Genomic DNA, 115343 nt, shown 5'->3' on the forward strand with positions numbered 1-115343 from the left:
TGGCTGGCGGGGTCGGCATCGGCATGTACATCCTGTGGCGCGGGGCCCAATTCGAGGACTTGCAACGGCTGGCCAGTTACAAACCCGCCCAGTTCACGCGGGTCTACGCGCGCAACGGCGACCTGATCGACATCATTTCTTCCGAAAAGCGTATCATGCTGGAATACAAGGATATTCCCAAGAATTTCGTGCACGCGTTGGTGGCTGTCGAGGACGAGTACTTTTTCGACCACATCGGGGTTTCGCCGCTGGGCATCATCGCCGCGGTCAAGGATTACGCCATGACCGGCAGGCTGCGCGGGGCGTCCACACTCACCCAGCAGCTCGTCAAGAACATCACCAACGACCGACGCTTCTCCAGCGCCCGCAAGTTGAAGGAGCAGTTGCTGGCCGTGCAGCTCGAGATCCGGTTCACCAAGGAAGAGGTGTTGGCGATGTACGCCAACGAGGTCCCGCTGGGCAACAATCAGTTCGGGATCGAAGCCGCCGCGCGCTATTACTTCGGCAAATCGGTCGGGGCCCTCAGTCTGGTGGAGTGCGCCACGCTGGCCGGGCTTCCCCAGGCGCCATCCAAATTCAACCCCTACAAGAATCCCGACCTGTGTCGCCGGCGCCGCAACATCGTGCTGTACCGGATGCGCGAGGAAGGGTACATCACCCCGCGCGAATACGAGGTCGCCAAGAAACAGCCGATCGTGCTGGTCGACCGCAAGCGGGCTGCGCCCAAGCCGGTGGCCGGTTACTTCGTGGACAAGGTGCGCAAGTACCTGTTCGAAAAGTACGGCGAGGAAACGGTGCGTACCTCGCGGTGGGACGTGCACACCACGCTGGACATGAAGTACCAGGTGATCGCCGAGGAAGCGGTTCGCGAGGGTCTCAAGGAAGTGGACAAGGCCATGGGTTATCGGCCCTACGATTGTCCCTCGGTCTTCAAGGGTGAGGACGGCCAGGATCCGGGCGTCCTGACCTCGTACTTCGATCCTTCCTGGCACCAACCGATTCAGGAGGGGATCACCCTGCGTGGCGTGGTGACGCAGGTCGCCGAATCCCATATTTCCGTGCGGGTGGACGACCAGATCTACCAGGTGACCATGGACCGTTTCAAATGGGCCAGACCCAAGGAAGGCAAGCTGGACAAGCTGTTCAAGGTGGGCGATGTGCCCTTGTTCAAGGTGGTGACGGTGGAGGTGGCCGTGCCTGTCGCGGCAGAGAAACCCGAGCCGGCGGAGCCCTCCGAGATCGAGGCCGAACTGGCCGCGGAAGAACCGCCCGAACCCGAGAAACGGATCGAATTTCAACTGGCCCTGGATCAGGAGCCGGACATCGAGGCGGCATTCATGGCCGTCGATCCCCACAGCGGCGATCTGTTGGCCCAGGTGGGGGGCTACGACTACACCCGCAGTAAATTCAACCGCGCCGAGCAGGCCAAGCGCCAAGTGGGTTCGGCCTTCAAGCCGATCGTGTTCGGGGCCGCACTGGAGAAGGGTTTCACCCTGGCCGATCTGCTGTTCGACGAGCCCACCCAGTTCATCGATCCCTCGCGGTTCTACCTGGACGAGAACGGCGAGCTCCAGATCTACGGTTCGGCCGCGCTCAAGCGCAAGATCAAGCTGGGCCTGGTGGCCCCGCCCAAGCCCTACCAGCCCCACAACTACTACAACCGCTACAAGGGTCGCGTGACCCTGCGCAACGCCCTGGCCCAGTCGCTCAACATCGTCAGCGTCAAGTTGCTCAATTCCGCCGGATACGACCAGGTGCTCGAGTACTCGCACCGGCTCAAGGTGGACGAGGGCAACGATCTGCAACCGTTTCCCAGTTTGGCGTTGGGTGCGATGGAAATGACGCTCGCCGACATGGTGCACAGCTACGGCACCTTCGCGATCAACGGCGTGCGCAACGAGCCGCGCTTCATCTCGCTGATCATGGACGCCAAGGGGCGCATGATCGAGGAGAACCCGATTCGCGGCCATCAGGTCATTTCACCGCAGAACGCCTACATGGTGACGAGCGCGATGCGTTCGGTCATCACGGACGAGAAGGGCACGGCCCGGCGTGCGGCTCGCCTGGGCATGGACCTGGCCGGGAAGACCGGCACGACCGACGACTACACCGACGCCTGGTTCATCGGTTATTCGCCCGAGATCGTGGGCGGCGCCTGGGTCGGCCGAGACCTGAAAGAGACCATCGGCCGCAACCGCACGGGTGGCAACACGGCCCTGCCGATCTGGCTGCGGTTTTTCGGCGAGATCAAGTCCGAGTTGCGCGAGCGGGCGGTCTTCCCCATTCCCGAGGGCCTGGTGATGGTGCCGGTGGACAAGTTCACCGGAAAGAAGATCACGCCGGATTGCGACTGCAACCAGGACGACATGATCGCCGAGGTCTTCCAGCGCGGGACGGAGCCGACCGAGGTCTGCAACCAGGCCGAGAAGGAGTTGCAGGATCTGCCGTGGTACCTGCAGAAACGGGTCTACGATTTCGATCCCCAGGCGGGCTACATCAAGCCGGAGCGGGTGATGATCGACTACGCGTCGCAGAAGCGCGCCCTGCGTTTCATGGAATCGGTGAAGACGCCCAAGAGCGCCAATTTCTGAGCGCGCGACCCTGGGTGGGGTACACCGGGGGTCATGACCTACAGGTTACAGCGAATGCGTGACTTGGGCCGCATCACGCCCGGCGTGAAGCCGTGGCATTTCTTGAACGTTCGCGTCAGGTGCGACTGGTCGTAGAAACCGCAATCGGTGGCCACCTGGGCGATGTCTTTGCCCTCGCGCAACATGGCCAGGGCCTTGTTCAGACGTACCTGGATCTGGTACTGGTGGGGCGGCAGGCCGTAGGCCTGGCGAAACGATCCGATCAGGTAGCGCGGGTTCAGCCCCACTTTGCCCGCCAGTTCGTCCACGGAAAATTCGCCGTCCCAGTGGGCCATGATGTAGTCACGCACGATTTTCAATTTGACTTCGCGGCGGTTGTACGAGGATTCGTTGGAAATCGAGGCGGCCTGCCCCCACACCGTCAGGAAATCCCGGTAGGCCGATTCCTTTTCGGCCACGGTGACCGGATACAACAACACTTCGAACAGTCGCATGAACGCCGGCATCAAGCGCTTTTCGCGGAACACCGTCTGATTGCCCAGGTGAAGTGTGCCCTTGACCCCGATCTGCGCTTCCACCACGGACGGATCGAAATACAACATCGCGTATTCCCACGTCTCCTGGTCCTGGGGGTGGCCGCTATGGACCTGGCCGGGTCGCAAAAAGATGAAATCACCGCACGAGGCGATGTGCTTGGCGCCTCGTGAAAAAACCAGACCATGACCCGAACCCGTGAGGCCAAATCCGTAGGTATCGTGGAAATGTTTGGGGAAAATGTGGGACACCAGACGCGACCGGCGCGCTTCCAACCCCTCCAAATCCTCGTCCTTCCAAATGTGATTGTACTCGAGAGCACCCATCACATCCTCCTGTAGCATGGTATCACGGTCCGAACCCGCCTGTTAAAACCAAGATTCGTAGCGGCGGAACCACAAGGTCACCACCAACACGCTGCCGTTCCCCAACACGCCATTGACGACCGGGAAGGCGAACTCCGCGAGTCCCGAAACCTCGTCGAAGGCGATGGCCAAGATGTTGAACCCGTAGGTCACCACCGCCAGCATCCACACGGTCGGCGATTCGTACGCCTCGTCGCGGACCAGGGCCCGCAGGGTTGGGATGAAGGACAGGATGAAACACACCTGCAGCAACAGGTTGGCGATCAGCCCGTTGCCGGTCACCTGCCAAAAGCCGAGCACGCCGAGCGCCAGCACGAAAACGACCGCATCGAAGCGGCACAGCGACACGTAGGTGCCGCGCCGGAAAATGTAGATGTAGAGCAACGTCAACATCACGGCGCTGACCACGGTCATGGAACCCTTGAACGGATCGTTGCCCACCAGCGGCATGTAGGTCGCGAAATTCAGCCAGCCGATCAGCAGCCAAAGTGTCCAGGTGAACAGATTTGGCTTGGACATCCCCCGCGCCACCTGGCGGAAGTACAGGCAGTAGATGAACACGCCCATACCCAGGGAAAGGCTGCCGAACAGCTCAGACATCGGTCAACTCCCGCGGACGGCGCGCGGTCAGGCGATCCCATCGATCGATGCCCACGCTCAGGGCCGCGGATTTGCGCGCCAACAGCGCCATGGTGTCGAAGACGGGAACGCGTGGGTAGTCCTTGGCTTTGACGAGCATTTCCAGCTCGGTACAACCGAGCACGATGCTTTCCGCACCGCGCGAGACCAGGCGGTCCATGATCGTCAGCAGGATCGCTTTCGATTCGGGCAGGATCACCCCGCGACAAAGCTCTTCGAACAGGATGCGGTGGATTTCCACCTGTTCTTCGTGTTGGGGCAGCAATACGTCCAGGTCGTAGTACCGGCGAAAGCGGTCCTGATACTCCTGATCGCGCATCAGGTTCAGGGTTCCCATCAAGGCGATGCGCCGCGCGCCGGCGGCCGCCACGGCCTCGCCGGTGGGATCGGCGATGTGCAGCAACGGGATCGACACGGCGGCTTCGAGTTGGGGCGCCACCTTGTGCATGGTGTTGCAGACGATGACCAGGAAATCGGCACCGGCCGCTTCGAGACGGCGTCCTTTGTCGACGACGTAGTGGGCGGCCTCTTCCCAGCGCTCGGCATGTACGAAGGTTTCGATGTTGTAGAAGTCCACACTGTACATCAGGGTTTCGCAGAGGTGGGTGCCGCCGGCGAGCCGGCGGGCCTCGTCGTAGAGATCTCTCAGGAAGGTGAGCGTCGATTCGCCGCTCATGCCGCCCAAAATGCCGACGATGCGCCGACCCTCCATGAAGCGCGAGGAAAACGGTTCCATTGAACCCCCTTTCGAAGTGACATCCGCAAAATGTCCAAGTCCTTGCATTGAATTCTGTAGCCCGTGACGCGATCGGTATTGGACAAAAGTCAGGCTTTATCTTTTTTTGTGGATGAGAAGCAGTCTTGGCAACGATCGTGGATCGCGCGGTACTTCGCGCTGGTGTTGCGGCCGAACATCGCTGCGGACGGGGATTCCACCTCGGGCGGATGTTGGTGGGAACGTGCCACGACATTGACATCGCATCAGGATGGGGACCTGCCCCGGGTCGCGCTGCAGGTGCGACCGGACGTCGCTGGGGGCGGGGAATCCCCTCATGGGTGGATGTTGGTGGGAACGTGCCGCGACATTGACGTCCCATCAGGATGGGGACCTGCCCCGGGTCGCGCTGTAGGTGCGACCGGACGTCGGTTTGGACCATTATTTATTTAGAACGCGGGCCAGAGGCCCGCCACCAGCGGGCACCCCGGAGGGGTGATACAGTACAGCGAAGGCGGTCCGGCGTTCCGGTTAAGGAGCCGAAAGGCGACGCAACCCTGGTTGTTCGGGGTGCCCGCATCCAGCCCCAACGGGGCGGCTCCGCGTGGGGCTTCCGGATGTGACGTGAACTCCCCACGAAGGACCAACCGGAGGTGGCGTGAACTCCGCTAGGGGCTTCGTAGTCCCGCCCCTTCAGGGCTGGGTTTCGGGAACTCCAGGGAACCAGGGTTGCGTCGGCGCTGCCTCCTTAACCCTTCGCTGAAATGTATGACCCTTTCAGGGTCCCTGCTGGTGGCGGGCCAGAGGCCCGCGTTCTAAATAAATGGTGATCCAAACATGGGGTTGGCCATCCCTGCAGGATTGGCCGCGAACGGTGCACGTCCAAGCACCCGGTTGCTGCGCCCGCGGCCATCCCTCCGGGATTGGCCACGAACGAAGAGCATCCAAGCATTCGGTAACCCCGAAACACGATCATCCCATCATCCGCGTTCCTGCGATCGGTACCCCACCGAGCATCGCAATGACCCGAATGGAGATCATCCGATCCGGTTGGCCATCCTCTCAGGTTGGGCCGCACACAATGAACGACCGGACTGGCTTACCACATCGACCGATCGATTCGCGAGGCAAGCCTTCGCGAATGCTCAGTCCACCAGGTCCTTGTTGTTGGGGTTGGGGAGGGCGCTGCGGTCCAACTTGCCCGTCGGCGTGCGCGGCAATGCGCTCAACCGCACGAACCAATGGGGAATCATGAACTCCGGCAGCCGCGCTTCCAGCCAGCCGCGCCAGGACCGCACCGACTCCGGCGTGCGCCGCGGAGAAACGACGTAGGCCGCCAGACGGGTGCCCTCGGGCGCCTTGACCGCCATCACCGCGCAGGCCGCGATCTCGGGATGCTCGCCCAGCACCGCCTCCACCTCGTCGACCTCCACCCGGTACCCCTTGATGTTGACCTGGCTGTCGATGCGCCCCAGGTAACGCAACCGTCCCCGGGCGTCGAAGCGGGCCAGATCCCCGGTGCGGTAGATGCGTCCGCCCGGCAGGCGTGTGAACGGATCGGGCAGGAATTGCGCGGCCGTGAGGCGCGGCCGACCCCAGTAACCGCGGGCCAGGATCTCGCCGCCCAGGTAGAGCTCGCCTGGGACGCCGATCGGGGCCAACTGCAGGTGCTCGTCGAGCACGTAGGCGCGCGCGTCCACGATCGGCGTGCCGATCGGCGGCAGCACCGGCCAGATGTTGGGACTGCCCTTGAGCGACAGCTCGCAGGCCACGTGGGTTTCGGTGGGACCGTACTGGTTGATCAGGCGTGCGGCCGGATGGCGCTCGAAGAACCGCACCAACGCGGGCGTGATGTGGAGCGCCTCGCCCGCGACGACGACCTCGCGCAGGTCGGCGATCGGCGGGTCGGTCAGCCGGAAGGACTCGGCCAGGTTCTGGAGGGTCGTGAACGGCACGAACAGGCGTTCGATCTGCTCCGAGCGCAGGTACTCCAACAACAGCCGGGGCTCGTTGCGGGTCTCCTCGTCGATCATGATCAGGGTCCCGGAAGCGCCCCAGGTACTGAAAATCTCCTGGAACGAGACGTCGAAGGAAAGCGACGCGAATTGCAGGGTCCGTGGCGCCGACAGCGAATGGGCGATCTGGTGTCGGATCAGGTTGGTCAGGGCGGCGTGCGGCATGGTGACGCCCTTGGGCGTGCCGGTCGAACCCGAAGTGAACATGATGTAGGCGGCGTCGCCGGCGAAGATGGAGACCTCGGGAGGCAGCGGTTCGCCTTCGCGGGCCAGCTCGTGGGCGGGATCGAGGGTCAGGGTGATGGTGTCGCTGGCGCGCAGGCGGGCGTTGGTGGAAATGTCGGTGAGGATGACCGCCGGACGGGTCATGGCCAACATGGCCAGCAGGCGTTTGCGGGGCCAGGTGGGATCGAGCGGCACGTAGGGCGCGCCGGCCTTGAGCACCGCAAGCACGGCCACCACTTGAAAGGGACCGCGGGTCAGGCACAGGGCCACCGGGCGCTGGCGGTTGGCGTTGAAGTCCAACAGGCGATGGGCCAAGGCGTTGGACAACTCCTGGAGCCGCGCGTAGTTCAACACGGTCTTGCCCTCGCGCACCGCCGCGACGTGGGGGCGTTCGGCCGCGGTGCGGGCCACCATGTCGGTGACGCGGGTGCCGGCGGCTTCCGGCGTCGCCAGCCACTCCGGCAGGGGGGAGGGCACGGCCTGCCAACCGTGCAGCAACAGGCGCATTTCGGGCAAGCCCAGCATCGGCAAGCGCGAGATCGGCATGCGCGGATCGTCCAGCGCCGCTTCCAACAGGAGGGTGAACCGTTCCGCGAATCGCGCGGCACTCACGGCCTCGAACAGGTCGCGGCTGTATTCGAACACGCAGGAGTAGTGGCCGTTTTCATCGCTGACCCAGAGCGCCAGGTCCAGCGAGGTGGAAATCGTCTTCAGGCTTTCGCGGATGAACGTGAGCCCGGAGACCTTCGGCAGGGGCTGCGGCGCCTCGAAGCCGAAAAAGACCTGGTACAGTGGTGCCGCGCTCTCGGTGGTGGACCCGTCGTGCAGGCTGTCGCGAATCTGGGCGAAGGGCACGCGGGCGTGCATCGCACAAATCGTCACCAGATCGCGAACCCGAGAGACGATTTGGGCGAAACAGGGGTCGCCGCGCAGGTCCAGCGGCAGCGGGAGGCGGTTGCAGAACGGCCCGATAAGGCCTTCGGCCTGGTGTTGCATGTGGCCGGTTTCGATGCCGATCACCATGCGCGGCTCGGCGCCGTGGCGCAGCAGCAGGATACTGAAGGCGGTCAGGCAGATGTGGAACGGGGTCGTGCCGCAGGTATCGGCGAGCGCGCGCAACCCGGCGCGCAGTTCCGGTGTCAGCCGGAACCGGTGGCGGCCCGCCTGGCGCGTCGGTTCCGCGCTGCGGGGCCGGTCCGTCGGTAACTTGATCACCGGTGGGAAGCCGTCCAACTGGTGCCGCCAGAAATCCAGGGCTTCGCGCAACTCGGCCGAGCGCTCCCAACCGCGCTGCCAGAAGGCATAGGTCGCGAATTGGATGGGGGGCGGCTGTGGGGGAGGGACGCTGTCTTTCTTGCCGGCGTGAAAATGGTTGTACCAGGTGAGCACCTCGTTCAGCAGGAGGTGCATCGAGGGCGGGTCGCAGGCGATGCGATGGGCCGCCAGAGCGAAAAACCACTCGCGATCGCCCATGCGCATCAGCAGGGCCCGCAACGGAATGTCGTAGCCGGGATCGTAGGCCGTGCGGAACCAGGACCGGAACTCGTCGCGCGATTCGCGGTTGCGCAGACTCGCCGGGCTGTGGCGGATATCGACCAGGTGGAAGGGGGGCGCGCAGTCGGTGCGGATCTCGGTTCGGGTGCGGCCGCGCGTGACCATGGGGTAGCGGGTACGCAGGATTTCGTGGTGCTGCAACACCGAATTCAGGGCCTGACGCAGGTGCTGGGGGTTGATGTCGCCGCGAACGCGGAACATACACGGAATGAACGGCTCCGAGCGGTTGGGTTGCTGCTTGGCGATCGTCAGGAATTCGCGTTGTTGGCGGGTCAACGGGGGCAATTCGCCGTGGGGCGAATCGGGAATGGCCGGCAACGGCGTTTTGGAAAGGTAGGGATAGCCGGCGACGATCTGACCCAGACGCGACAGGCTCGGCCGAGCCTGTTCGATGGACGAGTCAAGCGTCTCATCCAAGCCGCCTTGCGGATCGTCGACCTCCAATCGACCGTTCCGCAGGGTGAGCGTGATGCCGCGCTGCGCACATTGTTCCAGCAGCGCGTGCAGCTCACTCATAGTTCCCCCTCTTCAAAGTAGTCGTCTCGAGAATGCGGTAGCGGGACTGCCGGTTCGGCCTCCTCTTCCATATGACAGACGGATTCGTCCCGCTCGATGCGAAGTCGCACCGCGATACCGGCAATGGTCAATTGGTCGAAGAAAGCCGCTTGCGGAAGATTAACACCGAGTTGGTCGCGAATCTCAGCCAAAATTTGCAATGCGAGTAGAGAATTTCCGCCCAGCTCGAAGAGATGGTCCTCGACACCGACCTCCGCGAGGCCGAGCGCGGCACGCCAAATCTCCGCCAGCGCGGCTTCCAGCTCGTCCCTCGGAGCGACGAACGGTGTTTCGATGCGCGGTCGGGGGTGCCCGTGCGAACCGTTGCGAACCGGCTCCTCGCCGGGCGATTCTTCGGGCGACCGTTCCGGCGACGGCAGGTCGGACGGGTCCGATGGAGCTTGTCCCTGTCGTATCTCCACGGAAGATGACCCGGTGTCCCACTGCACGTCGAAGGGCCGGAATTTGGAGGGATGGGTCACCACCAGGAGCCGCGCCATGCCGGTGGACAGCGCGCGCGCCACCACTTCGGGCCCTTCTGCCGGCTCGATGCCGTAGGGCGAGGGTCGCGAACCGGTCATGTGTTGGAGCGGCGAGCGCGTCGCCATGCCGATCGACAGCCACATGTCCCAGCCGATGCTGAGCACCTGGGTACCGCGGGCGCTGGCCGCCTCGGCGAAGGCGTCCTGAAAGGCGTTGGCCGCCAGGTAATCGGCCTGACCGAAGGTGCCGGTCGCCGAAATCAGCGATCCGCAGAGCAGCAGAAAGTCCAGCTCCGGGCCGGCGAACAGCTCGTGCACCAACCGCGTGCCTTCCACCTTGGGCGCGAAGACCGACTGCCACGCATCTGGTTCCATGCGCGCCAACAGGCCGTTGCCCGGCACGCCCGCGGCGTGGACGATGCCGTGAACCGCACCGAAGCGGGCCAGGAGTCGGTCGCGCAAGCGGGTGACCTCGCCGCGATCGGCGATATCGAGGGTTTCGATCAGAAGCTCGATCTCGAGGTCGCGCAGGTGCTCCAGCAGTGCGCGACGTTCGGCCGCTTCCCGAGCGACGGCCTCGCCGGGAATCGTCACGGGGACCTGGGTTCCGGTCGTGGTGTCGCCGCTGCGCGAGCAGAGGACCAGCACGCCGGCGCCGCATTCGGCGAGATGGGTGGCCAGGGTCAAACCCATGCCGCCCGTGCCGCCCGTGATCAGGTAGACGCCGCCCCGGCGAATTCGCGCCCGATGCGCGGGATCCGGCTTCGTGGGCAAGGGTTCGAAGGACTCCTGCCAGACGTGGGCTCCGCGCAGGGCCAGCACCGCAGGCGAGGGAAGAGACGTTGAATTCGGCTCGATCCATTCGCGAACCAACAGGTCCACACTTTTCTCGTGAGGCGTGCCCATGCCGATGTCGATCAAGGCGCAACCCAATTGGGGAAACTCGTTGGCGAGGGCGGCGAGCGGACCACGCAACAGCGATTTCTCGGGAACGGGGGGCGCGCCGAACGGATCTGCGAGACTGTCGGCACCCGCCAGAAGCCGGTACTCGCGATCGCCGCGTTCTTTGGCGTACCAGCGAGCCAGAGCGGCCAGGGCACCGAAACAGACGGCCTCCCATTCCTGCGGGGACGAGGAGGCATCCATCTGCATCGGCCAGAGGTAGAAACAACCGCGAGGCAAGCTACCCAGTTCGCGGGACAGCGCCTCGAAATCCTCGAACGACGCCGGATTCACCTGGTACCGATCTCCACCCAGACGACGGAAACGGTCGCCGCGCTGGACACGGACGGTGCGCGTTCCGGCGCCTTCCAGACGCGCGCAAAGGGCTTCGATCAATCCACCTTCGTCGCCGAACACCAGGGCGTCGCCGTGATCCGGTGTCGGCCTTGGTGCCTCGACGGTTCGAGCGACGGCCAGGCGCCGCCAGGAAGGTGCGTGGAACCAGTCGGTTATGGGGAGTCGCCGCGAATGGGAGGCGGACTTCGCCAGGTTGGTGCCGGCCGGGTCGGGTGAACGATCGACCGGAGCCCGAACCGCAGGGACTTGGCGCCTTGGGGATTCGCGCACGGGTTCGATCCAGTGGGAGGCGCGGTCGAACGGGTAGGTCGGCAGTTCCAGTTTTCGGTATTCGGATCCGAACCAGGCCGGCCAATCCCAGCGGGCGCCGGCTTCCCACAACCGCGCGGCGATGGGCGCCGGATCTGTCGCCGCGCCGTCGCGATCCATCACCTGGCGCGTGCGCGAGACGGCGTCTTGCCCGATGTTGGCCGCGACCAGACCCGAGAGCGTTCGCCTCGGACCCAGCTCCAACCACACCGCCTGCTGCGCCCCGGGAACCGATGCCAGCCCGTCGGCCATCAGGACCGGACCGCGCAGTTGGCGGGCCCAATAATCGGGGTCGACGGCCTGCTCCGGCGTGATCGGCATCCCCGTGACACAGGAGAGGAAGGGCATGGCCGGTTCGCGTCGCGTGACCGCGGCGATCGCGCGCGCCAGCGGTTCCATGGCGCCGGCCATGGACGCGGAATGGAACGCGTGATGGCTTTGAACGATTCGGACCTTCTCGCCCGCTTCGCGCCACTCGTCCTGAAGGTGTGCGATCGATGCGGATGGGCCGCTGACCACGGTTTGATCCGGTCCGTTCTCGGCGGCGATCGCGACGTCTCCCGTCGAACAATGGGTTCGCAACAGCGCACGGGTCGCCGCGGCACCGCGTCCGATGGCCAGCATGGCCCCCGCCGGGGCATCGCCCATGAGGCGCCCACGCAGCGCGACCAGGCGAAGCGCATCCTCCAAAGCGAAGACCTCGGCGAAGGTGGCCGCCACCCACTCGCCCAAGCTGTGGCCGACCGCGAAGTCGACGCGAAGGCCGCGTTGTCGCCATGCGCGTGCGAGGGCGATCTCGAAGGAGAACAGAATCGGTTGACCCACACGCGTCTGGGCCAGGCGCTCGTCCCAAAGGTGGGCGGTCTCGGGGTCGTTGGGATCGGCGTACAGGGGATCGCGCAGGTCGAACCCGAGCGCCGCGTGCAGGATGTCCGCGCAGTGATCGATGGTTTCATCGAAGACGGGATCCCCCCGGAACGGAAGTCCCATGCCCGGAAATTGGGTGCCCTGGCCTGGGAATAGCGCCACGACCGGTGTTTGGGCCGGGCTGCGCGGGGGTGGGTTCTCGGCCGCACGACCCAGGCGTTCGCGGGCCTCTTCCCCGTCGGCGGCATGCACGGCGAGTCGATGGGGGAAGGGTTTGCGGCCCGCGGCGAGCGTCCACGCCACATCGCCCAGTCGCCCTTCCGGCACCTCGTGCAAATGATCCAGGAGCCGTTGCGCGGCGATCTTCAGGTCGCCTTCGCTCTTGGCGGACACCACCAGCGGGTGGCGCACCCGTTCCGAACGTCGCTGTCCCGTCGGGTGACGATCTCCAGGCGGCGATTCGAGGATCACGTGGGCATTGGTGCCGCCGATGCCGAACGAACTCACCGCGGCGCGCCGAGCCGACGCGGACCAGTCACGCAGTCGATCGGCAACCCGGAAGGGTCCCGAATCGAAGTCGATGTGCGGATTGGGGGTTTGGAAATGCAGGCTGGGCGGCACGGCGCCGTGTTTGACGGCCAGCGCCGCCTTGATCAGGCCGACCACGCCCGCGGCCGTATCCAAGTGGCCGATGTTGGTTTTGACCGAACCCAGGGCGCAGAAGCCGCGCTTGTCGGTGAACTTGCGCCAGGCCCGGGTGAGGGCCTGAACCTCGATGGGATCGCCCAGCGGCGTGCCGGTACCGTGCGCTTCCACGTAGCCGATGCTTTCCGGCGAGATGCCGCCCGACCGCAACGCCTGTTCGATCACCTCGCTCTGGCCGTCGACGCTGGGCGCCGTGAAGCCCACCTTGTGGGCGCCGTCGTTGTTGGTGGCCGAGGATTTGACGATCGCGTGGATCGGGTCGCCGTCGCGCAGGGCGTCGTCGAGTTTTTTCAGCACGACGAAGGCCGCACCGTCGCCCGGAATCGTGCCGCGGGCTTCCGCGTCGAAGGCTCGGCACTTGCCGTCCGGCGAGAGAATCATGCCTTCCTGGTACAGGTAGCCGCGTGCGGGCGGCATGTGAAGCGTGGCGCCGCCGGCCAGGGCCAGGTCGCAATCGCCACGCAACAGGGCTTCGCGTGCCAGATGGACGGCGACCAGCGACGTGGAGCAGGCCGTCTGCACGGTCAGCGAAGTCCCCTTGAGATTGAGTTTGTAGGCGATCCGGGTGGCGGCGAAATCCTTTTCCACGGCCAACGACATCTGGTAATCGCCCATGGTGCGCCAGGCCTCGCGGTTGTTCAGCAGGTGGCGGGTCAGGTAATCCGGCCAGCCGGTGCCCGCAAAGACGCCGACGTCACCCTGACCCGTGCCTGCCGGGTACCCGGCCCGCTCCAGGGCCTCCCAGGCCAATTCCAGCAGCAGCCGTTGTTGCGGGTCGGTGACCCTGGCTTCCATCGGCGACATACCGAAAAGATCGGCGTCGAAGCGGTCGATGTGCGGTAGGTCGGCTACGCGGGCCACGTGATCGGGATCCTCGCGCAGCTCGGGATCGAGGGCCTCTCGTTCCTGGGGCGTCAGATCGCGGATGCTGCACAGGCCCCGTTTCAGGTTGTCCCAAAATGCCTCCGGTGAATCGGCGCCCGGGACCCGCAGGGCCATGCCGATCAGGGCGACGTCGTCGCTGCGCGTCTCGCGTGAGGCCGTTTCGCGTACCCGATGCGTCTCTTCGGGTACCGTCGCAATGGATGTAGGCCACTGGGATTGCAGCAGGTTCGCCTGTCCAACGGGCGTGGGATGGCGGAACAGTTCGATCAGGTCGAGTTCGATTCCGTGACGTTCGGCGATCAAATCGCGCAACCGCAACAGAAGCAGCGAATGACCGCCCAGATCGAAAAAGTTGGCCTGGGGGTCCGGCTCGCGCTCCAGCAATTCGCCCCAGAGGGCCAGGATCGCGTCCAGCGGCTGGACCCTGGGCTGTCGGGGTATCGGGGATGGTTGCGGATCGCGAGGTACGTCGTTGGCCGCCGGCCGATCGAGCCGGGCAAGCAGGGCCGCACGATCGGTTTTACCGGAGTGAAGCAGCGGAAAGGCATCGATCACGTGGAGGTGTTGCGGGACCATGAAGTGAGGCAACCGCTGGGTCGTGAAATCGCGCAGCGCCTGCTCCCTGGGAGCGGGACCGCCGTAGCTCGGATCCAGCGTGACGAAGGCATGTAGCGATTCCGGGTTGTCCTGGGCGCGGTGGACCAGGGCCAGGGCGTCGTTGATCGCGGGATGGCGGCGCAGGACCGCCGCGATCTCGTGAAGCTCGATGCGGAACCCGCGCAATTTCACCTGGTGATCCAAGCGGGCGATGAAGATCAGGTGCCCCTCGTCGGACCAGACTACTTTGTCGCCGGTTCGGTACAGGCGGGAGCCCGGCTTCGAGGCATGGGGATCGGGGATGAATTTCTCGGCCGTGAGGCCCGGGCGACCGAGGTAGCCTCGTCCCACGCCCGCACCACCGATGAAGAGCTCACCGGGTTGGCCGGGCGGTACGAGTTGAAGTTCCGAATCCAGCACCCGGACCAGGACACCCGAGACCGGCCTGCCGATCGGCGGTATCCGGGCCAAATCCCGTTCGCGAAGCACGTGGAGGGTGGCGTCCACGGTCGTTTCCGTCGGTCCGTAGAGGTTGATGACGGGGCAGGTGCGCATCCATCTCGCCACGACCTGTGGCGTGCTGGCCTCCCCGCCCGAACCGATCAGGCGTAGGTCGGGCAGGTTGTCCTCGGGGGTGGCGGCCCAGATCGAATTCGGGGCGATGGCGAACGTGATGCGGCCGCGTCTCAGGGATTCGGCCAGCGGTGGTCCTGGCAAGCGCTCGTCGTGGCTTGTGTGGCACAGTGCGGCGCCACTGCAGAACGCGAACACCATGTCGAAGATCGAGGCGTCGAAACTGAAGGAGCTGAGGTGCAGGACGCGGTCTTCGGCCGTGATCTCCAGGTCTTCGATCACCGTGCGGGGGACGCGCGCCAGGCCGCCGTAGGTCAGCATGGTCCCTTTCGGCCGACCGGTGGAACCGGACGTGTAGATGATGTAGGCCAGATGGTCCGGATCCAGCGGCGAGGTGCTCAACTCGACCTGGGTGCCGGGCTCCGGCGGTCGACCGGGATCGAGGCGCGGGACCTCGACGTCCACCGGGAGTTGCAAGCCGGCGCGCGCGATGATCACCTTGGGGACGACCTCGGAAATCATGAACTGCAGGCGTTCCGGGGGGAACTCCGGATCCAGGGGAAGGTAGATGCCGCCGGCGCGCCAAATGCCCAGGACCGACGCATAGGCCGCCGCCTCGTGTTCGGCGAAAACCGCCACCGGGATTTCGGGACCCACGCCGTGGGCGCGCAGGTCGCGGGCGATGGCCGCCGACCAGGCCTCCAACTGACCGTAGGTCATATCGCGATCCTCGGGGTGGCGGCCGACGTTCACCAGCGCCGGTCGATCGGGTTGGGCGCGTGCGATGTCCACGAACGTCTGGTGGATCAGGCTGGGAGCGCCGGGGCCGGAGGTCTTGCCCTCGGGCCAGCGATGCAGCAACTTCGTGCGTTCTTCGGGGGTGGTGAGATCCACGCGGCGCACCGGTGCCTCGGGCTCGCCGGTCAGGCGTTCCAAAAGCAGCGTGAACTGCCGGGCCATGGCGGCGATGCAGGCTTCGCCGAACGACGCCGACCGGTAATCGAGCACCAGGCGGCGGGTGCCGTCGCGAAGGTGAACCAGAAGGAAGGTGAGGTCGAACTTGGCACGGTTCAGTTGGGTTTCCCGCAACGCGACGTCGAGATGATCGAGGCGGGGTGGCTGAAGTTCTTCCTGATAGGCGAAGACCACGTTGAAGAAAGGATTGCCGTTGGGGTCGCCGCCGAGTCCCAATTTCTCGATCAACAGGTCGAAGGGGTAGTCTTGGTGGGCGAAGGCGTCCAGGCAGGTATCGCGAACCGTCGAGAACCAGGTGTCCAGGTCTTCGGTCGCGCCCACGCGCATGCGCAGGGCGAGGGTGTTGCTGAAGAACCCGATCAGGTTTTCGGTGCCCTCGTACTGCCGGTTGGCGATTTGGGTGCCGATGCAGAAATCGTAACGATCGGTGAGGCGACTCAGCAGTACCGCCGTCGCGGCCAGATAGGCCATGAACGGGGTCAGGTGCCGCTCGCGGCTTTTTCGCTCCCAAGCTTCGGCCAATTGGGGTGGGATATCGAGGGTGTATTCGGAACCCTGGTCTTCGCCGGTGGCGGTAGGGTCGGTGGCGGTAGGGCCGCTCCCGGTTTGCCATGGTTCGATCGCGAAATGCAGCAGATCCGGTGGTGCTGCCAGGGTTCGCCGCCAAAAGGCCAATTGCCCGTCGAACCGGCCCGATTCGATCCACGTCCGTTGGCGTGCGGCGAAGTGCCGGTATTGAAGTGGAAGCGCGGGAAGTTGCGCCGTTCGGCCCGCAACCGCGGCATTGTAGGCCGTTTCCAGGTCCGCGAAGAGAATCGGGATCGACCAGCCGTCACCGGCGATGTGATGCAGCACGATGGACAGGTGGTAGCGCCTGGGGCAGGATTCGATCAACAGGGCGCGCATCGTCGGGTCGGCCCCGAGATCGATGGGCTGCGACAGTTCGCCCTGAATCAGGCGCTCCGCTTCCCTTTCCGCCCCTTCCGGATCGAGATGGGTTAGATCGATCACCTTCGGCGCCAAAGTTGTGGCGGATTGCACGGATTGAATGGGTTCACCGTTGCGCGAGCGGTAGGTGGTGCGCAGGATCTCGTGACGTTCGACCACCGCCGAAAGCGCCGCCCACAGGGCCGATGCGTCGAGGTCGCCCGTGAGTCGCATACTGCCGGCCAGGTAGTAGAGTGGACCCTGCCCGCGCAATTGTTCGAGGAACCAGAGGCGCCGTTGGGGGTAGGACAGCGGTGCCGCTTGGGGCGAGACCTCGCCGATCGCGCTCTCGCAGGCGCCCTCGTGGCTCGCCGATGTCAGCCGCTCGGCTAGCAGATCGGCCAGCGGTCTGGGCGATGGATGCAGAAAGAAGTCCCGCAATGTCAAATGAATACCGAAATGATCCCGAATTCGGTTGAGCAGCCGCGTGCCGTTCAGTGAATGGCCGCCCAGTTCAAAGAAGTCGTCGAATTCGCCGATTGCGTCTCGTTCCAGAACCTCGCCGAACATGCGCCTCAGCTCGCCGCACATCCCGTCCGACACCCCGGGCCGAGGTTCGGGGCAGGAGCCGCGCATCGGTGCGATGCCCTCGCTTTCCACAGCTCGCTCGGCGGCCGGGGAGACATCCAACTCCAGGTCGGGTTCGGTCAGTAAGCGTTCGAGCGTGGCCTGGAAGTCCATTGCCAGCGCCGCACGCTTCTCCGGAGAAAAAAGATCCCGGTTGAAGGTCACTCGGCACGCCATCCGGTCGTTTCGGTGCGTGATCGTGATGCCCAGGTCGAATTTGGCCACATCGACTTCCAGCGGCTGCAGCCGTGCTTCGAGGCCGTCCAAATCCAGCCGGTGGGCCGGGAAATTCTCGTAGGAGAACATCACCCGGAACACCGGGTTCCAGGAGGTCTTGCGGTTGCGGTTGGTGGCGATCAGGCGGAAGGGCACCTCCCGATGGGCGAGCGCCTCGTGAACGCGATGCGCGGCCGCCTCCAGAACGTCGCAGAAGCGGCGATAGGGGGAAGCGTCCAGGCGAATGGGCAGCATGTTGACCAGGTGACCGACCATGTGTTCCAAGTCCTTGGTGCTGCGTAAGGTGACCGGGGTCGCGATGACGAAATCCCGTTGCCCACAGAGTTGGGCCAGCCACGTGTGACAGGCACCGAACAGAACCGCGAATGGTGTGACCTTGGCCTGGCTGCAGAGGCGGCCGATCGCGGAATCGGTGGTTTCCGGAAGTGTGAAGCAAATGGTTTCGGCCTTGAAGTCGGGGACGCTTGGCGTCCTGTGGTCGGTGGGGAGATTCAGGGTCGGGGCCCGGTCCAGGTACCTGTCCCAAAAGTCCAATGCCGGCCCGAGGCGGGTGGGGTTCCACCAGGCCCGTTCGGCACGAGCGAAGGCGGGATACTCATAGGGCAATGGCGGCAGGGAGGGCTCGGCTGGCGTGGATCCTTCCGCGGCGGTGTCGTAGAGCCGCGACCATTCACGCAAAAGAACGCCCATCGAATGGCCGTCGCTTACGAGATGGTGGGCGACGAGCACGAACAGGTGGTGGTCCGGTGTCAATTGAAAGAGGCTGGCTCGTATCGGTGCCTCTACCCGCAGGTCGAAGGGTCGCTCGACGGCCTGTTCGAAGTGGGACTTCCAGCGATCGGGTGGGATGGTTTCGAAATGCAGGTTGGCGACGACGTCTTCCTCGATCGTTTGGGTCGGTTCTTCGGCATCGGGTCGAAACCGCGCCCGAAGCATGGCGTGGCGCTGGACCAACGCGGAAAAGGTACGAACGAACCGGCCGCGATCCAATGGTCCGTGGAGGTGAAACGCCACGGGAACGTGGTACAGGTGGGGCACGGTGGCGATCTGTTGGTGGAACCACAGCGACAGTTGTCCATTGGAGAGGGGGTGCGGCCCGGATCCATGCGATTCGGGGTCCTGGCTCAGCTCGAAACACGCGGGATGGACCCGTTTCAAGGCCGCGGCCATGCCGGCCAATGTCGGTTCCTCGATCAACGCGGCCACCGGAACCGAGCGGCCTATCTCGTTCTCGATGCGGGCGGCGAGCGTCACCGCGTCCAGGGAGTGGCCTCCCCTCTGAAAGAAGTGGCTGGCGCGGGTCACGGCCGGGCCTGGAACCAGGTCGGCCCACATGCGGGCCAGCGTTTCTTCGGCTCGGCCGCTCGGGGGTTCGTCATCCAGGTGCGCCGTCGCCCCGCGGGCGTCGGAGCCGGTACGTACCGAATCGAGCAATGCCTGGCGGTCCACCTTGTTGTTGGGGGTGCGGGGAAAGGAGTCACGAACCCAGATCCGCGCCGGGACCATGTACTCCGGCAAGTGTTGCGAAAGGTAGTGACGCAACGCGTCGGAACTCGGGGGTTCGGAAATCCCTTCCGCCAAACGAATCCAGGCCAGCAAACGCTTCGGTATTCCCGACGCCCATTCGGCGGCCACTAGGCTCTCGCCCGTGGCGGGATGGCTGTCGAGGTGGTGCTCGATTTCTCCCGGCTCGATGCGGTAACCGCGCAGTTTGATCTGGTGATCGATGCGTCGGTGGAAGTCCAGCCTGCCGTCTGGGAGGAAGCGCGCCAGGTCGCCGGTTCGGTACAGTCGACCACCGGCGGGTCGATCCTCGCCGCCGTCGGCGAACGGATCCGGTACGAAGCGATCGGCCGTCAGCCCGGGCTGGTCGAAATAGCCGCGCGACACGCTGATGCCGCCGAGGTAGATTTCCCCGATCTGGCCCGGGGCCACCGGTGCAAGGGCCGCGTCGAGCAGGTAGAGCGAGGCGCCGGGCATGATGAAGCCGAGATCGGGCCTGCGCCCGTCGGGCCGGATTTCGGCGGAGGTGGCGAACAGGGTGCATTCGGCCGGTCCGTAGATGTTGAGGTACATCCGGTCGTCGGCCCAGGTGCGCGCCAGTTGGGCGCTGGTGGGTTCGCCGCCGCACACGAGCAGGCGCAGCGCGGGCCAGGGCCGCGGCGGAAGTTGGGCGATGAAAGAGGGCGAGACGGTCAGGGTCGTGACACCCCAGTGGCGGAACCGCTCCAGCGCCTCGCCGTCGGGCCAAAACGGCTGTGGCAGGCCCAACAGCAGGCAGCCGCCGCGGCCGACGCTGTAAGCCCATTCGATCAGGCTGAAATCGAAGCTGGGCGACATGATCTGGGCCAGCCGTGTATCGTCGTCCGCGGGAACCAGGTCGATCATGCCCGCCATGATGTTGACGATCGCGTCGTGCTGGAGCAAGGCGCCTTTGGGTCTTCCGGTGGACCCGGAAGTGTAGATCAGCGCGGCACCTTGGCCGGAGAGAATCTCGAGGTCGAGGTCCCGGTCCTCCTGTCGGCGAATCTCCCGCTCGAGCTGTGCACGGCCGATCACGACCACGCCATCCGGTATCGACAGGGCCGACGTTTCGAGGCTTCCGTGGAGGTCGATCAGAATGCGCGGTCTGCTGTGGGCGATGAGGTGGTTCAATCGATCGGAGGGATAGTCGGGGTCCAAGGGCACGTAGATGGCGCCGGCTTTCCAGATACCCAACGTGGCTACCTGCCATATCGACTCGCGGGCCACCAGCACCCCCACGCGGTCCTCGCGGCGAATGCCCAGGCCGCGCAGGTAGCGGGCGGCCTGGTTGGAGGCCCGGTTCCAGGCGTCGTAACTCAGTGTGAGTGGTTGGGATACGAAGGCATTGCCGTTCTCGTCCGTCACGGTTTCCAAGGCGATGCGATGGGGGATGGCCCGCGCCTGGCGTTCGATGAAGTGGTGGATGGCGGCCACGGGTTTCAGCACCGGGCCGCTGTGATTCCAGTCGCGCAGCAGCATCTCGCGGGTCGCGGAATCGATCAGGGGCAGGGAGGTCACGACCCGCGCCGGTTCGCGCACGGCGGCTTCCAGCAGGGTCCCGAACCAGGCGGCGAAACGCCGCGCGGTTTGCGGGAGAAACCGTCGCGGGCTGCAGGCCAGCTCACCGACCCAGGTACCCTCGCTGAACGCCAGGTCGAGCGTCAGGTCGATGGGCGGCGGCGGAGAGGGTAGAGGCAGGGAGGAAAAGCTCAGGCCGTGAAGCGCGAACTCGGAGGTTCGGCCGGTGAAGGCCAGGGTCGACAGTTCGGCGTGAAGGGGTGGGTTTTGAAACACCAGCATGGCTTGGAACACCGGTGTTTCGTTGACGTTGCGTTCGGGCGCGACGTCGGCGACCACGCGGTTGAAGGGGTAGTCGCCGTGGGTCAACGCCTGGCCCATCACCTCGCGGACCTGTTCGACCCAGTGGCGAAAGCCGGTCCGGTGGTTGCCGCGAATGCGGATCGGCAGAGGGTTGACCAGGTAACTGAAGGTATGGGCACGGCGCAGGTCGTAGCGACAGTGGTTGGGGGTGCCCACCACGGTGTCGTCACCCTGGGCGAGTCGCTGCAGCCAAAGGTGGTAGGCGGCCATGATCACGGTGAAACCGGTGGTTCGGCACGCTTGGGCCAGATCGGCGATCGCCTTGGAGACCTCGGGCGAAAACGCCACGGGAACCGTGGTGGCACTAGCGTCCGAGCCGCTCTCGGGTGAATCGTGGGGGATGGGCAGGTGAGACGGCGCATCGCGAAGGTGTTCCCGCCAGAACTGGGCGTCGGCTCGGGCGCGTGGCCCGTCGAGATAGGCGGCCTGCTGGCGGCGGAGTCGTTCGGGATCGCCCGCCCGCTCGGTCAGCGTATCCGGCGAGGTCGCGTAGGCTTGGGAAAACTCGTCCAGGAACAGGGCGATCGACCAAAAATCGGTAATCAGGTGGTGAAACCGGAACAGGATGGGGGTTCGGTCCGGCAGCCCGGTCAGGACCAGGCAATCCCAGGCCGGCTTGTCGGGGCGGATCAGGGGCGCGTCGAGATGTGGTTGCATGCGATCGAGCCAGGTCGAGGGGGCCCGCTCCCGACTCGGATCGAGGAGAATCTCCGAAAGCGGCAGTGGTTGGCATTCCGGCAGGCGATAGCCGGCCTTGCCCCCCTGACCCTCGAACACCGCGCGCAGCATGGGGTGGCGCCGTTGGATCCTTTCCAGGACGGCCCGCACCCGGGCGGGATCGGCAGGGGCGTGGAGCACCAGGGCCGTACGCAGGTGGTAGGCGGTGGTATTCGGCTGTAGACGGTGCAGGTACCACAGTGCTTCCTGGTTGGCCGACAAGGGGATGAGCTCACGAGCGGCTTGGGGTTCGCGAGCCATCTCCATGTCTTCCGGGGCCGGCGCATTCCGATCTTCCAGGGCCGAGGTCAACGTCGTGACGAGCTGCTCGAGGGTCAGGTCTCCGCGGCAGAGCATCGCGTCCGCGGTCAGTTCCAAGTCGCGCTGGATGGCGTGATTCAACTTCAGGACCGCCAGCGAATCGGGCAGCCAGACGGCCAATGGGGTGTCCGGTTCCAGCGCATGCTCGGGCAAACCGGTTCGTGTTCGGAGATACCGCACCAGCCAGGCGCGTACCCATTCGGCGCGTCGTTCCGAAGGTACCGCCCGCAACGCGGTCCCGTCGATCTCGGAGGTCGCGGCCGGCATATCGTCCTCTTCGAAGAGGTGGCTGGCGATCACTTTCAGGTCGCCCTCCTGAAAGGAACGCGCACAGGCGCGGCGTTGGATCTTGCCGCTACTTGTTTTCGGCAGGCCGCCCGGGCGCAGCAGTACCGCCGCGTGCAGCTCCACGCCGTGGTGTTCGCGGATGGCCAGGGACACGGCCGCGAAGATGGCGTCGATCTCGGGATCACGGCGCGCTTCGCGCTTGATTTCCATGGCCAAAACGGGTCGCTCTCCCCTTGCCGTCTCCACCGCGAAGGCTGCCGAACCGTTGCGTTTCAGGTCGTCATGGGCCTCTTCGGCCGTGTGTTCCAGATCGCGGGGATACAGGTTGCGACCTTCGACGATGATCAATTCCTTGAGCCTGCCCGTGATGAACAGGCGATTCTCGTGCAGGAAACCCAGATCGCCCGTGCGCAGGAAGGGGTTCGGATCGCCGCCCGCCATCTTGGCGGCGAACACTGCTTCGGACTGGTCGGGCCGGTTCCAGTATCCCAGGGCCACGCTCGGGCTCTGCAGCCAGATTTCGCCGATATGACCGGGCTCCCGGCGGCGTTGGCTATCGGGATCGACGATGACCACGTGGGTGTCTTGGTCCAATTGTCCGCAGTCGACCACCTGGATCGCCGAAGACTTGCCGGGGGCGGGCACGATGCGACCCTCGCCCAGGCTCTCAGCCTCCAGGGCCATGTGCCGCGGCGGTTCGCTGCCCCGCGAGGCCGTCACCTTCAGGGTGTGTTCCGCCAGACCGTACCCTGGCGACAGGGCTTCGCGTCGCAGGCCCGACACCGCGAACGCTTCGGCGAACAGGTCGAGCGTATCCGGACGGATCGGCTCGGCCCCGTTCAACATCAGCCGCACATGTCCCAAATCCAGTTCGGCGCGTTCGGCTTCCGTAGTTTTTTGGCGCGCCAGATCGAAGGCGAAATTGGGTGCCGCGGTGTGGGTGGCCTTGTGTCGCGCCATGGCCGCCAGCCACCGCGCGGGTCGCATCAAAAACGCGACCGGTGCCATGAGAAAGCTCGGGACGCCCTTGAATACCGGAACCAGGATGCCGTAGATCAGTCCCATGTCGTGAAAGGCAGGCAACCAACTCAGGATCGCATCGCCCGGTCCCAACGGTTCGGTTCGGTCCAACGAGGCACAGTTGATCCAAAGGTTGCGATGACTCACCATCACGCCCTTGGGGTCACCCGTCGATCCGGAGGTGTACTGCAGGAAGGCCAACCGCTGGCCGTCGTCCGGTTGGATTCGGGTGGAGGTGCGCCGGTTCGGCAGGCGATCCACCGCGATCGTTTCCAGAGGTTGATTCGATTTGGGATCGTGGAGCCGGCGGTTCGCGGAATCGCACTGGGCCTCGGTGGTCAGGATGGCCGACGCGTCGCAATCCGCCACGATGGCGCTCAGGCGGCGGAAGTGATGGTTGGCCCGCGGTGGATAGGCCGGAACCGCCACCATGCCGGCCTGGAGGCATCCGAAAAAGGCCGCGACGAAATCCAGGCCTTGCGGGAAGAGCAGCAGCACGCGCGATCCCTCGGGATAGGCACCCTGCAGACGGGCCGCGACCGCGTCGGCACGTTCGGCCAATTGGGCGTAGGTCCATGAACGACCGATTCGGTCACCGTTTTCCAGATAGGTAAATGCGTGGTTGTCCGGCGTTTCGGCGGCACGACGGGCGAGCACCTGGGCGAAGGTCGCGCAATCCAGCGAAGAAAGCGACGGGAAGAACATGCGAACTACCTCTATCGGTTGGAGTCGTGCAAAGCGGTGCCCGGGAGGTCGAAAGGGCGAGGGCGTTCGCTTCGAAATGACGTGGAGCTGGGCATCCCCGCCGGATTCGTGTGAAGACCTCGTGGACAGGTGGGGCCAATCTGCCGGCTCCTTCGCGCATGTTCCGCTGGGAAAAACCGAGAACCCCTGCAGGATGAATGAAGGAATTACGACCGAATGGGACGGATACCGGCAATCGCGAGGTCAATTGGTGACGGGATCGAGAAGGGAAATTGGGACTTATTTTAGACCAAGCGGATGAAAACGCAACGCTTAGAAAAGGCGGGTTTTCGAGAAAGGCTGCCGGTCGACACGGCCGAAATGAAAACGGCGTTCCGCGATCGCCGATCGACCCGGTCCCCCTGCGTGGGAAGATGCCGTCATGTGGTTTAATTCGAGTTGAATGCACCGAATTTTTGGATCGCGTTCCGAATTTGTTCCAGACTGAAGGGTTTGCTGAGGAAGCCGTCCATGCCGGCGGCTAGGCAGGCCTGCCGGTCGTCTTCCGAAGCGTTGGCCGTAATGGCGACGATGGGAACCTGACCCGCTTCGCCCTCGAGCATGCGGATCCGTCTCGAGGCTTCGAGTCCGTCCATTTCCGGCATACGACAATCCATGAGGATGATGGAAAACCGGCGGACCCGGGCGGTATCCCAGGCGTCGAGGCCGTTGGCCACCACTTCGTGGGCGTAGCCGAGCTGGTCGAGCATGGCCGATAGCACGATCTGGTTGGTGGGGTTGTCTTCTGCGACCAGGATGGTGGGGGATGGGGTCGCGCCCGACCCGGCGGTCTCGGCCTGTCGTTGGTGGCGCTCGCCGAACAGGTGCGACCAGGAGAAGTCTTGCCGTAGCGGTTTGCTCACGAAGCTGGTGCCGTCCGAATGCCCTTTCTTTTCGCGGCCGGTGATCACGATGGGCAACTCGGCCAATCGTTCGTTCTTGCGGATATGGGTCACGATCATGTCGGGGGAAGGGTCCGCGAGTTCTTCGTCGAGAACGATGGCGTCCCAGTCTCCTTCCGGCAGGTGGTCCTGTAGCAGGTTGAAGGAATTCTCCACTTCGCGGACTTCGCATCCTGCGTATTGCAACATTTCCGACAGGGCTCGCCGCTCGCCGGGGTGTGGATGGCCGATCAAAACCGTCTTTCCGCGCAGGGGTCGCCTCGGGGCCCTGGGCACGCCGGGTAGCGGCACCACCACGTTGAACCGGGAACCCTTTTCCAGCCGGCTTTCGACCCCGATTTCGCCGTCCATCGCCTCCACGATCTTGCGAGAGATGGCCAGGCCCAGGCCGGTGCCCTCGTACTGGCGGCTGCTGGTGCCGTCCACCTGGATGAAGGGTTGGAACAGGTTGGCCAGATCCGCCTCGCGAATGCCGATGCCCGTGTCGGCCACTTCGAAGCGAATCCGGTCGGTGTCGTCCTGGACCGATACCCGCACCGCGACCTCGCCGCGTGGGGTGAATTTGATGGCGTTGTTGACCAGGTTGAGCAGCACTTGCTGGAGGCGGTTGTCGTCGCCGGAGACCGTGGCGGGCACACTTTGCGCCACGGTGGCGTAGAGCCTCAGGTTCTTTTCGGCGGCCTTGGGCGCGATGATGCCGACGACGGCGTCGATCAGCTTGCGAATATCGAAAACGCGGCTCTTCAGCTCCAGGTGACCCGCCTCGATTTTCGAAAAATCGAGGATGTCGTTGATGATGGTCAGAAGCAGGTTGCCGGAGTGCTGGATGACGGACACGCACTGGTTCTGCTCTTCGTCGAGCTCGGAGATCGAGAGGATTTCGGCCATGCCCAACATGCCGTTGAGCGGGGTGCGGATCTCGTGGCTCATGGTCGCCAGGAATTCGGATTTGGCCTTGGCGGCCGCCTCGGCCGCCTGCTTCCGTGCCAGCAGGTCCTGCTCCGCGTTGCGGCGCTCGCTGATGTCGCGAAAGATGAGCACCGCGCCGATCTTTTCGCCGGCATCGTTGAACATGGGAGCCGCGCTGCTGTCGATGGGCGTTTCGACACCCGCCCGGTTCCTCAAGAGGGCGCGACTGCCCAGGTTCACCGCCCGGCCCTCGCGAAGTGCGCGGGTGACCGGGTTCTCCAGCGGGGTACCCGCTTCCTCCTCGACGAGCTGAAAGACCCGCTCGATGGCCTCGTCCGCCGCCTCGACGGTCGTCCAACGAGACATGCGCTCCGCTTCCTGGTTGATGTAGAGAATGTTGCCCTCGCGATCGGTGACGACGACGCCGTCGCCGATACTGGCCAAGGTGGTTTGGAACCATTCCCTTTGGCGAATGATGGCCTCGGTGTGGGCGGCCTGGCCGTCCAGCAGGTGGTTGAAGGAATCGGCCAGCATGCCGAGTTCGTCCCTGCTCTTCAACGCCATGCGCACTTCGCGCTCGCCCGCTTCGATGCGTTCGATGGTATGGGCCATGTGGTTGATGGGGACGAGGATCGCGCGATAGGCGTAGGCGGTGATGGAGGCCGAAACCAGCAGACAAAAAATGAAGATGGCCAGCAGGATCAGCGCGGTATGGGAGACCTGGGTTTTGAGGGAGTCGAGCAGGGTTCCGATGATCCGGTCTTCCTCTTCGAAATATTTCTCGAGGCGTTGGGTGGTGGTGTTCAGCGTGGGTTCTAACTTGTCTTCGATCACGGCGTATCGGTCGTCCGAATCGGGATCGCCGTCAAGGGCTTCCCGCGCCTGGGTCCTCATGGTGTGAAAGTCGGTTTTCAGGGACTCCAGGAACCGTTGCTCCGGGTCGTTGGTTACCAGGTTCGACCAAACCTCGAGCGCCAGCCGCGTTTGGTTCGATCGCTCTTCCCAGCGTTCCCTTTTCTCCCAACTGGCCATGATTTCCATCATCAGGGCGGTATCCTGCATCAATTGCCGCGAGTAGCGTTTGGCCGCGATCGACTGCTTGAGTTCCAGTTCCAATTGGCGCAGGTCCTGGAGCGGATCGTCCGACCAGAATAGCGACAGGCTCTCCAGGTTCCATGCAATTTCCTCGACGATGGCGAGGAGCTGCTCCTCCTCGTACCGTTGGGCATCGATCACCATGTTCGTCAACTGATCGCTCACCACCAGCACGGCCTTCAAATCTTCCGGCGGTCGTGCGGTGCGACGCTCTCCCGGGCTTTCCGTCTCCGTCTGCTCCCTCACTCTGATGCTCGTCACGAGGGCTCGTTCCAGGAACGATTGACGTTCCCGCTGAATGGCGATGTTTTCGATGCGAAATCGGTCTCGTTCGGTCGCGCCTCCGCCATAAGGGGCTCGGTGGGTGTCGCGCCAGGCGTTGAACGCCGCTTCGGATTGGGCTCGAAAATCGGTGATCTCTTCGATTTCCTCCTCGCCAATGAGGTGGACATCGATCATCTCTTTGGTATGCCTCTGAAAAAGAGTGAGATATCTAAAGCCGGTCACCGTCTGGAAATAGTTCTGGTCCAAGCGGTTCAACAGGTGCCGCAGTTTGGGGAAGGGGGCGATCATGACCAGGTTCAGGCCGAAAATGATCAGCAGGAGCGGACTGATGACCAGAAAGAATTTGTGGCGTAACGACAAACCAACCTCTTCTCGAACTCATGTGTCGTGGACCGCGTTACCGTCCAGTCGGCCTCGTCGGGAGAAGATGATTTCCGCGCGCCACGCGAAAACCGTGGTTTTCGAAAGAAGGCTCATGCTGCGGGAAATCAATGCGTGTGCCTTGTAATATTGGATTTGTGTTTGAAATTTAGTGCATCTGGGCCTGGTATGCAACGGGAAAAACCCGAGGCGCCCAAGGCTTTTGGCGACGTCGCACCCGGGAGGTCGGGGGTCGTGGCTCCGGCTTCATGGTCGGGGACGATTGCTGTTAAAGTAGGCCATGCCGGTTCGGACGTGGAAGGACCTCCGGCCATGGGGTTTGTCGGTCGTTTCGGCGGACGGCTAGGTTCGCGAAAGGAACTCGCCGGTTCGGTCACGGTCGGCGCGAAGGAGGAGGTGCTCATGGGACCGGAAGACGAAGGACATCCATCCTTTCGCTCCGAGGATCTGCGCTACATGCAGCGTGCCCTGGATTTGGCGATCCGGGCCGAAGGACGCACCGCGCCCAATCCGATGGTCGGCGCCGTGATCGTGCGCGACGGTCGCGTGCTGGGCGAGGGGTGGCACCGGCGGGCGGGTGGTCCCCACGCCGAGATCGAGGCGTTGCGGGCCGCCGATGCGGCCGGTGAGGACGTGCGTGGCGCCGTGATGTACGTTTCGCTCGAGCCTTGCTGCCACCACGGCAAGACCCCGCCCTGTACCGCGGCCCTGATCGAAGCCGGCATCGGAATCGTCTATTACGCGGTACCCGACGAGAATCCGCGGGTTGCCGGCGGCGGTCATCGTCAACTGGTCGAGGCGGGCATTCACGTGGTGTGCGGCCCACTGGAGACCGAGGCCCGCTTTCTCAACCGCGCTTTCTTTCATTTCATTTCCAAGCGAAGGCCTTGGGTCATCGCCAAGTACGCGATGAGCCTGGATGGTCGGATCGCGACCCATACGGGATCCAGCCAGTGGATTTCCGGCGCCGAGGCGCTGACCGAAGCCCATCGTCTTCGCGACCGATGCGATGGCATTCTCGTCGGGGCCGGCACGGCCCTGGCCGACGATCCGCGTTTGACCGTGCGGCTACCCGACACCCCGGTGGCCCATCCGACACGGATCCTGTTGGACAGTCGCGGTCGTGTCCCGCTCGGGGCCAACCTGTTCGACCCCGACCTGCCAGGGGCGACCTGGGTGGCGACCACCGAGGCCATGGACCCTGCCCATCGGGCTGCCCTGACCGCGCGCGGGGTCGTCGTGATTTTGTGTGAAACCGATGGATCGGGCCGGGTGCGCCTGGTGCACCTCCTCGAAGCGTTGGCCCGCAGGGGTGTGGTCACGCTGATGGTCGAGGGCGGCTCGGCGGTGGTTGGCTCTTTCTTTTCCCAGGGTTTGATCCAGGAGACCTGGGTGGTGGTGGGCGGCAAGTTGATCGGCGGCACGGCGGCACCGGGTCCCATCGGCGGCGTGGGCGTCGCCCTGATCGGGGATGCTCCGGCGGTGGATCTGTTCGAAGGCCGGCCGGTGGGCGGCGATTTCCTACTGCGCGCCCTCGTGCGTCCACCAAAACTGTCCACTAAAAACACGAAAAAACACGAAAAATAGCCTGGTCGGTTTTGGGGCCTCCTCGCTCGACCAAGCGGGGTAGAGAACTGGGACGGTGTGTGTTTTTCTCGTCGGTTGGCAGGGTTGCGGCGGTTTTCTGCGGAGACAACCATGGCCCGGTCGGTTTTGGGGCTGGCTCGCTTGACCGAAGCGCTCGGTCATTTGAACCGTTTTGTGATTAAATCCCTGCGACCTGTGAATTCCCTTCGTGGTTTGGGGGAATTGTTCGCTGAAATTAGACCCTTACTGAAATGGCGTGCATGGAATCTGGCATCTCGCAGACCGGAGGGGTTGCATTTGATCCATGGTAGCCTGCCCACGAACCACCCCGGTCGACACGAATGTCCAAGCTGCTGATCGGAAAACCGTAATGAAATAATAGGTTTACTCGGAGACGTCAAGCAGGCTCACCTGCGTTGGCGGTGCCCTCCCGAAGGTTTCGATGTGGCATTTCAAAAGCATGGACCGTGATCGGTGTGGTGTTCCGAACATTCGTGTGAATCTGGGTGATTCGTGGACACATTCTCGTTGGTCGGCAGCAATCCCCCGGGAAGTAGCGCCAGTGTTCCCGCTTGTGCCAAAGGAGCATCGTTTTCACGATCCATGTTCCAAACATCGATCAAGCACGGCAGAAGACGGAGCATCCTCAATCGACCGGGTTCGCGTTCGTGTGTTTTCGTGTATTTGGTGGACCGTGGCTCTCTAAAAAGTTGAGCAGGTGCTTCAGCGTGTCGCAGAAAACCGTGTAGCGAATGTGTTCGCGGACCGGTTCCGTGAACCCCCGACCGCCGATCGCCAGCCAGCAGCCCGTCGCCCGACAGGCCGCCCAAATCAGCGCACAGTCTCGCTGGAACCGCGCCTCGTCGGCGATCGTCGAAACGCTCAGCCAGAACAGCCGCGGCTTGCGCGTTTCGATCGCCTTGGCCAAGGTCTCTCCCGGCAGGTTGGTGCCCAACGTCTGGCTGTGCCAGCCGCGCTCGCGCAGCAGGACCTCCACCATGACGTTGGCCAACTGGTACGGATCCTCCGTGAGACCGGCGCCCAGGGAGAGCTCGGCCTGGGCGGGAGCCGGTCGGATCAGGTTCGACAAGGCGACCAGTGCTCGCATGCAGATCACGCCACTCAAACGCTCCTGGTAGACCTCCAGGTCGCCACGCGCCCAGGCCGATCCGATCTCGTGAAACGCCGGGGCCAGAATGTCGTCGAAGAGCCGCTCCAGCGGCGCACCACTGGTGTAGTACTCGGTCATCATCACCCGCAGCGTCTGCTCGTCGCCGCGAACCAACAAATCCATGACAGTGTCCATCGAAGGTAGCGACCCCGCCGAATGCGCCGAACGACCCTTGGACAACCCGAGGATTTCCGGGGCGACCAGATCGTACTTGCTGCGGCGCACGAAGTGCAGGACCTCCTGCTTGGTGATGCGGCGGTGTCCGCCGACCGTGCGATGGACTTCCAGAAGCCCGCGATCGCACCAGCGCTTGAGCGATGCCTCGCTGACGCCGATTGCCGCGGCCACTTGCTTGGGACTGTAGAGCTGCATGATTCACCTGAGAAAAAAATGAACGATTTGACCGATATTTTTAATCTAAATTCCGAATACCGTCGAATGCAAGAGTAGTGATGATCGTTTTGAACGTTTTGATAACTTGCTCCTTCGTTCGAATCGACCTAGATTGGTTTCCCAAAACGGAAAGAATGGAAGTTGTGACATGTTGTCTGTCGGCAGAATTTTGCCTTTTTGTGGAAGACTCACGCGAAGCGTTCTGCTCTGGTTCGATACCGAAGCCGATGCCGGCCCCGGTCCTGCCCGCGCCGCCCGGTCCGAGCACGTCAACTGGCTTCGGTGCCTGCCGTTCATCGCCGTTCACCTGACCTGTCTGGCGGTGATTTGGGTGGGCTGGAGCCCCTTCGCCGTGGCCTTCGCCGCGATCCTCTACGTGGCGCGCATGTTTGCCGTCACCGCCTTTTATCACCGCTACTTCTCCCACCGAACCTTCAAGACCAGTCGCCCCTTGCAGTTCCTCTTCGCCCTTGCCGGGTGCACCGCGGTCCAGCGCGGCCCGCTCTGGTGGGCGGCCCACCATCGCGAGCATCACCGGCACGCCGACACCCCGTCCGACATTCACTCTCCCCACCATCGCGGATTCCTGTGGAGCCACATGCTGTGGTTCACCTGCGACGCCTACTTCCGCACCGAGTACCAGCGGGTGAAAGACCTGGCCCGCTACCCCGAGCTGCGCTTCCTCAATCGCTTCGACCTGTTGATCCCGGTCCTGTTCGCGGCAGGTATCCTGTTGCTGGGCATGGGTTTGGAGGCGTGGGCACCGAGCTTGGGCACCAACGGGCCCCAGCTCCTCGTCTGGGGTTTCTTCGTCTCCACCGTGGTGCTCTTTCACGCCACCTTCACCATCAATTCGCTGGCGCACGTGTTCGGGCGGCGCCGTTTCGACACCCCCGACCAAAGTCGCAACAACTGGTTTCTGGCGCTGATCACCTTGGGCGAAGGATGGCACAACAACCATCATCGCTTCCCCGTGTCCGTACGCCAGGGGTTCCGCTGGTGGGAAGTGGACATGACCTACTACCTCCTCAAACTGATGGCCGCGCTGGGCTTGATCTGGGACCTACGGCCGGTGCCCGCGCGAATTCTGGCCGAGGCTCGCGGCGCTTCGGACGCCGCCGCCAAGTGTGAGGTGACGTCGTGAAAATCGCCATAGTGGGAACCGGCATTTCTGGATTGACCGCGGCGCGCATGCTGCACCCCGACCACGAGATCACGGTGTTCGAAGCTGCGCCGAGATTGGGCGGCCACACCCATACCGTCGACGTGGTGGTCGGCGATCGGGTGGTGCCCGTGGATACCGGGTTCATCGTCTACAACGAGCGCACCTATCCGCACTTTACCCGCCTCCTGAACGATCTGGGCGTCGCGACCCAGGCCAGCACCATGAGCTTCGGCGTCAAGTGCGAGCGGACGGGACTGGAGTACAACGGGACCTCGCTGAACGGCCTCTTCGCGCAGCGTCGCAACCTGCTGCGGCCCCGATTCTACCGCATGATTCGGGATATTCTGCGTTTCAACGAGGCCGGCAAGGCGATGGTCGCGGCCGGTGAGATCCCGGAGGACCTGACCCTGGGCACCTATCTCGCGGGCGAGGATTACGGGGAGATGTTCGTCGACTCGTACATCCTGCCGATGGGAGCCGCGATCTGGTCCGCTGGTCGCGAACGGATGCTCGCGTTTCCCCTGCGGTTCTTTCTGCGCTTTTTCGACAACCACGGCATGTTGAACATCGACGACCGACCGGTCTGGCGCGTGGTGCGCGGCGGTTCGCGCAGCTACCTGGACCCGTTGACGGCGCCGTTCGCCGATCGAATTCGCCTCTCCAGCCCGGTCCACGGCATCTTGCGGACCTCCGATGGCGTGCGGTTGAAGGTGCGCAACGGTCCGATCGAGTATTTCGACGAAGTCGTGCTCGCGGTGCATGCGGATCAGGCGTTGCGATTGTTGGAAGACCCCTCCCAGGACGAGCGCCGCATCCTCGGGGCCTTGCCCTATCAGGAGAACCACGTGCTGTTGCACACCGACACCTCGATTCTGCCGCGCCGCCGTTTGGCGTGGGCCGCCTGGAACTACCACATTCCTCGCGACCGCCAAGATCGGGTGGCGGTCACCTACAACATGAACCTCCTGCAGGGTTTGGATCTACCCAAGACCTTCTGCGTGACGCTCAATTACGGCGAGGCGGTGGACCCCTTCAAGGTCGTGACCGAATTGACCTACCACCACCCGATCTTCACCCTCGAAGGCGAGCGGGCCAAGGCCCGGTTCGACAGTATCAGCGGCCGCAGGCACACCCATTTTTGCGGGGCATACTGGTTCAACGGATTTCACGAAGACGGCGTTCGCAGCGGGCTCCGGGTGGCGGAGGCGATCCGCGCGACCAGCGAGCGTCTTGCGGCGGTGCCGGTATGACGACCGCGACCACCCGCAATTCAGGGCCCGGCCTCGAACTCGAACATTCCAGGCTCTACGAAGGTTGGGTCCGGCATCGGCGGTTCGTGCCGGTTCCGCACCTGTTTCGCTATCGGATGTTTCTGGTTTATTTGGACCTGGACGAGCTGGATCGTCTGTTCGACGGGCGCTGGTGGCTTTCGCGGCATGGCCGACCGGCTCCTGTCCGGTTTCGCCGTGACGACTACCTCGGTCCCAAGACCCTGTCCCTGAAGGACGCGGTCCGAGCGCGGGTGGCGGCCGAAACCGGGTCCGCGCCCAAGGGCCCGATCCGCATGCTCGGCCACCTTCGCTACTGGGGGTACGGCTTCAATCCGGTGGTCTTCTACTACTGCTTCGACGCTGCCGGAACCGAAGTGGAAACGATTGTCGCCGAGATCACGAACACGCCCTGGAACGAGCGGTTCAGCTACATCCTGCGTGCCGATCCTCGCGGATGCCGGGCGGTGGATGCCCGTATGGCCAAGCAGTTCCACGTCTCGCCGTTCTGGCCGATGGACATGGACTACCGCTGGCGATTTTCGCGACCCGATCGCCACCTGACCGTCCACATGCAGAACTTTCGGGCCGAGCGCCTCTGCTTCGATGCCACCCTGTCGCTGGCGGGTCGGCCCTTGACCCATCGCGCGCTGGCCGGCGCCCTGGCGCGCCATCCGTTCATGACCGCCAAAGTGATCGGCGGCATCTACGTTCAGGCGCTGCGGCTCTATCTCAAGCGCGTGCCCTTCTACACCCACCCCCGCAAGGGTGGCGCTCCCAAAGCCACCCACCCCGATGCGACCGAGGAGGTCCCCCATGAGTCTCTCGAACACGGAGCTTGAAACCGCCACGACGGTGTTGCCAGCGCCGAGCGCCCTGCAGCGTTTTGCGCGCGCCACGCTGATCAAGGCGTTGGCGCGCCTGCACACCGGATCCCTGACCCTGCACGAAGCCGGTGAGTGCATCCGCTTCGGCGCCGCGGCGGGGGATGATCCTCGCGCCGAGCTGTGGGTGATGCACCCCGATTTCTATACCTCCGTGTTGCTGGGGGGAAGCGTCGGCGCCGGTGAGTCGTTCATGGCCGGACACTGGCACGCTCCGGATCTGGTGGGCGTCATTCGCTTGATGTCCCGCAACCTGGACGTGATCGACGGTATGGAGGGCGGACTGGCCGCCGCCAGCCGTCCGCTGCTCAAGGCGCTGCACTGGCTTCGCAAGAACACACGCGCCGGATCGCGCGCCAACATCGCGGCCCACTACGATTTGGGCAACGATTTCTTCGCCGCGTTCCTCGATCCCGAAATGATGTACTCTTCCGCGGTTTTTCCCGAACCTCGGGCCGACCTGGCACGGGCCGCCGTCCATAAACTCGACCGGATCTGCCGAAAGTTGGCCCTCCAACCGGACGATCACGTCATCGAGATCGGCACCGGCTGGGGCGGCTTCGCGATCCATGCCGCCAAGGAATTCGGTTGTCGGGTCACCACCACGACCATTTCCCGGGAGCAGTTCGCCCATGCCGAGCGCCGCATTCGGAAAGAGGGCCTGACCGATCGCATCACCTTGCTCTTGCAGGATTACCGCGATTTACGCGGCCGCTTCGACAAGCTGGTCTCGATCGAGATGATCGAGGCGGTCGGGCATCAGTTCCTCGATCGCTATTTCGCAACCTGCGCCCGACTGCTAAAACCGGACGGCTTGATGCTGATTCAGGCCATCACCATGCCCGACGACCGCTATCACCGGGCGTTGCGCGAAGTGGACTTCATCAAGCGCTACATCTTTCCGGGCAGTTTCATCCCCTCGGTCGGGGCCATGCTCGGGTCGATGGGACGCACCACCGATTTGCGACTGATCCACCTGGAAGACCAGACGCCGCATTACGCGCGCACCCTGGCGCTGTGGGCCGAAAACTTTCGCCAGAATCGAGATCGGGAGGCGATCGCCGCCCTGCCGCAGCGGTTCCGCCGAATGTGGGAATTCTATCTGGCCTATTGTGAGGGCGGCTTTTGGGAGCGCGTGATCGGCAGCGCCCAATTGGTGTTCGCCAAACCTCTGAACCGGCGCGATGCCATCCTGCAGGGCCTGGGCTGGCATGCGCCGGCCCACGAACCAGCCTGACGAGGGAGGCCGACGATGTTGCCCCTGTTGAGATTCCTCGTGCCGCTGCTGGGGATCTACATGACCTACGTAGCCGTGGCGACCAGCCTGGAAAGCAACCTGTTCGAGGTGTGGCCCGAGTTGGCCCAAATCCCTTGGATGGTCGCGACCCTCCAGGATTTCTACATCAACATCGCCCTGGTCTACTTCTGGGTCTGGTACAAGGAGACCCATTGGGGGTCGCGGCTTTTGTGGCTGGTGCTGTTCGTGTGTCTCGGCGCCATCGCGACCTGTCTCTACCTCACCCTTCAACTATATAAAGTGCCGGCCGACGCTGCGGTCTCCGAAGTGCTGTTGCGCGCCGAACGACCGGAGAGGTGAGCCATGTGGGACGCGTTCTGGCAATTGAGTGCGGTCGGCGCCCTGATCATGGTCGCGCTGATGGCGCTGCTCTGGGTGCTTCATTTCCCCCTGCGCAACGCATCCATCGTGGACGTGGGCTGGGCCCTGGGCCTGCCGCTGTTGGCGGTGACCTACGCGGCATGGGGACCCGGCGATGCGATGCGGTCTTGGACGATGGCGGCGATGGTGATCCTGTGGGGCGGCCGGTTGGGTGGTCACCTGGCCTGGCGGATTTTTCGCGAGGGACGTGAGGAAGGGCGATATCGACGGTTGCGCGCCCAATGGAAAACCCATGTGGGTGTCAAGTTCCTGGCCTTCTTCCAGGCCCAGGCCCTGCTCGACGTGCTTTTGGCGGTGCCCTTTCTGTTGGTGTGCCTCGATCCGCGACCCGAATGGTCGACCTGGCACGGGCTCGGGCTGGCACTGTGGTTGGTGGCGGTCTGCGGTGAGGCGCTCGCCGATCGCCAACTGGCTGTCTTCAAACGGGATCCCGCCAACAGGGGACGGGTGTGCCAGACGGGTCTCTGGTCCTGGTCGCGTCACCCCAATTACTTCTTCGAGTGGCTGTTCTGGGTGGCCGTGGCCCTGTTCGCCAGTGGCTCGCCCTGGGGCTGGCTGGCCTGGCTGTCGCCCGCGCTGATGCTTCACTTCATCCTCAACGTCACCGGGATTCCACCCACGGAAGCCCAGGCACTTTCGACCAAAGAGGAGGCCTACCGCGCCTATCAGCGGCGGACCAGCGCCTTCTTCCCCAGGGCGCCGCGGGAGCGTCCCGCCGGGCAGCCTCGCACCTCCTGAACCGGACCATCCGAGCCACGTCGGCTCGCCAAATCGATCGAGGAGAAACCGATGATCATGTTGACTTCAGCCCTGGAACGCAATCTGTTGCCGGACATGCTGATCCGCTTCGGCATTCGGCGTTTGCTGCGCTCGCGACTGGCGGAACTGGGCGAGGGCGGCCTGGAAGCCGCCCAGATGCGGTTCGGCGACCTGGTCACCCGCCTGCGTCGCGAGCCCATCGCCGTGGCTACCGAGACGGCCAACGACCAGCATTACGAACTGCCGCCGCGGTTCTTCGAACGGGTGCTAGGTGCGCAACTCAAGTATAGCTGCGGCTATTGGGAGCCCTGGACGACCAGCCTGGATCAGGCCGAGCGGCGCATGCTGGATCTCACTTGCCAGCGCGCGGAACTTGGGGACGGGATGCGGATTCTGGAACTGGGCTGCGGCTGGGGTTCGCTGACCCTGTACATGGCCGAACGCTTTCCCGGCAGCCGGATCACCGCCGTGTCCAATTCCCATACGCAACGGGCGTTCATTCAGCAGAGGGCCCATTGCCAGGGTTTGTCCAATGTGGAAATCCTGACCTGCGACATGAACGATTTCGAACCCAGTGGTCCTTACGATCGCGTGGTCTCGGTGGAGATGTTCGAGCACATGCGCAACTACGAACGCCTGCTGGCCAAGGTATCCGCGGCCCTGCGGGAAGACGGCAAACTGTTCGTCCATATTTTCGCCCATCGCGAACACGCCTACCTTTTCGAGGTTCGCGACGAAACCGACTGGATGGCGCAGTATTTCTTCACCGGCGGCATCATGCCGAGCGATCACCTGTTGCTCTACTTCGCCGACGATTTCGGCATCGAGGATCACTGGCGCGTCGACGGGCGCCACTACGAAAAGACCGCCAACGCCTGGCTGGCCAACATGGATGCCCATCGCGACGAGATCCTGCCCTTGTTCGAGGAAACCTATGGCGAGAGCGAGGCCACCCGTTGGTGGGCCTACTGGCGCACCTTCTTCATGAGTTGCGCCGAACTCTGGGGTTTTCGCGGCGGGAACGAGTGGTTCGTCAGCCACTATCGGTTTCGCAAGACGGGTTGAGCCGGGCGCCATCCAACGCATTGGCTTTCCCTCCCGATTTCTTGAAACGAAGTTGCTCGGAGTGCCCGAATGTCGAGAGATTCGTCGTGCCCGGTAGGGGCATCAGGGGCGGTAAGCCCGCTGGATGAACTTGTCGAAGCGATCCATGATCAGAGTTCCCGCATGCTTTGAGAGACGGCACCGCGGTGAGTTGGGCAGGGCCGGTAAGGCCGCTGGCCCGACACTTCAAAGCGATCAAGGCTGCACAGATACGAAACGCTAAAGATCGAAGCACCAATAGAAGCAGGAGCTTCGGAATGTGCGACCAGCGGTCGCACCTACCTGGCCTTACCGGCCCTGCTCGACGACCCTTTCAGGTAGCCGGGACCACCATGCTGGCTCGCTTCGCGTTGTTTCTTTCTCGAAATCGAGCTGGGCCTACGCCCTGTTTATTCGCGGCTCTCTTGAAACCTCCCGATCGCGCCCTTTTCGCGGTCTGTCGTTCGGCTTGGTTTGGTCTCTGACGACCTTTGCTTTACAATGTGTGGGCCGGTGCCGAGCACACCGGGGGAGGTAGCATGCGCGACCAGATCGAGCACAAGGTAACCGAGGGATTGCGACTGACGGACGAAGAGGCGTTCTACTGTTACGAGGACGCGTCGCTGGCGGATCTGAAGCGTTGGGCCACCGCGGTTCGGGCGCGTTTCCACAAGCCCGACGAGGCGACCTACCTGATCATGCGCATCATCAATTACACCAATGTCTGCGTGGCCAAGTGCGACTACTGTTCCTTTTATCGCCTGCCGAAATCTCCGGACGGCTACGTGCTGCCGCTCGATCGCATTTTCGCCAAGATCGACGAGATCCTCGAGATGGGCGGCGACTTCGTAGGGTTCAACGGCGGCTTCAACCCCAAATTGAAACTCGATTGGTACACCGACACTTTTTCCAAGATTCGCGCACGTTACGGAGACAGCATCGAGTTTTACGCGTTGACCGTGGCCGAGATGATGTACGTCGCCAAGCTGTGCCGCATTTCCTATGAAGAGGTATGCCGTGCCCTGGGCGATGCCGGCGTCCGGTGGATCACCGGCGGCGGCTCCGAAATCCTGACCAACGAGTTCCGCGAACGCCACAGCCCGCAGAAGTACTCGGCCGACGATTACCTGGTGGCCCAGGAAACGATCATGCGCAGCGGCTTGAACTCCACCGGTACCATGGTGATCGGGTTCGACGAGAGCGTGGCCGAACGGGTGGAACACCTGCGTCGCATTCGCGACCTGCAGGATCGGGTGACGGCTGACGGCCTGCCCGGCCTGTTCAGCTTCCTGAGCTGGACCTACAAGCCCTATCACAACGATCTGGGCGGCGAGGAAGTGGACGGCGAGACCTACCTGCGCCATATGGCCACCACGCGACTGTACCTGGACAACATTCGCCACATGCGCACCTCGGTGCTCACCCAAAACGACAACGCGCTGCACGGCCTGCACTACGGTGCCAACGATTTCGACATTCCCATCGAGGACGAGGTGACGGAAATGGCCGGGGCGGTCATCAACAAGAACCTCGAAGAGATCCTCCACCAGGCCCGAGCCGAAGGTTTCAAACCGATATTCCGGCCTACGGGAAGCGCCAAAAGCACGCCGGTCGCGGCAGGGGAGCAGTAAATGGAAGCACTGGGAACCGCGTACCGCGGAGTGATGGATCATGTGGCGCGGTTCGAGGCACTGCCGCCCGAGGCCGTGATCAAGCAGGACACGCTGCGACTGGGCCTGCGTTTCAGCGAAGCGGCCATGAATATCGCCGCGGGTTTCAAACCCAAGGATTACTTCATCTTCTCCTTCGATCTCATCGAGATCAAGGACATGCAGCACCGCGAGCATTTGCGGGTGCCCGAGGAGATTCGCCTCGAAGGGGGACCCCTGGATCTGCGCTCGACCGTGATTTCGGTGCGCATCAACCCCGAATCGCCCTATCTGGTGGATCTCCGCGACGGCGAACTGTGGCTCACTTGTGACGGCGAGCCGGTCGGCCGTGTCCAGTACCATCCGGTGCCGACCTTCTACCACGAGGAACTCAGCAACGGGAAGCCGATGGGTGAGATCGCCCCCGTTTTGGAGTGGGGTTACCTGATCTACCTGACCGCCTATCGCATGTGCCAGTACTTCAACAAAAAAGAGCAGTGCCAGTTCTGCGACATCAACCGCAATTTCATTCAGCAGCGCAAGGCGGGCAAGGTCTACACGGGTATCAAGTCGATCGACGAGATCCTCGAGGCGCTGGAACACATCGACCGCCTCGACGACAAGGCCAAGGCCTACACCCTGACGGGTGGCTCGGTCATCACCGATTTGCAGGGCGTGGAGGAAGTGGATTTCTACCTCCAGTTCATCGAGGCCATCGAGTCGCGATTTCCGGGACGCTGGATCAGCAAGGCCGTGGTTCAGGCCTTCCCGGTTTCCGAGTGCCAGCGCCTCAAAGATGCCGGCGTGCGCATCTACCACCCCAACTACGAGGTGTGGGGTAAGGAGCTGTTTGCCCAGATCTGTCCCGGCAAGCAGCGAGTCGTCGGATTCGAGGAGTGGATCCGTCGCGTGGTGGATTCGGCGTCGGTGTTCGGCCCCGAAAACGTCATCCCCAATTTCGTGGGCGGGGTGGAGTTGAACACGGTCTGCGGCTTCGACGATGTGGATCGGGCCGTGGCGCACACCCGCGAGGGCCTCGATTGGTTCATGCGCCAGGGGGTGGTGCCCCGATTCACGACCTGGTGTCCCGAGCCGTTGGCGGCCCTGGGTCCCCAGCCGTCGCCCCCGCTCGAATATTTCTGCAAGCTGTTGCTGGCTTGGCGCGAGCGGTTTCGCCACTACGGGCTGCCGGTACCGCCGGGATACGGTGCGCCGGGTCCGGGCAACGCGGTGTTCAGCGTGAGTGCCTTCATGGACGTGCTCGACCGCGAGGCCCCGTAACCGCCCCGAAGTCGCCACTCACGAAGTTCCCGCATGGCGAGAGAGGCGAAAGGCCTGTAGGTTGAGCAGCTTGAGGCTGTGTGAAAACTCATAACATGTATATTTATCAGTATTTTACGTTTATTTTTGCGCAATTTTGTGCTATAAGTCTTTTAAAACAAGTGAGGTATCCGTGTTTTATGAGATACATTTCAGGCACTCCTCGTGATCAAACCCAGATGTTTCCTCCCCTCATGGACGACTTTGTTGCTGAGGAGAATCCGGTTCGGTTTATTGATGCTTTTGTCGACTCGCTCGACATGGAAGAACTTAAATTCGTACGTTCCGAACCTAAAAAAACCGGGCGCCCTGGCTACGATCCCAAGGACCTGATCAAGCTCTATATCTACGGATATCTCAACAAGATACGTTCCAGTCGAGGCCTCGAAAAGGAAACCCATCGGAACGTAGAGCTGATGTGGCTGATGCGTGGTCTGAAACCCGACTTCAAAACGATTGCCGATTTTCGCAAGAACAACAAAAAGGGGATCGCTGGGGTATTTCGCCAGTTCACCCTACTCTGCAAAAAGAACCAATTGTTCGGCTGTGAATTGCTCGGTATTGACGGCAGCAAGTTCAAAGCAGTCAACAGCCAGGCACGGAACTTCAATGCCTCGCGTTTGGCGAAGGTGATAAGCCAGATCGAAGAACGCATCGAAGACTACCTGGAAAAGCTGACCAAGCAGGACGAGAAAGAGGCAAAGGTTCAAAAGGCGACCAAGAAAGAGCTGAGAGAAAAAATCCGCAAGTTGACGGAGCAAAAGGAGGAATTGAAGGAGGCCGAAACTCGGTTGAAGGAGAGCCAAGATAGTCAGGTATCTCTTACAGATGAGGACGCCCGTGCAATGAGGGGAAGGCATGGGAAGACAGTGGGTTACAACGTGCAAATCGGAGTGGATCACAAGCACAAGCTGGTGGCGGCGGTGGATGTCAACCAAGCGCGAAACGATAAAGACCAGTTGAGTGGGATCAGCCTAAAATCAAAGGAAAATCTGGGGATCGAAAAGTGCGAGGTTGTAGCGGACAAAGGATATTACAGCCATCAGGAAATGGCGAAGTGTTTGGATGAAGGGATTACACCGAGGGTGCCTCCCTGTAGAACCCGGCAGCAGACATCGGGTCGATTCACGAAAGAGGCATTCGTTTACGACAGGGACGCGAACACCTACACGTGCCCGAACGGAGAGGTGTTGGAGCCCTTGAAAAAGAAGAGCTCAGAACAAGCGAAAACCATCTATAAAACGAAGGCTTGCAAAGGATGCCCGCTCAGAGATCAATGCACCACCGCAAAAAGCGGTCGACAGATCGAGAGAAGCGCATATGAAGATCAAATCGAGGAGTTAGAGCGGGAGAGCAAGAAAAAGGGCTTCCTGCAAAAGGCCCGAAAAGGGCTGGTGGAACATCCGTTTGGGGTGCTAAAGGCGAGCTTCCAGTATGGGAGTTTCTTAACGAAAGGAATGGAGAACGTGAGGACAGAAATGAACTTGGCGGCCCTGGCCTACAACATGAAGAGGTTCTTCAACATCATGGGACAAGAAAGACTGATGGAAGCTCTGTAAGAATAATACCGCGACTGAGTTGTAAGTTGTTTTAACCAAGCTAATTAAAAGATCAGGTGCTACCTCACCAGAAAAAGGAGACAGAAACCATCACCCCAAAGCCAACAAGATAAGGATTAAGTTGCGGAACGGCCGGAACGGCCGGTGAAGAAAAAGAACCGGTGCAGGCCGAAACGAGGGAATTCAGGGTTTTCACACAGCCTCAGCTTGCTCAACCAATCGAAGTAACCCAAGCAACGACAATTAATTGCGCCAAAGAGCGAAGCCAATCCCTCCCCTGGCCGCGCGCCAACGAAGCCACAAAGCCCACAGTCCCCGCATGGCGAGAGAGGCGAAAGGCCTGTAGGTTGAGCAGCTTGCTCAACCAATCGAAGTAACATATTTATCATTAGCGCTTTACGTAAAGAGCGGAGCGAAACTGCTCGATCGGCAGGCATCCCTGAGAAGGGCAGCCGCCGAACTATCCGACCAGCAATGGAAAAACGGAACCTGGACAGGATCGGCGAGTGCGCAAGACGATTGTCGTGCTTCGCTCTTGGACGCGACGACTCGTCGAAGCTGACGTGGCTTCGATTGGTGGAGCAGGCTGCTCCACCTACAGGCCTGACGCTCCTCTTGCGATGCGGGAACTTTGGACTTTGCGGCTTTCGATTGGGGTCTCTGGGGAGATTCTGTGCTTCGCTCTTTGGCGCAAAGGGTTGCCGTTGCTTTGGTTGCTTCGATTAGTCGGGCTGGCAGCCCAACCTACAGGCCTTACACCCATCTCACGATGCGGGAACTTTGGACTTTGCGGCTTTCGATTGGGGTCTCTGGGGAGATTCTGTGCTTCGCTCTTTGGCGCAAAGGGTTGCCGTTGCTTTGGTTGCTTCGATTAGTCGGGCTGGCAGCCCAACCTACAGGCCTTACACCCCTCTCACGATGCGGGAACTTTGGACTTTGCGGCTTCGTTGAAGCGCGGCCAGGAGCGTGATCGGCTTCGCGCTTGGACGCAATCGGTTGTGGTTGCTTGGGTCGCTTCGGACTAGGTGGTAGGGGATGGTTCGTGCTTCGCCCTCGCTACCCTGCTTGCACCCCGTTGTGGTGTCATCCAAGCCTGTCCGCCTGGATGGATCGGCCCGCCGACGCCACTCGCGTTTCGGCGTTCTGTGATGCGCGCATCCACCAAATGTGAGCCAACATCCAATGTCTCGGGCGTTCGGTTTTGTAAGCTGGCATAGGCGCCTCCCGTCTCGCGAGGGGGCGTGTCCTGGTTCTCCGGTCTGTCTTTCCACGAGATTATCATCCTGGCGAACAAGGGGTCCGCGTTAGAATATGCGCAACTCAACCGAGCGGGTGACATTTGCTGAAGGCGTTACGAAAAGGACTTATCGTTTTTGGTATTTCCTTGGCGTTAATCATTTTATTGGTGTACTCCTACAGGGTGGGACAGGCCCGTTATCACTACGATGTCACCCCGTATTCGCCACCCGTGCCCGTACCCGTGTTGCACACCACCTACTCCGCCACCGCCCGGTACGTGGGCTTGGACCGCGTCAAGATCTACTGGCAGCCGGTGGGGGTCGATCCCGCCTGGCGCGAAAACAAACGCGTGTTTCAATGTCTCGGTGAAATCAAGCGTCCCGATTCCACCGTGTACCTGTTGGAAATCGACGGCCGCCTCTTCGTGGAGAAAGAGGTGTTCATTCGTCCGTTCATCGACGGCTACCGCTACTTCTTGGAGCACGGCCGCTATCCGGACGATGTCCATTCCCTGCTGCGTCCGGCCTTTATGGATCGCTTGCTCGATAAATGATCCGTTCGGGGGTTCACTCGGCGCAGGGCCACTCGCGCGCCCAATTGCGGGCCGTTTCGAAATAATTGCCGTGACAGATGAGCGTGATCAGCGGTTCCGGCAGCAAGGGCAAATTGCGCAGTTGGTTCCCGGACACGTTCAAGGTCTCCAAGTAGTCCGGTAACCAATTGATTTCGCGAAGGTTGTTGTCGCTGCAATCGAGGTACATCAAAAAGCGCGGCCAGCCGAACGGCAATTCGGAGAGTTGGTTGTTGCTGCAGTCCAGGTAGCGCAGGCGCGAGGGCAACTTCGGCAAGCGCTTCAGGCCCATGTTGGAACAATCGAGGTACACCAGCTCGGTCAGTTGATCGATACCCGCCAGGTTGCGGATCTTGCGGTTGCCGGCCAGTTGCAGGCGCTGGATCGATTTCGCCTCTTCGCGATCCAAGACCCCGTCGCGGTTGGTGTCGTGGTGCTCGATCAGGAATTGGCCGAACATCCAGTCGGAGAAGTGCAGGGATGCCGGCTTCTGCCGGGAAGGTTCGGCGGTTGCGGCCGATTTGGGCGGCGGCGAAGGATTCGCGACCTGCTGTTGCGTGGCCGGCGAAGCGGAAGGCTCGGGTGTCTTCTCGGAGGGCGCCGATTCGGTGGTCACCACTTGGGGTTGCGCGTCCACGATCTCTTCCGAAGCGTCCTGTGGCGGCAGGGGATCGACCTCCGCCTCATCCGCGGGTCGATCAATTTCCGTCATCAACTCCGAAAGGTCGCTCGATCCCGGTGCGGGTGAGGGGTCCGGCTGGGAGCGGCTGGAAAGGATGTCGGCGCGGCTTTGCGTAATGGTGGTGCGGTTGCCGAAGGGACTGTCGTCATAGACCGAAACAGGTGGTTCGTTGGACTCGAACACGCCGGTCAGATTGAAGTTGAGTTCGGCGAGGGTGAGCACGGCGATCAGGAGAATGATCAGCAGGACCCGATTCCATAGCGGAGGCGGCGGCGTGTCGTTGAATTCGCCGGGCACGAAATCGCGTTCGAGAGTGAGATCGGCCAGGGGCCCGTCCAGCTCACGCATTTCCTGCACGGAGCGCTGCAGGTCGGTCGTGAAAAATTGGGGCTCCTGTTTCTGGATGAAGCTCAACAGTTTGAGATAGGCCTCCATCAATTGTTGGCCGTCGGCGAACCGTTCTTCCGGATCCTTTCGGCAACAGGTCCCGATGAAGGCGTCGAGCTTCGCCGTGATCTTGCGCGACTTGAGAAAAACGCTGATCGGGTTGCCGGGATCGGGGTAGCCGCCGCTCAACAAAAAGGCCAGGGTGGCGCCGAACGAATACACGTCGCTGGACTTGCCGACCGTCGTCGAGAGCCGGTGGATCAGGACGTCGCGTTGTTCGGGGCTGGCGAACAGGATGGTTCCGCCCACTTCCAACTGGTGGCGGCTGTGGATGGTCGATTTCCGGTTGGGCAGCAGGCGGTAGGCGAAGCCGAAGTCGCACAGCTTTACGTGATCCTCTTGGTCCAGCAGGATGTTGTTGGGCTTGATGTCGCCGTGAACCACGTCCTTGCCGTGGATGTAGGTCAGCGCCTTGGCCACGTCGTGCATCCACAGCAACACGATCTCGGGGCGCAGCTCGCGTCCGGACGACTTCGCCTTGTGGAACAGGTCGAAGAGATTGTGATCGGTGAGGTATTCGCTGGTGAAAAAGACGCGATCGGTACCGGGCAGCACGTCGATTTCGTAAACATCCATCACGTTTTCATGGTGCAAATTGCGCAGGATGGACAGTTCCCCGATCAGGACTTCGCGCGCTCGCGGCGAGTTGGACATGTCCGCGGGCATGATCTTCAGTGCTTCGTCGAGGCCGACGGGGTTTTGGACCAGGTAGACATCGCCCGATGCGCCACTGCCCAAGTGTCTTTTTACGAGATATTTGTCGCATATGCTGTCGCCTGGCTTGAACTCGGGTTCGTGAACCGGCGGCGCGTTGATGGCGGAGGTGGCGGCCTGCTGATAGTTTTCACTCTCTGACGAAAGGGAGGCATAGGGGCTGGATGCGTAGTCAGATTCTTCCATTCAGAGGCCTCGAGACGCACTGGGTAGGGTCGTTGAATGCCGTTGAAACGGTTATTTTACCATACGCCCGGTCGCTCTCACGCCCGGACAGGGGCTTCCGTTCGGATGGTGGAAGGGGGTGAATCGTGGGTCCTGTCACGTCTCCCCGAGTGGGGGCGGCAGGGGGTTCCGCCTCACGCGAAGCGTTTCTTGTCCGTGGCCTTTTTGAGTGCTTCCTCGGACGTGATTTTGCCGGCCTTGACCATGTCGGCCAGGCAATCGTCCATCGTGATCATGCCCAGTGCACGACCGGTCTGGATATAGGAGTAGAGCTTGTTGCTGTCCCCGGATCGAATGATCCCGGGCAGCGGTGGCGAGTAGAGCAGGATTTCGTGCGCGGCCCAGCGGCGGCTTCCGTCCGCGCTGCGCAGGAGCTGCTGGGCCACGATGCCTTGCAGCGAGAAGGAGATCATGGTGCGAATCTGGGATTTCTGGTCCTCGGGAAACACGTCGACGATGCGGTCGATGGTCTTGGGAGCGCTGTTGGTGTGCAGGGTGCCGAACACCAGGATTCCCATTTCGGTGGCGGTGAGGGCCAGTTCGATCGTCTCGCGGTCGCGCATTTCGCCGACGAGAATCACGTTGGCGTCGCTGCGAATGGCGCCGCGCAGGCCGGAGGCGAAGCTGAGGGTGTCCTCGCCCACTTCGCGGTGGGTCAACAGGCTGCGCTGGTTCTCGTGCATGAATTCCACCGGTTCCTCGATGGTGATGATTTTGCGCACGTAGTTGCAATTGATGTGGTTGACGATCGCGGCCAGGGTCGTGGACTTACCGCTGCCGGTGGGCCCGGTCACCAGCACCAGGCCGGCCATCAGTTCGGCGAAGAGCTTGAACACCTCGGGCGCTTCCAACTGATCCAGGCTCAGGATTTTGGTGGGGATGACCCGGAAAATGGCGCCCAGCCCCGATACGTAGCGGAAATAGTTGGCCCGGAAACGCGATTTCTCGCCCATCTCGTAGGCGAAATCCAGGTCCCCGGCCCGCTCGAAGCGGGCCCAATGCTCGGGGGTCGCGATTTCCCTCATGTACTCGGTCATCAGCTCCTGGGTCAGGTTCGGTGCCTGGAGCGGCATGATCTCGCCGTTCTTGCGGATCTTGGGGGGCAGGCCCTCTTCCAGGTGGAGATCCGAGCCGCCTTGGCGAATCATCTCGTCAAAGAATCGATCGATCTTAGGCATTGTATCTTCCCTTCAACTCTTCGGGCGCGTACTGCAGGAACCGTTTGGGATTGCTGGCGCGGCGGAAGGCTTCCACTCCTTCGATGATGTCGCGGTCGACCAGGTCTTTGAGGGTGTTGTCCAGGAGGACCATGCCCTGCTGGCGCCCCGAGACCATCGCCGACTCCAGTTGGTGGGTCGCGTTCTTGCGAATCATGTTGGACACCGCCTGGGTGACGATCAATACCTCGAAGGCCGCGACGACGCCGCGCCCGTCCTTGCGGGGAACCAGTTGCTGCGAGATGATGCCCCGCAACGATTCCGAGATCATGACCCGAATGATTTCCTGTTCCTGGGGCGGGAAGCTGTCGATCAGGCGATTGACCGTCCGGGTTGCGTTCGCGGTGTTCATGGTCGCGAAGACCAGGTGGCCCGTTTCCGCGGCCGTGACGGCGAGGCGAATGGTGTCCAGGTCCCGCAATTCACTGACGACGATGATGTCCGGATCCTGGCGCAAGGCGCCGCGCAAGGCGTTGCCCTGGCTCAGGGTGTGGAGATCCACCTGGCGTTGGGTGAGCTGGCAGCCCGCTGGGGTGAAGATGAACTCGATCGGGTTCTCGATCGTGATGATGTGGTCTTTGCGCGAGCGATTGACCAGTTCGACCAGCGTCGTCAGGGTCGTCGATTTCCCGCAGCTCAACGGGCCCGTGACCAGCACCATGCCGGTGGCCCATTTGGTCAGGTCCTGGCAGGATTCGGGCAGGCCCAGTTGGCTGACGCCGAGCACGCGATCCGGAATGGCCCGCGCGGTCAAATCCCAGCCGTGCCGTTGGCGAATCAACGTCATGCGGTAGCGACCGCCGCCCGGAATGCTGAAGGCCAGCTCCAGGTCGCCCGTTTCTTCGAACTCCGCCAATTGTTCGGGCTTGAGGAAACGGCTGACGATGCGGCGCACGTCCTCGGCCGTCAGGGCTTCGTTGCCCAGGCGTTTGAGCTGGTTGAACAGGCGCATGGTGATGGGGGACTTGGGAATCAGGTGCAGATCGGAGGCGCCGCGTTTTCGCGCAAACACCAATAATTCTTCGAGACTCAGGTTTTTGTGTGCATTGCCGGGCATGGGGAAGGTAAGCTCCCCGTCGCCTTTGCTCTCGCGGTATTCGTAGGGCAGGCTCGGTTCGGCTTCGGCACCCGCTTCGGCGGCGGGCGGTGCCTGGCGGGAGGGCTGTTGGGCCGCCGCCGGTGGCGCCGGTTGTGGCGGGGCGGCCGCCGGTGGCGGTACCGGCTGTGGGTCGGCCTGTGGCGGTGGCGGCTGGGGAACGGCTGCCTGGGGCGGGGCCGCGGGTGCGGCCGGTTGCGGCCGGGGGATCGTCGCGTACTCCGAAGCGACCGGATCCGCGCCCGCCTGACGTCGGCGCAGTTGTTCCTGGACGTAATTGCGTACCTGTTGGGCTTGTTTGGGATTGATGACGCCCAGTTCCAACAGCACCTGGGCCAGATCCTTGGTGGGACCGACCTGGCGATAGGCACTCTTGACCAGGTCCGAGGGAACCAGGTTTTTCGAAATCAAAAGGTTGGCAATCATTTTATTGAATTGCTGTAACGGGGAAGACATGCCGGTGTACCGCCCATTCCGCTCGGGGAAGGCCATCCGCCGAACGCATCTTTCATATTTTGTGTCGCAGTAGGGATACCGATCAGCCGAGAGTCCCGCACCCCGGGCATCGATCCGGCGGCGCCGGGACGAACGGGGTTGCAACCGTTGCATACGAGGGGTAGCTCGATGTGGGAGTGACTCTGCCTCCCCTATTCTAGTGCTCATCCAGGAAGGTCGCAATCTCCAACTCCCGCCATCCCGATTCGGTTTGCCCGGGAAAAGAGTCGATGGGGTGCGCGATCGGGCTTCGGTGGTCGCCTCTCGGCAATACGAGCACTTACAGGCGTTTAGCCGAACCCTGGCCAGTGCCCCTCCAGGTCGTCATTGCCAAGATGGTTCTTCCGGATGGGTTCGGTTTCGGTGTTCAGGTGCCACGTCTCGACAAAGCTCCTGTTTGCACATGATTGCCTGAAGACCCACATCTGGCGACCGAAACCGGTAGGCCTGTGGAGCCCGGCCGAATCGAGACCGGTCGCCAGATGCTCCTGTCGCAGGCCGGCGAGGGGGGCTGCGAAAACCCCGCGCCGGCTGGGTGATTGGAGTCACATAACGCCCGCCGTAAGTTCCGGCAGGCAAGGAAAAAAATGGACCTAAAGATCGATGTATCTGGGTAACCTGAATAAAGAGAAAGGGTTATCTTTGGTTTTTGGTATGTGGGCCGGGTTGATATGGGTTCGTTACAAAACCTTTGCATTTTTCGAAAAGTAGCGTTAGTATATCAATGTTGTCACCGAGCGGCCTGATCCGCGTATGAAGTGACATTTATTGTGGCGTTTTTCTCCTCTGGCAGTTACGACATATTTTAATAGCATATTGCTTTTTTGCCACGCTGGGTGTATACCCATCCGCCTCCTTTTTATAATGCCGCTACCTCTGGCTTCCAATGACACCAAACGAATTCCCTTGTGAGTTCCATTAGGTTCCATCGCATTTGCGGTTCCCGCATCACGTCGATCGAGGCGTTCGTCGGTAACCGGCCACTTCCGCTACCGCCATCCAAAAGCCAAGGATTCATGCGGTTACGGTTGGGACGACCGAGGTACGAAACCGAGATCCGCTGACGCGGGGTATGCCGAACGAACGGTGCGCCACGGAGGATGCCTTCGTTTGCGACGAACCCGGTGGAGTATGCGCGAGTTATGTCCAAATCGCTGCGAGCGAGGCCCCGGCTTTCGCAGGGATTTGGTATAGGGGATCCTGTATCCACAGATCCCGGAATCATCGGGTGGTGTTTTTAACATACTATTATTTACGGAGGAGAGGATTCTCATGAATTTCCGTTTGTCCCACTTGACTTTTCTAGTATGCTTGTTCGCTTTTTTGGCGACACCTGGACTTTTGGCCGTACCTGCCAATCCCGACGGCGAAATCCTGCTCGGGGAGGAGGGTAACCAGTTCAAAGCCCGCATCGTCGGCGATGAATGGGTCAACTATATTGAAAAAGACGGTTTTACCATCGTGCAAAACGAGGCTTTCGCCAACCGCTGGGAGTACGCTGTTCAAAGCAAGGGCGGTGTTTTGATTCCCTCGGGTTGGCCGGTGATCGCCGATGACGTGGCCCCGCGCGGTCTGAAACGGCACCTGCGCCCCGCCGAGACCTACGAGGTGCTGCGCAGCAAGGCGTTTCCCACCGAACACGCTCGCGCCAATGACAGCAATCCGCACCTGGACCCTCGTTCGGGCATGTCCCACAAGTACGAACCCGATTTGGTTTCCGGGCCCCGCAACCTTCTCTTCATTCGGGTGTCGTTCCGCGATCGCGGCTTTAACACGACGGCCGACGACTGGGACCAGATCATCTTCGACGACACCCCGAACGTCAAATCGGTGAAAAATTATTACGACGACAACTCCTTCGGTCTCTTGGAGGTGCGTGGGGTCCGGCACACCCAGGCCAACCACCCGAACGGCATCGTCACCGTCAATCTCAACAACTTGGATCACCCCAACACCGGCCGTTCCGGCATGTCGAGCGGCGACAAGTACCGGATCGAGACGCGTTGGGTGAACGCGGCCCTGGCCGAAGCGTCGCGCTTCGTCAACTTCGCCAACCTGGACACCAACCGCGATCGCGAGCTGACCCTGGACGAAGCGGTGATCTATTTCATCGTCGCCGGTTACGACGCCTCTTCCACCGCCAATGTACCCAACGTCTGGGCCCACAAGTGGGGGACCTGGAATTGGGGAGATGTGATGGTCGGCAACGTGGCGGTCAACAAATGGGCGCTCAACGGTGAATTGGTCAACGGTGACCGGCGCCATCCGATGGGCGTCATCGCCCACGAGCTGGGTCACTTGATGTGCAGCCTGCCCGACCTCTACGATATCGCCGACGTCAACCAGGGCATGGGGATCTACTCCTTGATGGCCGCGGGTTCCTGGGGTGCCGACTGGGGTGAGGCCGGCGGCACGACGCCGACGAACATGGACGCCTGGTGCCGTCACATCATGGAGTGGAGCCAGGCGCGCGACGGCCGCAATGCCGGCCAGTTGAATTTCGACGGCGCACTCGCGCACCGCCAGACACCGGTCCTGTTCCAGGACAGCCGCGGCAATGACGAGTATTTCCTGGTGGAGAACCGGGTGCCGGAAAATTGGGACCTCGGCATGGTCAGCCGCTTGGGTCGCGGGTGGACCGGCGGTCTCCTGATCCAGCACGCGGACACCACCATCGGCAGCGTCGGCGGGAACGACATCAACAGCAGTAACCAGCCGCACCAGGGGATCACGGTGGTCGAGGCCTCCAGCGCCAACGGTTCGCTCCTGGCACGCGGCGGCATTCAAGGCCACGTGACCCACCTGTTCTACGAAGGCAACAACGACCGCTGGGACAACGACAGCACGCCCAACAGCCGCTACTGGGACGGCACCAACTCCGGGTTCGGCCTCTATCACATCTCCGCACCCGGTGCGGTCATGACCGCCAGCACGGACCCCAATGGCGGTGGTGGCGCCGGCGTGACGGAGCTGACCAACGGCCAGTCCGTCGACGGTATCAGCCTGGCTTCGAAGCAGTACAGACACTTCCGCATCGACGTACCCGCCAACGCGCGCAATCTGAAGTTCACCACCAGCGGCGGCAGCGGCGATGCCGATCTCTACGTACGCTATCGTGCCCAAGCCGACGAGCACAACCACCACTACAAGTCCACCAGCCCCCAGAGCACCGAATCGGTCGCGGTGTCGGGTCCCAATCCCGGTACCTGGTACGCCTCGGTCCACGCCTGGAACCGAATCGGCAACGTGCGGCTCGGCGTTTCCTACGAGCTGCCCATCTTCTCCACGCCGCTGACCAGCGGTTCGCCGGTGGCGGTTTCCGGCGCCGAGCACAGCAGCCGGTTCTTCGTCCTGGAAGTCCCGCAGGGGGCGTCGAACGTGACCTTCCGCCTGGCAGGCGGCACCGGTGACGGCGAGCTGTTCATCAAACGCGGTGCCCGTCCCACCAAGGACGACCACACCTGGGGTTCCGAACGCCCCGGTAACGACGAAACCCTGAGCCTGGACAATCCCCAGGCGGGCATGTACTACGTCCTGGTTTGGGGCTGGAGTGCCTTTGACGGCGCCTCGCTCACCGGTACCGTGACGTCCGCCAACACCGAATCCGGCGATGGGAGCCTGAACGGCTGGGGCTACGACGATTACCGCATCGAAGTGACCGGCGGCACGATCCAGGCCGAGGTCTCCTACAGCGGTTGGGGTAACGCCGACATCTACCTCTGGGGTCCTGGCGGCGATGTCGTCCACGAAGTGCGCACCAGCAGCAACCCCGAGCGCTTGGTGTTCGACACCAACGGCCAGTCCGGAACCTATTGGATTCGCATCTGGAACTACAGCAGTTCCAGTATCGACTACGCTTTGACCTATTCGTATCGCTAATACCCATCGCGGCGGGGAGTCGTTCTCCGGCTTCCCGCCCACGTCCTGCTCCTGTCCTTGAAGCAAGCGTCCCACGCCAGTGTCTCCTACTCTGGTAACCTCCCAATCTACCCGGCGCACGACGCTCGGGTGCCTCCCTCGCAACCGGGCACCCGAGTTCGGCGCCGGGTATTTTTTGTGTGCTTCCCCCGAAGCCATCCGAAGCGACCCGTGCGAGGAGTTCCCGTATGCTTTGAGAGTCGGCGCGGCTGTAGGTTGGTCACGGCCGGTATGGCAGGGGCGGTAAGCCGGCCCGGCCGACACTTCGAAGTGATCAATCCACGGGGTTCCCCGCCGACGAGAGGGATGTGGTGCCCGGTAGGTCGATCGGCTCGATCGACTTTTCGAAGGCGAGGGTGTTCGGAGTACTCGCCAGACGAGAGGGACGCAGTGCAGGGCCTGCCTTTCCGGCCCGACCCTATCGATTTTTCCGAGCCGTCAGCCCACGGGTTTTCATAATGCGCATAAGTGACATCATATCTGTAGGTTGAACATGGCCGTGCAAGCAACCCGTTCAGCTATCTGGAGCGTCCGAGAAATGATCGAACGAAACCCATCGAGAGATACGGAGGTTGCTTATCGAGGGCGCAGGACACGGATTGCCGCGCTCTCTAACGACTCGAGAATAGGAGCCGAATTCGCTTCGATTGGTTGAGCAGGCTGCTCAACCTACAGGCCTTACGCCCCTCTCACGATGCGGGGGCTTTGGGCTTCACGGCTTTCGATTGGGGTCGTGAGAGGAATGGTCGGCTTCGCTCTTTGGTGTAACTCGCTGCCGTTGCTTGGATTGCTTCGATTGGTTGAGCAGGCAGCTCAACCTACAGGCCTTACGCCCCTCTCACGATGCGGGGGCTTTGGGCTTCACGGCTTTCGATTGGGGTCGTGAGAGGAATAGTCGGCTTCGCTCTTTGGTGTAACTCGCTGCCGTTGCTTGGATTGCTTCGATTGGTTGAGCAGGCAGCTCAACCTACAGGCCTGGTTTCTCTCTTAACTTGCGGGCCCTTCGGACTCACTGGCTTTGGAAAAGGTCTGCCATGCGAGCGCTTGGGCTTCGCTCTTTGGCACTTCGTAACTGCCCAGACTGGGACGCTTCGAAATGTCGGCCGAGCCGGCTTACCGCCCCTGCCATACCGGCCGTGACCAACCTACAGCGACGACGCCCCTTCCAAGCATGCGGGCACGCCAAAAGGGTATCTGTGACTCTGATCGCGGTCACGGAATCGGACGCCCGGCTCCACTCCCGCCGGGCGTTGCGGTAAAATGATTGATTCGAGTTCGATGAGTCCTGTGCTCGACGTGCAGACCGCCTGGCCGGTCGGCGATCGGGCGAATCGGGCGGCAAAGGAGTCCTGGTGTCGATTCGCATGTCTGAGGGTTTGGATCCCGTATCGGGGCACCGATGGTTTGCCGCGCGATGGCCGCGTGTGCTGTTCTCGCTTCTCCTGGTTTTTTGGGCCTCGCTCGCATCGCTGACGGCCGGTGACCGAATCGTGGTGCGCGTCTGGTACGGCGATCGATCCGTCCTCCAGGAGATCGCCGCCTGGACCCATCCCTGGGAAGTGGATCCCACCGCCGGCGTGGCGCTGATCGAGGTGAGCCCCGAGGAGTTGGCCAAACTCGAGGATGCCGGATTGCGGTGGGAACGCGACGAAGTGCGGACCGAGGAGCTGAATCGACGGCTTCGCCCGTTGCCAGGGCAGGAATCGGGCATTCCCCAGTTCCCCTGTTATCCCACGGTTGCGGAAACCAATGCCCTGATCGATCGGTTGGTGGCCGACCATCCCGAATTGGTTCAGGTCTTTAAAATCGGCGAGAGTTGGATCAAGCAGAGCCAATCGGGGCCGGGCCACGATCTGCGGGTGCTTCGGATCACCAATCGCGCCTTTCCCACCACGGAACCCAAGCCGATGGTGTTCGTCATGAGTGCCCAGCACGCCCGCGAGTACACGCCGGCGGGCCTCAACACGCGTTTCGCGGAGATGCTGCTGACGGAATACGGCCGCGACGCCGACATCACCTGGTTGCTGGACTACCAGGAGATCCACCTGCTGCTGCAGGCCAACCCGGACGGCCGGGTTCAGGCCGAGACCGGCCTCTCGTGGCGCAAGAACGCCGACAATCTCTACTGCACCGATGTCGTCAGCCGTGGCGTGGACCTCAACCGCAATTACGATTTCCATTGGGGCTGCTGCAACGGGTCCGACGACGTGGAATGCTCCATCACGTTTCGCGGGGTGGCCGCGGCCTCGGAGCCCGAAGTGACGGCCGTCCAGGACTATCTGGCGGCCTTGTTCGAGGATGCGCGCGGCCCCGATTTGGATGACCCCGCCGGCGCCGACACGCCCGGCCTCTTTATCGATTTGCACAGTTACGGCGAGGATGTGTTGTGGCCTTGGGCCCACACGGAGGATGGCTCCCCCAATGCCGACGCCCTGCGGGCCCTGGGCCGGAAGTTGGCCTGGTTCAATGGATACGATGCCGGACAGGGTTCCGGGCTCTATATATTCGACGGCAGCACCATCGATTACGCGTATGGCGAGCGCGGCGTGGCGTCCTATCTGGTGGAGTTGGGCACCCAATTCTTCCAGGATTGTTTCACCTTCGAGCATCGCATCCTGCCCGACAACCTCGTCATGCTGCGACACGCCTGCAAGGCGGCGCGCCGACCCTATCAACTGGGCTTCGGACCCGATGTGGTCGAGATCGCGGCGTTGGGCGCTCCGGTTCCACGCGGACACCAGGTACCGCTCACCGCCCAGGTGGATGCCGCGCGACTCGGTCCCGGTTTGGGACCCGACCCTGCTGCGATTGCCGCGGTCAACGCCTATTTGGATGTGCCGCCCTGGCTGCCGGAGGTGGTGGCCCTGCCGATGTCCGCGATCGACGGTGCCTTCGATGGGGTTCGCGAAGCGGTCAGGGTCACGATCGATTCCGGGAGCCTGGCCGTCGGCCGCCATACGGTGTTCGTGCAGGCTGTCGATGCCGCGGGCGGGCTGGGTGTGGTGAGTGCACACTTTTTGGACGTGATCGAGGCCAACGGCGATGATTTGCTCGTCGGGCAGATTCGTGAAGCCGCTTATGAAGCGCCGTTGGGGGCGACGGTCCGCGTCGGCGACATCGAAGGGGCCAGCAATCCGGTCACCGGAGACTACCTGCTCACCGGCAGCCTTTCGAACGGGGATTTGCGGGTGGAAGCGCCTGGCTATCGCGATCGGACGCTGCCCTTGGGCACGATCGGTTCGGAGGAGGCGCGCCGCGACCTTCAGCTTCTGCCGCTGTGTCCGGTTCTCGAGAACGACGCCGAAACGACCCAGCCGGACTGGTTAGCCCAGGGCGGTTGGGAGCGCACCTCCGAAATCGTTCACGGCGGCAGGATATCGTGGTCGGACAGCCCCAACGGGCCTTACGGACCCAATCTCACCGCCCGCCTGACGACGCCCGCGATCGATATCGCCGGATTCTCGGAAGTGGGCATTCGCTTTTTCCGTCGGTGTGATTTGGCGGAAGGCGACCGGTTGATCGCGGAGGTTTCCGGCGACGGCGGCGAATGGGTGGAGCTGGTCTCGTTCGAGGGCAACTCGGCGGGGTGGATCGACGCACAGTTCGCCGTGCCCGAGGCGATGGCCGGTTCGGCTGCGTTGACCTACCGTTTCACGCTGGTGACGGACGACGCCGAGGAAGCCGACGGCTGTTATGTGGACGACATCACCCTGTGGGGCGTGACGGATCGTTGTGGCACCGGTTTTCACATCGGGGAACAACTGGCCCATTGGGCCAACGGTACCTTCGACGTCTTGCGTTTCGTCCGGTTCTACGACCTGTTCTAAAACCTTCGGGGACCCTGACCACCCGCTGGAGGTACCTGCCTCATCGGGTAACGCGGCTGGAATTTGACATTGCCCCCGAATTGCGGCAGGATCGAGCTACACCACCTTTCACCTCGTCGAGCCGGCCCGTTCCCCCCGAAGGGGTGAGCTATGTCTTCGTTTTGTGCGGGCCGGTCGAGTCCTTCCGCTCATCACGCCTTTTTCGACGAGGCGGTGCGACCGGGGCCTTTGCCTCGCCGATCTCGATACCATCAGGTGGTGGTCGTGGCTCGTGGTTGGCTGCGCCTGCCGAATCGTCACCCGTTGCAGTCGACGCTGTTGCGGGGAGGTGGAGGGTGGGTACCGGCCGGTGAAGGGGTGATCGTCGGCGATGCCGCTGTCGGGAGTCGCGTTCACGTCCTGTTGTTTCGCTCCGAGCGAGACGCGTCGCCTCGATGCGATCGGGTTCGCTATTTTCAGCTTTCCGAAGGTGTGCTCGGCCGGATCGAGCGCTTGCGTGTTCGGGTTGGCCGAGGATTGCCGCGTTCCCAACGGATGGCACAACTGGCGTTGTTCCAGCGATCGATGCCGGAATGGATGGCACGCGGATTACCGCTCCGGTTGCCACGCTGTTCTCACCCTGTTTTGGGGGAGGTGGTTCGCGCCATCGACGGCGGTCTGCCAGGACCCCTGTGCCTCGATGCCCTGAGTCGAGAGCTGGGTCTTTCCCCTCGGAGCGTGCAACGCCTGTTCAAGGCCGAGATGGATCTTTCCTTTCGCCGCTACGTGCAGCTCGCGCGGCTGATGATCGCCGCGGAGTTGCTTCGAAAGGCCGACCACTCGGTGGCGGATGCCTGCGAGGCGGCCGGTTACCAGAGCCTCAGCAGTTTCAGCCGTCATTTTCGGAGGGTGATCGGGGTGGGGCCCAGCCTCTACCGTGGGGTGGAGAACGGAGCTTTGTAGGGGCAAGTGGTTTGTTTTAAAGAGTTTTTTACCACCGAGTCGCCGCCCAGGCCGGGGGCCCGGGTTTCAGGTGGGTAACTAATCGAAGCGAATCGTTTGGGAGTTCCCGCATTTGTGAGAGAGGCGTCGTTGCAGTAAGTTGGCCCGCCGGGCCGACATTTTTCGACGAACTCCCCGCACATCCGCCTTTTTAGGTTTTTATCTTTATCTTCGAGCTTTACAGAGTTTGTTACATAAGAGCTCACGGGGTTCACGGAGGGAGAATTGGAGAGATGGATGGTGACTGCGGAGTCCGTTCCTTCGTAGGAAGTTGGCAAGAAAGGAATTTAAATGGAAACGCGGCGGTTGTGGTCTGAAGATTGGAATGAATCGGGAAGGTAGGACCGAAATGGAACGGCAGGAGTTGACGAGTTTGGTCATTGATTGCGCGGTTGACGTGCATCGGTAGTTGGGGCTGGGTCGGCTGGAGTCGGCCTATCGTGGTTCCTTGCCAATGAATTGTCGCGTCGGGATTTTGATAACCGAATCGGGACTCGCTTCGATGAGCCAAATTAGGCCTACCTATCATCAGCATTTAGCCCTAATAAAAGGGAGGCGGGTTTTGGAAGAGAACATGCCCGGTCCCCGGCTCGATTGTCAAAAGCCAAAAAATAGTCCCCTTTTCGGCCGGCGAATCCAGCGTGGGAACCTCTCCTTCGAAACAGGGCGTTCCTTCATCCGTGAAGTGCAAATCTATAGAGCGTCAAGTGCGGCTACCGCGTCGAGCTCTCGGTAAAGCGACAGTCGATCGTGGCGTGGAAAGTCGTGGAACGAATCCTCGGCATTCATCAGGCTCAAATCCAGACAAACATGAACCTGGCTCGAATACTTGTGGGGTTGCCGATCCATCTCCATGTCGCGGTACTGAGGAACAGCGTGAAGCGATTCCTCCGGTCCCGGGCGAAGCCACTCCAAGACCCCGCAAGGTTGTGACGTCGACTTCGGTGTTTTCCTCATTTTTGCCGGTGCGCCGACCTCCGTGAACTCTGGGAACTCTCTTGAAACAAACTTGCTTGGAGTCCCCGAATGCCGAGAGATTTGTCGTGCCAGGTAGGTTCATCCGCCGGATGAACTTATCGAAGCGATCCATGATCAGAGTTCCCGCATGCTTTGAGGATCGGCGCGGCAGTAGGTTGGCCGGCCCGGCCGACACTTCGAAGCGATCCACACTCCGCAGATGCGAGACGCCAAAGAGCGAAGCACCAATAGAAGCAGGAGCTTTGGAATGTGCGACCAGCGGTCGCACCTACCTGGCATGACAACCCTCTCAGGCAGCCGGGACCACCATGCTAGCTCACTTCGCCTTGTTTCATTCTCGAAATCGAGCGGGTTAGCCCGCTGGTGCGTGGCTCTTATGTAACAAACTCTGTAAAGCTCGAAGATAAAGATAAAAACCTAAAAAGGCGGATGTGCAGGGAGTTCGTCGAAAAATGTCGGCCCGGCGGGCCAACTTACTGCAACGACGCCCCTCTCACAAATGCGGGAACTCCCAAACGATTCGCTTCGATTAGTTACCCACCTGAAACCCGGGCCCCCGGCCTGGGCGGCGACTCAGTGGTAAAAAAGACTTACCCTCCAAGGCCCCATCATCCACGAAGGTCTCCCCGCAACCGAACTAGGAGAGCAACGCCTCCATCGACGCGGCATCATCCAGGAACAGCCGATGCACGTCCTCGTGGATCTCGCGCACCATGCGATCCGTATCTTCCGGCGTCATGAACCTGGCGCTGAAACCGGGACGAATCGGATCCACACCCAAGCGCAGCGCGTGAATCAAATGGGACAGGGTCTCTTTCGGGTTCTCCAGCCCGACCGCGATACGAATCGTCGTCGGGGCGATGCCCGCCTTGCGCAGCGCCTCTTCCTTCATCTCCGAGTGCGATGTCAGCGCCGGGCACAGCACCACCGTGTTCGACTGGCCTAGTGATACCTGGTGATCCAACCCCGGCGTTAGGCTGTCGAAGAAACGCACGAACGCATCGCGAGGCAGGTCGGCCGCTTCGAAATCGATCGTGAACAGAGGCGCCGGCAGGCCGAAGCGCATCACTTTCTGGCACAGCTCGTGGTTGAAATGCTCGGAGACCGCATTGCAGTTGACCTGGATTTCCGGATGGGAGTTCAGGTAGCGCGCCAGGATCAGGGTGTTGATACATTTCTGCTTCATCCGCAGTTCGAGCGTCTTCATGCCGCTGATCACTTCGAACGCTTTTTCCGCATCCAGGAAGGCGCCCTTGATGTAGTAGACCCCCCAGAACAGCGTCTTGTCCCACGAAACCCCTTGGCTGCAGTCGCCTTTGGGTTGGAACATGCGGTGGTTCTCGCCGATGACCACGCCCGCGGTGGCGTTGCCGTTGCCCGTCAAGTCCTTGGTGTAGCTGTGCACCACGAAATCCGGGCGCTCGGCCTTGTCGGGTCGCTGCAACGGCTTGTGCAGGAAGGGAGTGCCCACCGTGGCGTCGTGGATGACCAGGTGATCGTGGGCGTGGGCCGCCTTACAGATGCCAGGGATGTCCAGTACGTAGCCGAACGGGTTGCAGGGCGATTCCAGATAGACGTACAGGCGGCGACCCTGTTCCAGAGCCTGGTCGTGCCGCGCGCGCACGTCGCCGAGAAACGCTTCGAATTCCGCGGTGGTGGTGCCGTCGAACCACTCGAGCGCCACGTTCAACTTCTCCGGGCGCGCATAGTAATCGTGGAGCAACTGGTAGACGCCGCCGTACACGTTGCGCGAGGCGATCAGGATGTCGCCGGTTTGGAGCAGGTGGCCCAGCAGGCCGTCGATGGCGGCCATGCCGCTGTTGAAGTTCCAGGCCAGGTACTCGGCGGCGTGGGGACCGGCTTCCACGTCCACCACGTAGTTGGCCAGCGAAATCGAGGTGGGGTTCAGCAGGCGCGAGTAGATTTCGTGAAGGAATTCGCGGCCCTGGAAGGCATCGTCGACCCACTCGGTGCAGGCATAGATATAGGTCGCCGTGCGCACGATGACCGGATTGGCCGAGAACAGCGCGGTCACGTTGTCGAAAATGGGGTAGGGGCCCTTGGCATAGGTGGACGATTCACCGAATTCCAGGCTTTGGTAAGTCTTGCGGAAGGGGTTTTGAAGGGTGTCCAACACCTTCGCCAACTGGAAGCAGAGGAATTTTTTGGCGTTGAAATACGCGACGCGATCGCCGCGATCCAGGTCCTTCAGCGTTCGCGTGGTGAGTTCCCACATGCGCTGGACATCCATGTGCAGGTCGTAGAGGGACGTTGCGGCCCGGTGGAGGGTTTGACCGAACTCACTGTCGGGGGCGATGCCGAAGTGGGCGAGTTGTTCGTCCGCGAGTTGTTGGACGCTCTGGGCCGAACTCGTCTTGCGCAGAGGGGACAGGATCTTGGCGGCGTCGAAGTCGGTGGTTTCGGGCATGTGGGTTTGGGTCACGACAGGTGTCATCAGGTACCTCCAAGGGAAAAAACCGCGATGCGGTTGTGCGCTGGGTCCTGGATCTCTGGGAAGCGATCCACTTTTATATTTAATCATGGAGGTTGCATTATGATGAATGATCGAATGTTGTTTGAGAAAAGAAATGAATAAATGAATTAAAACGAAGCTGTTTGTTTGTGAATGTTCCGATTGGGGCGGGCTGGGTATGGCTCCAAGTGAACAATCGAAAGCGGTTCCGCTCGCGGGCCTTGGAATGGGCGGTCGACGATCCTGGTCCAACGGCGAATATCCACCGAAACTCGGTTGTTCATCGAGTACGGGAAGCCCATCGACCTGCGACCGCCCATCCGATTGCGCCATGGTGTCGGTTATCTCTGGTCAAATGCCGTGCATTTGGGGAAAATGGATGAAAACCAGCTTATTCGTCCAATACCGCCCACTGGGAACCCGCGAAAAGGGGAGAAAACATGAGCGATGTGCATTCATCCGATCCCTCTGTCGACCTCGGCCAGCTCATCAGTCTTTTCGATATGGAGGAGAAAGCCGCCGAAATCCTGGCCAAACCTTCATTCGATTATTACGCCAGTGGGGCGATGAACGAAATCACGTTGACGCAGAACCGCGAGGCCTTCGATCGCATTTCACTCCACTATCGCGTCTTGCGCGACGTGTCCCAGCGCGACTTGCGTGCCCGGGTACTGGATCGGGAAATCGACATGCCGATCATGGTCGCCCCCACCGCCTTTCACCAGTTGGCGCATCCCGATGGCGAGTTGGCCACCGCGCGCGCCGCCAAGCGGGCCGGGACCGTGATGATCCTGAGCACGCTCTCCAATTTCTCCGTGGAAGAGGTGGCGGCCACCGGTGCTTCGGTCTGGTTTCAACTGTACATGTACAAGGATCGCGGCCTGACGCGGGCCTTGCTGGATCGCGTGGTGGAGGCGGGCTGCGAGGCCATCGTCTTCACCGTCGATGCACCCGTGTTGGGGAAGCGCGAGCGCGACATTCGCAATCGCTTCGAGTGCCCGCCCCATTTCAACATGGCCAATCTGCTGCCCGAGGACGATGCGGCTTCGCGTCCGACCGGTTCGGGTCTGGCCGCCTATTTCGCCGATTTGTTGGATGCCGCCATTTCATGGCGCGACGTGCGCTGGTTGGCCGAGCAGACCAAGCTCCCGGTGTTCGTCAAGGGCATCGTGCGGGCCGATGACGCGGTCGCGGCACTGGACATGGGCGCCAGCGGCGTCATCATCTCCAACCACGGCGGACGCCAATTGGATACGGCCCCGGCCACCATCGACGTGTTGCCGCGCATCGCCCAGTCACTCGCGGGTCGCAGCAACGCCTCGGGCTATCTGCCGACCCTGCTGATGGACGGCGGGGTGCGGCGCGGGACGGACGTGGTCAAGGCGTTGGCCGCGGGCGCCGACGCGGTGCTGCTGGGTCGACCCATCCTCTGGGGCCTGGCTTGTGGCGGAGAGGCCGGGGTGGCGCATGCGCTCAACCTGCTGCGCGAGGAGTTGGATCTGGCGATGACGTTGTGCGGTTGTCGCCACATCGGCGAGATCACCCCCGATTTGTTCCACGCCTGAAGCGCCTCCGCATCCTCTGTTCCAACAAACCCGTTCGAAGTGCCCGAATGTCTAGAGATTCGTGGTGCCCAGTAGGTACATCCGCTGGATGTACCTTTCGAAGTGATCCAAGGAACCCAAATGGACGGTGTCGAGGAGCGGAGCCCAGGAGCCCGCATGGCAGACCTTTTTCGAAGGCGAAGAGTTCGAAGAGCCCGCAAGTTTAGAGAGGAACCAGGCCTGTAGGTTCATCAGCCTGATGAACCAATCGAAGCGACCTTGCATAGATCGAAATCGATCGATGAGAGATTTAGAGGACCGACGAGAGATTTAGAGGGTCGACTTATCTGCTTCGCTCTTTTCCCGCTCGCTCTTGCGTAGCCTGGGCCGCTTCGAAATGTCGGCCCAGCGGGCCAACCTACTGCGACGAAGCCCCTTACGCAGATGCGGGGACTCCCGTGGAAGATTTGCGCGAATCCAAAACCATGCCGGTTCGGGAGCGCGAACTCAGCTCGCGCCCAGCCCCAAGGCGATCAGCTCGCGCAAACGACGCCGCTTCTTGGGCTTGACAATAGGGAGCGGACGGCGACGACGCGGCGGTGCAGCGCCTGGCGGCATGCGGCGAACCTCGCCCTTGTAATGCTCCATTTCCGGCCCCAGAAACTTCGTGATCTCCGGCGTCGCACAGAGCCGCACCAACAGCTCGGGCGCACCGTCGATGCGTTTTTCGAAGTCTTTCATCATCATATCCATGACGAGCCGGTCCAGGGCCGCGGGCAACTCGGGATTGTGGTAGGACGGGCGCGGCGGTTCCTTGTGGAGGTGCGCCATGACCATGTCCTTGGGGTTGTCGGCATCGAAGGGACGGCGGCCGGCCAGCATCTCGTAGAGGACCACGCCCAGGGAATAGATGTCGGAAGGTTTGCCCACGTTGTCGCCCAGGAGCTGCTCCGGGCTGGCGTAATTGGGGGTACCCAGGCCCTGACCGTGGCCCTCGGCCTCGTCGGCCAACCAGGCGATGCCGAAATCGGCGAGATAGGCGGTGCCTTCCTGGTCGAACAGGATGTTGGCCGGCTTGATGTCGCGGTGAACCAGGCCGAAATCGTGGGCGTAGGCCAGGGCGAGGACGACCTGGTGCAGGATGCCGAGCGCGTCGGTCCAGTGCAATCCCTTCTGGATGCGCGCTTTGAGATCGCCGCCGCGCATCATGGGCATGGCCAGGTATTGGAATCGGCCCAGCGTGCCCGCATCCCAGAGCGGCATGATGTGGGGATGGGCCAGATCGGCGAGAAGTCGCGATTCCCGTTCGAATTGCGCGATCAGCTCGGGGTCGTTGGCGTGTTCCAACGGAAGTACCTTGAACGCCATCGACTCTTCGGTGCGGTTGTCGACGACCTCGTAGACACAGGCCATGCCGCCTTCGGCAAGCTTGTCCTGCACGCGGAAATCGGGGGCCAGCACGCGTTGCAGGACGGCCTGGTTGACGTCGGTAATCATCAGGAGGCCGCCCTCGAGGACGGCCAGGTTGACCAGCGGGTTACTGCAAAGGCCGCAAAATAGGGCGCCTTCGCCAAACTCGTAATCGCAATGGACACATTTCATAAAATTCACTCTGCATGAACGAATGGATAAAAATGACGGCGGAGAACCTCGATTCTGAAATCGACAGAATGGATTGAGGAAACGAACGCCAAGGAAACCTGGAGAGCGGTGAGAATGAGAAGAGCTTGCACGATAACCCAATTACGGGTGTGAATAAAAAGAAGCGAATCGAGCAATAGGGCGAAAACGGCGTGAAACCGCATGCCCTAACTAAAAAGACCCATCATAGCAGGTTTCAGATACATTCACGGCTCATTATGTCGCAATGCGACATGCGGCGGCTGGCGCGTCGTATGCGCGCAACCATCAGGAATTAGCCGTGATAAGGTCTGGGGAGGACACCGCTATCTTGCCTCGGGAATCGATGGATTTTCAATATTTTTTTCTGTAAAAGTAAAAAAGATTACCGATTAACTTAGTGGTCGCACAGGCGAAAACTACCAAAATAATACCGGATCGGAACAAATGTTCCGCGGCGCGAGATCGATCTTACCCGGGAATCCGTCGGCAACCGGCGGTTCTCACCCCGGGATCCTCGTGGTTGGGGGAATCCGCGTTGCTGAAGGCTCCACCATGGCTGTATAATCATCCAGAGGCCCCCGACAACTCCAACATCATTCGCGCCAAGGTTTTCCAACGTCGGCAGGGTTATGCGGCAGAATCCGCATGAGAGACGAGGAAGTGGTTCGCAGCATCAGTCTGACCGGGAATCCGTTATGAAAACCTGCAAAGCCCCGCTCGGGGCTCTGATTCTTCTCATGTTTTTCGTTTCCGGAAGCCTTTTCTCCCTAAGTGCTCGAGAAAAGCAGGTCCGCTTTGAGCGGATTTCCGTGGCCCACGGGTTGGCCCAGGGCTCCGTGTACGAAATCATGCAGGACCGCCATGGGTTCCTGTGGTTTTCTACGACCGAAGGTCTCTCGCGTTACGACGGTTATCGCTTCAAGACCTACCGTCACGACCAGACGGTGGCGACTTCCATTTCCAGCAACACCATTTACGCCCTGTTCGAGGATGGCGACGGCATTTTGTGGTTGGGCACCTCCAACGGCGGGCTCTGTCGCTTCGATCCGGGCCTGGAAACGGCCAAGACCTATCGCAACCAACCGGATGTCGAAGACAGTTTGAGTTTCGACACCGTGGCCGATGTTCACGAAGACAGCCAGGGGCGCCTGTGGATCGCGACCTTCGGCGGCGGCCTCAATCTGTTCGACCGCGAACGCGAGCGTTTCACGGCGTTCCGTCACAAGGAAGACGACCCCACCAGTATCAGCAGTAACCAGGCATACGTGATTTTCGAGGATCGTCGCGGCCGCCTCTGGGTCGGTACCAAGAACGGGCTCAACCTGATGGATCCGGTTTCGGGTACCTTTCAATCCTTTCACGCCACGGGTGAGCCGACCGATCTGAGCAACGGCAACATCAAGGATTTGATGGCCGCCCCCGGCGATCGCCTGTGGGTGGGTACCTACGGCGGCGGCCTCAACCTGTTCGATCCCGCCACCGGCAAGGTGGTCGAGGTCTATCGCCACGAGCGGGACGACCCCAATTCGCTGTCTCACGATCATATCTGGACGCTGCAGCCCACCGACGAGGGCCACCTCTGGGTCGGCACCGGCAAGGGCGGTGTGAGCCTGTTCGATCCCGAGATGGGGCGGTTCCGCAGTTATCGCCATGACCCGAAGGATTCGGCCAGCCTGTCGCACGACAACGTCATGGAAATCTACGAGGATCGAACCGGAACCCTGTGGTTCGGTACCTTCGGCGGCGGCGTCAACAAGTTGACCCGCGCCTCGCGCCAGTTCTCGACGTACCGGCATCGGGAAGACAGTGCCAACAGCCTGAGCAGCGACAACGTGACCGCGATTTGGGAAGACCCTTTGGGCGATCTCTGGATCGGCACGCGCGGCGGGCTCAATCGCTACGTGGAGCGCGAGGACCGCTACGAACGTTTTTCGCATCAGGCAGGTGATCGCTCGAGCCTCAGTTCCAACGACGTGACCTGCCTGCTGATTTCCCGCGACGGCGTCGTGTGGGTCGGCACCAAGGACGCCGGGCTGAATCGGTTCAATCGCAGGGAAAAGAATTTCACGCGCTATCAACCGGATCCGGACGGGCACGATCATTTGAGTCATGCCTACGTGCGCAGTCTCTACGAGGACCGGCTCGGCAACCTGTGGGTCGGCACCTGGGGCGGCGGTTTGAATCGGTTCGACCGCGAGACCGGCAGATGCACCCACTACAAACACGAACAGAGCGACGAAGGGGCCATCAGTTTCGGCGAAGTGTCCGTGATGTTCGAGGACCGCAAAGGACGCCTCTGGGTCGGTACCCAAAACGGGCTCAATTTGCTGGATCGCAGGACGGGACGGTTTACCCGCATTTTGCGGAACATCAACAATCCCAATACGATCAGTCACAATTTCGTGACCTCGATCTTGGAGGACCGAACCGGGCAACTGTGGATCGGGACCCAGGAGGGGCTCAACCGGATGACCTATTTTTCCGAGGACAGTCCGGCGCGCACCAAATTTCGCAGTTTCGGGTTCCGCGACGGTTTGGAGACCGAATCGATCACCGGCCTGTTGGAAGACGATCGCGGCATGATCTGGATTTCCACCTTGAAGGGGCTGGCCCGCTTCGATCCCATCGGGGAAACCTTCAAAATGTGGGATTCCCGCGACGGGACCCAACTCAACGGTTACCGCCACGGCGCCAATCACAAGAACAAGGAAGGGTACCTGTTCTTCGGCGGCTTCCAGGGCATCACGACCTTCCATCCCGGGGACCTGCAGGGCGATCCCTTTCCTCCGCAAATCGCGTTGACCTCGCTGTCGATCTTGAACGAGCCGGTACTGGCGCGTGGCCTGGATCCGGATTCGCCGTTGGACAAGCCCTTGCGCGAAGCGGGCCGCCTGAAATTGAGTCATCGCGACTACGTGTTTTCGGTGGAGTTCGCGGCGCTCCACTTCGCGGACCCGAGCAGCAATCGCTACAAGTACATGCTCGAAGGGTTGGATCACGACTGGGTCGAGGTGGGCGCGGACAAGCGATTTGCGACCTACACGAAGCTCGCCGCCGGTAACTACACCTTCCGCGTTCGGGCGTCCAACAAGGACGGCGTTTGGTCTTCGAACGAGCGGGTGCTGAACCTGCGGGTGATGCCGGCGCCCTGGCAGACCTGGTGGGCTTATTCCCTCTATGCGTTGCTGCTGGTCGCCGTGGTCTACAGCTACGTGCGCGCCCAGCGCAAGAAGTTGGTCTACGAGCGCTCCATCGTCAACCGGCTCAAGCATGTAGACAAATTGAAGAACCAGTTCCTGGCGAATACCTCTCACGAGCTGCGCACCCCGCTCAACGGGATCATCGGCCTGGCCGAATCACTGATCGACGGTGCGACCGGCCACCTGCCGCAACCCACGGTGCACAACCTGGGCATGATCGTTTCCAGCGGGAAACGCCTGAGCAATCTGGTCAACGACATTCTGGATTTTTCCAAACTCTCCACGAACCGGCTGCAGTTGCGTCGTTCGCCGGTGAACCTGCGCGTCGTGAGCGAATCGGTGTTGGCGCTGACCCATCCGCTGGTGGGCAAGAAACCGGTGGCGTTGCTGAACGAGATTTCGGAAGAGGTGCCGCTGGTGTTCGTGGACGAGGATCGCGTACAGCAGATTCTCTACAACCTGGTAGGCAACGCGGTGAAATTTACGTCCAAGGGTCAGGTCGTGCTCGAGGCCGAAAAGGTGGACGACAACTTCCTGCGGATTACGATCAGCGATACGGGCATCGGCATCGCCCCCAGCAAACACGAGCGGATCTTCGAGTCATTTGCCCAGGCGGACGGTTCCACGGCGCGGGAACACGGCGGGACCGGCCTCGGTCTGGCGGTCACCCGGCAACTGGTGGAACTGCACGGCGGCAAGATTTGGGTGGAATCGGAACTCGGCGAGGGCGCCACCTTCTCGTTCACGCTGCCGCTGGCCGAGGCGGATGCCAAACCGCGCAGCCGCCGGGACGATCCGGTGTCCCACACGAATGTCGCCGATCTGGCCGATGTCATGGCGTTGTCTTCGTCCGAAGCCCCCGTGGAGACCGGCGAAGAACCGGTGGCCATGCCGCCCTCGCTGAGCGGCAATCGTTTCAAGGTGCTGATCGTCGACGACGAGGCGGTCAATCGCCAGGTCTTGGTCAACCACCTGTCGCTGCACCATTACGAAGTCAGCCAGGCCGCCGATGGTCCCGAGGCGCTGGAAATCCTCCAGGGCAACCAGGACATCGATCTGGTGCTGCTGGACATCATGATGCCGCGCATGTCCGGTTACGAAGTCTGCCGGAAAATACGGGCCGACCATCCGGTGCAGGATTTGCCGATTCTGTTCCTGACCGCCAAAAACCAGGTGGACGATCTGGTAAGCGGTTTCAACTGCGGCGCCAACGATTACATCACCAAGCCGATATCCAAGAACGAGCTGCTTTCCCGCGTGCGCACCCATCTCCAATTGTTGGATATCAACCGGCATCTGGAACGGAAGGTGTCGGAACGCACGACCCAGCTCCACGAAAAGAACATGGTGCTGGCAACCCAGAACGAGGAACTCCAGACCATCGATCAGATCGTCAAGGCCATCAACCGCGAGCACGTGTTGGATCAGGTCTTGGAGGTCATGCTGGAGCAGGGACTGATCCTGTTCCCGCAGGCCGAGAAAGGCGTGATCCTCCTGTGGAATCAACAGCTCGGCGTGTTCGAGTTCGTGGCCGCCAACGGTCACGATCTGGCCAAGTTGCGCTCCAAGACCTTCGTGTACGACGAGCTGGTACAGATCTACAGCGAGGGGACGGAGGAACTGGAGTCCGGCATCTACGTGGTGCGCCATTTCAACATGATCCACGACGAAAAGGAGTTCGGGGATCAACTGCTTCCCAAGTCGATTCTGTCGATGGCGCTCTTCCTCGACAGCCGCTTGGAGGGGATCCTGGTGCTGGAAAATCACAGCGATCCCGAGGCGTTCGAACAATCCGACAGTGCCAAGCTGGCGCGTTTCCGCGAGCACGCCATCACCGCCGTCGCCAAGGCGGCCAGCCTCAAGCGTCTGAGGGACAAGCACGAAGCGTTGCAGCGGGCCCAGAAACAGATGGTGATGCAGGAGAAGATGGCGTCACTGGGTACCCTGACGGCCGGCATCGCCCATGAAATCAAGAATCCGCTCAACTTCATCAACAATTTCGCGGGGTTGACCCTCGACCTGAGCAAGGACCTGCGCGAGCAGGTGAGCTCGTTGCGCGGCAAGTTGTTGGAAGGGGAGAACTACGAGTACGTGGAGAACTGTCTCGAGGATTTGGAGCAGAACGCGGGCGTGATCGACAAGCACGGCAAGCGTGCCGACTCGATCGTGGGCAGCATGATGGAGCTGGCCCGCGGCAGCACGGGTCGGCGGTACCCGATCAATATCAACGGGTTGATCGAGGAGTACGCGACCCTGGCCTATCACAGCATGCGGGCCAAGGACAATTCGATCGTGGTCGAGTTCCAGCACGATTTCGACGAGACGATCGAGAAAATCAAGGTGGTTCCCCAGAGCCTGAGCCGGGTGATCATCAACCTGGTCAACAATGCGATCGATGCGATGGAAGAAAAGAAACACGCCAATTCCGACACCTTTACCCCCCTGATCCGGATTCAGACCCGCAATCTCGAGAACGAGCTCGAGATTCGGTTCCGGGACAACGGCTGCGGCATCGAGTCCAACAATCTGGAGCACATTTTCAACCCGTTCTTCACCACCAAGGACAGCGGCAGCGGCAACGTCGGGCTGGGACTGGCGATCAGCTACGACATCGTGGTCCAGGAACACGACGGTGGCTTGCGGGTCGAGTCTCGACAGGATCACTTTACGGAGGTGATCATCACCCTCCCGAAGGAGCAGCAACCCGTTCCCGCGGGGTGAAGCGCTCTCTTGAAAACGAATCTGCTTGGCGTTCCCGAAGGTCGCGAAGTTCGTCGGGCCCGAACTTCGGCCGGGGTTGGACCCGGGTCGATCGACAGGAACGCGTTGGCGCGCGTCGCGGAAAGCGTTTGATTCGCCAAATTTTCGAGGCGGCGTTGCGGGTGGTCCAAGTCCGCGGTAGCCAGGTTCCCCGTTTCAAGGATGATCGAAAAGCTGGGCAGGGTCTTCTTCCCTTGCGTGCGATTCGGCATCCGCCGTCTCCCTGACCTGGTAGTTGGGGGTATCGTACCGGTTGAACAACCACCGGGCGATCATGGCCCAAACGAATCCCGCACCTTGGAACTTTTCTCCCAGCCAGAAGAGAAGGTAATGACTTTTGTTGGGGAACCGGTGGAGCACGAAGGGTCCGACGGCCTTGTGCCACAGGGCGGTGAACCAGCGGGCACCGCGACCCGTGTCGCCCCGGCCCCACATCAGGCTGTCGTGTGCGGTGGTATCGGTTTGGGCCGATCGAAAGGCCCGGTACAACATGAAAATCCCGATCCCGCGACTGAATTGTCGGCGGCAGTAGGCCGCCGCGCTCAGGTGGCTGTGGTGGGTGACCGGGCTGGGTACCCAAATCAACTTGGCGCCCATGATGCGCGAACGCCAAACCAGTTCCCAATCCTGGGAGACCCGAAACATCTCGTTGAACACGTACCCGTCGCGTTTCTGGCACTGTGCGATCCAGGCGTGGGTGAACACCAGGTTCCCACCTGCACCCACCTGGCCGCAATCGAGCTGTTCGGCTTCCGGGTAATGGTTGAGCGCTCTGCGGGCCGACAAAAAGGGATCCATCTCGATATAGGTGCCGCCGGCGCCGTCGGCGTCGTGGCGTTGAATGGCGCCAACCATGGTGGCCAGCCAATTCGGGGGCGGTTCGCAGTCATCGTCCAAAAACGCCAGGTAGGTTCCGCGCGCCTGACGGATGCCCTGGTTGCGGGCCCAGGCCGGGCCACGCCCTTCACCGTCGACGACCGGAATCACTTGAAGCGGTCTCAGGGTTTGGTGCTCCAGCGCACGGAGCAGGGGGGCGAGATCCACATCGCCCCGCGTGGGAACGATGACACTGACGGTGGACTGGGAGTCCGGTTCGGTTGCTTCCATGGGAGTCGACATAAGAAAAGGAATACCTATGGAATCCGATTTGATGACTGTTCCGAGAGGACAACTCGCGGAGAATCTGTTGCGAATACCCGATGCTGAAGGAAAAAGATACCATTTTCCCCAACCAAAAGACTATCGAATCCCCGCATCGCCCACATTAATTTATAGGGCGCGTGGAAATGAGGGGTTCTGCGTGTCGACGAAGCCCGAAATGGTTGTCGAGAGTGTCTGAATGGTGGTTCAAACTGGGTGAGGAGGAGGTTGGAAAGAGGCTAAGAGCCTGGGTCTGGATAGGATGAGGGGCAGCGGCGCGAACCGGTACGTGGAAAAGACTAAAAGTGGTTGACTTTGAGACTGCATCTCTATATCCTGGCGCCATCTCTGCAATGTTCTGGAGTGTAACCACTTATGCGATTCAATATGCACCACTTCTTGCTCCCCCTCCTCTTCTGTCTCACCGCGCCTCTCTTCTCTCAATCCGAGGCCCCCAAGCAGGATCCTCAAGACTCCGACGACGCCTCCAAGGAGGAAATCTCGGAAAATATGGTCATCTATGGCCCTGACGATCTTAAGCTTATTGCGGAAGAAGCGACCGGCGCCATGAAGATCCAGACGTCCATTTTGGAAACGCCCGTGTCGGTTTCGGTTCTCACCGGGCAGCGGTTGCGCGATTTCAACGCCCAAACCGTGCAGGACACCCTGGTCTATACCGCCGGCGTGCATGCCGGGGCCTTCGGGGTCGATCCGCGCGGCGACTGGTCCACGATTCGGGGTGCGGCGCCGGCGGTATTCGTCGATGGCCTCCAGTCTTTGTTTGGCACTTACAACAACACCAGACCCAGTACCTACAGCCTGAGCCAGGTGGAAATCCTGAAGGGTCCGTCCTCCGTGCTCTACGGTCAAGGTTCCACCGGGGGCATCATCAACCTGGTCTCCAAAAAGCCCAAGGCCACCGCCAGCAAGGAACTCTGGGCTTCCTTCGGCAACTACGACCGCAAGCAGGCCAACCTGGATTTCACCGGCCCGCTGACCGATGACGGCAGGTTGCTCTATCGCCTGGTCGCCCTGACCAAGGAAAGCGATTCCCAAACCGACTACGTGCCGGACAACGCCCTGCTCGTCTCGCCCTCGCTGACTTGGAAACCGAGGGAAGGCACCAGCCTGACGCTGTTGGCCAACTTCCAGGAAAACGAATCCGGGACCGGTACCCAATTCCTGCCGTGGGTCGGCACCATTCTGCCCAGCCCGCACGGAACCATCGACTCCGGTGTGTTTCTCAGTGAGCCGGATTGGGACACCTACGATTCCGAGCAGAAGGCCCTGACCGTGATCTTCGACCAGGAGATCAACGATGTCTGGCGCTTCCACGCAGCGACCCGGTTTGCCGACAGCAGTGCCGACTATCGCTCCATGTGGCCCTCGTTTCCGCCGACTTTCCACGATGATGGGCGGACCGTCACGCGTACCGCCTATGTGAGCGAGGCGACCTCGGAAGCCCTGGTCGGCGATTTTCAATTCCTCGGCACCTTCGAAACCGGCGCCGTTCGCCACAACCTGATCTTGGGTTTCGACTTCCAGGATGCCACCACGGACAACGACTTCTTCTACGGTTATACTGCCGGCGGCACCATCGACGTTTTCGATCCCACCTACGGCAACATTCCCACCAACACGCCGGTCACCGATTTTCCGAACACGAATACGATCCAGCGGGGGTTCTATGCCAGCGACCAGATGAAGTTCGGTGAACGCTGGATCGCCTCGCTCGGCATTCGCCACGACGCGACCGAATCCAAGCCGGAGGGCGCCGATACTGGCCAGAAAGACGACGCCTTCACCAGTCGATTGGGCCTTATGTACGTGTCGGACAACGGGCTCGCTCCCTACGTCAGTTTTTCGGAATCGTTCCAGCCCGTGATCGGCGCCTCGGCGACGGGTGAACTCTTCGATCCCCGAGAAGGACGTCAAATGGAAGCCGGGCTCAAGTATCAGCCAGTCGGTGGTCGCGGTTTGTTCACCGCCGCGGTCTTCGACATCGACGAAGAGAACCGGCTCACCACCGATCCGCAAAACCCCCTGCACAGCGTGCAAACCGGGGAAGTGGGCATTCAGGGTTTCGAACTGGAGGGTCAGATGTCCTGGCACCAGGTGTCCGTGCTGGCCAGCTATTCCTTTACCGATGCCGAGGTGACCAAGAGCAACGACGGCAACGAGGGTACCAACGTGGCCTACATTCCCGATCAGATGTTTTCGGTATGGACCACCTACCGACCCAACCAGTGGCCCGGTTTCAACATCGGCGGCGGCCTTCGCTACGTGGGCTCCAGTTGGGACGGTGCCGACATCCTGGAAACGCCCTCCTACACCCTGGGCGATTTGCAATTGGGCTATTCGTTCCGTTCCATCAGCTTTTCCTTGGACGTGGACAACATCACGGACAAGGTCTACCTCTCCTCGTGCCTGGCCCGGGGAGACTGCTTCTACGGCGCGCGCCGCACCATCAGCGGCAGTGTTCGGTACATCTTCTAAGCTTGCATAGAGGGGCCCTTCGATGTTTTTGCGAAAGAAAACGCTGTGGAAGCTTCACTCCGTGCTCGGATTGCTGACCGGAGTCCCCCTGATCATTATCGCGGTCACGGGTAGTGTGTTGGTTTTCAAGCAGGAAATCGACGATCTCCTGGTTCCCGACAAGGTGCTGGTGCAGTCGTCCGAAACCGATCGGCTCTCTTTCGATCGGCTAGGAGACATCGTTCGACAGCGTTTTCCCGAGCAATTGGTCGTGGGCTGGCTGATCCACGAAACCACCGAGCATGCGGACATCGCCTACGTGGTGGAAAAGGGGACCTCGGTTTGGCGGAAGATCTATGTGGACGCCTATTCCGGGGTGACCCTCACCCCGCCGGTGTCCTTTCATTCCGGCTTCACCGATTGGCTTTTGGAGCTACACTACACCTTTCTGGGCGGGCACCTGGGCATGTTGGTGGCCGGTATCCTGGCCCTGGGCCTCTGTGCCCTCGGCTTGACCGGAATCCTGATCTACCGGAGATTCTGGATTCGCTTTTTCACCCTGAAGTGGGACAAGGGCCTGCGCGTCCTGTCGGGAGATCTCCATCGCAAGGTGGGCATCGTTTCGGCGCCCCTGTTCTTCATCCTGGGATTGACGGGCGCCTACTGGAACATCACCCATGCGGTTCGAGATCTCTATCTGCACGGTCTGGGCGATGAACACGAGGTGTTCGAGCGGGAGTGGTTGGGACCCGAGCTGTCGCTGGACAGGTTGGTCGCCGACAGTGCCGCGGCCATGCCCGGTTACAAGCCGTACTACATCTCTTTCCCGCAAGCGGCCGATGGCCCCGTCGTGTTTTACGGCCAGCTCGACGGACGTGGACGCTTGCGCAGTCAATACGGAATCTCCATGAGTTTCGATCGCCTCTCGGGCGAGTCGTTGGGCGTTTCCGACATTCGCGAAGCCAACGTCGCGGTCCAGGCTGTCGATGCGTTCCGACCACTCCACTTCGGCAATTTCGGTGGTTTGCCCGTCAAGCTGCTCTACTGCGTGCTGGGGGCCATGCCCGGCTTGTTGGCTCTTTCTGGGTTTGTGGTCTACGCCAAGCGGCCGAAACGCAAACGCGTGCGAAGGGGAGGGGCGGACGAGGAAGCGGAACCCTCTGCCGGGGAACTCGAGAATGCGACCGCCGTGGCCGAGGCCGGTGGCGATCGCCTCGCCGGCTGATCGCACCGAAGAATTTTAGTTCGAAGTGCCCGCCAGACGAGAAAGGCGGGCTGCCCGGCTGGTGCATCAGGGGCGGTAAGCCCGCTGGATGCACTTTCCGAAGCGATCCAAGCCGGGAGTTCCCGCATGGTTAGAGAGCCGGCACGGCTGTAGGTTGGCCCGCTGGGCCGACACTTCGAAGCGACCCAAGCAACAGCAGTGAGTTACACCAAAGAGCGAAGCGGGTTTGTTCCCATATCGAACACCAACAAGGTCGCAAAGCCCAAAGTCCCCGCACCGTGAGAGGGGCGAAAGGCTTGTAGGTTTGGCCGCTGGGCCGACACTTCGAAGCGACCCAAGCAACGGCAGTGAGTTACACCAAAGAGCGAAGCCGACCATTTCCCTCGCGACCCCAATCGAAAGCCGCAAAGCCCAAAGTCCCCGCACCGTGAGAGGGGCGAAAGGCCTGTAGGTGGAGCTGCCAGCTCCACCAATCGAAGCGACCCAACACAGATCGAAATCGAACCTCGAGAAATCTAGAGACCCGACTTATCTGTTTCGCTCTTTTACGACTCGATGTTGCGAAGTCTGGGTCGCTCCGAAAAGTACATCCAGCGGATGTACCTACCGGGCACGACGAATCTTTCGGCATTCGGGAACTCTTCGCATGGATCGCTTCGAAAAGTCGGCCGGGCCGGCTTACCCCCCCTGCCATACCGGCCGTGACCAACCAACCGGGCATCACGGTCCTCTCAACATGCGGGAACGCCGTGGGTTGACGGCTTCGAAATGTCGGCCGGGCCGGCCAACCTACTGCCGCGCCGGTCCTCAAAGCATTCGGGAACTCTTCGCATGGATCGCTTCGACAAGTTTCTCCGGCGGGCTTTCCGCGCCTGATGCCCCTCTCGGCTATCGGGGACTCCGGAGGCCAGGGCGCTTGGGTGGCGACACCGCTTTCGATGGCCGCACTACCCGTGTGCATCAATCCGTGCGGACCGGCGGCTCCTGCTGAAGGGCTTCGACGATGGCCTGGCGAATGGCCTTGGAGGCCTTGCTCGTTTGCAGGTCGGCCCGCCAGATGAGGCTGATGATCTGGCGATCGAGCGGTGTGTCGGGCAGCCGGTGGAAGGCACCGTTCACCGCGTTGAGGGCGATGGTCGCCGGCAACAGGCCCACCGCGCTGCCCGAGGCGACCATCGCCTCGACCAGTTTCAACTCGGTGGTGAACATCACCCGTGTCTGGTGCAACAGGCCGGCCTCCTGCGCCTGGGCCAGCAAGGGCTCGGTTTGGGGAAGATCCGAATTGCACACGACCAGGGAAGGCGGCGCCTCGATCGCTTCCTTGTCCCGTACCCAAAAACAGATTTCGTCTCGATACAGCGGCACGCGCGTCAGGTCGGGATGGGCCGGAGGGTCGACCACGATACCCAGATCGACGCGCAGCTCGATGACGTCTTCGGCGACTTCCCGCGAAAGGCGGTGAACCAGGCGCAGCTCCAGGCCAGGATGACTGGCGAGCAGGTCGGGACAGAAACGGGGCAGGGTGTAGAGCGCGACGGTGGGGTGAACGCCCAGGGAATAGGAACCGCGGATCTCGTGTTGGCCCTCGCGAATGTCCAATGTGAGGTTTTCCCATTCGCGGCGCAGTTTCTCGGCGCGGTCCAACAGCATCTCGCCGGCCCGGGTGAGCACGACGCCCTTCTTGGTGCGTACGAACAGGGCGTGATCCAGTTTCTCTTCCATGCGGCGCACCGACCAACTCAGTGCCGGTTGGGTCACGCCCAATTTGCCCGCGGCGCGCGTCATGTTGCCTTCTCGCGCCACCGTAACGAAGGTGTGTAGTTCGTCCAGAGAGAAGGTCATGAAATCCGGATGCCTCCCTTGCCGTCTCGGGCCGCCGACCCGGTTTTCGCGCGAGGCGTCGATGCCTCGTGCTCGATCGTATCACACCCGCCAATGCCTCATGGAAAACAGCGGGAACGAAGGGTTTTCGCAGGGCCGACCGGGGGGAGCCGTGGATCGAAACCCACGAGTCGATCGCGGAGAGGGCCCTCCCGAGGCTGTAAGATCCGAGGGCGGGATCGGCACACATGGATAGGTGGAACGACACAGAATCGGATGGTCGCGTTTCCCATGGATGACAATCGGGTTAGAATGTAGTTCGGATGCCTGTCGAACCCAACGAGAAAACCCATGAGCAGAGTAATCGGAATCGATCTAGGGACAACTCATACCCTTTGTGCCGTATTCGGTGAACACGGACCCCAATTGGTACCCAATCGAGTGGGGTGCTTTTTGACCCCGTCGGTGGTCGGTCGCACGGGCGAAGGGCGGGTTTTGACCGGCATGGTCGCCCGCGATATGAACCTGATCCATCCCTGTCACTGTGCCGCCCGATTCAAGCGACACATGGGAACCGATGCCAAGCTCATGCTGGCCGGCGAACGATTCAGCGCCATCGAACTGTCCTCGCTTCTGCTGAAAACCATGAAGCGCGATGCCGAAGCCCATTTGGGAACCTCGGTGGATCAGGCCGTCATCACCGTGCCGGCCTATTTCAACGACCACCAGCGCAAGGCGACCAAGCTTGCCGGTGAGCTGGCCGGTTTCCAGGTCCGGCGCATCATCAACGAACCGACGGCGGCCGCCCTGACCTACGGTTTTCACGAGCGAGACAACGATCGCCGAGTGTTGGTCTTCGACCTCGGCGGCGGCACGCTGGACGTCACGCTCATGGAGATTTTCGAAGGCACCCTGGAGATCATCGCCACGTCCGGTCAGGCGATGCTCGGTGGAGAGGATTTCACCGAGGCCGTGGTGTCCTGGTGCCTGAGGCAACAGGGTCGGGATCCGGCGTCGTTGCGGGGTTCCTCGCCCCAGAGCTACGCCCGCCTGTGGCGCGAATGCGAGGCGGCCAAGATTCAACTGAGCCGCGAGCGTCAGGTGGACGTTCGCATACCCGATCGCGAAGGCCGCTTTTCTCCGAATTGTGCCCAGGTGACCCTGGATCGCGGCGTCCTGGCCGATGTTCTCTCGCCCTTCAAGGCGCGCATCATGGATTCGCTTCACCGCGCCCTGCGCGACGGCAAGACGCGCCCCGAGGACATCGACAGCGTGATTCTGGTGGGAGGGGCGACCCGCATGCCGCTGATCGCGGAGATGTTGGAAGACTATTTCCAGAAGCCGCCCCTGTGTCGGTACAACCCCGACGAGGTCGTCGCGATGGGCGCCGCCGTGCAGGCCGCGCTGTTGGAGGACCACAAGGAGGTCGAGGACCTGGTCCTGACCGACGTGTGTCCCTTCACTCTGGGCATCGCGGTCGCCAAGCAGTTGGGGCGTGAATACCGCGACGGCTATTTCCTGCCGATCATTCACCGCAACACCACCCTGCCGGTCTCCAAAGAAGAGGTGGTCTTCACCCTCTACGCCAACCAGAAGTCCGTGGATGTCAAGATTTTCCAAGGTGAATCGCGCAAGATCAAAGACAATCATCCACTTGGCGAGTTGAAGGTTTCCGGCATTCCGCCCGCCCCTGGCGGCCACCCGATCTACGTGCGGTTCACCTACGACCTGAACGGGATTTTGGAGGTCGAGGCGGTGGTCTCCGAAACGGGAACCCGCTTTCAGACGGTCCTGACCCACCACGTCAAAGGCCTCGACGAACGCGAGATCGAGGCCGCGGTCGCGCGGATGCAGGAGATCAAGTTCTATCCCCGCGATCAGGAGGAGTACCAACACCTGCTGTTTTTTGCCGAGCAGGTGTTGGCCGAAGTGGCCGGAGAAGAGCGCCGGACCTTGGAAACCGTCTTGGACGAATTCGAATCGGCCATGTGGGACAGCCCTCACTACGAAGAGGGGGAAACCTGGTTCCGCGATGCCCATCAGGCGTTGCTCTCCTATCTGGAAGACTTGGGATACGCCTTTCGAAAGCCGCCCGAGGAAAGTGATTTTGGCCGCCAATCCCCGTGAACACTACATTCGCTCCATTTTGGAATTCGATCCCGAGCGGCTCGACGAGTTGCTGGCGGCGCGCCGAGCCTACATCGGTCTCGCAGGCGAAGGGTTCGGCGGAGAGGCCGGGCGTAGCGATCCCTGGGAACTCGCGCAACGGCGCGAATGGCTGGTGTTCCAGTTGGATTGCCTGCACGGGTGTTTTTGGTCGCCGACCGCCGTGCCCCATTTCGAGGTCTTGTCGTCCTCCGATCTTTCCGCCTTTCCCGCGTTGAAACGGCGTTTCGACCGACTGGCTCGGGTTTTTCCCCTACGCGATCGGTTCGCGTCGGCGGGATCGGACTCCCGCATGAACGCCGATTTTCTGGTATGGTTCCGTCGCTTGGCGGTTGCCAACGAACGCCAGGCGGCCCTGCTGCGCTCCTTTCACCAGGGGTACCTCCAGGATCGCGGCAATCTGGTGGCCACGCTGGAACAGGTTCGGCTGTTACAAAACGCGTATCCCGAGCTGTTCGAATTGGAGCGTGACTGGTTCGTCGAGATCTTGGATCGACCGGCGCGATATTGGAAAACCGTGTTTTGAGCCATCGTCCGCATTGACTCACGAGAGCGGAAATGGCAAAAAAAGAGGGGGACCGAACGTCCCCCCGGTAAAAACGAGGTTGGATGAATACCAACCCTCGTGGATGTGATGCCGAGTCGTCGCGGTGTGAACGATTAACCCGGTCCTACGAAAGGGCAGAAAAGGAGAACCGGGTAGGAGGACCACGCCGATGACGGCTCGGCTTCCCTTGTGCGTCACCAAGGTCTCTATCTCCGAACGCGCCGTTCGCGGCGGATCCGGTTCATTTTCGCCAAAATTTCTCGGACGATCGGGAACCGGATCCCGACCTTCAGTTGAGGGTGCGAAACCGAACGCGGGTGCCGCCCTTTTTGAGCCGTAGGCGCAGGTCGCGACGGGCCGGGTTGAACTCGGAACTGTAGTAGTCGATGTAATAGAAGCTCTTGAAATCGGCGTAGATCCGGTCGAACTTCTCGTCCAGGTTCTTGACGCGGGTGACCTTGGTGTAGATGGACCCGGTCAGGCGTGCCATGCTCTCCAGGAAGTTGGCGGCCTCGAGCGGCTCGGGGAAGATCCCGCCGGGCAGGATGATGGGATAGACCATCACGGGCGAGTTGCGCAGGGCGCCCGCCACGTGGATGTCGGTCGTGGCCGAGTCGGAGTCGTCACCGTCGGAAACCACGATCATGATTTTGGTACCGTTCTGACCGACCAGGGCATCGTTGGCGATCAGCATGGCGTCGTAGAGGCGTGTGGCGCCAAGGGGGCTGATGGTCATGATCTTGGGGGTCAGGTCGTCGAAGTCGTTGGTGAAGTCACTCAGTTTGAGGACTTTGCTGTCGAAGGTGTAGATCGCGACGCGATCCTCGGGGCCCAGCTTGCTGACGAAGGTCTTGACCGAGTACATGGCGCGGTACAGCTTTTCTCCGAACATGGATATGGAGGTGTCCAAGATGATCGCGATGCGCAACGGCGCGGTGTCCTTGCGGAAATGGGCGATTTCGACTTCCTTCTTGTTTTCCTTGAGAACGAAATCCTCTTTGGCCAGTTCGCGGCCGGCCTCGCCGCGCAGATTGAACACCGAGGCATGCAGGGCCACCAACTGAACCCGCTCCTCCTCGTCGACCTTCAGGGTGTCCACCGTGATTTCGTCTTCCTGATAGGTTTCGTCTTCGAAATAGGCCACGACGCGCAGGGTGAGCTTGCCGAAGTTGCCGTCGACGGTGAAGGGCACCTTGAACGGCGGCGCCGTGATGCGGGCGATGCGTTCCTCCTCGAGGAAACACTCCACCAGGAGGATGGGCGATTCGTTGCCGGCCATGGTGAATTCGAGATTGGTGGTGCCGGTGACGAGATCGTTGTCGACGGGCGAGGTGATTTTGAGCGTGACCTTTTCCGATTGTTCGAAGCGTGCACGCCGGCCGAGCAATTGGTTGCGGCGGTTTTCGGCCTTGCCGGCCAGGGAGCGCTGATTCTTGAGGCCTTCGCGAATGGTGGCGAACAGCGGCTGGAAGCGCGAAATCAGGCTGAACGCCTCGTCGTCCAAACCCTCGGCCAAGTATTGGTCCATGAGCCGTTTCAGGGCCTTCTTGTCGTCGGGCACCAACTGCACGTACTCTTCCAGGTCGGCATAGACGCCGCCTTTACCACCTTCGATGTCGGACAGGGCCTTGCCGTAGATATCCAACGCCTGACGGAAGGTCTTCAACTGGTAATCCTGGGTTTGCTCCAAACTGGCGGATGTCTTTTTCACGTAGGTCGAGCCCAGGTTGATCTTGATCTTGGTGATCAGGTCCTTGTCCCACAGAATCAACGAGGGGAACAGGTCGAACACGTTGAAGTCCTTCTTTTCCACTTCCACGCGCGGCCATTTGTAGTAGAGGTCCACCAGGAATTCTTCACCGGCGGGCATGGGGAACTGGACCTTGTCGAAGGGAAACACGGCGTCGTGCAGAAACTCGCGGTAGACCTGGGGCTTGGTGAGCATGTTGATGGGGAAGGTGATCGGCTCCGTGAGACCTTCGCAGAGAATGACGCCCGTGCCGGGCGTTTTGTCCAAGCCGATGACCACTTTGTATTCCCGTTCGGTCAGGATCTCGCCGGTCATGTCGCGAACGGCCAGTTCGAATCTGTAAGAGATTACCGGGAGATTGTCCGCCTTGCCGTCGTAGATGCTGCCGCGATTGCGCTCGAGCGTTCGCATCAGGAACGCGGTTTGGCGGAACGGCGTGTCGAGAATGTTGTCGTACAGGTTCTTGTCCAAGGAGTAATCGTCGTTCTTGATCAACTTGTAGGCCAAGAGCGGTTCGGGGTTGGCGCGGACGACGATTTGGGTGTCCTCGGGTTGGACCTCCAGCGCGAAAAAGTGGATGTCCTTGGTGGCGAACAGGGGCAAAGTCATGAGAACACACAGGGTTGCCGATCGCGCAAACGACGAAGACGATGTCATTGAGTACTCCTTCCTTCCAGAGATTCACTAGCTGGGTATCGATCATCCCTACAGGGCTCGATGGTCGAGAGCCGGGCGGAGCCGCGTACTGCCGGTTTGTTCTAGGGCGAAATCGGGTCTCGCTTTTAGCCAACAACGAGCGAGAAGTCGATCGATCCTTGTCAACATGGCCGAATCCTCGCGCCGGCGGTTCGAACCGAACGGCGAAGAGGCGCGGGCATGCATGCCGAAAACAACACAGGGAACGGAAGCCTTCCCCGAGCAGGACCCGTGCCGGGCGTGGTGGCAGGCCATCGCAGCGAAATCGAAGGGCGCTTCGAGGACGGCGTTTGGGGAGAAACGCGTCCATTGTAACCCGAATCGTGCGTCGGTGTTTCGCGAAAGGAACTCGTTGGATTCACCATGGAACGGTGCGGTGGCGAGCGCGGCGGTATGGGTCAAAAAAACCGCGAATTTCCCGGAAAAAAGCTCTAAATTGTTCCAATCAAATGACCCTATCGTTGAATTCGCGAGCAACCCTTTGGTATGATACGGCCAACTTTTTGTGTACCCCCAGGATTGGCGAATTCCGGAACGGGCGTCAACGATCCCGAACACCACTTTTATTGCTTGAGGACCGTATATGTCGATTCACCGCAAGTTGATCCGGCCTAGCTTGAAAAATGTGAAGGAAAACGCGGGGCAAACAGCGGAAATGCAACCGCAGGCCCTGAGTTCCAACGCATCTCAAGGTCGGGATCTGGCTGGCGCCAGACGCAAACACATACCCGCCGAACAAACCAATGCGGAAAGTTTTTACTATCTAAAGCAAATGCAAACCAAGACGCCCATGGTCATCATTCTCCAGGACGGTGAACAAATTCGCGGCATTATCGAGTGGTATGATCGCCACACGTTGAAAGTCAACCGCCACAAAGAACCCAACCTGATGATCATGAAGCATTGCATCAAGTACATGTACAAGCAGGAAGACGAGGTCAAGACCCACCGTCGTCGCAAACGCGTGGACGTGGATCACAAGGAGTCCTGATCGTCGCCATAGGCGCCCGCCGCTTCGCCCATTCGTCGTAAACCCGCGCCGTAACCGCCTATCGGAATCGCGGGTTTTTCTGTATGCGGCTCACGTTTTGTCGTGGTCCCATTGCTTGGCGGCTTGCCAAAGTGTTTCCTGTTCTTCCAAGGGCAGTTCCGCGAATACCTGGCCGCGTTCGTCCGCGAGCCGTTCCATGCGGCGAAATCGGCGGCTGAACTTGGCGTTCGCCAGACGCAGGGTTTCCTCCGGCTCGAAACCGGCCTTGCGCACCAGGTTGGCGGCAGCGAACAGGACGTCGCCCAACTCTTCCTGCAATGCCGCTCCATCGCCCGAGGCCAGGGCCTCTTCGACTTCGTTCAATTCCTCGTGGATCTTGTCGATCACCTGGCGGGGACGGTCCCAATCGAAACCCACCTTCGCCGCCTTCTTGGCGATCTTGTAGGCTTCCAGCAGGGCGGGCAGGCCTTTCGTCAGGCCGTCCAGGGCCGAGTGATCGGCGGTGGTGTGGCCTTTCTCGGCGCGTTTCCATTGATCCCAGTTGGCTTCGACGTCCTCGGCCTGCGTAAGGTCGAGATCGCCGAAAACATGGGGATGGCGGCGGATCATCTTGTCGACGATGCCCTCCATGACGTCCTCGATGGTAAAGCGATCGGCTTCTTCCTGGATCTTGGCCTGGAAGACCGCCTGAAGGGAAAAATCGCCCAACTCTTCGCGAAGCAGGTCCCAATCTTCGGTTTCGATGGCCTCCAACACTTCGTAGGCTTCTTCCAGGACGTATTTCTTGAGGCTCGCGGGGGTTTGTTTTCGGTCCCAGGGGCAGCCGGACCGCAGCCTTTCCATCACACAGACCAAACGATAGAAGCTGTCCTTGATGCGTTCGGCCCGGGCATCCTCGAACAGGGCCTGGCCTTGGGCGTCGCGCGTGACGTCCACGGTATCGGGATCCGGCGCTCCGGGAAAGGCGGTGGGTCGAACGGGATCGCTTTGGGATTGGGACACGGGCGGCTCCTTTTCTCGACGGGCGCACATGGCGCGACGGCTGGGATCGTCATCGGGCGAAGGGATCTCGCACGCGATCAAACGGAACATTATACCCAAGGCGGGCCCCTTGGCCGGCGTCTTTTGGAGGGGCCCGGACCAAGGCGACTCTGGGGGCCGGGTTCCACCGGTTTCGCGCCAGGACCGATTGGCGGTCTGGCGGCGGGTGGAACCCAGGTGGATTTTCCGCCATCATTCATGAACGGTTGGTGCCTGGAGGGCCGCCGGGTTTCCGGGGGTGGGATGAGATTTCCCTGGCGGCTCAACCATTGCGCGGATGGGTTGTCCCTGGAGGTATAATGCCGACACCTCGAGGGCGATCGAGGGCATGTGTGATTCTCGTGGAAAGGGATTGTGGCGAGTATGGAACAAGAATCCGCTTTGGCCGTCATCGGAATGGGAAGTAATCTCGAAGATCGCTTCGATCATCTCCTGTTCGCGGCGCGTGGGCTGCACGAGCTACCGGCATCGGATAGCCCGCGATTTTCACCGATTTACGAGACCGCCGCCGTCGACTGTCCCGAACCCTTGCCCTTCCTCAATGCGGTGGCCTGCCTGCGCACCCGTTTGGAGCCCCTGGCGTTGTTGCACCATTTACAACGTCTCGAGCGGGCTTGCGGACGTGCCCGTCCTTATCGTCACGCGCCCCGCACCCTGGATTTGGATTTGCTGTTGTTCGGCGATCGGGTGCTCGCCTTGCGGGAATTGGAATTGCCCCACCCGCGCCTGCACGAACGGCTCTTCGTGACGACTCCGCTGGCCGACCTGGCCGGCGATGTGCGCCATCCCGTATTGGCTTGTACCATGGCCGAAATCGATGGCCGTTTGCGGGCCAGCCTGGAGGGCGCCTCGGGTGCTCTCGAACCGGACGACGTCGTTCATAGGAGTCGTTACCATTGGCCGGTCTCGTTCGCCTGAACATCTGCGTCGACCGTTCGCCAGGCGTCGCCTTTTGGTGACGTGTAGGAAGGGATGAACCGAACCCGGGCGACGTCCATAGGGGACAGATCGCGGCGGTCGAAAAAGGTTCGAGCCCGGGGACGTGCTATTCTGGAAGTGCTTTCAAGGCATGGCGACCGCGCGACCACCCTCCACGGCATGCTCTCAAACCTGCGGCCACCCCCGATTCTTCGCGAACGGCGGCGCGTTTCGAGTAGGGCTCCGGCCTTAACCCTCTGGCCGTTCATCACCTGCTGGTATGCCCCTTGCTTTGGTGGGAGGCATCCGCAAAGCCACAGGAGGTTCCCATGCGATACCTTATGTTGATGATTCTGCCCCTCACATTTATGGGCTCCGCCTTTGCTTGGGATGATCCTAACGAGGAAATCGTCGACACGTACGACGAGGCCGAGCAAACTCAGGGCGAACGTTATGCCCGCGTTACCTACGCCGGCAAACACGTGGGATTGACCCACGAAGATGGATACGAAGAGGACGCGATACGAAACCTCCCGGTCGTTTCCGGGGATATGATTAAAACTCGCGGTTCCTCCTACGCCGAAATCGAATTTCTCGACGGCAGCCTGATGCAGTTTGACGACCGTACCGAGGTCGAATTTCAGGCGATCAACGAAACGTATCAAAACGAAAGTCTCAGCGTGATCAAGCTTTACGACGGCAGTATCTTCCTGCACGTGGCCGATGAGCGCGAAGGCCTGGAAAGCCGCGTCTATCGGATCGATACCGAAGACGGCTCGACCTACATCGAGGCACCCGGCATCTACCGGATCGATCTCGAAAACGGTCGCACCAAGGTCAAGGTCTTCCGCGGGTACGCCGAATTGAGCGGTGAAGCCGACAGCCAACTGATCTACAGCGGCGAGTACGCGACGATCAAAAACATGTACGCGCCCAGCCGGACCCGTTCCTTCAACTCCTTTCACGGGGACCGTTTCGAGCGTTGGTCCTACGAACGCCGACCCTGGACGCGCACGGTCAGCTCCAAATACGTATCGCCCCATTTGGTGTCCTATTCGCGTGATCTGGACGACCACGGCGAATGGCGCTACCACCACGACCTGCAAATCCACGTGTGGGTCCCCTTCGTCAAGTCCGGCTGGCGCCCCTACTACAATGGGTATTGGACCACCCGCCGCCATCGCATGACCTGGGTCTCCTACGAACCGTTCGGCTACGTGACGCACCACTACGGCCGTTGGGGTTGGACGGTGGATTTCGGATGGCACTGGATTCCCGGCCGTTACTATTCTCCCGCGTGGGTGGCCTGGACCAGCTACGACAACTACGTGGGTTGGTGCCCGCTGGGCTATTACAACCGACCCTACTATTACGGGCGACGCGGCTACAACCGGGTCGTACTGAATTATCACAGCAACCATTACTGGCATTACGTCGATGTGGACGTGGTGGTGAACCGGCGTCGGGTCCTTCCTTACCGTTCCGCCATCCCGCGGCACTCCAGCAGGCGTGTGGTGACCACTCGCTCGATCACGGTGACCCGTGACGACCTCTCTTCGGGCAGATCGTTCAGTCGGGTGGTTCGCGATCCGGGCGTCAACCGCGCACGATCCACTCGAGCGCTGGCGTCGCGAGGCGCGATCCGGGTACAGGACCGCGTGGGTACGACCGGAAGCAGCTCCAGGGTGACCCGACGGACGACCGCGGTTCCCATCCAAAGTCGCGCGACCGGAACCAAAGCCGTGTCTCGCCACACCAACGTCACCCGCAGCACGGCGAGTTCGCGTTCGGTGATCCGACGAGACCGCGGCGACAGCGGCATCACCACCTATCGCCGGGCGGGAACCACCAGCGACAGCAGCCGAACCACCCGTGGAACCGCCAGCAGTAGCCGAACCACCCGTGGAACCACCAGCAACAGCAGTCGGACCACCCGAAGTCAAGCGTTACCGCGCTCCTATCGCAACCTGGACTCCAAGGAGAATCAGGTACAACAACGACCGCGCAGCAGTCGCACCGTCACACCCAATCCCACCACGCGGCGGACCGTGCCCTCCCGCTCCACGGGAACGCGAACCCCGACTCAGACCGCACCGTCCCGCAGCTCGGAACCCAGCCGTCGCGTAACGCCGACGCGCAGCTCCGAGCCGGTACGCCAGCGGGATCAAGGAGCCTCCAATAGCCGCAGCCGCAGCTCGGCAACGCCGGCCCGCAGTTCCAGGACCACGCGTTCCACCAACAGTCGCGCCACCGGCAGTCGCTACAATGCACCGTCGCGGTCGGCCGTTCCCTCAAACTCCCGTGTGCGCGAAACGGGCGCCAGTCGGTCTTCGTCGCGAAGCTCCAGCCGCCAAAGCGCTTCTCCCGCGCCCAGGACGCGGCAACGATCGCAGAGTGCGGCGCCTTCGAGAAGCCGGCAACCCACCCGCAGCGCCTCGCCCTCCAGATCGACCAGTGGTAGTCGTCAGCAGGCGAGCCCCAGTCGCAGCACGCGTTCGCGCAGCTCGGCGACGCCCCGATCCGGTTCCAACAGCTCGAAATCACAACGTGCCCCGATTCGGCGGCGCGATCACAACGACTGATCCAATTCAGAACCAAGCCGAACCCACCTCACGCGGCGAGGGATAACCCTCGTCGCGTTTTTTTGCCAGGTTCGAGCTTTGCCTCTCCCGCCGATCGGCGCTCAGGATTCGCTTCCGGTGGGCGCGCCTCGCTCGCACCCATAGGTCGTCAGCACTCGGATGAGTCGCTTCTTTGATATCGGTTTGGTGAGATAGTCGGTCATGCCGGCGGCGAGGCAACGCTCGCGGTCACCCTTCACCGAATTGGCCGTCAGCGCGATGATCGGCAACCTGGCACCGATGGATTCCATTTTGCGAATTCGGGAAGTCGCCTCGTAGCCGTCCATCACGGGCATTTGACAGTCCATCAGCATCAGCCCGTAGGAACCCTGGGTGACTTCCGCGATCGCCTCCTCGCCGTTGGAAACCACCTGGAAGGCATACCCCAGCGAGTCGAGCAGCCTGCCGATGACCTTCTGATTGACGGGGTTGTCTTCCGCAACCAGGATCCGCATCTTTTGGGACGAGGTCGACTGTGGTTCGTCGCCGCCTGTTTTGGAGGTGCCCACGATTCTTTCCCGGGTTGCCGCCGCTCGTGGGGTGGCTTCCTCCGAGGCCCGACCGAGGAGGATTTCGAACCAGATCAGGGTGCCCTTTCCTTCTTCGCTCTCCACGCCGATGGTACCTTGCATCAGATCCACCAACTGGTGGCAAATGGCGAGACCCAATCCGGTCCCGCCGTACTTTCGTGTGGTCGATGAATCCACTTGGGTAAAAGGTTGGAACAGATGCTCGATCCGTTCCGGGGGGATGCCGATACCCGTGTCGCGGACTTCGAAACGGAGCCGGTGCCGGTTGTCTTGGGCGCCGACGACCGCGGCGTGGAGACTCACCTGACCGGAGGTCGTGAACTTGACCCCGTTCGTGGCCAGATTGAGCAGGATCTGGCGGAGCCGGATCGGGTCGCCCAAGAAAGGGGTTCGCGCTTCCGGGGTAGTGCCGATGACCATGACCAGGTTTTTCGCCTGGAGCGAGGCGCGCAGAATGGACCGCACCTCCTCGAAGACGGCGGGAATGGAGAAGGGAAGCCGTTCGAGGTCCAGCTTGCCGGCTTCGATTTTGGAAAAATCCAGCACGGTGTTCAGTTGCGCCAACAGGGCGCCTGCGCAGGCCTGGATGGTGTCGGCGCAATCCTGCTGTTCGGGGGTCAACTCGGTGGCGCGCAGGATTTCGTTCATGCCGAGGATGCCGTTCATGGGCGTTCGGATCTCGTGACTCATGTTGGCCAGAAACGCGCTTTTGGCCTGGGTCGCGACCACGGCCTCCTCCTTGGCGCGGATCAGCTCGGTTTCGGTGTGCTTGCGGATTTGGATCTCGTTACTCAGCGCGCGGGTGCGTTCCTCGACCAACTGTTCGATCTGGGAGGAGCGACCCATGGTCCACAACAGAAAGGCGCCCATCAGGGTCGTGAAGAAAAAGCCACCCACCAGGACCGACCAGGTGTCCCAGGACCGATTGGACCGCACCGCCTCCAGGGCGTGCTCGAATTCCAGGCGCCACCGGCGTCCGCCGAAGGCGATTTCCCGTGAAAGGGAGAAGGCGTTCAAAGCGCCTTCCGATGCTTCGGCGGGCCCTTCGCCGCCTTCCTGGATATCGCCGGTACGATGAAGCGGCATTCGGCCGTTGGTAACGTCGGACAGGATCAGGGTCAGACCGTGACGGTCGATGTGGCGTAATGATTCCCGAATCAGATCGGGAATGCGGTAGACGGCCACGAACATGCCGTCGACGGGGGCCGAGGACGGCGGTTCGTCCCCCTCCGTGAAAACGGGGAGGAACACCAGGATGCCGGTTTTCCCGCCGCCGGTGATATCCAGGTCGACCGGGCCGGTCGCGGTCAGGGTACGCGACATTGCGGCTTTCTCCATGGTTTTCAGCCGCGGAGGTTTGGCGGACAGATCGAAACCGAGCACCTCCCGGTTTTGTTCGAAGGGTTCCACAAAATACACGGGATAGTAGGTTTCGCGCACGGCCGCATCTATCAGGGCATCGCCCTGCATCTCGGTGATCGAAAAGGCCTCGAAGCCCTCGCCGCGGGCCTGACCTTCGAATGCGGTGCGCTCATTGCCTTTCACGCGCGGTACCCAGGACAGTGCCATCAAGGGCAGTTTTTCGATCCAACGCCGCGTCAGCGCCTCGAATTTTTCTCGCGACATGTCGGGTTGGCTTCGATGAAAATCTCGCAACACCAACAAGATCTCGGTGCCTTCCTCGAGACTGTCGCGGATCGCGTGGGTCATGGTTTCGGCAACCGTTTCCAGGTTCTTTTCCGTGCGGAGGTGTTCTTCGGTTCGCACCTCCACGAAGAAGTGAATGGAGATGACCAACAGGGAAAAGATGGGCACTGTCGTGAACCAGACCTGTCTGGCCTCGAACCGGCGGAACCGGGTGACGGTCACCGCAAACGGCATGAATACCAAAACGCCCAGGGTGTCGCCGATCCACCAAGTGAGACTGGTCAAGGGAAACTGGTTCAACTCGATTTGTCCCACGCTGAGAAGGACGAGGGGGCCGATGGTCCCGTTGACCAGGCAGCCGACGGGGCCCACCATGGTGAGGAACTGCATCAGTTTGGAGAGATGGTTGAGCGAGAGATAGGAGCGGGTGAGCCATCCGCCGACACAGGCCTGCAGCGAGGCGCCGATCGCAATCCCGGCGGCGGCTGCGATGTTGGTGACGTTCAGGGCGTTGGCGTCGTAGGAAACCCAGAGGTTGACGATGAAGGATCCCAGCCAGATGCCCGGCCAAATGCGATAACCCCAAAAGAGTAGCGCGGTCATCGCGATCCCGGCCGCGGGCCACACGGGCGCGGCGAAACCGGGAGGAATGGCCAGCAAGAGCGAAAGTCTGCCCACCACGGTATAGAGAACCGCCACCAAAATCAGCGAAAGAAACTGTAGCCGCCAGGGGTCGCTTCGCTTCGTGTTCAAGGCTCGTTCCTATGATGGATAATTTAGTTGGCCCTCATTAAGAACCAATCGGTATTGCGGATGGTTTTATCGATTATTTTTCGAACAATCTCACAAGTCCTAGGGTTCGATCTGAGGTGGTCTCATGGATATTGTGTACTAGCTATATGGGGGTATCATTGACAGGTTCCAAAAAACACTGATAGGTTGAATGCTTCGTTCGGCGCTGAATACGAGGAAATCATGGGAAAGAAACGGAAAAAAAGCAGGAAGGGAAAAGAGCCTTCGGTAAAAGATCTGTCGGTAGAGGAGCTTGCGCACCGGGCGGAACTCCATGCCGAAGCCGGCCAATGGCGACAGGCATGTGAGGTATTGAAGGTTCTTTTCAAGGCAGAGCCCCACGGATGGGGCCGAAACCTTTTCAAAGCCTATTGCGCAAGGGCGGAGAGCTTTGCCGAGAAGTCGCAATGGGGCGAAGCGCGCACCATGGTTGACGCCGCACTTTCCCTTGATCGTCAACACCACGAGATTCATGCGCTGCTACCTTCCCTCTTTCGGATGGGGCGTTGGAAGGAAATCTCCGAGATCTACCTATCGGTGGAAAAATGGGATCTGGAAAAACCGGCGAAACGGTTGATCGAATCCCATTTAGCGGCCGCGCTGATCGCTGGTGAAGACAAGTTGCTCGAATGCCTACCCGCCGAAAGCCCCCCGACAAAACACCTTCCTGCCGCCATGGAGGCGTTGGACGCCTACTGCAGCGGTGATCTCACGGCGCTCGGTGCCGCTTTGGTTCGAATACCCATCGTTTCCCCCTATCGCGACCTTCGCCTTTTTTTCAAATCCCAGATGGAGGGAGACGGATCGGCCATTGCCGGCAAGATCAAACCATCGTCCCCTTTTGCGGTGTTGTTCTCCGCGCTGCAGGACCTGCCGGATCAACCCTTGCCATTTCTTCAATTCCTCCGGGAAGAGGCTGAAGGGACAGCGTGCCTCGCTGCCCAATTCCACGGCTTGAGCCCCGCCGTGTTCCGGTTTTTCCGAACCACCACCATCGAAAACATGGATTACACCAAGTTCGTGGCGCGCGTGGTGCGAAAATTGGATCAATACGAACCGCAGACGATTCGACGCTTTTGTGAGACGGCCATCGTGATCGATCGGAAGTGGTTCTCTCGCTGCCGCGATGCATTTGGTTTCAATCAAAAAGAGGCGCTTCGCTTCGAGGCGCGGGCTTTGGAACAACATGACCTCTTTGGCGCGAGGAAGAAATGGGAGGAATACCTGGAGGCGCTCGAGGGATCCATTTCGCAAGATCGACTCCTCAAATACCGAGTGCGAATCTATGTTCATTTGGCGCGCCTGTTCCACAAGCGACTCGTGCTCGAGGAGCCGGACGATTGGGAGGACATGGACCCGTGGGACGATGAATTGGACGAGGGTGAGGATAGCTTCCAGAAAAAAGCCCATCTCGAAGCCCTTTCCCTTCTGGAACAAGCATTTCGATTGAAATCGGATGATCCCGAAATCGCGCTCGAACTGCTCAATCGTCTCTCGGATCTCACGAACACACCCGAATCCCACCACAAAGCTCACCGGCAGCGCCGTCGTACGCTTTTGCGCGAAAGCTACAAGTGTTTTCCAGACCATCCGGAAATCCAAGCCAAGGCCCTCGACGATGCGATCGAGCGCGAGGCTTGGAAGACGGTGGCCAAGATTGCCAAAACTCAGCTCGCTCGGGATCCGATCAATCACGCCTTGCGCCTCAAATTAATCGAAGCTCACTGCGCCCACGGGCTGAAAATGGTCAAGGCGAAGAAATACGATCTGGCCGCCAAAGAACTCGATCAATCTCGTGAATATCAGCGTGCGACCGTAGGTAAGTATATGATTCTCCTGCTGGATATCGTTCTCTCGAGCAGGAGGGGAGAGCTGGAGAAGGCGAAGGCGGATTTGAATCTCGCCATCGATCGGTGTCGGAACGAGCCGCAGACCTTGTTTCCCTTCCTGGTTCTTTTTCGCAACCATGGACTCAAGTCCAGGTTCAAGGCTCAGGACGAAGCCATTTTGTCGGCCATTCGAACAAGCACCCCCGAGCCGAAGGCCATCATGCAGCTAGTTGATTGGATGAAACGGGATCACGATCCCCAAGTCGTGCCGAAGATCCTCAACCTGGTATCCAGTCCCCTTTCCGCGTTTTTTTCGAAGGCGGCCAAGTTGGCGTATTCCAAAGCGGAACTCGCCCAGCTCTGCGAACTCTGGGAGGATTTGGATGCCGTCAAGTTGATGGAGCAATATGCCAAAGAAGGGGAGACCCGCTTTGGCGCGCCGTTGTTCACCTACTACCGTTTTAGCGGTCGAGCGCGAGAATTTGCCAAGCCGCTCACCAATCGAGAGGTGAAAGCTTTGTTCGCTGCCTACGAGCGAGCCTTCGAAGCCGGAAACGATCCTGCCGAAGCTCCCCTTTACAGGCTTATCGAGGAGTTGGAATTGGCTCCACGGTTCATGCAAGAAACCAAAAATCCGGCAATCCTCGAGGTGATGAGTGCGGTCGATGAATTCCTGGAGGCCATGCCGTTCCCCGAGGATATGGATCTGGACTCCATGGATCCCGAAGATGCGATCGCCATGTTGGCCCAAATCATGGAAGCGGAAGGCGTCGATTGGGATGAACCTTGAGCGTAACGATGAACGATGATTGTCACGACGATGTGGCGGGAGAGTGCATATGATCGATCCCTTCGAGGTTTTGGGCGTTCCCCGGGATGCCGATGACGCTACCATCCGACAGGCCTATTTGTCCTTGGTCCGTCAGTATCCTCCCGAAACCCAGAAAAAAGGATTTCTACGCATCAGAGATGCATTCAAGGCGATAGAAACGGAAAATCAACGAATCGACCTGGCGTTGTTTCCACCCAACATCGAATCAATGCCATCGCCTTTGGATCTCGTGGAGGAATTGTTGGAGAGCCTGGAACCCGGCATTCCCGACAAGAAAGCCATTCAAATGGCGCTGTCGGAGTCCGCACGTCGATTCAGGCTCGAGGGGCATCACTCGTGAGTGCTTTGTCGGAAAACCAAAAACAGGAACTCCTGGAACGATTTTCCCGGTACCTGGACGGTCTCGATCAGGTACCTGAACCGGAAAAGGAAATCGATCATTACCGGTTGTTCACCGAGCTCGCGGGGTTGCGCAACGAGGTTCGGCTGGAATCGCGTCAACTCAAGACCGCACTCGACCAGTTTCGAAGTGCCTTGGACCTGGCCCAATCGCAGCATCGATTGCTGACCGATCGGCTGCAAGAACGACAGGACGAATCCGCGGAACACCATGCCGGTGAGGTCGACAAGGAGCTTCTTTTGGATTTGCTCGACTTGTGGGATCGGCTCGATGCGGCCGTCCGACACCTCGAGCGGCGCCCCAAAGGCTGGCGGAGCCGTGTCTTTTCCGGCACCAATGATCTTTTGGATGCGTTGCACGAAGGCCTGACGATGCTCGGTGATCGCCTGACCGCCATTCTCGCGAGCCGGGATACTCGTCCAATATCCTGTCTGGGCCAACCTTTCGATCCTCGAACCATGCGCGCGGTCGAAGTCAGCCGTCGACCCGATTTGCAGGATGGCGTGGTTTGCAGGGAAATTCGCGCGGGATTCATGTTGGGAGAACAACCGCTGCGGCATGCCGACGTATGTGTCAATCGAACGGAGGGAGAAACGTGAAGAAAGACCTGGTTTTGGGTATCGATTTGGGGACCACCAACTCCGAGGTGGCCGTATTTCGGGAAGGACAGCCCCGTGTTTTGGGAGATCCGAAAATAATGCCTTCGGTCGTGGGTCTCGATCTCGATGGCAATCTGTTGGTGGGGGAACCGGCTCTCAACCAGTTTGCCGCCTTTCCCGACCGCACGGTGCGCAGTATCAAGCGTTCCATGGGGAAAGATGTGACCGTGACCTTGGGCGACCAAACCTATGGTCCCAGTGAGATTTCCGCGGTGATCCTGCGCAAGCTGAAACAGGTGGCCGAGAGCAGTCTCGATACGAAGGTCGAAAAGGCCATCATTACCGTGCCGGCCTATTTTTCCGATGCCCAACGTCAAGCCACGCGACTGGCCGGTGAACTGGCGGGCTTGGAAGTGGTGCGGCTCATCAACGAACCCACGGCCGCATCCATGGCCTACGAAGCGGCGAATCCCGAAAGCAAAAAAATTCTGGTCTACGATTTGGGGGGTGGAACCTTCGATGTTTCGGTCGTCGTGTTTCAGGACGACGTCGTCGAGATCAAAGCTTCGGCAGGCGACAATCACCTGGGTGGAGACGATTTCGATCAACTTGTCGTGGACCGGCTGGTCGGCATCCTGAAGCAGGCTCATGGAAAGAACCTGAACTTGGATTTCAAGGCGATGGCGCGCCTCCGGGTTGCCGCCGAAAAGGCCAAGGTTCATTTGTCTCACGAGGGATATGCGCTCATTCAGGAGGAATTCCTGTGTAAGCACAAGGGAAAGCCCGTGCACCTCAAATACGAGCTGGCCCGCAGCGAGTTCGAATCGATGATCGAACCCCTGGTCGACCGTACCTTGGAAGCGGTGCATCGCGCCCTCCAGGATGCACGATTGCGAACGTCGGACATCGACGAGATCATCCTCGTCGGCGGCGCCACACGGACACCCTGTATCGGGGCGGTTTTGGAAGCCGATTTCGGGCTCTTGCCGCGCTCGGAGATCAGTCCGGATTTGTGTGTCGCCCTCGGTGCCGCCGTTCAGGCTGGCATCACTTCCGGAGAACGGGTGGATTCGGTACTGGTCGATGTAACTCCTTATACCTTTGGAACCAAGGCCCTGATGCAGACCGGAGACGTGATGCCCTATTTGGGTTATGTGCCGATCATTCGACGCAACACGCCGATTCCCGTGTCCCACACCGAGGTGTTTTATACGACTACCGACAATCAGGATGTGGTTCAGGTCGAGATTTTCCAGGGTGAGGATCCCCATCCCGACGAAAACATCTTCCTGGGCGAGTTTCAGATCACGGAGTTGAGCAAGCAGCCCGAGGGGAGCCCGATCACGCTGAAATTGGATCTGGATGTGGATGGCATTCTTCACGTCACCGCAACGGAAAAGATGACCGGATTGGCAAAGTCCGTGGTGATCGAAGGGGTTCTGGATGTCGCGGGAGAATCCCTGGAAACGTCTCGCGAGAAAATTGCCGATTTGCTCTCGGGATCCGAGCTCGAACACGCCCTCGAGGGTGGAAACGAGGAGGATACGGGTGCCGTGGCGAAAGCCAAGCAGTTGGTCGCCAAGTCTCGGTCTTTGCTGGAAACCGTCACACAGGAAGATCGAGAAGAAATGGTCGACCTGATGGAAGCGATCGAGGAGGCCATAACGGCTGAAAACCAAGATGCCTTGGCCGAGCCCGTGGAAGCCCTCGGTGAATTGCTGTTCTACCTGGAAGAGGCTTGAGTCGGATGGAGCGTTGTCCCTTGTGTCGTGCGGCCCATCGGGGGGGTGCCCAGTGCCATCGCTGTGGTGCCGATTTGACCCTGTTGTTGACGATCGAGGACCAGGCCGAGCAGTGGCGTGTTCGGGCGATGGCGGACCTCGCCAACGGCGACCCGAATGCCGCGCGTACGGCGATCGAGCGCGCCTGCAAGCTCAAGCGAACGCCCTACGACTCGATCTTGCAGGCGTTCCTTTCTTCGGATCGAGGCTAGGCCGATCGATTTGGCGGCCTTCCTGTTCCGGTCTTGGAGGCGGCATCGCAGGCCGGGTCCGGGGCTTCCACCGCGTAGATGACGACGGGCGTACCCTTGATTTCGGTCTTACGCCAGACGCGCATTCCGTTTCGGATCGCCACCCGTTTGCTGGCCTCGTTCTGGTGATGGATGATCGAGATGACGCGCGGCTCATCCAAGGCGGCAAAGGCGTATTGGCGACAAGCGATGGCCGCCTCCGAGGCAAGGCCGTGACCCCAGAACTTTTTTGCGAGGCAATAGGCGATCTCCAACTCCCGTCGCCCCGAAAGCTCCCACACGATGAATCCGCAGTGACCGGCCAGCTCGCCCGATTCCCGGTGGATCAGGGCGTAGAGCCCAACCCCCTCCCGGGCATAGCGTTCCAGGTTGCGTTCTAGCCAGGCGACGGTCGCGGCTCGATCGCGCACGCCGCTCTGATAGAAACGCATGACCTCCGGATCGGCGAAAATCTCGGCGATGGCGGGCAGGTCCGCCGAGGTCATGCGTCGCATGAGCAATCGTGGGGTTTCGATGACCTTGTCGGTTTTCGCGTTCATGCACCGTTCCCTGTCTGCGCTCGAAGTCGTTCGGCGTGGTGACCCTTCGGTCGAGGGCCTTTCGTGCCGCCGAGAGGCGTACCGATTTTTTCCGGCAATTCCCGCGATCTCGAAAGGGCGACCTGCTAGACTGGTTCACATCCAGAGCATGTCGGTAACGAGCCTGAATCGCGGGGATGGCGCCGTAGGCCCACCCAGTGATTTCGGTGGTGGGTCGGTGAATGGTCCGTGGCCGCCCTGCCGACCCCCGATGGCTGAAAACCGGTATTCAGACGACTCGACCGGCACATCGCGCCAGTTGGAGATTGTCTCCAGTCTGGATGGGCACTAGACTATCAAAAGTATCACCAAAATCGACACAAAAGGGTCGAGCCCACGCCCGGCCGGAGGAATCGTATGATCTCAGGATGGACGGTAACCAACGCGTTGCGACACAGTGTGGCTTTTTGCTTCATGATCGGTGTTGGTTTGTCGTTTTTAGGACAGCCTGTTTTGGCTGCTGATGAGGATGATCGCTTTTTTGTCCTGGATGGCGTCACCTCTCTTTATTTTTATCCCGATGTTTTGACCAAACTGAATATCGACATCGTGCTCGAGGAACCGACGGCACGGGCACTGTGGGAAGAACGCGGGTATCGCGGCTTCGCCCTTCTTCCGGAAGGGGATGTCTCCTTCCTGGCGCCCGGCGGTGATTTCGAGGGCGTGGCGCCCTCCGAGATGGGTGGGAACAGTTTGGTGCACGATGGCGGCTTCGTGTTCGAAGTCGGCGACGTTCGCGTCGATCTGCGTCGTTTCACGATCCAGCGCGCCGCACTGCCCTGGGAATGGGCGTTGCTCGATGCGCAGGGCCGCACCTGGTTTCGGCTCCGGCATGCTCACTCCGAGTTGAAACTGGATCGCAAGCGGCTGGAACTGCGTCACATGGATTTGGCGCTCGGGCCCGCGTGGGACGGTATCCTGAAGGACCCCCATTTGCGCGAGGCCAACGTGGGCGCCGGCGACCTGATTCTGAACCTGGCCCTGCCCGAACGCATTTACCAATTTCGCGGGCTCTGCGAGCCGAATTTCGAGGGTGAGGTGGACATCCACCTGACCCAGCTCGGCACGGTGACCGTCTTCGCCAATCTCGACGGCAAGGTCGCCATGGCTCCTTCGGCGACACTCGAGAACGTGGGTGTCGCCGATGTACCCTGGTTGCGGTCGATCGTGCCCGACGGCGGCATTTCCGATCCGTCCGAGGCCGGTCAGCATCCCTATTTGATCATGGCCTTCTACCGAATGGTGGATGGGCGCATCGTCCAGGTGGGGTATTCCGACGTGAAACACGCCTTTTTTGCCGTGAACAGTGGCTGCAGTTGCCCCGGCGGGCAGGTGTTGTACGTCGGCTGTAGCGACATCTACGGGGCCAGTACGAACGCCAACCGCACCTATTTGGCACCGCGCGACGAGGTGACGGCGAGCACGGGGGAGTGGACCTCGCTCGGATCCCATTTCGATGGAGATCCGGTCGACGACCGTCGCGACCACAGCAGTGCCGGGCATGACTCCTTCGAACATCGTCTCTTCGTGCAGGAAAGCGTGTTGCAACGCGAGGAAGCGCGCTATTTCGTCGACGCCTGGTACGTGGTTCAAGGCGATATCGACATTTTCAACAGTATGGCCTACCGCGAGGTCAACCCGACCGAGGGCACCAATTGGAGCTTTCCGCCCGTCGCGGGCATGATCAACGGAACGGTGGTGGATGCCTGGGTGCCGGCCGGGACGATGGACATCGACGAGGCCAACGTCGTCGTGGACACGGGTGAAGGGCATTTGAATCTGGCGGGCAAGATGTTCGAGGAAAGTGCAAGTTCCTTCCGCTATGAATACGCCCTGATGAACCACGATTTCGACCGGCGCATTCAAAGTTTCACCTTGCCCCTTCCCGAAGACGTGGTCGTGACCGACAGCGCTTTCTTCGATGGTGACGAAGACGCGGCCAACGATTGGACCGTGGCCGTGGAAAAGGATCGGGTCGTCTGGACGGCACCCGATGGCGCCGACCTGGATTGGGGCACCATGATCAACTTCAGCCTGACCTGCAACGGACCGCCGGGATCCTTGAATCTGGAATTGGGCGTGTTGGAGCCCGGTGAATCGAACACGCTCCAGGCTGCCGGGGTCGGACCCGTCATCGCCTGTCAATCGATGCTGTCTTTTCGCAAGACCTTGCCTTCCTGGCCGGATGCGGTCGGTCTGCTGGGCCTCATCGAAACCCTCAACGCCCTTTGTCGCTGAATCGCAAGAACATAGGCAGGGACCCTTCCCGTCCCTGCCTGACCCGATTCCCGGTTTGCTTTGCGGGCACGATCGGCGGTCGACCTCCGTGTCGCCTGCGATGAAACCGCTTGTTGGCGAAGCGTTCGCAACGGCTTGATTTCCCGGATGTTCTGCGATGATCGATGGGGCGTCCCCGGGCGCGGCTCGGGATGGGGCTCGCCGATCCGGAGGAATCCTCGAAAAAACCTCCCTTTCCGATTGGGCCCTGGTTTAAGCTAGTGCCCATCCAGAAACGGAATGGCTGCCAAGCCCACGGTGGTTTGGCTGGATGGGCACGGTATCGGCTATCAGGCGTCAGGTCCCGGCAAGATCCCTGTTTGTAGGTGAATAGCTGACACCTGATATCTGACTGGCGAAACCGGCTTGAATTGGGCATCTTCCGATTTCGAGGAACCGATTCAAAAAACCGTTGTTTCTGGATGAAAACGAGCCAACCACGGTAGCATGTCGAAACGAGGTGATCGGGGTATGAGTCAAGGTCGTTTGAGCAGTGATGACATCGCGCGTTACAGCCGCCACCTGAAGCTTGCCGGTTTCGGGATCGCGGCACAGGAGAAACTGCTGCAATCGCGCGTGCTTCTCATCGGTGCGGGCGGATTGGGATGCCCCGCCGGTCTGTACCTGGCCGCGGCCGGCGTCGGCACCCTGGGCCTGGTGGACCACGATTTGGTGGAGATCCACAACCTCCAGCGCCAGATCGCCCATCAAACCGAGGCGGCCGGCACCCCCAAGGTCCGGAGCCTGGGCAGGGCCCTGGCCGAACTGAATCCCACCGTCGATTTGGAACTGCACCAGGTCCAGGTCGACGAGACCAATGTGGCCGACCTCGTGGCATCCTACGACCTGGTCATCGATGGAACCGACAACTACACCACCAGGTATTTGGTCGCCGATGCCTGCCATCTCGCCCGCAAACCCCTGGTGTACGGGGCCATCCACCAGTTCGAAGCCCAACTGTCGGTATTCGAACCCGGCAACGGTCCCTGCTATCGCTGCCTGTTTCCCCAGCCGCCCGATCCTTCCCAGACGCCCTCCTGCAACGAAGCCGGCGTACTGGGTGTCCTGCCCGGCGTGATCGGCGTGATGATGGCGACGGAGGCCATCAAGTTCCTGACCGCTGTCGGAACGTCGATGGTGGGCACCCTGGTCTTGTACAGCGCCTTGGATCAGTCGATTCGCCAGGTCCGGCTGGCGCGGGATCCCAGTTGCCCGCTCTGCGGTGACACGCCTTCGATCGTTTCGGTTCGACGCGAGGTCGTGCCCTGTTCCGCCGCGCCGACCGTGCCCGAAATCTCCCCGGAAGCGGCACGCGCGTTGATCGGTACCGATGCCCTCTGGTTGGATGTGCGCGAGCGCCACGAGTGGGACATTTGTCGCATCGACGGTGCCGAGTTGCTTCCGCTCGGTCAGTTGGCACCCGAACGTCTCGATCACCTGAATCGCCAAAATCCCCTTGTGGTCTACTGCTACAAGGGCGGTCGCAGCGCAAGGGCGGTGGCCCTCCTGCGCGACTTGGGCTTCGACGAGGCCGTCAGCCTGGCTGGTGGCATCGATGCCTGGGCGGACCGGATCGCGCCCGACATGGCCCGCTACTGAGTTTCTTGTGATTGATCGATGAGGTGGCCCTACTCGGCGGTCGCCGCTAACCTTTTTATGGAATGAGAACGATTAGGAAAACATGAAGCAAGTACTTCTGGTTGAACCCGATTTTTATCCGAGGGTGGCGATCGACGATCAGTTGGCTCCCCACGGATATCACGTCGTTTCCGTGAAGCGCGTGCGCGATGCGTTGATCAAGCTCAAAACCCAGGTGTTCAAAATGGTACTCATGAGCTACGAGGATGTGGATCCGGCACTTCGGTTCCTGGCAACGCTCCGCCAAACCCAGAACAAGATTCCCGTCATCCTGTTGACCAAACGTCCCACCCAGGAGGACCTCTTCCGCCTGATGACCTTTCCGCCGATCGAAGTCATGGTCAAACCCTATTCGCTCCACAAGTTGCTGGATCGCATGGACGCGATTTGCAAGGGGATCGAGTCGTGATGGATCGCGAGGTACGTGCCCGGGTGGTCAAGGTCGAGGGTTCGACCACCACTTTGGGCATCTACATGGAAGGCGTCTGGCACCGGATCAAGGCGCGAACCGAGGTTCGGCTGTGCGAAGGGGATTGGATTCGCGGTCATTTGATCGTCCCGCCCGACGGCTCGATGCTGGTGTTCAAGCTCGACGAAGTCGAACGACGCGCGGCGACCGAGTCGCAAGAAACCCATCCCAGCCGAGGTGGCTTGGATCTCGAGGCCTGATCCGGTCCTCGTTCAAGGTGATACTCATGGATCGACCGCCCCGAAAACCCACCAAGGCCGTCGGCCTCAAATACGAGCACGGCAAGGACGCGAAACCCTACGTGGTGAGTCGTGGGCAAGGGGTGATCGCCGAGGAAATCCTGCGGGCCGCCCGTGAGAATCAGGTACCCATCAAGCAGGACAGCGGCCTGGTGGAGACCCTGCTGAAATTGGACTACATGCAGGAGATCCCCGAGGAACTGTTCATGATGGTGGCGGAGGTTCTGGTGTTCGCCTACGAGGCTCTGGGCAAGGACATCGATTGAGCGGGGAGTGCGGCTGAAGGGTCGAACCCGGCAGATGGAACCTGAATGCCGGCACCGTACTCGTTCAGCCAAAACTCAGAAGCCAGGGTCCGCTCGTTTGCGATGAGTGCCCTGATGGACGCGGCGTCATTCTCCCGCTTCCACTTCCAAGGCACGCGCCAGGTTCGGGGCCAGAAACGAGAAACCGAGGTCGCCGATGGTCGGATAGCTGTTCAGGCGGGCATTGACGCCTTGGGGCATGCCCGGGCCGGTCCACGGCAGGACCTTGAGAATGCGATGGGTCGTGTATCCCGCGAATTCCCGTTCGATGAGAAGTTGTTGCAGTTGTGCGCGGGTCGCGGATGTCGGCGCGATGAGGGCGACGTCGCCCTCGATGGAGGGGTGGTGCAGCACGTACAGCAAGGCACCCAGTGCGTCTTCCTGGCTGATCCAATGGAACTGGGGCGTCTTGGCCCCGTTGCGCAGAAAGACGAACGACTCCAGTCGCAGCAGCAACTCGGTGAGCTGGTGCATCGATCGGGTGATGACACTTCCCAAGTGAAGCCTGACGTGGCTTTCGACGACCGAATCCAGTCGAGGTAACGGATCTTCCGCCGTGGCTTCGGGATCGACCGGGCCGAACTCGGAGAAATCGAGCGCGGGATCGGTCACGAATCGATCCATCGAGGGGTGGAAACCGCTCAATTCAATGAGGCGCACGCCGTGGTTTCCGGACACCGAAAGCGTCTTGGCGAGGTGGTCCAGGTATGCGAAAGGATCTCCACCGGAATCGGACGTCGCATAGGGAATCCCCGTGTGGATCAAGACGCTCGTGTCCTCCAGCGGGTACCGGGTACCCTCCCCGAAAAAGGGGCGAAATCGGTAAGGGCTCACGCCGGTATCGGGTGTGGGTTCCATGTGGTACAGATGGTGGCCGCCGAGCGAGAGAAAGGCCGCCATCGCGCGCACCAGTCGTGTGGCACGGCCGGCGATGACGATGGTCATGGGCTCGGTTGCGTAGGCCGCATGTCGGTCGAGATCGTGAAAGGTACGGAAATGGCGCAGCCGAAAGGTTTTTTCCAGGTCGCGGTAGATCAAATGGGTGCCGAAGAGTGCGCCGATCGGTCCCAGCGGTGGCGTGAACCGGATTTCGTCGCGCAGGATACTGGTTTCGTCATCTTGGGGCACCATGCGGTGTTCGTGGCGCCATTGGCGAAAGGGGCCGACCTCCTGTACGTCGACGAAGCTCCGGCCGGGCCGACAGTCGCAGTGACGTGCCCGCCAGCGAACGGGTATCGGACCCTTGTACAGTTTGAATTCAAGCACGGCGCCATCCGAGATACCCCCTTCCTGGTGGAGGATCTCGGCCTGGATCCACGGCGGAATCAACCGGAAAAAGGCACCGGGTCTCTCGTGATACCGGAATAATTCTTCTGCGGAAACCGGCATGCGGGTTTCCAGTACGAAATGCGGCATGGGGTGGCCAAGCGAGATGGGATTTGCGCGAGGTGCGGCGAGTCGAAGTATAACGTGCCGGGACGAGGCCACCAACCGGCGCGTGCGCTGCGACGGGACAGGTGCCCCGAAGGTGCGAAAGGGTCCTTTACTTGCGGCGAATGGCGCGGTGCATTTCCTTGTCGATCGCCCGCTCGATGAACAGGCAGTAACGGTCGATGTAATTCATTCCGTTGTCCTCGTACATCAGCCACGGATTCATCAAGGTGTGTCGAATCACGTAGATATGGTCCGCCTCACGGGTGCGGTCGGAGACGTGTTCGCAAAAGGTCTCGGGATTGATTCCCAGCTCGCTGAGGATGCGATTGGCTTCCTCGGTTTCGAGGCCGGCCTTGAACAGGGAAGTACAGGACCCGAAAAAGTCGTGGGCCTGGAGCGGCTGGTTGGGATTGATCTTCATGTTGTTGAAGACCTTGCGCGAGAAGTGGTTCATGAGGGCCAGGTAGGTGTTGTTCTTGGGGTTGATGGCGAAGCAGATGAGGTTGGTGTCGGGCGGGAAGGGAACCGTGATGGTCACCAATCCCTTGAGTTTCTTCTTCACTTCCTGGATCTTGTCGAAAAAGTACTCGCAGGCGCGCATGGACTGAGCCATGATTTGGCCGAAGCCGTCGTGGTGCAGTGGGATACAGCGGTGGGTCACGTAGGCCGCCGCCGCGGCCGAGCCGGGCTTGGAGCCCTCCATGATGTATTGACCGAGACTCAACAACTTCTTTTTCACCGGTAACTTGGTGGAGTCTTCCTTGACGTCGAACACGTAGGCCGCTTTCTGGCTGATGAAATCCAGGACACCCGAGTCGCGGCTCACGAAGGCACCGCAGGGAAAGGGCAGGTAGCCCAGCTTGTGGGGATCGACGGTCACCGAATCGCACTCGGCCACGGCCTTGAAGGCCAGCCAGGTGCCTTCGTGGGGGAAGTAGTTGAACTTGCTGCGAATCTCGTCGTGGGGGATGAACGAGCCGTCCGGCATACGGAACAGGGAGGCCATGTACCCGCCCCAGGCCGCGTCCACGTGAACCCCGAAATAGAAACCCTTTTGGAAGTACTTTTTGCGGAATTCCACGATGCGGTTGATCGGGTCGACGGAACCGAATTCGGTGCTGCCCAGGACGCCGACGACGCCGAGCACCGGGATTTGCCGCCGGTAGTGGTCCTCGAGCAGCTCTTCCAGGTGTTCCATCTTCATGCGCATGTGCCCGTCGGTATTCACCGGAACCAGGTTACCCGAGCCCAGGCCCAGGATCTTCATGGACTTTTCCCAACTGTAGTGAGCCGAAACCGGAACCATCAACACCGGCAGTTTCAGCTCGGGATGTTTCAGGAAAAACCCGGCCATGCCCAGGTGCGCCACGCTCTCTTCCATGATCTTCCGGGTGAAGGTGTGGAAATCCTTCTTGTTCTGGTTGCTCTTGATATGGGAAATACATTCGCGCATCAGCAGCACGGTTTGGCGAATGGAGAAATTGAAAAGCTCCCACTTGGTGTATTTGCCGAGCGGTTGGCGTTTGGGGCCCACGTTGGGAAGCGTGAGCTCCAGTGCCTGGGCGGCCTCGGCGAGTGCGAGCGGGTAGCAGCGGACCGCGCGCAGGTTCCACACGCCCTCGTAGTTGGCCACGGTGCCACCGGAGGTCAAGTGACCCCAGGCATTGGGTTCGCGATCGTCGTCGATGTTGTAGCCGAACATCCTGGCCAGTTGAAAGCCCACTTCCAGTTCTTTGTCCAAGGTGGCCGGAGCGGCGTCATCGCTGACGTTGTTGGGGTTGTAGAGGATGGTCATGATTTGGGCGAGGACGCCGGGAAGCAGGAGATCGGCGGCCATGTGGCCCATGTAGCGAGGGCTGAAGAAAGGGACCGATTTTTTGAGATCCGCGCTGAGGGTGTGCAGTTCCTGTTGCATCTGGGCCAGGAACTCGTTGAAGTGCTCGCGATAGGGCGCGTTGGTGGGAATCGGCGGCCGGTTTTCGGGATGGAAGTTGCGGCGCCAATAGGCGTGATCGCGCAGGAATTCGAGAAGGATCTTTTCGAAGACATGATCGTTTTCGGCGTATGCACCCATGTAGTAGGGGTGCATAAAACTCAGATCTGAATTAGGCATGCCTTCTCCCCGAGTCAACTAGCTTATTTTGCAATAATTTGGTTGAATTCTACCTGTAAAACCCATGTGTGGCAATAAATTATCGTGGATCGGGAGATGGCGCGACCGCCGTGAATCGCTCGTTTTTCGGACCCGTCAAAAGCCGGTATTCGAGGTGTTTTTTTCTATCTTGTGCGGGTCGAACGCCTTACCGACGAGACAGGGATCCATCGCCGCGAAAAGCTTCGCGAAAGCGAAGCGACGCGGGGCGTGGCCGCGAAGGTCGATGTGAGATTTCCACGAAAAAACGAGGGTGTTTCGTGGCTGTCGATCAGGCATTTTTCAAGAAAAAAGCCACGTGGAAGTCAGGAAGAAACCTGCCTTGCGTGACTTTTTTACGATTGTTCGCTTGATTGAATGCTCAACCGGGGAGGGTGAGTATCTCGTGCCCCGTCTCGGTGACCAGGATGGTGTGTTCGAACTGGGCGGACAAGCGTCGATCACGAGTGTAAACCGTCCACCCGTCGCCCTTGTCGAGCTCGGTATGCCAGGTGCCTCCATTGATCATGGGCTCGATCGTGAAGGTCATGCCGGGAACGAGAGGGCAGTCGGTGGTCGGATTCGGGTAGTGACAGACCTGTGGTTCCGCATGGAAGACGGTACCGATGCCGTGACCCGTGTACTCCTTGACGACGCCGAGATTGAATTTTTTCGCGTAATCCGCGATCGCGCGGCCCACCTCGATCAGGCGACCACCCGGGCGGACCGTTTCGATACCGAGTCGAAGGCACTCGCGCGCCGTTTCCGTGACGAGTCGCGCTTCTTCGGAAGGCTCACCCACGTAGACCGTGCGGCTGGTATCGCCGAAATAGCCGTCCAGGATGCAGGTGACGTCGATGTTCACGATGTCGCCGTCTTTCAGGACGTCGTTTTCGTTGGGGATCCCGTGGCAGACGACCTCGTTGATGCTGGTACAGCAGTTCTTGGGGAAGCCGCCGGGGGTGATGACCGGGTTGCGCGGATCGGTGTGGCCTTTCGGGTAGTTGAGCGGCGCCGGGTAGGCGCCCGCTTCGAGCGTCATCTCCAGGACCCAGTCGTCGATCTGCTTGGTCGTGATGCCTGGCACCACCTTGGCGCACACGGTATCGAGAATGTTGGCGGCGAGGCGGCAGGCAGCGCGCATTTTGGGCAATTCTTCCTTGGTCATGATGGGAACCGAGCGATCGGGCCGCTTCATTTGGGTTTGGGCCTTGGTGGTCGTCGCCGGTTTTACCGCGCCGGGTCTCCCGTGACACTTCTTGTATTTTTTACCGCTCCCGCAAAAGCAGGGATCGTTGCGTCCGATTTTGTTCAATGCTGCCCCCAGAAAAAATTGGCTCACCGGTGTCTTGGGCCTGGATTGCCGCGCGGCACCCGAGTCGGCGCCCTCGCTCGCGCTGGATCCTATGCCCAAATACGCATCGAGTTAGCGATTACAAAAACTCGTGGCCGTGAAAGAGAAACGCGATGCTCGTGTCGTCGAGTACGGCACCGGCGCCGGCCGGGATGATGCGTACCCAGTGAATCCCACCGGCGAGAGCGGTGTGCGACCGTGGAGCCGGGGATGTGGTGAAGAGGTGGAAAGACCACATCCCATGCCCTCCCTCGGCGGTTCCGGAGAAGGGTCTGCCTATTATGGTGCAAGACAACGGATGAACACAAGAGGGGGCTTGATCCCCGCTTCCAAGGCCTTGAAAACCTGTGTGCCGCTCACTTTTCCCGAGGAAGGATGGGGACGTTGGATGGGGCGGCGATTCATCGCGAGGGCTTGTCGCGCCGTGACCGTTTACCGACCGGAATCCTTCCGCGCCACCGTACTTTGGGAATTCGACTTGGGTTGGTCAATCCAATCGTGTCAAAATGGACACGAGGCGGTCGTGATCCGCTGCTTGCGGGACCCGTGATTCGGTGATTTCTGAGGAAGAGCCTACTTCATGATTAAAAAAGATATCGTCAAACAACTGCACGAGCTTCACGGCGGCATGACGCTCGCCGAGACAGAAAGTCACACCAATAAACTCCTGGAAATCATGAAGGAAATCTTTCAGGGTGAAGAAGCCCTGACCATCACCCATTTCGGCAAGTTCCGCCGCAAGAAACGGGCGGTTCGCGACGTGGTATTGCCCTCCGGAAAACAGGTCATTTCCTCGGCCGGTGAACGGGTCCAATTCATTCCCAGCCCCAAGTTGAAGGCGTTCATCAACACCGGTGAGGGTGGCGAACCGTCCTGACGGATCTCATCGACCGAACTCCCGGGGGCGGATTCCTTTCTCTACATTAATAAAAGGAGCCGGTTGCCGAACGAATCGGCAGTTGGTCGGAGTCGTGTTCCATGGCCGAACCAAACGAGCAAACCACCTTCGACGATTTAATGGGCGAAGATGAGCGCGGGCCCAATTCTGCGCCCGACGTGCCCGCCGGTGGCGCCACGCCCGAGGTTGCGTCGTCGGAGAATCGCGACATCGATTCCGGTCCGGAATCGCCCCTGCCCGATGCGGATCGGGTAGCGCAAGCGGCGCCACCGCAGGTGGATGAATCGGACGATCTGCATCAAGAGCCTGTCGCTCCGGATGCCGCGGAGGACCCCGGCGAGACGACGGAAAGCGAATCGGCGCGGCCCTCGGAGGAAGCGGCTCCCGCACCGAGCGGATCGGATGCCGGCACCGCTCGGGCGCGAGGCGATGTCCAAAAGCCGTCCCAAGTGGGGCGAACGCGACGCGAATTGCTCAATCCCGACAAGGTTTTTTACAAGATGGGCGAGGTCTGCGAGATCTCCGGACTCGAATCACACGTGCTCCGCTTTTGGGAGAGTGAGTTCGAAGTGCTCAAACCGCGCAAAAACCGCGCGGGCCATCGGATCTTCACCCACGACGATATCGAACTCGTGCTGCGCATCAAGCGCCTGCTCTACGACGAGGGATACACCATTCCCGGAGCTCGAAAAAAGTTGGAAAACCCCGGGGAAGATGTGGAAGAAACCCAGGACGAAACCCTTGAAAGAAAGCATATCTTGAATGAAATAAGTGGGATAAGGCGCTCCATCGAATCAGTTATAAAATTGCTTGACGGTGTATAGCAAAGTTCCTATAATCTCCCCCTGTTGCATCGGTCGGAGCGTGGCGCAGTCTGGTAGCGCACTCCCTTGGGGTGGGAGAGGTCGGAAGTTCAAATCTTCTCGCTCCGACCATTTCCACTCTCCCGCACGAGCGGTGAGAGTGAGAGACAAAAAGAGCCCGATGGGCTCTTTTTTTGTATCTGGACACACCTTCATTTCATTCATGTCGCGAACTTTTTTGCCCTAGTCGCTCTCGGAAGCGGAGCCCGGTGTGGCCATAAGGGGCCTTTCGAGGCCATGTTAAAATAACGAGCTTGTCGCGCTACGCGAAGCTGGCGACGAGCGGACCTAGTGACAAGTGGAGGCGGCATGGCCAGGATCGCAGGGACCACGCACCGCAGAAAAGGCGGCGTCATCATCAAGAGCGTGGCGCCCGAATCGTTGGCAGAAGCCTGTGGGCTCGAGCCTGGGGACAAAATCTACAGCATCAACGGTCATGTCATTCCCGACAGCCTCAGTTTTTCCTTCAACATCGCCATGCCGGAACTGTACATCGTCGTGGAGAAGGCCAACGGCGACCGCTGGGATCTGGAAGTCGAAAGCGATGCCGACGCGTCCTTCGGCGTCGCGTTGGAAGAAGACGACATCATGCTGTGTCGCAACAAATGCGTGTTTTGCTTCGTGGATCAGAACCCCAAGGGCTACCGGCGATCGCTGCTGATCAAGGACGAGGACATTCGCCTTTCCTTCATGTATGGCAACTACTCCACGCTTTCGTCGACCGACAAGGAAGAGGAAGATCGGATCATCCGCGAGAAGATCGACCCGCTGTACGTGTCCGTGCACGCCACCGACCCGGAAGTCCGGGTATTCATGTTGAAAAGCAAAAAGCAGGGCAACATTCTGCCGCGCCTGAAGCGCTTTGCCGACAACGGCATCTCGTTTCACGCCCAGGTCGTTTTGTGTCCCGAGGTCAATGACGGGCCCATCCTGGCCAAGACCCTGAACGAATTGGCCGAACTGTATCCGCGTTGCCTTTCGATCGCCGTGGTGCCGTTGGGTATTACGTCCCATCGCGAGAAACTGACCGTCTTGAAACCCGTGTCCGACGATTACTGCCGCAACACCATCGATTTCTGCCAGGAGTTTCGCGACCGCTTCGAGCGCGAGTTGGGCGATCCGCTGGTTTACTTGGGCGACGAATTCTATTTGCGTGCGGGACGGCCGATTCCCGCCAAACCCGATTACCGTGACTTTCCCCAGATGGAGAACGGCATCGGCATGGTGCGCCGCTTCGTCGACAGCCTGGCCGAGGAGATGGCGGCCTACCGCATTCCGGCCGACACCAAAGGGACGCTGGTGACGGGAACCCTTTTCGGCCCCGTGCTGCAGCAGTGTATGGACCGGTTGAACGCCCACTTCGGCACCTCGATCCAGGTCGCCGCGATCCGCAACGATTCCTTCGGCCCGACGCTGATCACCGTGGCGGGCCTGGTTCATGGCCGGGATACCATCATGCAGTTGCGCGGCAAGGATTTGGGTGATTTCGTGGTGTTGCCGCACGTGATGATGAAGGATCCTCACCAGGATCCGATCCTGATCGACAATTACTATCCCAAGCACCTGGCCGCCATGTTGAAAGTGCCGATCGTGGGGACCGGTAACACGGCTGTGGAACTGCTGGACGTGCTCAGTGACTGGAAGTCGCACGTCCTGGCTTGGACCCCCAAGCCCGGCGAAAAGGTGAAGCTGCCCGGAACACCCGCACCCTTGCCCACGGCGGTCTGACCGATCTGGCTCCCCATCGGCGTCGCTCGGGTAGCCTGCTCAACCAATCGAAGTGAATCGCTAGGGAGTTCCCGCATTTGTGAGAGGGGCGTCGTTGCGGTAAGTTGGCCCGCCGGGCCGACACTTCGAAGCAGCCCATGCTTCGTAAGATCGAGTGGTATAAGAGCGAAGCAGATACGTCGGGCTTCTGGATCTCTCGAAGATCGATTTCGATCTTTGCTCAACCTATAAATCTGAAGCTCCTCTCACGATGCGGGAACCGTAGACTTTGCGACCTCGATGACGCGCTGCGTCGGAGATATTTGGCTTCGCTCTTTAGCGTAACCCACTTCTGCTCCTTACGTTGCTTCGAATGGTGGAGCAAGCTGCTCCACCTACAGGCCTTACGCCCCTCTCGCGATGCGAGGACTTTGCACTTTGCGACCTTGTTGGTGTTCGATTAGGGAGAAAATCGGCTTCGCTCTTTGGTGTAATTCACTGTAGTTGCTTGAGTCGCTTCGACGCGTCGGCCCAGCGGGCCAACCTACAGGCCTGACGTCCCTCTCACGATGCGGGGACCTTGGACATTTCGACTTCGGATTGGGGTCGCGAGGGAGATTCTGTGCTTCGCTCTTTGGCGCAATCGACTGTCGCTGCTTGGGTTGTTTTGATTAGTCGGGCTGGCAGCCCAACCTACAGACCAGACGACCCTCTTTGAATGCGGACACTGCCAAGATGCGCACTTCGCGCGTCGGCCCAGCGGGCTTACCGCCCCTGATGCCCCTGCCTGGCCTTACCGGCCCTGCACGACGAATCTCTCAACATTCGGGGACTCCAGGCAGGTTTGTTTCGAGAGAGAAAGCGCGGGTGGCTGCGGGTAGGGTCTATTATTTTTTGGTGTCGATCGGTGCGAATTCTCGAGTGCCGAGCGTCTCGATCCACGCCTTCGCCAGGTCCAGGCAAAGCGCCCGGTCGGCGACTCTTTCAATGGGAACAGCGCCAATGACGGCATTCGTGGCGACGGCCGCCTTACAGCGGGAAAGCGTGTTCAGCGAGATGGTGTCTTCCCGAACCTGCGCGCATTCCATGACCCAGCTTCGCGCGATGCCCGGCAGCAGTCCCTGCCGCGTCGCAGGCGTCACCCAGGCTTCGTCGATCATGAAAAAGAGGTTGTGGGTGCTCGTTTCGAGAATGCAATCCCCAGCGTCCACGATCAAGCCGTCGTGACAATCTGCGGCACGAGCCTGGTCGAAGACCCACTGGTACCCGAGGCGGGAACCGGTTTTATAACATCGCCACGCGTCGTTGACCCCGAATCTGCGGGAACTCAGATGGAGGTGGAGCGGCTGCGGTTCGACGGGTTGGTAAGGCCGCGTGGTGACGAACAGTTCCGTGCCGTCGGCGCTTCCGTTGGACCAACGCCCACCGGTTTTGGCCAGGGTCACCCGTGCGATGCGATCCTGTCCCAATGCCAGGTGTGCCGCCAGCCGATCGAAGAACCGTTTACGGCTGGGAGGCTCCAGCGACAGGGCCGCCGCTCCCTGGACCAGGCGCTCGAAGTGGGCGTCGGCACGCCAGAGCTTCAGGCCTCGCGCCCACATCGTTTCGAACAAGCTGTAGCCGTAGAGGGCGTAATCCTCGAAGGCGCCCACCGGCTTCGGCTCAGCCATTCGGGTCGAGGACACTGATGTAGGGCAGGTTGCGGTAGTACTCGTCGAAATCGAGTCCGTAACCCACCACGAACTTGTCGGGAATGCTGAAGCCGCGATAGGCGATGTCGATTTCCTCGACACGGCGGCTCGGCTTGTCCAGCAGGGTACAGACCTTCAGGCTGTTGGGATGGCGCACCGTCAACAGTTCCAAGGTCTTGTGGAGTGTGCGACCCGTATCCACGATGTCCTCGATGATCAGGACGTCCTTGCCGGCGATATCGATGTCGAGATCCTGGAGGATCTTGACGCTTCCGGATGACTCGGTGTTCGATCCATAGCTGGAGGCACGCATGACGTCCACGCGAATCGGTACCTTGATGTGGCGTACCAGATCGGCGCAAAAAATGATGGAGCCTTTCAACAGGCAAACGCCGAAGATATCGCGACCCGCGTAGTCCGCGTTGATTTCGGCACCCAACTCCGCCACTCGGCTATTGATTTGAGACTCGTCGAACAGAATATCGGTGATCTTACCGCGCATGGTTCATCTCCCGTGAAGTTTCGAAACCGTCTCGACCGGCTGGTGCCGGCAGTGGTTCGACATTCGCTGGTTTCGTTCCCGCTCAGAAAAAGGAGCACTGCTCGGCGTTGGGATCACTCTCGCAGCGGTCCAGGTCGGGAATGCCGGCCAGCATGAAAATCAGCGGGTTCCACACTTCGGGATCCAGATTGAACATGGTTCCGAGCCGGTGGCGATCCGAACATTGACGCAGGATGGTGACCATGCCGGCGTGGTTGAGGATCGAAAGAAAACCAAGCGTGGGTTCGACGGGAATCCCCGGCGTTTCATGCGTTTTCTGGAAGAGAAGAATGAGGTAGGGCAGGCGGGTGACCACCTGGGCGAGATCCTCTTCCGGCATATCGGACGACAACACTTCCAAAGTGCGCGCGATGGTCTCGGGGTCTTCGATGATGACCCAATGATATTCGCCGGGATCTATGTCGATGTAGCGGTTGAATTGAGTGATGGCGCGCTGCACCAAGCCTTTCAGACTGGTGTTGAGGCGAACGAATTGAAGTTGTTGTCCCATTCGTGTAACTCCGATGTTATCAATCGGTTTCCCTATTCGGGTGGAATCATCCCACGGACGCTTAACTTATACTATACGCCGCCCCTGCCCGCAACCTTGCTGATGCGAAACGCGGAACCCGGGGTTCGAGGGTGCCGGTTCGTGGAGCGCCCGGTCGAAGTGCTCGCCGGGCGAGGGGTGCTCGTTCGGCTGGTTTTACGGGCCGCACCGTGTGGATCTGACGTCGGAAGTGTGCCGCGTCGAGAACAAAGGTGACCTGAATAAAAAAACCGACCGAAGGGTAAATCCCGCCGGTCGGTGTCAGGGGTCGCTTGTTGCCTTTGCCACTCACCACATGTGACCCTCAATTGCGAAATCGCTGCCGCCCCCCCGGGCGTTGGCGCCGGGGACCCTGTTGTAATTCGCGGGCCTGTCTCTGAACCTTCTTCTGGAACTTCACATAGAACTTGAAGAACTGAAGTGACTCGTCGGGTGTCAGTTTCTCGCGGATCTTTCGGTACATGTCCAATTCGTTGTCGTGAAGGTCCTGCTTGACCGCCATGTACTGGTCGAGCAACTCGTTGGGATCGCCCTCGCCGATGTTGACCCGCATGTTGAGTTTTCTCTGTTTTTGTCGGAGTTCGATCTGGCGGGCTTCGAACTCGTCGAGGATTTCGTTGACCTCGAGCAGTTTTTCATCCGAGAGGTCGAGGCTCTTGCGCGACTCGGCCAGGCGAATGAAGCGAAGCGTTTCGCGAATCTCGTTCACGCGGGGGTTGTCCTGGGCCGAGGCTGCGGCCCCGGCGAAGGTGAGCGACACGAGAATGGCGAGCCCCACCGTCTTGACGATCCGAACGAGTTGCAACATAGACTATCCTTTCTGATCCCACATGGACTTGAGTTCTTCGCCGTCGAAGCTGTCGGGTTCGAAGTAGAGGTCGATGGCCTCGCTCTCGGTGCCGAATTCGTCGATGAGTTCCAGGTCCCACTCATCGGTGAAGGCATCCTGGGACGTGAGGTCTCCCAGTGTCGCGTCGTCGTAGAGTTGAACCAGGAACTGGAGGTCCACCTGGTTCATCGAGGCCAGGCTCGGTGAATCGTAGGCTTGTTGGGGACGCAGGGTCAGAAACGCCACCAACAGGATCAGGGCTACGGCACCGGACATCCAGATGGGTGCGCGCAACCATTTGTGCCACCAAGCGGTTTGCCGGCGCGTTTGTTCTTCGGCCAATCGGTTCTGCAACCGGTGATTGAACTGGTTCCAGTAGTCCGGTCCGGGGTCCGGCACGTCCAGCTCGGAGATTTCTTCCAATAGATTCACGAGTTCGCGATCGTCGGCGTGTTGCGGCGGGCGCGTGGGATCGTCCAGATAGGCCTCGATTGCTTTCTTGTCCATAAATCGCTCCTCAGTTCATCCACGCGCGAAGCTTTTTCAGCGCATTGAACACATTGGCCTTGACCGTGCCTACCGAGCACTTCATGATCGTCGCGACTTCTTCACATGTTAAATCTTGGAAGGTTTTCAATAAAAGGGTTTCCTTCTGTTTGGGCGGCAGTTTGTTGATGGCTTCGTAGAGATCGCGTTTGCGTTCGTCGAAAATGAGCCCTTCTTCGTAACCGGGTGGGTGGATCTGCTCGTGATCCTCTACCTGATCGCCGCTGTCCTTGGTGATGCGGCCGCTGCGCGTCATGTTGATGCTGAGATTGGTGCAGATTTTGAGAAGCCAGGTCTTGAGAGAGGCTTCCTGGCGAAAGGTGCCCAGGTTCTTGAATGCCCGAATGAAGGTTTCCTGGGTGAGATCGTCGGCTTCCGCGTGGTTACGGGTAAAGCGGTAGGCGATGGCGTAGACCTGTTTGCGATATTTCATCGTGATTTGGGCGAATGCGGCCTCTTCTCCGGCCAAAAAGCGTTCGATCAGGGCCGCATCTTCGGACTTATTCATCACCTGATTTGTCACGAATGTTCCTTGGTCCGCCAGAGTAATCAATGTTCCTGCCTCGCAATCCTGTGGTAGACCAGCTACTTGCCGGTTCAACTGAGCTCAATTGCGGGGACCGATGAATTCCGGATTGGGTTTAAAGGAAGATTGAAAAAATTATACTCGGGATGGGGTTGCCTTGCGCGAAGTGATTTGGATCACCGGAGCGGGCTCGTGAGGGCGGCCCAGGAGGAGCCGCTCGGCTTTACCCCCGCGCGGCTCCATGTTACAACCTCCAGGAGCCGAGGCCCTTGAGATTCGCCGGCAGCGCGGTATCTGGAAGGGCTCGAGTGGGTTGAAGGAGCCGGATGATGGGACGATGGATTCCTCTGATTTTCTTTAGCTGGAGCGCATGCGGCATCGAGGTCGGTGCGGACGGCGAAGGCGACGCCTACATCGCCCGAGTCCGCGAGAGCTTCCTCGCTTTCAACCCGCGTGCCGAACTGGG

Annotated in this window: 69 protein-coding genes, 1 tRNA gene and 1 pseudogene (2 of these 71 cut by a window edge); 42 read left to right on the top strand and 29 right to left on the bottom strand. The window is 60.9% G+C overall.

What is annotated here, in order from left to right:
- Positions 1-2591, top strand: the 3' portion of a protein-coding gene (locus tag J3U87_RS21395) for a penicillin-binding protein 1A (RefSeq protein WP_237377814.1). It extends 139 nt beyond the left edge of the window; 2591 of the gene's 2730 nt are visible here — the last part of the coding sequence; its start codon lies off the left edge, out of view; its stop codon occupies positions 2589-2591.
- Between the two features lie 38 nt (positions 2592-2629).
- Here the strand turns inward: J3U87_RS21395 and J3U87_RS21400 are convergent, their stop codons facing one another.
- The 6 genes from J3U87_RS21400 to J3U87_RS21425 form a co-directional block, all read right to left on the bottom strand.
- Complete coding sequence (locus J3U87_RS21400) at positions 2630-3451, bottom strand: helix-turn-helix domain-containing protein (RefSeq protein ID WP_237377815.1); 822 nt, start codon at positions 3449-3451, stop codon at positions 2630-2632.
- A gap of 42 nt (positions 3452-3493) precedes the next feature.
- Positions 3494-4090, bottom strand: a complete 597-nt coding sequence (locus J3U87_RS21405; protein WP_237377816.1) for a hypothetical protein — start codon at positions 4088-4090, stop codon at positions 3494-3496.
- Complete coding sequence (locus tag J3U87_RS21410) at positions 4083-4865, bottom strand: aspartate/glutamate racemase family protein (protein ID WP_237377817.1); 783 nt, start codon at positions 4863-4865, stop codon at positions 4083-4085. Before J3U87_RS21410 ends, J3U87_RS21405 begins: the two co-directional genes overlap by 8 nt.
- A gap of 1124 nt (positions 4866-5989) precedes the next feature.
- On the bottom strand, positions 5990-9154 hold the full coding sequence (locus J3U87_RS21415; RefSeq protein WP_237377818.1) for a non-ribosomal peptide synthetase: 3165 nt from the start codon (positions 9152-9154) through the stop codon (positions 5990-5992).
- Entirely contained in the window at positions 9151-24132 is a 14982-nt protein-coding gene (locus tag J3U87_RS21420) for a non-ribosomal peptide synthetase/type I polyketide synthase (protein WP_237377819.1), read from the bottom strand. Before J3U87_RS21420 ends, J3U87_RS21415 begins: the two co-directional genes overlap by 4 nt.
- A gap of 428 nt (positions 24133-24560) precedes the next feature.
- Positions 24561-27722 carry a response regulator gene (locus J3U87_RS21425; protein ID WP_237377820.1) on the bottom strand — a complete coding sequence of 1054 codons (3162 nt, stop codon included), beginning with the start codon at positions 27720-27722 and terminating at the stop codon, positions 24561-24563.
- A gap of 423 nt (positions 27723-28145) precedes the next feature.
- Here J3U87_RS21425 and ribD point away from each other — a divergent pair, with 423 nt between their 5' ends.
- A complete protein-coding gene (gene ribD / locus J3U87_RS21430; RefSeq protein ID WP_237377821.1) occupies positions 28146-29330 on the top strand; it encodes a bifunctional diaminohydroxyphosphoribosylaminopyrimidine deaminase/5-amino-6-(5-phosphoribosylamino)uracil reductase RibD in 1185 nt (394 codons plus the stop codon).
- 646 nt (positions 29331-29976) lie between these two features.
- On the opposite strand, the gene J3U87_RS21435 is transcribed toward ribD, so the two are convergent.
- Positions 29977-30873, bottom strand: a complete 897-nt coding sequence (locus tag J3U87_RS21435) for a helix-turn-helix domain-containing protein (protein ID WP_237377822.1) — start codon at positions 30871-30873, stop codon at positions 29977-29979.
- A 169-nt stretch (positions 30874-31042) separates the two neighbouring features.
- On the opposite strand from J3U87_RS21435, the gene J3U87_RS21440 reads away from it, so the two are divergent.
- The 11 genes from J3U87_RS21440 to J3U87_RS21490 all read left to right on the top strand — a co-directional run bounded on the left by J3U87_RS21440 (position 31043) and on the right by J3U87_RS21490 (position 44051).
- On the top strand, positions 31043-32038 hold the full coding sequence (locus tag J3U87_RS21440) for an acyl-CoA desaturase (RefSeq protein WP_237377823.1): 996 nt from the start codon (positions 31043-31045) through the stop codon (positions 32036-32038).
- Positions 32035-33309 carry an NAD(P)/FAD-dependent oxidoreductase gene (locus J3U87_RS21445; RefSeq protein WP_237377824.1) on the top strand — a complete coding sequence of 425 codons (1275 nt, stop codon included), beginning with the start codon at positions 32035-32037 and terminating at the stop codon, positions 33307-33309. Before J3U87_RS21440 ends, J3U87_RS21445 begins: the two co-directional genes overlap by 4 nt.
- Positions 33306-34169: a DUF1365 domain-containing protein gene (locus tag J3U87_RS21450; RefSeq protein ID WP_237377825.1), complete on the top strand. Its 864-nt coding sequence runs from the start codon at positions 33306-33308 to the stop codon at positions 34167-34169. Before J3U87_RS21445 ends, J3U87_RS21450 begins: the two co-directional genes overlap by 4 nt.
- Positions 34144-35448 (top strand): SAM-dependent methyltransferase, encoded by a 1305-nt coding sequence (locus tag J3U87_RS21455; protein WP_237377826.1) that lies wholly within the window; start codon positions 34144-34146, stop codon positions 35446-35448. The genes J3U87_RS21450 and J3U87_RS21455 overlap by 26 nt, the downstream gene beginning before the upstream one ends.
- 15 nt (positions 35449-35463) lie before the next feature.
- Positions 35464-35808: a DUF1475 family protein gene (locus J3U87_RS21460; RefSeq protein ID WP_237377827.1), complete on the top strand. Its 345-nt coding sequence runs from the start codon at positions 35464-35466 to the stop codon at positions 35806-35808.
- Between the two features lie 3 nt (positions 35809-35811).
- A complete protein-coding gene (locus J3U87_RS21465; RefSeq protein WP_237377828.1) occupies positions 35812-36627 on the top strand; it encodes a DUF1295 domain-containing protein in 816 nt (271 codons plus the stop codon).
- A 51-nt stretch (positions 36628-36678) separates the two neighbouring features.
- Positions 36679-37713 carry an SAM-dependent methyltransferase gene (locus tag J3U87_RS21470; RefSeq protein WP_420038217.1) on the top strand — a complete coding sequence of 345 codons (1035 nt, stop codon included), beginning with the start codon at positions 36679-36681 and terminating at the stop codon, positions 37711-37713.
- A 557-nt stretch (positions 37714-38270) separates the two neighbouring features.
- The gene (locus J3U87_RS21475) at positions 38271-39362 is read left to right on the top strand and encodes a radical SAM protein (protein WP_237377830.1); all 1092 of its coding nucleotides are present in this window, start codon (positions 38271-38273) and stop codon (positions 39360-39362) included.
- Positions 39363-40661, top strand: a complete 1299-nt coding sequence (locus tag J3U87_RS21480) for a radical SAM protein (RefSeq protein WP_237377831.1) — start codon at positions 39363-39365, stop codon at positions 40659-40661.
- A gap of 179 nt (positions 40662-40840) precedes the next feature.
- Positions 40841-42259, top strand: coding sequence for an IS1182 family transposase (locus tag J3U87_RS21485; protein WP_237377403.1), 1419 nt, complete (start codon positions 40841-40843; stop codon positions 42257-42259).
- A gap of 1384 nt (positions 42260-43643) precedes the next feature.
- Positions 43644-44051 carry a hypothetical protein gene (locus tag J3U87_RS21490; protein ID WP_237377832.1) on the top strand — a complete coding sequence of 136 codons (408 nt, stop codon included), beginning with the start codon at positions 43644-43646 and terminating at the stop codon, positions 44049-44051.
- A gap of 13 nt (positions 44052-44064) precedes the next feature.
- Here the strand turns inward: J3U87_RS21490 and J3U87_RS21495 are convergent, their stop codons facing one another.
- The 3 genes from J3U87_RS21495 to J3U87_RS21505 form a co-directional block, all read right to left on the bottom strand.
- Positions 44065-46098 carry a serine/threonine-protein kinase gene (locus J3U87_RS21495; protein ID WP_237377833.1) on the bottom strand — a complete coding sequence of 678 codons (2034 nt, stop codon included), beginning with the start codon at positions 46096-46098 and terminating at the stop codon, positions 44065-44067.
- Between the two features lie 173 nt (positions 46099-46271).
- Positions 46272-47315 carry a type IV pilus twitching motility protein PilT gene (locus tag J3U87_RS21500; RefSeq protein ID WP_237377834.1) on the bottom strand — a complete coding sequence of 348 codons (1044 nt, stop codon included), beginning with the start codon at positions 47313-47315 and terminating at the stop codon, positions 46272-46274.
- A complete protein-coding gene (locus J3U87_RS21505; RefSeq protein WP_237377835.1) occupies positions 47308-48876 on the bottom strand; it encodes a type IV pilus twitching motility protein PilT in 1569 nt (522 codons plus the stop codon). Before J3U87_RS21505 ends, J3U87_RS21500 begins: the two co-directional genes overlap by 8 nt.
- 1341 nt (positions 48877-50217) lie before the next feature.
- Here J3U87_RS21505 and J3U87_RS21510 point away from each other — a divergent pair.
- The 4 genes and pseudogenes from J3U87_RS21510 to J3U87_RS35320 form a co-directional block, all read left to right on the top strand.
- Positions 50218-52824: a M6 family metalloprotease domain-containing protein gene (locus J3U87_RS21510; RefSeq protein ID WP_237377836.1), complete on the top strand. Its 2607-nt coding sequence runs from the start codon at positions 50218-50220 to the stop codon at positions 52822-52824.
- Positions 52825-54227: 1403 nt separating this feature from the next.
- Positions 54228-56690 (top strand): M14 family zinc carboxypeptidase, encoded by a 2463-nt coding sequence (locus J3U87_RS21515; protein WP_237377837.1) that lies wholly within the window; start codon positions 54228-54230, stop codon positions 56688-56690.
- Positions 56691-56954: 264 nt separating this feature from the next.
- Complete coding sequence (locus tag J3U87_RS21520; RefSeq protein WP_237377838.1) at positions 56955-57632, top strand: helix-turn-helix transcriptional regulator; 678 nt, start codon at positions 56955-56957, stop codon at positions 57630-57632.
- A gap of 753 nt (positions 57633-58385) precedes the next feature.
- Positions 58386-58604 (top strand): annotated as a pseudogene (locus J3U87_RS35320) (GxxExxY protein); the annotation flags it as partial.
- Between the two features lie 682 nt (positions 58605-59286).
- Here the strand turns inward: J3U87_RS35320 and J3U87_RS21525 are convergent.
- Positions 59287-61104, bottom strand: coding sequence for a trans-sulfuration enzyme family protein (locus J3U87_RS21525; RefSeq protein WP_237377839.1), 1818 nt, complete (start codon positions 61102-61104; stop codon positions 59287-59289).
- A gap of 458 nt (positions 61105-61562) precedes the next feature.
- On the opposite strand from J3U87_RS21525, the gene J3U87_RS21530 reads away from it, so the two are divergent.
- Entirely contained in the window at positions 61563-62687 is a 1125-nt protein-coding gene (locus J3U87_RS21530; protein WP_237377840.1) for an alpha-hydroxy acid oxidase, read from the top strand.
- Between the two features lie 486 nt (positions 62688-63173).
- On the opposite strand, the gene J3U87_RS21535 is transcribed toward J3U87_RS21530, so the two are convergent.
- Positions 63174-64268: a serine/threonine protein kinase gene (locus J3U87_RS21535; protein ID WP_237377841.1), complete on the bottom strand. Its 1095-nt coding sequence runs from the start codon at positions 64266-64268 to the stop codon at positions 63174-63176.
- Between the two features lie 830 nt (positions 64269-65098).
- Here J3U87_RS21535 and J3U87_RS21540 point away from each other — a divergent pair.
- Complete coding sequence (locus tag J3U87_RS21540; protein ID WP_237377842.1) at positions 65099-70210, top strand: two-component regulator propeller domain-containing protein; 5112 nt, start codon at positions 65099-65101, stop codon at positions 70208-70210.
- Between the two features lie 195 nt (positions 70211-70405).
- Here the strand turns inward: J3U87_RS21540 and J3U87_RS21545 are convergent, their stop codons facing one another.
- On the bottom strand, positions 70406-71356 hold the full coding sequence (locus J3U87_RS21545; RefSeq protein ID WP_237377843.1) for a glycosyltransferase family 2 protein: 951 nt from the start codon (positions 71354-71356) through the stop codon (positions 70406-70408).
- Between the two features lie 543 nt (positions 71357-71899).
- Between J3U87_RS21545 and J3U87_RS21550 the strand changes: the two genes are divergently transcribed.
- Both J3U87_RS21550 and J3U87_RS21555 read left to right on the top strand, forming a co-directional pair.
- Positions 71900-73885 (top strand): TonB-dependent siderophore receptor, encoded by a 1986-nt coding sequence (locus J3U87_RS21550; protein WP_237377844.1) that lies wholly within the window; start codon positions 71900-71902, stop codon positions 73883-73885.
- 22 nt (positions 73886-73907) lie between these two features.
- Positions 73908-75089 carry a PepSY-associated TM helix domain-containing protein gene (locus J3U87_RS21555; protein WP_237377845.1) on the top strand — a complete coding sequence of 394 codons (1182 nt, stop codon included), beginning with the start codon at positions 73908-73910 and terminating at the stop codon, positions 75087-75089.
- Positions 75090-76049: 960 nt separating this feature from the next.
- Here the strand turns inward: J3U87_RS21555 and J3U87_RS21560 are convergent.
- The gene (locus tag J3U87_RS21560; RefSeq protein ID WP_237377846.1) at positions 76050-76931 is read right to left on the bottom strand and encodes a LysR family transcriptional regulator; all 882 of its coding nucleotides are present in this window, start codon (positions 76929-76931) and stop codon (positions 76050-76052) included.
- Between the two features lie 330 nt (positions 76932-77261).
- Between J3U87_RS21560 and J3U87_RS21565 the strand changes: the two genes are divergently transcribed.
- Both J3U87_RS21565 and J3U87_RS21570 read left to right on the top strand, forming a co-directional pair.
- Entirely contained in the window at positions 77262-79037 is a 1776-nt protein-coding gene (locus J3U87_RS21565; RefSeq protein ID WP_237377847.1) for an Hsp70 family protein, read from the top strand.
- Positions 79018-79602, top strand: coding sequence for a hypothetical protein (locus J3U87_RS21570; RefSeq protein ID WP_237377848.1), 585 nt, complete (start codon positions 79018-79020; stop codon positions 79600-79602). Before J3U87_RS21565 ends, J3U87_RS21570 begins: the two co-directional genes overlap by 20 nt.
- A gap of 310 nt (positions 79603-79912) precedes the next feature.
- Here J3U87_RS21570 and J3U87_RS21575 read toward each other — a convergent pair whose 3' ends face one another.
- Positions 79913-82030 (bottom strand): VWA domain-containing protein, encoded by a 2118-nt coding sequence (locus J3U87_RS21575; RefSeq protein WP_237377849.1) that lies wholly within the window; start codon positions 82028-82030, stop codon positions 79913-79915.
- Positions 82031-82196: 166 nt separating this feature from the next.
- On the opposite strand from J3U87_RS21575, the gene J3U87_RS21580 reads away from it, so the two are divergent.
- Positions 82197-82559 carry a hypothetical protein gene (locus J3U87_RS21580; protein ID WP_237377850.1) on the top strand — a complete coding sequence of 121 codons (363 nt, stop codon included), beginning with the start codon at positions 82197-82199 and terminating at the stop codon, positions 82557-82559.
- A 93-nt stretch (positions 82560-82652) separates the two neighbouring features.
- Positions 82653-83060, top strand: a complete 408-nt coding sequence (locus tag J3U87_RS21585) for an RNA chaperone Hfq (protein ID WP_237377851.1) — start codon at positions 82653-82655, stop codon at positions 83058-83060.
- A gap of 90 nt (positions 83061-83150) precedes the next feature.
- Here J3U87_RS21585 and mazG read toward each other — a convergent pair whose 3' ends face one another.
- On the bottom strand, positions 83151-84062 hold the full coding sequence (mazG, locus tag J3U87_RS21590; protein WP_237377852.1) for a nucleoside triphosphate pyrophosphohydrolase: 912 nt from the start codon (positions 84060-84062) through the stop codon (positions 83151-83153).
- A gap of 402 nt (positions 84063-84464) precedes the next feature.
- Between mazG and folK the strand changes: the two genes are divergently transcribed.
- A complete protein-coding gene (gene folK, locus J3U87_RS21595; RefSeq protein ID WP_237377853.1) occupies positions 84465-85019 on the top strand; it encodes a 2-amino-4-hydroxy-6-hydroxymethyldihydropteridine diphosphokinase in 555 nt (184 codons plus the stop codon).
- Between the two features lie 329 nt (positions 85020-85348).
- Positions 85349-87601: a DUF6600 domain-containing protein gene (locus J3U87_RS21600; RefSeq protein ID WP_237377854.1), complete on the top strand. Its 2253-nt coding sequence runs from the start codon at positions 85349-85351 to the stop codon at positions 87599-87601.
- Positions 87602-87702: 101 nt separating this feature from the next.
- Here the strand turns inward: J3U87_RS21600 and J3U87_RS21605 are convergent, their stop codons facing one another.
- Both J3U87_RS21605 and J3U87_RS21610 read right to left on the bottom strand, forming a co-directional pair.
- Complete coding sequence (locus J3U87_RS21605; protein ID WP_237377855.1) at positions 87703-90570, bottom strand: CHASE domain-containing protein; 2868 nt, start codon at positions 90568-90570, stop codon at positions 87703-87705.
- Between the two features lie 138 nt (positions 90571-90708).
- Positions 90709-91083 carry a hypothetical protein gene (locus J3U87_RS21610; RefSeq protein WP_237377856.1) on the bottom strand — a complete coding sequence of 125 codons (375 nt, stop codon included), beginning with the start codon at positions 91081-91083 and terminating at the stop codon, positions 90709-90711.
- 63 nt (positions 91084-91146) lie between these two features.
- On the opposite strand from J3U87_RS21610, the gene J3U87_RS21615 reads away from it, so the two are divergent.
- The 5 genes from J3U87_RS21615 to J3U87_RS21635 are packed head-to-tail and all read left to right on the top strand — an operon-like array spanning position 91147 to position 96262.
- The gene (locus J3U87_RS21615) at positions 91147-93228 is read left to right on the top strand and encodes a hypothetical protein (RefSeq protein WP_237377857.1); all 2082 of its coding nucleotides are present in this window, start codon (positions 91147-91149) and stop codon (positions 93226-93228) included.
- Positions 93229-93277: 49 nt separating this feature from the next.
- A complete protein-coding gene (locus tag J3U87_RS21620) occupies positions 93278-93610 on the top strand; it encodes a J domain-containing protein (protein WP_237377858.1) in 333 nt (110 codons plus the stop codon).
- Positions 93607-94269, top strand: a complete 663-nt coding sequence (locus tag J3U87_RS21625) for a nucleotide exchange factor GrpE (protein ID WP_237377859.1) — start codon at positions 93607-93609, stop codon at positions 94267-94269. Before J3U87_RS21620 ends, J3U87_RS21625 begins: the two co-directional genes overlap by 4 nt.
- The gene (locus J3U87_RS21630; protein ID WP_237377860.1) at positions 94266-96011 is read left to right on the top strand and encodes an Hsp70 family protein; all 1746 of its coding nucleotides are present in this window, start codon (positions 94266-94268) and stop codon (positions 96009-96011) included. Before J3U87_RS21625 ends, J3U87_RS21630 begins: the two co-directional genes overlap by 4 nt.
- Positions 96008-96262 (top strand): hypothetical protein, encoded by a 255-nt coding sequence (locus J3U87_RS21635; RefSeq protein ID WP_237377861.1) that lies wholly within the window; start codon positions 96008-96010, stop codon positions 96260-96262. The genes J3U87_RS21630 and J3U87_RS21635 overlap by 4 nt, the downstream gene beginning before the upstream one ends.
- Here the strand turns inward: J3U87_RS21635 and J3U87_RS21640 are convergent.
- Positions 96259-96840: a GNAT family N-acetyltransferase gene (locus J3U87_RS21640; RefSeq protein ID WP_237377862.1), complete on the bottom strand. Its 582-nt coding sequence runs from the start codon at positions 96838-96840 to the stop codon at positions 96259-96261. The genes J3U87_RS21635 and J3U87_RS21640 overlap by 4 nt on opposite strands.
- Before the next feature lie 492 nt (positions 96841-97332).
- On the opposite strand from J3U87_RS21640, the gene J3U87_RS21645 reads away from it, so the two are divergent.
- The 5 genes from J3U87_RS21645 to J3U87_RS21665 all read left to right on the top strand — a co-directional run bounded on the left by J3U87_RS21645 (position 97333) and on the right by J3U87_RS21665 (position 101768).
- Positions 97333-99117 carry a hypothetical protein gene (locus tag J3U87_RS21645; RefSeq protein ID WP_237377863.1) on the top strand — a complete coding sequence of 595 codons (1785 nt, stop codon included), beginning with the start codon at positions 97333-97335 and terminating at the stop codon, positions 99115-99117.
- Between the two features lie 510 nt (positions 99118-99627).
- Entirely contained in the window at positions 99628-100755 is a 1128-nt protein-coding gene (gene moeB, locus J3U87_RS21650; protein WP_237377864.1) for a molybdopterin-synthase adenylyltransferase MoeB, read from the top strand.
- An 82-nt stretch (positions 100756-100837) separates the two neighbouring features.
- Positions 100838-101203: a response regulator transcription factor gene (locus J3U87_RS21655; protein WP_237377865.1), complete on the top strand. Its 366-nt coding sequence runs from the start codon at positions 100838-100840 to the stop codon at positions 101201-101203.
- On the top strand, positions 101203-101463 hold the full coding sequence (locus J3U87_RS21660; protein WP_237377866.1) for a hypothetical protein: 261 nt from the start codon (positions 101203-101205) through the stop codon (positions 101461-101463). Before J3U87_RS21655 ends, J3U87_RS21660 begins: the two co-directional genes overlap by 1 nt.
- Before the next feature lie 26 nt (positions 101464-101489).
- Complete coding sequence (locus tag J3U87_RS21665) at positions 101490-101768, top strand: EscU/YscU/HrcU family type III secretion system export apparatus switch protein (RefSeq protein WP_237377867.1); 279 nt, start codon at positions 101490-101492, stop codon at positions 101766-101768.
- A 126-nt stretch (positions 101769-101894) separates the two neighbouring features.
- On the opposite strand, the gene J3U87_RS21670 is transcribed toward J3U87_RS21665, so the two are convergent.
- From J3U87_RS21670 to J3U87_RS21685, 4 genes are all read right to left on the bottom strand, one after another.
- A complete protein-coding gene (locus J3U87_RS21670; RefSeq protein WP_237377868.1) occupies positions 101895-103196 on the bottom strand; it encodes an SRPBCC family protein in 1302 nt (433 codons plus the stop codon).
- Positions 103197-103350: 154 nt separating this feature from the next.
- On the bottom strand, positions 103351-105354 hold the full coding sequence (locus J3U87_RS21675) for a pyridoxal phosphate-dependent decarboxylase family protein (protein ID WP_237377869.1): 2004 nt from the start codon (positions 105352-105354) through the stop codon (positions 103351-103353).
- 400 nt (positions 105355-105754) lie between these two features.
- A complete protein-coding gene (locus J3U87_RS21680) occupies positions 105755-106687 on the bottom strand; it encodes a methionyl aminopeptidase (protein ID WP_237377870.1) in 933 nt (310 codons plus the stop codon).
- A gap of 118 nt (positions 106688-106805) precedes the next feature.
- Positions 106806-106964, bottom strand: a complete 159-nt coding sequence (locus tag J3U87_RS21685; protein WP_237377871.1) for a hypothetical protein — start codon at positions 106962-106964, stop codon at positions 106806-106808.
- A gap of 342 nt (positions 106965-107306) precedes the next feature.
- Here J3U87_RS21685 and J3U87_RS21690 point away from each other — a divergent pair, with 342 nt between their 5' ends.
- The 4 genes from J3U87_RS21690 (at position 107307) to J3U87_RS21705 (ending at position 110215) form a co-directional block, all read left to right on the top strand.
- Complete coding sequence (locus tag J3U87_RS21690; RefSeq protein WP_237377872.1) at positions 107307-107603, top strand: HU family DNA-binding protein; 297 nt, start codon at positions 107307-107309, stop codon at positions 107601-107603.
- Between the two features lie 101 nt (positions 107604-107704).
- Positions 107705-108448, top strand: coding sequence for a MerR family transcriptional regulator (locus J3U87_RS21695; RefSeq protein ID WP_237377873.1), 744 nt, complete (start codon positions 107705-107707; stop codon positions 108446-108448).
- 34 nt (positions 108449-108482) lie between these two features.
- Positions 108483-108559, top strand: a tRNA-Pro gene (locus tag J3U87_RS21700).
- 237 nt (positions 108560-108796) lie between these two features.
- Positions 108797-110215 (top strand): DUF512 domain-containing protein, encoded by a 1419-nt coding sequence (locus tag J3U87_RS21705; protein WP_237377874.1) that lies wholly within the window; start codon positions 108797-108799, stop codon positions 110213-110215.
- An 866-nt stretch (positions 110216-111081) separates the two neighbouring features.
- Here J3U87_RS21705 and J3U87_RS21710 read toward each other — a convergent pair.
- The 6 genes from J3U87_RS21710 to J3U87_RS21735 form a co-directional block, all read right to left on the bottom strand.
- Positions 111082-111864: an aminotransferase class IV gene (locus tag J3U87_RS21710; RefSeq protein ID WP_237377875.1), complete on the bottom strand. Its 783-nt coding sequence runs from the start codon at positions 111862-111864 to the stop codon at positions 111082-111084.
- The gene (gene hpt, locus J3U87_RS21715; protein WP_237377876.1) at positions 111857-112387 is read right to left on the bottom strand and encodes a hypoxanthine phosphoribosyltransferase; all 531 of its coding nucleotides are present in this window, start codon (positions 112385-112387) and stop codon (positions 111857-111859) included. Before hpt ends, J3U87_RS21710 begins: the two co-directional genes overlap by 8 nt.
- An 82-nt stretch (positions 112388-112469) precedes the next feature.
- On the bottom strand, positions 112470-112937 hold the full coding sequence (locus tag J3U87_RS21720; RefSeq protein WP_237377877.1) for a hypothetical protein: 468 nt from the start codon (positions 112935-112937) through the stop codon (positions 112470-112472).
- A 343-nt stretch (positions 112938-113280) separates the two neighbouring features.
- Positions 113281-113784, bottom strand: coding sequence for a hypothetical protein (locus J3U87_RS21725; RefSeq protein ID WP_237377878.1), 504 nt, complete (start codon positions 113782-113784; stop codon positions 113281-113283).
- 3 nt (positions 113785-113787) lie between these two features.
- Positions 113788-114312 carry a hypothetical protein gene (locus J3U87_RS21730; RefSeq protein ID WP_237377879.1) on the bottom strand — a complete coding sequence of 175 codons (525 nt, stop codon included), beginning with the start codon at positions 114310-114312 and terminating at the stop codon, positions 113788-113790.
- Between the two features lie 10 nt (positions 114313-114322).
- Positions 114323-114874, bottom strand: a complete 552-nt coding sequence (locus J3U87_RS21735; protein ID WP_237377880.1) for an RNA polymerase sigma factor — start codon at positions 114872-114874, stop codon at positions 114323-114325.
- Between the two features lie 332 nt (positions 114875-115206).
- On the opposite strand from J3U87_RS21735, the gene J3U87_RS21740 reads away from it, so the two are divergent.
- On the top strand, positions 115207-115343 hold the 5' end (the start) of the coding sequence (locus J3U87_RS21740) for a hypothetical protein (protein ID WP_237377881.1). 412 nt of this gene lie beyond the right edge of the window; the window shows 137 of its 549 coding nt (coding positions 1-137); its start codon is at positions 115207-115209; its stop codon lies off the right edge, out of view.

The organism is Sulfidibacter corallicola (assembly GCF_017498545.1).
GTDB classification, from domain to species: Bacteria; Acidobacteriota; Holophagae; order Acanthopleuribacterales; family Acanthopleuribacteraceae; genus Sulfidibacter; species Sulfidibacter corallicola.

Coding starts and splice junctions, on each gene's coding strand:
- J3U87_RS21400 (WP_237377815.1), bottom strand. CDS start 3,451: ATGGGTGCTCTCGAGTACAATCACATTTGGAAGGACGAGGATTTGGAG.
- J3U87_RS21405 (WP_237377816.1), bottom strand. CDS start 4,090: ATGTCTGAGCTGTTCGGCAGCCTTTCCCTGGGTATGGGCGTGTTCATC.
- J3U87_RS21410 (WP_237377817.1), bottom strand. CDS start 4,865: ATGGAACCGTTTTCCTCGCGCTTCATGGAGGGTCGGCGCATCGTCGGC.
- J3U87_RS21415 (WP_237377818.1), bottom strand. CDS start 9,154: ATGAGTGAGCTGCACGCGCTGCTGGAACAATGTGCGCAGCGCGGCATC.
- J3U87_RS21420 (WP_237377819.1), bottom strand. CDS start 24,132: ATGTTCTTCCCGTCGCTTTCTTCGCTGGATTGCGCGACCTTCGCCCAG.
- ribD (WP_237377821.1), top strand. CDS start 28,146: ATGGGACCGGAAGACGAAGGACATCCATCCTTTCGCTCCGAGGATCTG.
- J3U87_RS21435 (WP_237377822.1), bottom strand. CDS start 30,873: ATGCAGCTCTACAGTCCCAAGCAAGTGGCCGCGGCAATCGGCGTCAGC.
- J3U87_RS21440 (WP_237377823.1), top strand. CDS start 31,043: ATGTTGTCTGTCGGCAGAATTTTGCCTTTTTGTGGAAGACTCACGCGA.
- J3U87_RS21450 (WP_237377825.1), top strand. CDS start 33,306: ATGACGACCGCGACCACCCGCAATTCAGGGCCCGGCCTCGAACTCGAA.
- J3U87_RS21455 (WP_237377826.1), top strand. CDS start 34,144: ATGAGTCTCTCGAACACGGAGCTTGAAACCGCCACGACGGTGTTGCCA.
- J3U87_RS21460 (WP_237377827.1), top strand. CDS start 35,464: ATGTTGCCCCTGTTGAGATTCCTCGTGCCGCTGCTGGGGATCTACATG.
- J3U87_RS21465 (WP_237377828.1), top strand. CDS start 35,812: ATGTGGGACGCGTTCTGGCAATTGAGTGCGGTCGGCGCCCTGATCATG.
- J3U87_RS21470 (WP_420038217.1), top strand. CDS start 36,679: ATGATCATGTTGACTTCAGCCCTGGAACGCAATCTGTTGCCGGACATG.
- J3U87_RS21475 (WP_237377830.1), top strand. CDS start 38,271: ATGCGCGACCAGATCGAGCACAAGGTAACCGAGGGATTGCGACTGACG.
- J3U87_RS21480 (WP_237377831.1), top strand. CDS start 39,363: ATGGAAGCACTGGGAACCGCGTACCGCGGAGTGATGGATCATGTGGCG.
- J3U87_RS21485 (WP_237377403.1), top strand. CDS start 40,841: ATGAGATACATTTCAGGCACTCCTCGTGATCAAACCCAGATGTTTCCT.
- J3U87_RS21495 (WP_237377833.1), bottom strand. CDS start 46,098: ATGGAAGAATCTGACTACGCATCCAGCCCCTATGCCTCCCTTTCGTCA.
- J3U87_RS21500 (WP_237377834.1), bottom strand. CDS start 47,315: ATGCCTAAGATCGATCGATTCTTTGACGAGATGATTCGCCAAGGCGGC.
- J3U87_RS21505 (WP_237377835.1), bottom strand. CDS start 48,876: ATGATTGCCAACCTTTTGATTTCGAAAAACCTGGTTCCCTCGGACCTG.
- J3U87_RS21510 (WP_237377836.1), top strand. CDS start 50,218: ATGAATTTCCGTTTGTCCCACTTGACTTTTCTAGTATGCTTGTTCGCT.
- J3U87_RS21515 (WP_237377837.1), top strand. CDS start 54,228: ATGTCTGAGGGTTTGGATCCCGTATCGGGGCACCGATGGTTTGCCGCG.
- J3U87_RS21525 (WP_237377839.1), bottom strand. CDS start 61,104: ATGACACCTGTCGTGACCCAAACCCACATGCCCGAAACCACCGACTTC.
- J3U87_RS21530 (WP_237377840.1), top strand. CDS start 61,563: ATGAGCGATGTGCATTCATCCGATCCCTCTGTCGACCTCGGCCAGCTC.
- J3U87_RS21535 (WP_237377841.1), bottom strand. CDS start 64,268: ATGAAATGTGTCCATTGCGATTACGAGTTTGGCGAAGGCGCCCTATTT.
- J3U87_RS21545 (WP_237377843.1), bottom strand. CDS start 71,356: ATGGAAGCAACCGAACCGGACTCCCAGTCCACCGTCAGTGTCATCGTT.
- J3U87_RS21550 (WP_237377844.1), top strand. CDS start 71,900: ATGGTCATCTATGGCCCTGACGATCTTAAGCTTATTGCGGAAGAAGCG.
- J3U87_RS21555 (WP_237377845.1), top strand. CDS start 73,908: ATGTTTTTGCGAAAGAAAACGCTGTGGAAGCTTCACTCCGTGCTCGGA.
- J3U87_RS21560 (WP_237377846.1), bottom strand. CDS start 76,931: ATGACCTTCTCTCTGGACGAACTACACACCTTCGTTACGGTGGCGCGA.
- J3U87_RS21565 (WP_237377847.1), top strand. CDS start 77,262: ATGAGCAGAGTAATCGGAATCGATCTAGGGACAACTCATACCCTTTGT.
- J3U87_RS21575 (WP_237377849.1), bottom strand. CDS start 82,030: ATGACATCGTCTTCGTCGTTTGCGCGATCGGCAACCCTGTGTGTTCTC.
- J3U87_RS21580 (WP_237377850.1), top strand. CDS start 82,197: ATGGCCGAATCCTCGCGCCGGCGGTTCGAACCGAACGGCGAAGAGGCG.
- J3U87_RS21585 (WP_237377851.1), top strand. CDS start 82,653: ATGTCGATTCACCGCAAGTTGATCCGGCCTAGCTTGAAAAATGTGAAG.
- folK (WP_237377853.1), top strand. CDS start 84,465: ATGGAACAAGAATCCGCTTTGGCCGTCATCGGAATGGGAAGTAATCTC.
- J3U87_RS21600 (WP_237377854.1), top strand. CDS start 85,349: ATGCGATACCTTATGTTGATGATTCTGCCCCTCACATTTATGGGCTCC.
- J3U87_RS21610 (WP_237377856.1), bottom strand. CDS start 91,083: ATGAATCTCGTGGTGTTGACGATCAAGGGAAAGTGCGGCGTCAACCAT.
- J3U87_RS21620 (WP_237377858.1), top strand. CDS start 93,278: ATGATCGATCCCTTCGAGGTTTTGGGCGTTCCCCGGGATGCCGATGAC.
- J3U87_RS21640 (WP_237377862.1), bottom strand. CDS start 96,840: ATGAACGCGAAAACCGACAAGGTCATCGAAACCCCACGATTGCTCATG.
- moeB (WP_237377864.1), top strand. CDS start 99,628: ATGAGTCAAGGTCGTTTGAGCAGTGATGACATCGCGCGTTACAGCCGC.
- J3U87_RS21655 (WP_237377865.1), top strand. CDS start 100,838: ATGAAGCAAGTACTTCTGGTTGAACCCGATTTTTATCCGAGGGTGGCG.
- J3U87_RS21660 (WP_237377866.1), top strand. CDS start 101,203: ATGGATCGCGAGGTACGTGCCCGGGTGGTCAAGGTCGAGGGTTCGACC.
- J3U87_RS21665 (WP_237377867.1), top strand. CDS start 101,490: ATGGATCGACCGCCCCGAAAACCCACCAAGGCCGTCGGCCTCAAATAC.
- J3U87_RS21670 (WP_237377868.1), bottom strand. CDS start 103,196: ATGCCGGTTTCCGCAGAAGAATTATTCCGGTATCACGAGAGACCCGGT.
- J3U87_RS21675 (WP_237377869.1), bottom strand. CDS start 105,354: ATGCCTAATTCAGATCTGAGTTTTATGCACCCCTACTACATGGGTGCA.
- J3U87_RS21685 (WP_237377871.1), bottom strand. CDS start 106,964: ATGTGGTCTTTCCACCTCTTCACCACATCCCCGGCTCCACGGTCGCAC.
- J3U87_RS21690 (WP_237377872.1), top strand. CDS start 107,307: ATGATTAAAAAAGATATCGTCAAACAACTGCACGAGCTTCACGGCGGC.
- J3U87_RS21695 (WP_237377873.1), top strand. CDS start 107,705: ATGGCCGAACCAAACGAGCAAACCACCTTCGACGATTTAATGGGCGAA.
- J3U87_RS21705 (WP_237377874.1), top strand. CDS start 108,797: ATGGCCAGGATCGCAGGGACCACGCACCGCAGAAAAGGCGGCGTCATC.
- J3U87_RS21710 (WP_237377875.1), bottom strand. CDS start 111,864: ATGGCTGAGCCGAAGCCGGTGGGCGCCTTCGAGGATTACGCCCTCTAC.
- hpt (WP_237377876.1), bottom strand. CDS start 112,387: ATGCGCGGTAAGATCACCGATATTCTGTTCGACGAGTCTCAAATCAAT.
- J3U87_RS21720 (WP_237377877.1), bottom strand. CDS start 112,937: ATGGGACAACAACTTCAATTCGTTCGCCTCAACACCAGTCTGAAAGGC.
- J3U87_RS21725 (WP_237377878.1), bottom strand. CDS start 113,784: ATGTTGCAACTCGTTCGGATCGTCAAGACGGTGGGGCTCGCCATTCTC.
- J3U87_RS21730 (WP_237377879.1), bottom strand. CDS start 114,312: ATGGACAAGAAAGCAATCGAGGCCTATCTGGACGATCCCACGCGCCCG.